At 64.9% G+C, this 109640-nt stretch carries 120 protein-coding genes and 2 tRNA genes (1 of these 122 running past the window's edge); 67 read left to right on the top strand and 55 right to left on the bottom strand.

Annotated features, from left to right (window positions below; all coding sequences use genetic code 11):
* Positions 1 to 504, top strand: partial view of a 3'(2'),5'-bisphosphate nucleotidase CysQ gene (locus EDF56_RS12090; protein WP_132387710.1) — the 3' portion only. Its footprint begins 303 nt before the window's first position; only the last 504 of its 807 coding nucleotides appear in the window; the start codon falls outside the window, past its left edge; the stop codon is at positions 502 to 504.
* A 70-nt stretch (positions 505 to 574) separates the two neighbouring features.
* Here EDF56_RS12090 and EDF56_RS12085 read toward each other — a convergent pair whose 3' ends face one another.
* From EDF56_RS12085 to glnE, 9 genes are all read right to left on the bottom strand, one after another.
* On the bottom strand, positions 575 to 1372 hold the full coding sequence (locus EDF56_RS12085) for a LytTR family transcriptional regulator DNA-binding domain-containing protein (protein WP_132387708.1): 798 nt from the start codon (positions 1370 to 1372) through the stop codon (positions 575 to 577).
* 46 nt (positions 1373 to 1418) lie between these two features.
* Positions 1419 to 2582 (bottom strand): histidine kinase, encoded by a 1164-nt coding sequence (locus EDF56_RS12080; RefSeq protein ID WP_132387706.1) that lies wholly within the window; start codon positions 2580 to 2582, stop codon positions 1419 to 1421.
* 168 nt (positions 2583 to 2750) lie between these two features.
* A complete protein-coding gene (locus tag EDF56_RS12075) occupies positions 2751 to 3449 on the bottom strand; it encodes a DsbA family protein (protein ID WP_132387704.1) in 699 nt (232 codons plus the stop codon).
* Positions 3450 to 3487: 38 nt separating this feature from the next.
* Positions 3488 to 4849, bottom strand: a complete 1362-nt coding sequence (locus tag EDF56_RS12070; RefSeq protein ID WP_132387702.1) for a M48 family metalloprotease — start codon at positions 4847 to 4849, stop codon at positions 3488 to 3490.
* Between the two features lie 94 nt (positions 4850 to 4943).
* Positions 4944 to 5177: a ribbon-helix-helix domain-containing protein gene (locus EDF56_RS12065; protein ID WP_132387700.1), complete on the bottom strand. Its 234-nt coding sequence runs from the start codon at positions 5175 to 5177 to the stop codon at positions 4944 to 4946.
* A 159-nt stretch (positions 5178 to 5336) separates the two neighbouring features.
* A complete protein-coding gene (locus EDF56_RS12060; RefSeq protein ID WP_243652558.1) occupies positions 5337 to 6041 on the bottom strand; it encodes a M23 family metallopeptidase in 705 nt (234 codons plus the stop codon).
* 147 nt (positions 6042 to 6188) lie between these two features.
* Positions 6189 to 6980, bottom strand: coding sequence for a ferritin-like domain-containing protein (locus tag EDF56_RS12055; protein ID WP_207904691.1), 792 nt, complete (start codon positions 6978 to 6980; stop codon positions 6189 to 6191).
* 2 nt (positions 6981 to 6982) lie between these two features.
* Complete coding sequence (locus EDF56_RS12050) at positions 6983 to 7468, bottom strand: peroxiredoxin (protein ID WP_207904690.1); 486 nt, start codon at positions 7466 to 7468, stop codon at positions 6983 to 6985.
* On the bottom strand, positions 7465 to 10188 hold the full coding sequence (gene glnE / locus EDF56_RS12045) for a bifunctional [glutamate--ammonia ligase]-adenylyl-L-tyrosine phosphorylase/[glutamate--ammonia-ligase] adenylyltransferase (protein WP_132387698.1): 2724 nt from the start codon (positions 10186 to 10188) through the stop codon (positions 7465 to 7467). Before glnE ends, EDF56_RS12050 begins: the two co-directional genes overlap by 4 nt.
* A 318-nt stretch (positions 10189 to 10506) precedes the next feature.
* On the opposite strand from glnE, the gene EDF56_RS12040 reads away from it, so the two are divergent.
* The 7 genes from EDF56_RS12040 (at position 10507) to EDF56_RS12015 (ending at position 15212) form a co-directional block, all read left to right on the top strand.
* Positions 10507 to 12216, top strand: coding sequence for a M28 family metallopeptidase (locus EDF56_RS12040; RefSeq protein WP_132387696.1), 1710 nt, complete (start codon positions 10507 to 10509; stop codon positions 12214 to 12216).
* Positions 12213 to 13199 (top strand): agmatine deiminase family protein, encoded by a 987-nt coding sequence (locus tag EDF56_RS12035; protein WP_132387694.1) that lies wholly within the window; start codon positions 12213 to 12215, stop codon positions 13197 to 13199. Before EDF56_RS12040 ends, EDF56_RS12035 begins: the two co-directional genes overlap by 4 nt.
* 36 nt (positions 13200 to 13235) lie before the next feature.
* A complete protein-coding gene (locus EDF56_RS26600; RefSeq protein WP_279389712.1) occupies positions 13236 to 13361 on the top strand; it encodes a hypothetical protein in 126 nt (41 codons plus the stop codon).
* Positions 13362 to 13485: 124 nt separating this feature from the next.
* Positions 13486 to 13716 (top strand): hypothetical protein, encoded by a 231-nt coding sequence (locus EDF56_RS12030; protein WP_132387692.1) that lies wholly within the window; start codon positions 13486 to 13488, stop codon positions 13714 to 13716.
* Positions 13713 to 14600 carry a bestrophin family ion channel gene (locus EDF56_RS12025; protein WP_132387690.1) on the top strand — a complete coding sequence of 296 codons (888 nt, stop codon included), beginning with the start codon at positions 13713 to 13715 and terminating at the stop codon, positions 14598 to 14600. The genes EDF56_RS12030 and EDF56_RS12025 overlap by 4 nt, the downstream gene beginning before the upstream one ends.
* Positions 14601 to 14637: 37 nt before the next feature.
* The gene (locus EDF56_RS12020; protein WP_132387688.1) at positions 14638 to 14973 is read left to right on the top strand and encodes a hypothetical protein; all 336 of its coding nucleotides are present in this window, start codon (positions 14638 to 14640) and stop codon (positions 14971 to 14973) included.
* 17 nt (positions 14974 to 14990) lie between these two features.
* Positions 14991 to 15212 (top strand): hypothetical protein, encoded by a 222-nt coding sequence (locus EDF56_RS12015; RefSeq protein WP_132387686.1) that lies wholly within the window; start codon positions 14991 to 14993, stop codon positions 15210 to 15212.
* 52 nt (positions 15213 to 15264) lie between these two features.
* Here EDF56_RS12015 and EDF56_RS12010 read toward each other — a convergent pair whose 3' ends face one another.
* Both EDF56_RS12010 and EDF56_RS12005 read right to left on the bottom strand, forming a co-directional pair.
* Complete coding sequence (locus tag EDF56_RS12010; protein WP_132387684.1) at positions 15265 to 17082, bottom strand: AMP-dependent synthetase/ligase; 1818 nt, start codon at positions 17080 to 17082, stop codon at positions 15265 to 15267.
* A 109-nt stretch (positions 17083 to 17191) separates the two neighbouring features.
* Positions 17192 to 18250, bottom strand: a complete 1059-nt coding sequence (locus EDF56_RS12005; RefSeq protein WP_132387682.1) for a quinone-dependent dihydroorotate dehydrogenase — start codon at positions 18248 to 18250, stop codon at positions 17192 to 17194.
* 411 nt (positions 18251 to 18661) lie between these two features.
* On the opposite strand from EDF56_RS12005, the gene EDF56_RS12000 reads away from it, so the two are divergent.
* Genes EDF56_RS12000 through EDF56_RS11955 form a run of 10 tightly spaced genes read left to right on the top strand, consistent with a single transcriptional unit; the run spans position 18662 to position 25362 of the window.
* Positions 18662 to 19099 carry an SUF system Fe-S cluster assembly regulator gene (locus EDF56_RS12000; RefSeq protein WP_132387680.1) on the top strand — a complete coding sequence of 146 codons (438 nt, stop codon included), beginning with the start codon at positions 18662 to 18664 and terminating at the stop codon, positions 19097 to 19099.
* On the top strand, positions 19100 to 20608 hold the full coding sequence (gene sufB / locus EDF56_RS11995; RefSeq protein WP_132387678.1) for a Fe-S cluster assembly protein SufB: 1509 nt from the start codon (positions 19100 to 19102) through the stop codon (positions 20606 to 20608).
* A 46-nt stretch (positions 20609 to 20654) separates the two neighbouring features.
* On the top strand, positions 20655 to 21149 hold the full coding sequence (locus EDF56_RS11990) for a DUF559 domain-containing protein (RefSeq protein ID WP_132387676.1): 495 nt from the start codon (positions 20655 to 20657) through the stop codon (positions 21147 to 21149).
* 2 nt (positions 21150 to 21151) lie between these two features.
* Entirely contained in the window at positions 21152 to 21895 is a 744-nt protein-coding gene (sufC, locus tag EDF56_RS11985) for a Fe-S cluster assembly ATPase SufC (protein ID WP_132388537.1), read from the top strand.
* 2 nt (positions 21896 to 21897) lie between these two features.
* On the top strand, positions 21898 to 22107 hold the full coding sequence (locus EDF56_RS11980) for a hypothetical protein (protein ID WP_165912175.1): 210 nt from the start codon (positions 21898 to 21900) through the stop codon (positions 22105 to 22107).
* Positions 22100 to 22837 (top strand): SufD family Fe-S cluster assembly protein, encoded by a 738-nt coding sequence (locus EDF56_RS11975; protein ID WP_132387672.1) that lies wholly within the window; start codon positions 22100 to 22102, stop codon positions 22835 to 22837. Before EDF56_RS11980 ends, EDF56_RS11975 begins: the two co-directional genes overlap by 8 nt.
* A complete protein-coding gene (locus EDF56_RS11970; protein ID WP_132387670.1) occupies positions 22834 to 24033 on the top strand; it encodes a cysteine desulfurase in 1200 nt (399 codons plus the stop codon). The genes EDF56_RS11975 and EDF56_RS11970 overlap by 4 nt, the downstream gene beginning before the upstream one ends.
* Positions 24030 to 24500, top strand: coding sequence for an SUF system Fe-S cluster assembly protein (locus EDF56_RS11965; RefSeq protein WP_132387668.1), 471 nt, complete (start codon positions 24030 to 24032; stop codon positions 24498 to 24500). The genes EDF56_RS11970 and EDF56_RS11965 overlap by 4 nt, the downstream gene beginning before the upstream one ends.
* Complete coding sequence (locus tag EDF56_RS11960) at positions 24500 to 24997, top strand: GNAT family N-acetyltransferase (RefSeq protein ID WP_132387667.1); 498 nt, start codon at positions 24500 to 24502, stop codon at positions 24995 to 24997. Before EDF56_RS11965 ends, EDF56_RS11960 begins: the two co-directional genes overlap by 1 nt.
* A complete protein-coding gene (locus tag EDF56_RS11955) occupies positions 24994 to 25362 on the top strand; it encodes an iron-sulfur cluster assembly accessory protein (RefSeq protein WP_132387665.1) in 369 nt (122 codons plus the stop codon). Before EDF56_RS11960 ends, EDF56_RS11955 begins: the two co-directional genes overlap by 4 nt.
* Positions 25363 to 25565: 203 nt before the next feature.
* Here the strand turns inward: EDF56_RS11955 and EDF56_RS11950 are convergent, their stop codons facing one another.
* Complete coding sequence (locus EDF56_RS11950; protein ID WP_132387663.1) at positions 25566 to 27089, bottom strand: fumarate hydratase; 1524 nt, start codon at positions 27087 to 27089, stop codon at positions 25566 to 25568.
* A gap of 298 nt (positions 27090 to 27387) precedes the next feature.
* On the opposite strand from EDF56_RS11950, the gene EDF56_RS11945 reads away from it, so the two are divergent.
* The 5 genes from EDF56_RS11945 to EDF56_RS11925 all read left to right on the top strand — a co-directional run bounded on the left by EDF56_RS11945 (position 27388) and on the right by EDF56_RS11925 (position 30827).
* Positions 27388 to 27981 (top strand): protein-L-isoaspartate O-methyltransferase, encoded by a 594-nt coding sequence (locus EDF56_RS11945; RefSeq protein ID WP_132387661.1) that lies wholly within the window; start codon positions 27388 to 27390, stop codon positions 27979 to 27981.
* A gap of 2 nt (positions 27982 to 27983) precedes the next feature.
* Positions 27984 to 29432, top strand: coding sequence for a TolC family outer membrane protein (locus EDF56_RS11940; protein WP_132387659.1), 1449 nt, complete (start codon positions 27984 to 27986; stop codon positions 29430 to 29432).
* Positions 29433 to 29514: 82 nt separating this feature from the next.
* A complete protein-coding gene (locus EDF56_RS11935) occupies positions 29515 to 29949 on the top strand; it encodes a DUF2497 domain-containing protein (RefSeq protein WP_132387657.1) in 435 nt (144 codons plus the stop codon).
* A 60-nt stretch (positions 29950 to 30009) separates the two neighbouring features.
* The gene (locus tag EDF56_RS11930) at positions 30010 to 30441 is read left to right on the top strand and encodes an acyl-CoA thioesterase (protein ID WP_132387655.1); all 432 of its coding nucleotides are present in this window, start codon (positions 30010 to 30012) and stop codon (positions 30439 to 30441) included.
* A 47-nt stretch (positions 30442 to 30488) separates the two neighbouring features.
* On the top strand, positions 30489 to 30827 hold the full coding sequence (locus tag EDF56_RS11925) for a (2Fe-2S) ferredoxin domain-containing protein (protein ID WP_243652597.1): 339 nt from the start codon (positions 30489 to 30491) through the stop codon (positions 30825 to 30827).
* 10 nt (positions 30828 to 30837) lie between these two features.
* Here EDF56_RS11925 and EDF56_RS11920 read toward each other — a convergent pair whose 3' ends face one another.
* Complete coding sequence (locus EDF56_RS11920; protein ID WP_132388535.1) at positions 30838 to 31134, bottom strand: hypothetical protein; 297 nt, start codon at positions 31132 to 31134, stop codon at positions 30838 to 30840.
* Positions 31135 to 31297: 163 nt separating this feature from the next.
* Here EDF56_RS11920 and EDF56_RS11915 point away from each other — a divergent pair, with 163 nt between their 5' ends.
* From EDF56_RS11915 to xth, 3 genes are read left to right on the top strand one after another with little or no spacing between them, the layout of a single operon-like run.
* On the top strand, positions 31298 to 31723 hold the full coding sequence (locus EDF56_RS11915) for a CBS domain-containing protein (RefSeq protein ID WP_132387651.1): 426 nt from the start codon (positions 31298 to 31300) through the stop codon (positions 31721 to 31723).
* Between the two features lie 55 nt (positions 31724 to 31778).
* Positions 31779 to 32111, top strand: coding sequence for an iron-sulfur cluster insertion protein ErpA (gene erpA, locus EDF56_RS11910; protein ID WP_132387649.1), 333 nt, complete (start codon positions 31779 to 31781; stop codon positions 32109 to 32111).
* On the top strand, positions 32108 to 32884 hold the full coding sequence (gene xth / locus EDF56_RS11905) for an exodeoxyribonuclease III (protein WP_207904689.1): 777 nt from the start codon (positions 32108 to 32110) through the stop codon (positions 32882 to 32884). Before erpA ends, xth begins: the two co-directional genes overlap by 4 nt.
* Positions 32885 to 32982: 98 nt before the next feature.
* On the opposite strand, the gene EDF56_RS11900 is transcribed toward xth, so the two are convergent.
* From EDF56_RS11900 to EDF56_RS11855, 10 genes are all read right to left on the bottom strand, one after another.
* Positions 32983 to 33633 carry a cell wall hydrolase gene (locus EDF56_RS11900; RefSeq protein WP_132387646.1) on the bottom strand — a complete coding sequence of 217 codons (651 nt, stop codon included), beginning with the start codon at positions 33631 to 33633 and terminating at the stop codon, positions 32983 to 32985.
* 191 nt (positions 33634 to 33824) lie between these two features.
* Positions 33825 to 34157 carry a DUF1491 family protein gene (locus EDF56_RS11895; RefSeq protein ID WP_132387644.1) on the bottom strand — a complete coding sequence of 111 codons (333 nt, stop codon included), beginning with the start codon at positions 34155 to 34157 and terminating at the stop codon, positions 33825 to 33827.
* 1 nt (position 34158) lies between these two features.
* Positions 34159 to 34668: a PaaI family thioesterase gene (locus tag EDF56_RS11890; RefSeq protein WP_132387642.1), complete on the bottom strand. Its 510-nt coding sequence runs from the start codon at positions 34666 to 34668 to the stop codon at positions 34159 to 34161.
* Entirely contained in the window at positions 34658 to 35119 is a 462-nt protein-coding gene (locus EDF56_RS11885) for a PTS sugar transporter subunit IIA (RefSeq protein WP_132388533.1), read from the bottom strand. The genes EDF56_RS11890 and EDF56_RS11885 overlap by 11 nt, the downstream gene beginning before the upstream one ends.
* A 144-nt stretch (positions 35120 to 35263) precedes the next feature.
* Entirely contained in the window at positions 35264 to 35833 is a 570-nt protein-coding gene (raiA, locus tag EDF56_RS11880) for a ribosome-associated translation inhibitor RaiA (RefSeq protein ID WP_132387640.1), read from the bottom strand.
* A gap of 25 nt (positions 35834 to 35858) precedes the next feature.
* Positions 35859 to 36542 (bottom strand): DNA polymerase III subunit epsilon, encoded by a 684-nt coding sequence (dnaQ, locus tag EDF56_RS11875; protein ID WP_132387638.1) that lies wholly within the window; start codon positions 36540 to 36542, stop codon positions 35859 to 35861.
* Between the two features lie 53 nt (positions 36543 to 36595).
* A complete protein-coding gene (gene coaE / locus EDF56_RS11870; protein ID WP_132387636.1) occupies positions 36596 to 37189 on the bottom strand; it encodes a dephospho-CoA kinase in 594 nt (197 codons plus the stop codon).
* Positions 37186 to 38052 carry a shikimate dehydrogenase gene (gene aroE, locus EDF56_RS11865; protein WP_132387634.1) on the bottom strand — a complete coding sequence of 289 codons (867 nt, stop codon included), beginning with the start codon at positions 38050 to 38052 and terminating at the stop codon, positions 37186 to 37188. The genes coaE and aroE overlap by 4 nt, the downstream gene beginning before the upstream one ends.
* On the bottom strand, positions 38049 to 38633 hold the full coding sequence (locus tag EDF56_RS11860) for a Maf family protein (protein WP_132387632.1): 585 nt from the start codon (positions 38631 to 38633) through the stop codon (positions 38049 to 38051). The genes aroE and EDF56_RS11860 overlap by 4 nt, the downstream gene beginning before the upstream one ends.
* Positions 38634 to 38650: 17 nt before the next feature.
* Positions 38651 to 39496: a pyruvate, water dikinase regulatory protein gene (locus tag EDF56_RS11855; RefSeq protein WP_132387630.1), complete on the bottom strand. Its 846-nt coding sequence runs from the start codon at positions 39494 to 39496 to the stop codon at positions 38651 to 38653.
* A gap of 348 nt (positions 39497 to 39844) precedes the next feature.
* Here EDF56_RS11855 and hemE point away from each other — a divergent pair, with 348 nt between their 5' ends.
* From hemE to EDF56_RS11835, 4 genes are all read left to right on the top strand, one after another.
* Positions 39845 to 40870 carry a uroporphyrinogen decarboxylase gene (gene hemE / locus EDF56_RS11850; protein WP_132387628.1) on the top strand — a complete coding sequence of 342 codons (1026 nt, stop codon included), beginning with the start codon at positions 39845 to 39847 and terminating at the stop codon, positions 40868 to 40870.
* Between the two features lie 289 nt (positions 40871 to 41159).
* Positions 41160 to 41603: a CopD family protein gene (locus tag EDF56_RS11845; RefSeq protein ID WP_132387626.1), complete on the top strand. Its 444-nt coding sequence runs from the start codon at positions 41160 to 41162 to the stop codon at positions 41601 to 41603.
* Between the two features lie 216 nt (positions 41604 to 41819).
* Positions 41820 to 43076 (top strand): transcription termination factor Rho, encoded by a 1257-nt coding sequence (gene rho, locus EDF56_RS11840; protein ID WP_132387624.1) that lies wholly within the window; start codon positions 41820 to 41822, stop codon positions 43074 to 43076.
* A gap of 15 nt (positions 43077 to 43091) precedes the next feature.
* Positions 43092 to 43808 (top strand): TerC family protein, encoded by a 717-nt coding sequence (locus EDF56_RS11835; RefSeq protein WP_243652557.1) that lies wholly within the window; start codon positions 43092 to 43094, stop codon positions 43806 to 43808.
* Positions 43809 to 43885: 77 nt separating this feature from the next.
* Here the strand turns inward: EDF56_RS11835 and EDF56_RS11830 are convergent, their stop codons facing one another.
* From EDF56_RS11830 to EDF56_RS11820, 3 genes are read right to left on the bottom strand one after another with little or no spacing between them, the layout of a single operon-like run.
* Positions 43886 to 44854: a quinone oxidoreductase gene (locus tag EDF56_RS11830; RefSeq protein ID WP_132387622.1), complete on the bottom strand. Its 969-nt coding sequence runs from the start codon at positions 44852 to 44854 to the stop codon at positions 43886 to 43888.
* A 14-nt stretch (positions 44855 to 44868) separates the two neighbouring features.
* A complete protein-coding gene (locus EDF56_RS11825; protein ID WP_132387620.1) occupies positions 44869 to 46455 on the bottom strand; it encodes an FMN-binding glutamate synthase family protein in 1587 nt (528 codons plus the stop codon).
* A gap of 6 nt (positions 46456 to 46461) precedes the next feature.
* Positions 46462 to 47157, bottom strand: coding sequence for a dienelactone hydrolase family protein (locus tag EDF56_RS11820; protein ID WP_132387618.1), 696 nt, complete (start codon positions 47155 to 47157; stop codon positions 46462 to 46464).
* A 135-nt stretch (positions 47158 to 47292) separates the two neighbouring features.
* Between EDF56_RS11820 and EDF56_RS11815 the strand changes: the two genes are divergently transcribed.
* The 6 genes from EDF56_RS11815 to EDF56_RS11790 all read left to right on the top strand — a co-directional run bounded on the left by EDF56_RS11815 (position 47293) and on the right by EDF56_RS11790 (position 53232).
* Positions 47293 to 47568, top strand: coding sequence for a DUF6489 family protein (locus EDF56_RS11815; protein WP_132387616.1), 276 nt, complete (start codon positions 47293 to 47295; stop codon positions 47566 to 47568).
* Positions 47569 to 47607: 39 nt separating this feature from the next.
* Complete coding sequence (gene mnmE / locus EDF56_RS11810; protein WP_132387614.1) at positions 47608 to 48897, top strand: tRNA uridine-5-carboxymethylaminomethyl(34) synthesis GTPase MnmE; 1290 nt, start codon at positions 47608 to 47610, stop codon at positions 48895 to 48897.
* Positions 48898 to 49005: 108 nt separating this feature from the next.
* A complete protein-coding gene (mnmG, locus tag EDF56_RS11805) occupies positions 49006 to 50853 on the top strand; it encodes a tRNA uridine-5-carboxymethylaminomethyl(34) synthesis enzyme MnmG (protein WP_132387612.1) in 1848 nt (615 codons plus the stop codon).
* Positions 50850 to 51491, top strand: coding sequence for a 16S rRNA (guanine(527)-N(7))-methyltransferase RsmG (rsmG, locus tag EDF56_RS11800; RefSeq protein ID WP_132387610.1), 642 nt, complete (start codon positions 50850 to 50852; stop codon positions 51489 to 51491). The genes mnmG and rsmG overlap by 4 nt, the downstream gene beginning before the upstream one ends.
* Positions 51488 to 52264: an AAA family ATPase gene (locus EDF56_RS11795; RefSeq protein ID WP_132387608.1), complete on the top strand. Its 777-nt coding sequence runs from the start codon at positions 51488 to 51490 to the stop codon at positions 52262 to 52264. Before rsmG ends, EDF56_RS11795 begins: the two co-directional genes overlap by 4 nt.
* Positions 52261 to 53232 (top strand): ParB/RepB/Spo0J family partition protein, encoded by a 972-nt coding sequence (locus tag EDF56_RS11790; protein ID WP_132387606.1) that lies wholly within the window; start codon positions 52261 to 52263, stop codon positions 53230 to 53232. Before EDF56_RS11795 ends, EDF56_RS11790 begins: the two co-directional genes overlap by 4 nt.
* Before the next feature lie 109 nt (positions 53233 to 53341).
* Here the strand turns inward: EDF56_RS11790 and EDF56_RS11785 are convergent, their stop codons facing one another.
* The gene (locus tag EDF56_RS11785) at positions 53342 to 53824 is read right to left on the bottom strand and encodes a GAF domain-containing protein (protein ID WP_132387604.1); all 483 of its coding nucleotides are present in this window, start codon (positions 53822 to 53824) and stop codon (positions 53342 to 53344) included.
* Positions 53825 to 53886: 62 nt separating this feature from the next.
* On the opposite strand from EDF56_RS11785, the gene EDF56_RS11780 reads away from it, so the two are divergent.
* Positions 53887 to 55374, top strand: coding sequence for a PQQ-dependent sugar dehydrogenase (locus EDF56_RS11780; RefSeq protein WP_132387602.1), 1488 nt, complete (start codon positions 53887 to 53889; stop codon positions 55372 to 55374).
* A gap of 61 nt (positions 55375 to 55435) precedes the next feature.
* Here EDF56_RS11780 and EDF56_RS11775 read toward each other — a convergent pair whose 3' ends face one another.
* Positions 55436 to 56263 carry a DUF815 domain-containing protein gene (locus tag EDF56_RS11775; protein WP_132387600.1) on the bottom strand — a complete coding sequence of 276 codons (828 nt, stop codon included), beginning with the start codon at positions 56261 to 56263 and terminating at the stop codon, positions 55436 to 55438.
* Entirely contained in the window at positions 56260 to 57993 is a 1734-nt protein-coding gene (locus EDF56_RS11770; RefSeq protein ID WP_132387598.1) for an acyl-CoA dehydrogenase, read from the bottom strand. The genes EDF56_RS11775 and EDF56_RS11770 overlap by 4 nt, the downstream gene beginning before the upstream one ends.
* Positions 57994 to 58042: 49 nt before the next feature.
* Between EDF56_RS11770 and EDF56_RS11765 the strand changes: the two genes are divergently transcribed.
* Positions 58043 to 58990 (top strand): L-threonylcarbamoyladenylate synthase, encoded by a 948-nt coding sequence (locus EDF56_RS11765; RefSeq protein WP_132387596.1) that lies wholly within the window; start codon positions 58043 to 58045, stop codon positions 58988 to 58990.
* Between the two features lie 12 nt (positions 58991 to 59002).
* Here EDF56_RS11765 and EDF56_RS11760 read toward each other — a convergent pair whose 3' ends face one another.
* The 5 genes from EDF56_RS11760 to EDF56_RS11740 all read right to left on the bottom strand — a co-directional run bounded on the left by EDF56_RS11760 (position 59003) and on the right by EDF56_RS11740 (position 63600).
* Positions 59003 to 59329: a DUF6726 family protein gene (locus EDF56_RS11760; RefSeq protein WP_243652556.1), complete on the bottom strand. Its 327-nt coding sequence runs from the start codon at positions 59327 to 59329 to the stop codon at positions 59003 to 59005.
* Between the two features lie 151 nt (positions 59330 to 59480).
* Positions 59481 to 60014, bottom strand: a complete 534-nt coding sequence (locus tag EDF56_RS11755; RefSeq protein ID WP_132387594.1) for a CarD family transcriptional regulator — start codon at positions 60012 to 60014, stop codon at positions 59481 to 59483.
* A 333-nt stretch (positions 60015 to 60347) separates the two neighbouring features.
* The gene (gene fdxA / locus EDF56_RS11750) at positions 60348 to 60686 is read right to left on the bottom strand and encodes a ferredoxin FdxA (protein ID WP_132387592.1); all 339 of its coding nucleotides are present in this window, start codon (positions 60684 to 60686) and stop codon (positions 60348 to 60350) included.
* Between the two features lie 18 nt (positions 60687 to 60704).
* Positions 60705 to 60998 (bottom strand): RNA-binding S4 domain-containing protein, encoded by a 294-nt coding sequence (locus EDF56_RS11745; RefSeq protein ID WP_132387590.1) that lies wholly within the window; start codon positions 60996 to 60998, stop codon positions 60705 to 60707.
* A 34-nt stretch (positions 60999 to 61032) separates the two neighbouring features.
* The gene (locus EDF56_RS11740; RefSeq protein WP_132387588.1) at positions 61033 to 63600 is read right to left on the bottom strand and encodes a helicase-related protein; all 2568 of its coding nucleotides are present in this window, start codon (positions 63598 to 63600) and stop codon (positions 61033 to 61035) included.
* A gap of 239 nt (positions 63601 to 63839) precedes the next feature.
* Between EDF56_RS11740 and EDF56_RS11735 the strand changes: the two genes are divergently transcribed.
* The 5 genes from EDF56_RS11735 (at position 63840) to EDF56_RS11715 (ending at position 67966) form a co-directional block, all read left to right on the top strand.
* Complete coding sequence (locus tag EDF56_RS11735) at positions 63840 to 65441, top strand: M23 family metallopeptidase (RefSeq protein ID WP_132387586.1); 1602 nt, start codon at positions 63840 to 63842, stop codon at positions 65439 to 65441.
* Between the two features lie 100 nt (positions 65442 to 65541).
* A complete protein-coding gene (hemB, locus tag EDF56_RS11730; RefSeq protein ID WP_132387584.1) occupies positions 65542 to 66537 on the top strand; it encodes a porphobilinogen synthase in 996 nt (331 codons plus the stop codon).
* A 4-nt stretch (positions 66538 to 66541) separates the two neighbouring features.
* On the top strand, positions 66542 to 67105 hold the full coding sequence (locus EDF56_RS11725; RefSeq protein WP_243652555.1) for a GNAT family N-acetyltransferase: 564 nt from the start codon (positions 66542 to 66544) through the stop codon (positions 67103 to 67105).
* A 16-nt stretch (positions 67106 to 67121) separates the two neighbouring features.
* Positions 67122 to 67685 carry a gamma carbonic anhydrase family protein gene (locus EDF56_RS11720; RefSeq protein ID WP_132387582.1) on the top strand — a complete coding sequence of 188 codons (564 nt, stop codon included), beginning with the start codon at positions 67122 to 67124 and terminating at the stop codon, positions 67683 to 67685.
* Positions 67685 to 67966, top strand: a complete 282-nt coding sequence (locus EDF56_RS11715) for a DUF167 domain-containing protein (protein ID WP_132387580.1) — start codon at positions 67685 to 67687, stop codon at positions 67964 to 67966. Before EDF56_RS11720 ends, EDF56_RS11715 begins: the two co-directional genes overlap by 1 nt.
* 224 nt (positions 67967 to 68190) lie before the next feature.
* On the opposite strand, the gene EDF56_RS11710 is transcribed toward EDF56_RS11715, so the two are convergent.
* From EDF56_RS11710 to EDF56_RS11690, 5 genes are all read right to left on the bottom strand, one after another.
* Positions 68191 to 68592: a group II truncated hemoglobin gene (locus EDF56_RS11710; protein ID WP_132387578.1), complete on the bottom strand. Its 402-nt coding sequence runs from the start codon at positions 68590 to 68592 to the stop codon at positions 68191 to 68193.
* Between the two features lie 76 nt (positions 68593 to 68668).
* Complete coding sequence (locus EDF56_RS11705; RefSeq protein ID WP_132387576.1) at positions 68669 to 70261, bottom strand: cisplatin damage response ATP-dependent DNA ligase; 1593 nt, start codon at positions 70259 to 70261, stop codon at positions 68669 to 68671.
* 198 nt (positions 70262 to 70459) lie between these two features.
* Positions 70460 to 71464, bottom strand: coding sequence for a ligase-associated DNA damage response exonuclease (locus EDF56_RS11700; RefSeq protein WP_132387574.1), 1005 nt, complete (start codon positions 71462 to 71464; stop codon positions 70460 to 70462).
* Positions 71465 to 71532: 68 nt separating this feature from the next.
* Positions 71533 to 73902 (bottom strand): ATP-dependent Clp protease ATP-binding subunit ClpA, encoded by a 2370-nt coding sequence (gene clpA, locus EDF56_RS11695; RefSeq protein ID WP_132387572.1) that lies wholly within the window; start codon positions 73900 to 73902, stop codon positions 71533 to 71535.
* 166 nt (positions 73903 to 74068) lie between these two features.
* Positions 74069 to 74287 carry a DUF1192 domain-containing protein gene (locus EDF56_RS11690; RefSeq protein WP_132387570.1) on the bottom strand — a complete coding sequence of 73 codons (219 nt, stop codon included), beginning with the start codon at positions 74285 to 74287 and terminating at the stop codon, positions 74069 to 74071.
* 113 nt (positions 74288 to 74400) lie between these two features.
* On the opposite strand from EDF56_RS11690, the gene EDF56_RS11685 reads away from it, so the two are divergent.
* Positions 74401 to 75378 (top strand): NAD(P)H-quinone oxidoreductase, encoded by a 978-nt coding sequence (locus EDF56_RS11685; RefSeq protein WP_207904703.1) that lies wholly within the window; start codon positions 74401 to 74403, stop codon positions 75376 to 75378.
* Between the two features lie 240 nt (positions 75379 to 75618).
* On the top strand, positions 75619 to 76326 hold the full coding sequence (locus EDF56_RS11680) for a DUF1013 domain-containing protein (RefSeq protein ID WP_132387566.1): 708 nt from the start codon (positions 75619 to 75621) through the stop codon (positions 76324 to 76326).
* Positions 76327 to 76663: 337 nt separating this feature from the next.
* On the opposite strand, the gene EDF56_RS11675 is transcribed toward EDF56_RS11680, so the two are convergent.
* Together EDF56_RS11675 and EDF56_RS11670 are read right to left on the bottom strand one after the other, a co-directional pair.
* Positions 76664 to 77074, bottom strand: coding sequence for a polymer-forming cytoskeletal protein (locus tag EDF56_RS11675; protein ID WP_132388525.1), 411 nt, complete (start codon positions 77072 to 77074; stop codon positions 76664 to 76666).
* Between the two features lie 4 nt (positions 77075 to 77078).
* Positions 77079 to 78206 (bottom strand): M23 family metallopeptidase, encoded by a 1128-nt coding sequence (locus tag EDF56_RS11670; protein WP_279389715.1) that lies wholly within the window; start codon positions 78204 to 78206, stop codon positions 77079 to 77081.
* A 336-nt stretch (positions 78207 to 78542) separates the two neighbouring features.
* Here EDF56_RS11670 and EDF56_RS11665 point away from each other — a divergent pair, with 336 nt between their 5' ends.
* From EDF56_RS11665 to EDF56_RS11635, 7 genes are all read left to right on the top strand, one after another.
* Positions 78543 to 79832, top strand: coding sequence for a glutamate-5-semialdehyde dehydrogenase (locus EDF56_RS11665; protein ID WP_132387564.1), 1290 nt, complete (start codon positions 78543 to 78545; stop codon positions 79830 to 79832).
* Positions 79833 to 79852: 20 nt separating this feature from the next.
* Positions 79853 to 80527: a nicotinate-nucleotide adenylyltransferase gene (locus EDF56_RS11660; protein WP_243652554.1), complete on the top strand. Its 675-nt coding sequence runs from the start codon at positions 79853 to 79855 to the stop codon at positions 80525 to 80527.
* 113 nt (positions 80528 to 80640) lie between these two features.
* The gene (gene rsfS, locus EDF56_RS11655) at positions 80641 to 81039 is read left to right on the top strand and encodes a ribosome silencing factor (protein WP_207904688.1); all 399 of its coding nucleotides are present in this window, start codon (positions 80641 to 80643) and stop codon (positions 81037 to 81039) included.
* Positions 81040 to 81167: 128 nt separating this feature from the next.
* A complete protein-coding gene (locus EDF56_RS11650) occupies positions 81168 to 81593 on the top strand; it encodes a 23S rRNA (pseudouridine(1915)-N(3))-methyltransferase RlmH (protein WP_132387560.1) in 426 nt (141 codons plus the stop codon).
* 97 nt (positions 81594 to 81690) lie between these two features.
* A complete protein-coding gene (locus EDF56_RS11645) occupies positions 81691 to 82386 on the top strand; it encodes a sterol desaturase family protein (RefSeq protein WP_243652553.1) in 696 nt (231 codons plus the stop codon).
* Between the two features lie 50 nt (positions 82387 to 82436).
* The gene (locus tag EDF56_RS11640; RefSeq protein ID WP_132387558.1) at positions 82437 to 83738 is read left to right on the top strand and encodes an MFS transporter; all 1302 of its coding nucleotides are present in this window, start codon (positions 82437 to 82439) and stop codon (positions 83736 to 83738) included.
* A gap of 109 nt (positions 83739 to 83847) precedes the next feature.
* Complete coding sequence (locus EDF56_RS11635) at positions 83848 to 85260, top strand: hypothetical protein (protein WP_132387556.1); 1413 nt, start codon at positions 83848 to 83850, stop codon at positions 85258 to 85260.
* Positions 85261 to 85315: 55 nt separating this feature from the next.
* On the opposite strand, the gene EDF56_RS11630 is transcribed toward EDF56_RS11635, so the two are convergent.
* Positions 85316 to 85546, bottom strand: a complete 231-nt coding sequence (locus EDF56_RS11630) for a hypothetical protein (RefSeq protein ID WP_132387554.1) — start codon at positions 85544 to 85546, stop codon at positions 85316 to 85318.
* Positions 85547 to 85660: 114 nt separating this feature from the next.
* Positions 85661 to 86944, bottom strand: a complete 1284-nt coding sequence (gene murA / locus EDF56_RS11625; RefSeq protein WP_132387552.1) for a UDP-N-acetylglucosamine 1-carboxyvinyltransferase — start codon at positions 86942 to 86944, stop codon at positions 85661 to 85663.
* Positions 86945 to 87082: 138 nt separating this feature from the next.
* On the opposite strand from murA, the gene EDF56_RS11620 reads away from it, so the two are divergent.
* Positions 87083 to 87964 carry a UTP--glucose-1-phosphate uridylyltransferase gene (locus tag EDF56_RS11620; protein WP_132387550.1) on the top strand — a complete coding sequence of 294 codons (882 nt, stop codon included), beginning with the start codon at positions 87083 to 87085 and terminating at the stop codon, positions 87962 to 87964.
* Positions 87965 to 88021: 57 nt separating this feature from the next.
* Here the strand turns inward: EDF56_RS11620 and EDF56_RS11615 are convergent, their stop codons facing one another.
* Together EDF56_RS11615 and EDF56_RS11610 are read right to left on the bottom strand one after the other, a co-directional pair.
* Positions 88022 to 88690 carry a lytic transglycosylase domain-containing protein gene (locus tag EDF56_RS11615; RefSeq protein ID WP_132387548.1) on the bottom strand — a complete coding sequence of 223 codons (669 nt, stop codon included), beginning with the start codon at positions 88688 to 88690 and terminating at the stop codon, positions 88022 to 88024.
* Positions 88691 to 88836: 146 nt separating this feature from the next.
* Positions 88837 to 88911 (bottom strand) — tRNA-Thr (locus tag EDF56_RS11610).
* Between the two features lie 70 nt (positions 88912 to 88981).
* Here EDF56_RS11610 and EDF56_RS11605 point away from each other — a divergent pair.
* From EDF56_RS11605 to fabI, 8 genes are all read left to right on the top strand, one after another.
* Positions 88982 to 89260: a hypothetical protein gene (locus EDF56_RS11605; RefSeq protein ID WP_347812980.1), complete on the top strand. Its 279-nt coding sequence runs from the start codon at positions 88982 to 88984 to the stop codon at positions 89258 to 89260.
* Positions 89261 to 89335: 75 nt separating this feature from the next.
* Positions 89336 to 90022 (top strand): 2,3-diphosphoglycerate-dependent phosphoglycerate mutase, encoded by a 687-nt coding sequence (gpmA, locus tag EDF56_RS11600; protein ID WP_132387546.1) that lies wholly within the window; start codon positions 89336 to 89338, stop codon positions 90020 to 90022.
* Position 90023: 1 nt separating this feature from the next.
* Positions 90024 to 90521, top strand: coding sequence for a 5-(carboxyamino)imidazole ribonucleotide mutase (purE, locus tag EDF56_RS11595; RefSeq protein WP_132387544.1), 498 nt, complete (start codon positions 90024 to 90026; stop codon positions 90519 to 90521).
* Between the two features lie 34 nt (positions 90522 to 90555).
* A complete protein-coding gene (locus EDF56_RS11590; protein WP_132387542.1) occupies positions 90556 to 91620 on the top strand; it encodes a 5-(carboxyamino)imidazole ribonucleotide synthase in 1065 nt (354 codons plus the stop codon).
* A gap of 11 nt (positions 91621 to 91631) precedes the next feature.
* Positions 91632 to 92114 carry a dihydrofolate reductase gene (locus tag EDF56_RS11585; RefSeq protein WP_132387540.1) on the top strand — a complete coding sequence of 161 codons (483 nt, stop codon included), beginning with the start codon at positions 91632 to 91634 and terminating at the stop codon, positions 92112 to 92114.
* 12 nt (positions 92115 to 92126) lie between these two features.
* Entirely contained in the window at positions 92127 to 93059 is a 933-nt protein-coding gene (locus tag EDF56_RS11580; RefSeq protein ID WP_207904687.1) for a bifunctional riboflavin kinase/FAD synthetase, read from the top strand.
* Positions 93060 to 93289: 230 nt separating this feature from the next.
* Positions 93290 to 94300: a YihY/virulence factor BrkB family protein gene (locus tag EDF56_RS11575; RefSeq protein WP_243652552.1), complete on the top strand. Its 1011-nt coding sequence runs from the start codon at positions 93290 to 93292 to the stop codon at positions 94298 to 94300.
* Entirely contained in the window at positions 94297 to 95100 is an 804-nt protein-coding gene (gene fabI / locus EDF56_RS11570) for an enoyl-ACP reductase FabI (protein ID WP_132387536.1), read from the top strand. Before EDF56_RS11575 ends, fabI begins: the two co-directional genes overlap by 4 nt.
* A gap of 82 nt (positions 95101 to 95182) precedes the next feature.
* Here the strand turns inward: fabI and EDF56_RS11565 are convergent, their stop codons facing one another.
* The 8 genes from EDF56_RS11565 to EDF56_RS11530 form a co-directional block, all read right to left on the bottom strand.
* Complete coding sequence (locus tag EDF56_RS11565) at positions 95183 to 95806, bottom strand: hypothetical protein (protein ID WP_132387535.1); 624 nt, start codon at positions 95804 to 95806, stop codon at positions 95183 to 95185.
* Positions 95807 to 95921: 115 nt separating this feature from the next.
* Entirely contained in the window at positions 95922 to 96437 is a 516-nt protein-coding gene (locus EDF56_RS11560; RefSeq protein WP_132387533.1) for a demethoxyubiquinone hydroxylase family protein, read from the bottom strand.
* A gap of 5 nt (positions 96438 to 96442) precedes the next feature.
* A complete protein-coding gene (locus tag EDF56_RS11555; protein ID WP_132387531.1) occupies positions 96443 to 96922 on the bottom strand; it encodes a disulfide bond formation protein B in 480 nt (159 codons plus the stop codon).
* A gap of 11 nt (positions 96923 to 96933) precedes the next feature.
* Complete coding sequence (locus tag EDF56_RS11550; RefSeq protein ID WP_132387529.1) at positions 96934 to 98343, bottom strand: S41 family peptidase; 1410 nt, start codon at positions 98341 to 98343, stop codon at positions 96934 to 96936.
* Between the two features lie 194 nt (positions 98344 to 98537).
* A complete protein-coding gene (locus EDF56_RS11545) occupies positions 98538 to 99782 on the bottom strand; it encodes a peptidoglycan DD-metalloendopeptidase family protein (RefSeq protein ID WP_132387527.1) in 1245 nt (414 codons plus the stop codon).
* Positions 99783 to 99872: 90 nt separating this feature from the next.
* Positions 99873 to 101393: a DEAD/DEAH box helicase gene (locus EDF56_RS11540; RefSeq protein ID WP_132387525.1), complete on the bottom strand. Its 1521-nt coding sequence runs from the start codon at positions 101391 to 101393 to the stop codon at positions 99873 to 99875.
* Positions 101394 to 101695: 302 nt separating this feature from the next.
* Complete coding sequence (locus EDF56_RS11535) at positions 101696 to 102181, bottom strand: MmcB family DNA repair protein (protein ID WP_132387523.1); 486 nt, start codon at positions 102179 to 102181, stop codon at positions 101696 to 101698.
* 57 nt (positions 102182 to 102238) lie between these two features.
* Positions 102239 to 102679, bottom strand: coding sequence for a hypothetical protein (locus EDF56_RS11530; RefSeq protein ID WP_243652551.1), 441 nt, complete (start codon positions 102677 to 102679; stop codon positions 102239 to 102241).
* A gap of 136 nt (positions 102680 to 102815) precedes the next feature.
* Between EDF56_RS11530 and EDF56_RS11525 the strand changes: the two genes are divergently transcribed.
* Positions 102816 to 102892: transfer RNA gene (locus tag EDF56_RS11525), tRNA-Arg, on the top strand.
* Positions 102893 to 102916: 24 nt separating this feature from the next.
* On the opposite strand, the gene EDF56_RS11520 is transcribed toward EDF56_RS11525, so the two are convergent.
* Both EDF56_RS11520 and EDF56_RS25925 read right to left on the bottom strand, forming a co-directional pair.
* Positions 102917 to 103927, bottom strand: a complete 1011-nt coding sequence (locus tag EDF56_RS11520; protein WP_243652550.1) for a GlxA family transcriptional regulator — start codon at positions 103925 to 103927, stop codon at positions 102917 to 102919.
* 71 nt (positions 103928 to 103998) lie between these two features.
* The gene (locus tag EDF56_RS25925; protein WP_165912174.1) at positions 103999 to 104160 is read right to left on the bottom strand and encodes a hypothetical protein; all 162 of its coding nucleotides are present in this window, start codon (positions 104158 to 104160) and stop codon (positions 103999 to 104001) included.
* Between the two features lie 84 nt (positions 104161 to 104244).
* Here EDF56_RS25925 and EDF56_RS11515 point away from each other — a divergent pair, with 84 nt between their 5' ends.
* From EDF56_RS11515 to EDF56_RS11495, 5 genes are all read left to right on the top strand, one after another.
* A complete protein-coding gene (locus EDF56_RS11515) occupies positions 104245 to 105036 on the top strand; it encodes an SDR family oxidoreductase (protein ID WP_132387519.1) in 792 nt (263 codons plus the stop codon).
* Positions 105037 to 105049: 13 nt separating this feature from the next.
* Entirely contained in the window at positions 105050 to 105538 is a 489-nt protein-coding gene (locus tag EDF56_RS11510) for a hypothetical protein (RefSeq protein ID WP_132387517.1), read from the top strand.
* Between the two features lie 157 nt (positions 105539 to 105695).
* Positions 105696 to 106139 carry an Rrf2 family transcriptional regulator gene (locus EDF56_RS11505; protein ID WP_132387515.1) on the top strand — a complete coding sequence of 148 codons (444 nt, stop codon included), beginning with the start codon at positions 105696 to 105698 and terminating at the stop codon, positions 106137 to 106139.
* 218 nt (positions 106140 to 106357) lie between these two features.
* On the top strand, positions 106358 to 106558 hold the full coding sequence (locus EDF56_RS11500) for a YezD family protein (RefSeq protein ID WP_132387513.1): 201 nt from the start codon (positions 106358 to 106360) through the stop codon (positions 106556 to 106558).
* Between the two features lie 95 nt (positions 106559 to 106653).
* Positions 106654 to 109215: a TonB-dependent receptor gene (locus tag EDF56_RS11495; RefSeq protein ID WP_132387511.1), complete on the top strand. Its 2562-nt coding sequence runs from the start codon at positions 106654 to 106656 to the stop codon at positions 109213 to 109215.
* Positions 109216 to 109640: the final 425 nt, after the last annotated feature.

The raw sequence follows: 109640 nt of genomic DNA, 5'->3' as shown, positions 1-109640 counted from the left end.
ATTTCCGTCGCGCTCGTCAATACCCGCCGTCCGCTGCTGGGCTATCTCTTCGCGCCCGCCCGCAAGCGGGAAGAGGGCGGCGAATTCTGGCATGCCGAGGCAGGCAAGGGATCATGGCGCAATGGCCGGCGCCTTCAGGCCAGCCACCGCGAGGCGCTGCCGGGCGCGCGCGTTCCGGCCAAGAAGCTCGCTGCCGAGGATGCCGATCTGGTGCTGGTCGACCAGCCCAACTCGATCGCGCTGCGCATGGCCATGGTTGCCGCCAATGACGCCGACATTCTCGCCACCCTGCGCTGGGGCTACGAATGGGACATCGCCGCTGCGGGTTTGATCGCGCGCGAGGCGGGCGCGGAAGTGACCGACGCTTTCGGCAAGCCGCTCAATTACAACAAGCACGATCCGCGCGCTTTCGGCGTGCTCTGCACATCGAGCGCGATTCATGCGGCGGCGGTCGACCGGCTGGCGGAACGCGCCGCGCGGTTTTCGGTAGTGCCGAGGGACTGAGCGCGCTCTGATTATCCGGGAATAGTGTGATCCGCTCAGGCCCAGGCTGTTGGCCTGAGCGGAACCCGCATCAGTGCACGAAACGCGCGATCACGTCGCGGTAAGAGCGACTAACCTTCACTTGCGCGCCCGAATCGAGCACGAGGAAGCATTCGCCGTTGGTATGCGGCTTCACCTGGCGAACCTGATTCAGATTGACGATGGTCGAGCGATGCACGCGCTGGAACACGCGCGGATCGAGCCGGCGCTCCAGATCCTTCATCGTCTCGCGCAGGATCAGCGAGTTGTCGGCGGTGCGGATGCACATATAGTCGCCGGCGGCCTCGATATGTTCGATCGAATCGACGTCGATCCGGAAGATCTGACCGCGATCCTTGATGTTGATGAGCTTTTCGTAACGATCCGCGTTGGGATCGCTCTCTTCCGGCATCGCGTCCACCGCGTCGGGCGCGACTTCGGCCAGCACCGTCTTGAGCTTTTCCGCCTCGTCCGCCGAACGCTTTTCGGAAATGCGCTGGCGCACCCGGGCCAGCGTATCGTCCAGCTTGGCCTCGTCCACCGGCTTCATCAGGTAATTGACGGCATTGGCCTCGAACGCACGCACGGCGTGCTCCTGATAGGCGGTGACGAACACGAACAGCGGCGGTTCGATTTCCATCACGCCCTTGACCACCGAGAACCCGTCGAACCCGGGCATCTGGATGTCGAGGAAGACCAGATCGGGCTTCTCTGTCTTGATCTTCCGGATCGCCTCGCGCCCGTTGGAACAAGTATCGATGATTTCGACGTCAGGATATTTTTCCAGTCGAAGCTGGAGGCCCTGGATCGCCAGTTTCTCGTCATCGACGAGGATAGTGCGAATGGTCATGTGTCACGTACTCCGGCCCGGCAAACGCGCGGGGGCCAAATTTGTTTCATCGTCCGACGGGAACGGGTTGCCGCTGAAGTTCTTCCATGTCCTCGGGAGTGGGCTGATGGTCCGCGGGCAGCTCGATCAGCACGGCAAAGCCGCCTTCAACGGGCTCCACCGTTTCGAAACGGTGCTGCTCGCCGTAAGCCTGGCTGAGGCGGTCGCGGATGTTCGAAAGGCCGACACCGGTGGATACCGGCTCCCCTCCATCGTAGGTCATGCCCGACAACCTGTTGTCGGTAGTCGGACTTTGCAAGCCCGGCCCGGTGTCCGAGACGGTGATGCGAAGCATCGGCCCGACGAGTTGCGTGGCGATGGCAATATCGGCCCCGGCCTCCTGCTGGCTGACCGCATATTTGATGGCATTCTCCACCAGCGGCTGAAGCAGGAGCGAGGGCAGCAGGCAGGTCTCCGTCGCCGGATCGATGGTGAACGTGGTGCGCAGCCGTTCCTCGAAACGCATCCGCTCGATGTCGAGATAGAGCTTGAGCGTCTCCACCTCGGTCGCCACCGTAACCCGTGCCGAGGGCTTGTTGATCAGCGTGTAGCGCAGGAACGAGGAGAGGCGGCTGAGCATGGCATTGGCCGGCTCGGTCTGCTTGAGCAGCACCAGGGTCGAGATCGAATTCAGCGTGTTGAACAGGAAGTGCGGATTGAGCTGATAGCGCAGCATGGCCAGCTGCGCCTGCGTCGCCTGGTTCTCCAGCCGGATCAGCTGGTCGTTCTGCTCCTCCACCTGAAGGTAGAAATTGATCGCGTAATAGAGCGCCGACCACGCGCCCAGCAGCGTCGCGTCATAGTAGAACACGCCAATGAACAGCTGGGTGAAGCTGGTATCGCTGTCGGCCCGGTAGAGCGAGATCACCCAGGCATCGATGAAGGCGTGCAGCGCCACCGCGATCGGCAGGATCAGCGCGGTCATGCCCCAGGTCACCAGCGGCCGCTTGGTGATCAGCACGCGGTAGACCACCGAAAGCACCAGCGAGATCGAGAACCCGGTGATCGTCGCGATCAGCACCAGCACAAGGTTCGACAAAGGCTGGTCGTTGGCGATCGCCGACATCGTGCGCAGCAGCATCGCGCCGCCCCAGCCCGCGAACTGGAGGCGCCAGAAGGCCTTGTCCTTGTCGGCGAAGAAGGGGATCGGCTGGATCGGCAGAACGCGCATGATGGCTATCTAGACGAAAACCGCGCGAAGCGGAAACCCGGGGCCTCGATCTGGGGGCCAGCGGGTAACGGCAGTGGAGGCGCAGCCGATTTTTCACTCGGGAACAAAGAGATCGGCCCGGCAAAAGCGCTCATGAGGGGAAGGGGAAGGGAGCCGTGCTCCCTCGCGCTATCCCCCACGCGCGTCCGCAACCGCCTGCGATAGCTGATCGAAGCCGACCGCGCCCGAGATCAGGCGGTCGCCCGCGACCCAGCTCGGCGTACCACTGAAGCCAAGCCTTCCGGCGACGTCCATATTGCGCTGGAGTTCCTGTTCGACGACCGGGCTGGCGGCAACCTTGTGGGCACGTTCCATGTCGAGCCCGGCCGCCTTCGCCGCCGCGTCGATGGCTTGCGGATCGACTTGTCCGGACGCGAACATGGCTTCGCGGAACGGGGCGAATTTGCCCTGCTCGGCGGCGGCCAGCGCCATGCGCGCGGCTTCGGGACTATGCGGGCTGATGATCGGCAGTTCGCGCACGACAATGCGCAAGTCCGGGTGCTTGGCAATAAGCTGCGCAACATCGGGCAAGCTGCGGCGGCAATAGCCGCAGGCATAGTCGGTGAATTCGACAAGCGTGATGGCGCCATTAGGATTGCCGAGCACGGCGCCGGGGAAGGGCGTCTCTACACTCTGCCGCACGCCTGCGAGTTGCGCCTTGGCCTGCTTGGCCTGAAGCGCATCCATCGCCTCGTTGAGCACTTCGGGGTTGGTAACGAGATAGTTGTGAATCACGCGGCCAGCGATCACCGGCCCGCCAAACCAGACGCCCGTGCCAACAAGAGCGAGGCCCACGGCCGTCGCTGCGATCTTCGTGCCAAGTCCCATGGTTTTCGTCGTTCCCGTATTCGTCTCGAAGCTTCGCTCTAGCGGCGCTTCTTGTTGCGTTCCAGCGCCGCGCGCGCTTCCATTTCGATGTCCTGCGCCCGCAGCCAGTCGGGCGAGCCGCTCGGCAGGCCCACTTCGGCAGCCTGCGCATTCATCAGCGCGGCATCCATCTGGTTGGACAGCGATTGCTGCTCGGCGCTGGCGAGCCTTGCGCGCGGTATGTCGCCGTTGGCCGCGTAGATCGTTCCGAGCTGGTACCAGGTGAAGGGATTCTCCCGGTCCCGCGCGGCGGCGTTCTTGAGCACCGTCTCGGCTTCCTTGAAATGCTGCGGGTCCTCGGTCGCGATCAACGCGTGGCCGAACAGCGTGGCAATCAGCGGCTGGTAGGCGGTCAGTTCGGTCGCCTTGCGCAAGGGTACGAGCGCATCGTTCGGCTGGCCCGATTCGAGCAGGATCTGGCCCTTGAGTTCCAGGAAATAGGGATCATTGGGATCCACCATCAGCAGTGCGTCGGTCTCGGCGGTGGCGCGGTCCATCTCCGACTGGCGGTGCCACGCATAGGCGCGGGCATAGTGCGCGGGCACCGAATTGTCGGTTTGCGGGTAGACGCGGAACACATCGCGCGGCTCGGCCAGATAGCCGAACAGCTTGGCCTTCATGCGCACGAAGCGAGCCTGGATCTTCGGATCGTCCGGCTTGGACCAGGCCGGGTCCTTTTCGTAAGTGTCCTGAAGCGTCTGGATACGGTCGCCGGTCAGCGGGTGGGTGGAGTAGAACTCGTCCCCGTCCTGCGGGCGATAGCCGTAGCGGAATTCAAGGTTCTGAAGCTTCTGGAAGAATTCCAGCGAACCGCGCCCGCTGATCCCGGCCTCCGAGAGAAACTTCGCGCCCGCCGCGTCGGCCGTAGCTTCCTGCGCACGGGTATAGGCGAGGAAATTGCCCATGGCCGCCTGCTGGCCCGCCATGATCACACCCATCGCCGCCTCGCCGCCGCCGGCCGCCGCCGCCGCCGCGCCGAGCAGCAACGAGAGCAGCGAAATGCTGGTGGCAGACTTCTCGCCCTGATTCAGAACGGCGTGGCCGCCCGTGACGTGACCAAGCTCGTGCGCGATCACGCCCTGCACTTGCGCGGCGGTATCAGCCTCATTGATGAGGCCGGAGTTCACGTAGACCGCCTGCCCGCCGACGACGAAGGCATTGACCGAGGAATCGTTCACCAGAACGATGTCGACATGCGTGGGGTCGAGTCCGGCAGCCACGATCAGCGGCCGCGCCATGTCCTTGAGCAGCGCCTCGGTCTCGGCGTCGCGCAGGATCGACTGCGCCACAGCCGGCGAGGCGGACCAGCCGAACAGCGCCAGGAATGTCAGGACCAATGCGGCGATACGCGCGAACGACATAGGCGCTGTTGGAACCTTTCGCGCTGAACCGGGGCTTAAGCTCCCACAGCCTAGCGTCCGGCACAAGGCTAGCAAGTCGATAAAAAGATGGCGATCAAGCCTTTCGAGTGGTCGCCAGCCAGACCCGGATGGCCCCGGCGAGACCGGGCGGCACGTCCGCCTCCAGCCGTTCCGCATCGATCCGCGCGACAAGCGCGTTGACCGGCACGCCCGCGTCCACGGCGGCGGCCTTGAGCATGTCCCAGAACACCGGTTCGAGGCTGATCGAGGTCTTGTGCCCGGCGATCTCGACCGAGCGTTTGACCGGGGGATGATACGGCGAGGTCATAGGCGCAGACTAACGCCCGTCCGCTTCAAGTCGAACCCCAATCCTCATGGAGCGAGCCGGCAAAAGAAAAGGCGGCTCTGAAGCCGCCTCTTCCCTCCTCTCCAAACCATAGTGGCCGGACCGTCTTTGCCGCGGTTCCTGACCGGTTTGAAACTTGTGTCAGTTCTTGTCGGCCACCGCGACCTGATCGCCCTGCAGGTAGGGGAGCGGGTTCACGGCCTCACCGTCGATGCGCACTTCATAGTGAAGGTGCGGGCCGGTCGAGTTGCCGGTGGTGCCAACGTAGCCGATCACGTCGCCCTTGTGGACCATCTGGCCCTCGGCAACGTTGAGGCGGGACATGTGGCCATAGCGGGTTTCGAGATCGCCGCCGTGTTCCAGTTCGACGAACAGGCCGTAGCCACCGAACCAGGATGCCTTGCCGACGACACCGTCAGCGGTTGCGTAGATCGGGGTGCCGACGGGCGCGGCAAGGTCGATGCCCTTGTGTGCGCGGCGACCGCCGAGAATCGGGTGTTCACGCATACCGAAGCTGCTGGTCAGGCGAAGGCCTTCAAGCGGAGTGCGCGAGGGGATATTGACGCCGGAAAGGCGGGCGGTACCGGGGATCGCCGGCTTGGCCTTGGCCGCGGCGAGGCCGGTTTCCTCGTAGTTCTGCCAGGAGCTGAAGAGGGTGCGGAACTGTTCGTCCTCACCACCGCTGGCGGATTGATTGGCGGCCTGAGCGGCGCGCAGCGGGGCCGAGATGTCGGCGGCGGCTGCGGCGCTGTTGGCCAGGGCGGGGTGAGCTGCCATCGAAAGACCCGCGATGGCGACAGTAGCCGTCACCGTGCGGAACTTGGCAATGAGTTTGGTTACGACCACTCGCAATACCTTGTTATCCGCCGCAATCCGCAAGGACACGACGTTGTCGTTATCGACGGGCACGCCTTTGGCATGCCGCGAACCCTAAGTTTTGAGATGGTCGGAACCCCCCGCCGTCTCGCGAAGTGGAGTTATGCCGATCAGTTCCTAACAGACAACCCCAAGGTAGAAATCCCGCGATAAACCGGCAGCGAGGCGCGCTGAGTCGTTGAACGGTGGCTTAACAGCCCCACGAAAATGGCGGGAAACCAGGGTTTTCCAAAGTTCCGCCGGTTCACCGTTCATCGCTTCGGCGCATGCGGCGAAATGTGTTGAACCGAAACGGACGTGGCGGATTTCATCGTCAAGGATTCTTTCGAGAATGCGCGCGCCCCGCTCGTCGCCAAGGCTACGCACTCGCTCTAAAGTAGCCGGCGTCACGTCCAGACCGCGCGCTTCCAGCACCATAGGCACCACCGCGAGGCGGGCAGCGACATCATGTCGAGTCTCATGCGCGGCGTCCCACAGCCCGCTGTGCGCAGGGAGGGCGCCGTAGTGGCTCCCCTGCGTGCGCAAGTGCCGGTCCAGCAACGCGAAGTGCAGCGCTTCGTCGGCAGCGACCGAGAGGAAATCGCTGACGAAGCCCGGGTTCATCTGCCCACCGAATCGCCCCGCCATGTCGAGCGCGAGGTCGATGGCAACGAATTCGATGTGCGCCAGCGCATGCCAGAGCGCCAATCGGCCGCGCTCCGAACCGCCCTTGCCGCGCTTGGGCATGCGATTAGGCGGCAGCAGTTCGGGCTCTGCCGGGCGGCCCGGTTCCTCGGGCATTTCGACATCGAAGGCATAAGCGAGCCGTTCGTGTCGCCAGTCGCGCGCCACCTTGCGGGTGGCCATGACTTTGGCGCCGGGATCGGATTCCAGCAGCACCTCGCGAATGGCTGCGGCAACGGACTGCATGATCAGAGCGCCTTTGCGGCCTCCAGCACCTGCGCGGCATGGTCCTTTACTTTCACCTTGTCCCACACGCGGGCGATCTTGCCGTCCGGGCCGATCAGATAGGTGGTGCGGACCATGCCCATGTAGGTGCGGCCATAGTTCTGCTTTTCGGTCCAGATGCCGAGCGCGTCGGACAGCCCGCCTTCCTCGGCATCGCTGGCGAGCGGGGCCTTGAGGTCATGCTTGGCGATGAAGTTCTGGTGCTTCTTCGCCGAATCCTTGCTGACGCCCAGCAGGGCGACGCCGGCCGCATCGAACTCACCCTTCAGCGCCGAGAAATCGAGATTTTCGGTGGTGCAGCCGGGGGTATTGTCCTTGGGATAGAAGAACACGACCAGCTTCCGGCCCGCGAAGTCCGAAGCCTTCACACTGCCGCCTTCGGGCGTTTCCAGCGCGATATCGGGGAACGGGTGGCCGGCGGCGGGGCGCCCGGAAATGGTGCTGCTCATGGGTTCATCTCCAGTGTTTCGCCGAAAGTCTCGCTCCAACTCGCGGCGACATGCGCGCGGGCCCGGGCGAGGGCGGATTCAAGATCTTGCCACGCGCCATAGCCGCAGGCGCGTTGCAGCGCCATGCAGGAGGGCTTGCCAGGCACCTGGGTATCGGGCGCGAAGAGGCGGCCGGCCACCAGCAGACGCGTCATGACGTCATGCGATTCTACCAGCGTGGCTGGCAGCAGTCCGTCCGCCACCAGCAATTGCAGCGCCGCGCCCAGGTCGGGATCGAGGCCAAGCCCGCTGCGCAACTGGGTGAAGTGGACAAGGAATTCGAGGTCCACCAGCCCGCCACGCATCAGCTTCACGTCGAGCGGGCCCTTGGCGGGTTTGTGCCCGGCCATCTTGGCGCGCATTTCCAGCACGTCCGCGCGCAATTTGTCCCCATCGCGGGGGGCGGCGAGCACGCTGTGAATCACCTCGCCGAGATCGGCGCGCGCCTCGGCCGAGCCGTAGAGCGGACGGGCGCGGCAGAGCGCCATGTGTTCCCAGGTCCACGCCTGTTCCTGCTGATAGCGCGCGAAGCTGTCGAGGCTGGCGGCGGGCGGGCCCTGCTCACCCGAGGGACGCAGGCGGGTGTCGACTTCGTAGAGCGCGCCTTCGGCCGTCGGCACCGACAGCGCGGCGGTCACGCGCTGCGAGACGCGGTTGTAATAGAGCGTTGCCCCCAGCGGCCGCCGGCCATCCGATTCGCCCGCGAAATCGCCGGTGAACAGATAGATCAGATCGAGGTCGGAGGCGTGGGTGAGCACGCCGCCGCCCATGCGGCCAAGGCCGAGCACGACCAGTTCGCTGCCCGGCACCACGCCGTGGACGGCGCGGAATTCCTCCAGTGCGGCATCGGTCAGCACCACCAGCGCGGCCTCGGCAATCCGGGCGAGGGCGTGGCCGATGTCCAGCGGATCGTTCGCGCCCTCGATCAGTTGCACGCCAAGGGCGAAGCGGCGGTCGCCCACTTTGCGGCGCACGGTGCCCAGCTTCTGTTCGTAGTCGGCACCCGGCTCGAACTGGGTGAATTCGGCAACCAGTTCCTCCACCGATCCGGGCAGGTCGAAGGCACTGGCATCGATCAGCGGGTCCAGCAGATCGGCACGCCGGGCCAAGGCGTCGGCCAGAGTGGGCGCAAGGCTGAGGATGCGCGCCAGCCGTTCCAGCAGCGCGGGACGGGCTTCCAGCAGGCGGAACAGGTTGATGGCGGAGGGCAGGTTGTTCAGCAGCTTTTCGAATCGGGCGAAGGCGCGCTCCGGCTCCGGCGCGGCAGCCAGCGCGGCGAACAGATCGGCGCGCACGCTGGCGAAGGCGGCGCGCGCCGCGTCCGAACGCAGCGCCCGCATCCCGCCGGAGAGCCAGCCTTCCACGCGGTGGGCCATCGTTTCGGCATCGGCAAGGCCAAGACCGGCCAGTTCGTCACGCAAGTCGTCCTGCGCGGGCATGGCGACTTGCGTGGTCGGGCCGAGCGGGGTGTTGGCCATGACCAGCGCGTCATAGCGTTCGCCCACGGCATCGGTGATCTCGCGCAGTTCGTTCAGCAAGGTTTCGCCATCGGGAAGGCCGTCGAGCCGGGCCACGGCTTCCAGCGCTTCGGGACGCATCGGCAGGGCGTGGGTCTGCTGGTCCTGCAGCATCTGCAGGCGGTGTTCGATGGTGCGCAGGCGGTCGTAGCTTTCACCCAGCAGGCGCGCATCCTCGGCCGGCACCAGCCCGGCTTCGGCCAGCGCGTCCAGCGTGGCGCGGGTGCCGCGCAGGCGCAGCGCGGGGTTGCGGCCGCCGTGAATCAGCTGATGGGTCTGGGCGTAAAACTCCACCTCACGAATGCCGCCGCGCCCTTTCTTCAGGTCGAAGCCGGGGCCGACCGTGGCGCTGCCGCGTGTATTGGCGCGGATCTGCGCAGTGAGGCGGCCGATCTCGGCAATCGCGCCGAAGTCCAGGCTCTTGCGCCAGACGAAGGGGCGGATCGCGGCCAGGAAAGCCTCGCCCGCCGCAATGTCGCCCGAACAGGCGCGGGCGCGGATGAAGGCGGCGCGCTCCCACGCCAGCGCGGACGATTCGTAATGAGTCAGCGCCCCGTTGATCGAAATCGCCAGCGGGCTGACTTCGGAAGCGGGGCGCAGGCGCAAATCGATGCGGAAGACGTAGCCGTGATCGGTGACTTTGCCGAGTGTTTCCACCACTGCGCGCGCCACGCGCTGGGCAGCCTCGCCCGGCTCGTCCCGCTCTCGCCGGGGGAGCAGTTCGGGATCGAACAGCAGGATCGGATCGATGTCCGAACTGTAGTTGAGTTCACCGGCGCCATGCTTGCCGAGCGCGAGGGCGAGGAAACCGGCGGGTTCCGCATCGGGCACGCGGCGACGGATACCCTCGGCAATGGCGCCATCGAGCGCACGGTCGGCCAGTGCGGAAAGCTCGCCGGTGACGCGGAGCAACGGGAAGGCCCCGGCAAGGTCGCCGATGCCGAGGGCGAGAGCCAATGCCTGCTTCTCGCAGCGCAGCGCGATGCCGACATCGTCGATGCCGCTGCCGACATTGCGAGCGAACGCCAGCGCTTCCTCGCCCTTGCCTTGTGCCAGCAGCGCGGTGAGGTCCGGATGCCGGTCCAGCAGCGAGGCGAGGTAGGGGGCGTGGGCACGCGCGCGTTCAATCGCGCCGGTCCAGTCGGCTTGCAGTTCGGCATCCATGCCGGGGTTCCTGCCCAAGCGGGAGCGTGAGGGCAAGCGTGTCGGTTGGTTTGAAGGACGTGGGTCGTGCCGATCCGCGCATGCCGATCACTCGTTTCTCGTCATTGCGAGCGCAGCGAAGCAATCCAGTGCCGCACAAACCGCTCCTGGATTGCTTCGCCGCGCTCGCAATGACGAAGGAGGGTACTTTGGAGGAGTGTCGAAGATGCCGTGGGTCGGCTCCGCCTTGTGCCTGCCGCCTGCCTCTGGCACGACGCCGGTCATCCAAAAGTACCGGAGGCCCGGAGAACCGGAGCCCCAAACAGGATCGCCCAGACAATGAAACGCACCGCTGCCCTGCTTGCCTCTGTTGCCCTGTGCCTCGGCACGGCCGCCATCGCCGCCCCCAAGCTGCCCAAGGGCAAGGCCCTGCCGCCTCCGGCGATGACCACCGAACCGGCACCGCAGCTGTCGGTCGACAACATGAAGACACTGGTGAAGACGCTGTCCTCCGACGATTTCGAAGGCCGAGCGCCCAGCACGAGTGCGGAGCCCAAGGTGCTCGACACCATCATCGCGTCCTTCAAGAAGGCCGGGCTCCAGCCGGGCAACAAGGGCCAGTGGCTGCAGGACGTGCCGACGGTGGAGATCACCGGCAGCAACCATTCCGCGCTGACGGTGACGGGTAGCAAGACGCCGCTCTCGTTCAAGTTCGGCGACGACTATGTGGCCGCCAGCTACCGCGTGACGCCCAAGACGCAGGTGAAGGACAGCGAACTGGTCTTCGTCGGCTATGGCATCAACGCGCCGGAACTGGGCTGGAACGACTATGCCGGGATCGACATGCACGGGAAGACCGCGGTCATCCTGGTCAACGATGCCGACTATGACGCCGCCACCGAGGAAGGCCCCTTCAAGGGCCGCCGCATGACCTATTACGGCCGCTGGACCTACAAGTTCGAGGAAGCCGCACGTCAGGGCGCGACCGCCGCGCTGATCGTGCACGACACTTTCCCCGCCGCCTATGGCTGGAACGTCGTCAATTCCAGCTGGACCGGCGCGCAGTACCGCGTGGCGACGCCGAACGACGATATGGACCAAACCGCAGCCAACGGCTGGATCCAGAAGTCGGTCGCCGAATCGATCCTGAAGGCCTCGGGCAAGGACCTTGCCACGCTGTCGGCCGCCGCCAAGCAGAAGGGCTTCAAGCCGGTGCCGCTGGGCCTGAAGGTCAGCCTGGGCTTCGACAATGCGATCCGCCGCTCCACCTCGCACAACGTCGTCGGCGTGTTGCCGGGCAAGGTGCGTCCGGATGAATACGTGCTCTATTCGGCGCACTGGGACCACCTTGGCCACTGCACGCCGGACAAGACCGGCGACGGCATCTGCAATGGCGCGGTGGACAATGCCACCGGCGTCGCCGCGCTGGCCGCGATTGCAGAGGCCAATGCCAAGGCCGGCCCCGCCGCGCGCAGCCAGGTCTTCGTGGCGGTGACCTTGGAGGAATCGGGTCTGCTCGGTTCGGAATACTACGCCGCCAACCCGATCTACCCGCTCGACCACACCGTGGGCGGCGTCAACATGGATGCGCTGCTGCCGGGCAGCCGCACGCGATCTTATGCGATGACGGGTGGCGACAAGTCCGATCTCACCTCGATCTTCCGCGATGAACTGGCGGACGAGGGCCTGACCGAAGTGCCCGAGGAACATACCGAGCGCGGCTACTACTACCGTTCCGACCACTTCTCGATGGCGAAGCGCGGCGTGCCGATGTTCGATCTGGCCGCCAGCACCGACTGGGTGGACGGCGGCAAGGCCGCAGGTGATGCAGCCAGCGAGGACTACAACTCGAACCGCTATCACGGGCCGAAGGATGAGTACTCCGAGGCGTGGAACTGGGACGGCATTGCCCAGACGGCGGGGCTCTACTATCGGCTCGGCCGCACGCTCGCCGATTCGGACTTCTGGCCGAACTGGCATGAAACCGACGAATTCCGCGCGATCCGCGACAAGGCTTGCGCGGCGGCTCAAGGAGGCTGCCACAAGTGACTTTCGCCCTTCCCCCCGAATGGCATCCACAAGACTGGATCTGGATCGGCTTCCCGCATGACCCGGTCGAATGGCCGGGCTTCCTGGAAGCCGCCCAAATGCAGATGGCCGAGTTCGCCTCGGCCGTGGCCGAATCGGGGCAAGAAGTGCGCCTGATCGTGCGGGACGAGGCCAACCGCGCGCGCGCGGCCTCGCTCGTCTCGTCCAAGGTCTCGCTGGAAGTGCGCCGCTATGGCGACGTCTGGCTGCGCGATACCGGGCCGTTGGTCTGTGCCGACGGTGCTGGCGCGCTCAAGGCCATGCGCTTCGGCTTCAACGGCTGGGGCGGCAAGTACCTGATGGATGGAGACCAGGAAATCGGCGCCGAACTGGCGCGCGATGCCGGGCTGGAGGTGGAAACCTCGGACTGGATTCTGGAAGGCGGCGCGCTGGATGGCGACGGCACCGGGCTGGTCGCCACCACTGAACAGTGCCTGCTCAACCCCAACCGCAACCCGCACCTGACGCGCAGTGATCTGGAAATGCGTCTGAAGCGCGATCTGGGCTACGACCGCGTGCTGTGGCTGGGTGACGGTCTGATCAACGACCATACCGACGGCCATGTCGACAACCTTGCACGCTTCGTGGCGCCGAATGTTCTGGCCCTGCCGCGCGCGACCGGCCCGAACGATCCCAACGCCGCGATCTACGCCGATGCCAAGGCCCGGGCCGAGGCGATGGGCGTGACCGTGCGCGAAGTGCCCTCACCGGGCCGGGTTGAGTCTGACGGCCGGATCGAGCCGGCCAGCTACATGAACTTCGCGATCACTTCCAAGCTGGTGGTCGTGCCGATCTACGGCACCGAGCACGACGCGGACGGCATTGCCGCCATCGCCGAATTGTTCCCCGATCGCGATACCGTGGGCGTCATGGCCGATGCCGTGCTGGCCGGTGGTGGTTCCTTCCACTGCTCCAGCCAGCAGATGCCGTCGCGGATCGTTTAACGGATTCGCAACGCCTCGAAGCGCAGTCTGCGGGGCATGGCTCGTGTACTGACCCTTACGCAAAACGCTGCCGCCATCCCGCAGGCCGAATGGCTGCGCATGACGGTGGTGAGCGGCTGCGCGCTCGCGCTGATTCTGGCCAAGACCGCCCTGCCTTTTTGAGGCGGCCTCGCGATACAGAGCCGTCATGCTGCATTGCAGCAAAACTTTATCACGAACAGACCGTACGCCGTTAACGGGCAGCCCCCAGTTTGAAGTCTCCCCCTGATCGCAAGGAGACTTCCCGATGCGCCCCCACGCCACTCACACCTCCGCCAAAGACCGCGAGCGCCTTCGTCAGGCGATGCGCTCGAACATGCTGTTGTTGTTCTTCGGTTTGGGAGTGCTGGGATTCCTGATTGCCATCGACCGGGCGGAGTGGTTTTCCTTGAAGCCCGCCACGGGCACCTCGGTCTCGCTCTCGCACGCGGTGGCCGATCACTCGGGCCAGACCCCGGAGGCGCCCGCAGCACCATGATCGTCACTCCCTCGCTGCATCCCGTCCAGCTTGTCCGCGAAATCTGGAAGCCGCTTACGGTCCTGTTCGTCTGGGACGTGATCGTGACTGTCGCGTGGTTCATGTTCCCGTTTCACGCCCCCGAATTGCCGATCACCCTGTTCGGCTCCGCGCTCGCACTGTTTCTCGGTTTCCGGAGCAATTCGGCCTATCAGCGCTGGTGGGAGGGGCGAGGCCTGTGGGGGCTGATGATCAATGCCAGCCGCAATCTCTCACGCGCGGCCCGCAACTTCATGCCCGATCCCGAGGCGGCCGAGATGAAGCGCCGGATCGTCATGCGCCAGATCGCCTACGTCAACGCGCTGCGCTGCCAGTTGCGCCGCCAGACGCCCGACGGCGAAGTGATCCGCCTGCTTCCGCAGGGCGAGGCCGACCTTGCATTGGCGCGCGTAAACGTGGCCAACGGCATTCTCGACGGCACCGGTCGCCGCATTGACGAGGCCCGCCGCACCGGCTGGATCGACACTATCCAGCAAGCGCAGATGGAGCGCGTGCTCGTCGATATCGCCAATGCGCAAGGCGGCATGGAGCGGCTCAAGAACACGCCGCTGCCCAACCAGTACCGGTTCTTCCCGACGCTGTTCACGCATATCTTCTGCGTGCTTCTGCCCATCACGCTGGTCGAACCGCTGGGGTTCGCCACGCCGCTCGGCTCCACGCTTGCCGGTCTCATGTTCCTGTCGGTGCTGGCCATCGGTGACGATCTGGTCGATCCCTTCGCCAATACCGTGCACGACCTGCCGCTCAACGCGATGTGCCGCACGATCGAGATCGACCTCCTCCAGTCGATCGGCGAGGCGCCGCCGCCTGCGATAACCCCCGATCCACACGGCGTGCTGTGGTGACCGGTTGACGGCGAGGCGTAGGAGCCTAGGACAGCCTATGGCCAGAGCAGACCGTCTCGAACGTATGGACACCCGCCGCAGCGACCTCGAAATCGAGTACCGCGCGGCTTTGATCGAAGCCCTTCGCGTGACGGCGGCGGGAACGTGGGGTCTGTTCGATCACAACAAGGACCGGGCGGCGCGCGTAAAGGTCGCGCCGACGGTGGACCACCTTATCGAACTCGCCGAAGTCATCGACGACTTGCGCGATCAGCTCGATATGGAGGCTTTCGCACTCCATCAGGAATTTCTCGCCGCGCGCGGGCCGGTCAAGGCCGATGCCGTGGGAGAGCCGAAGCAGGCTCAGGCCTGGCTGGACCGTTTGACGGCCTAACCGATAGGGAGTTGTCCATGCGCCTTTCCAAAGATCGCCAGACCGCCCGCGCCGCCGTGCGCATCGGCAATTGGTTCAAGCTGGAAGCGCGCACGGATTTCAGCCCGCCGGGACTCGTGGCCGTGGGCATACTGGTTTCCGGGATTCTGCTGAGCACCAGTGTTCTTGTCGCAGCAGGCGGCCGCGCGCGAGCCCGTCGGATTCAGGCGCGCACCGATCGGTCTCTGCCTGAATCCTGATCGGCAACCGCAACCGGGTTAGCCCAAGCTCACCCGGTCACGGTTGAATCCTTCAGTTCCGGTAGAGCACGTCCAGCCGGTCGGCGTAGCGTTCCTTCAGCTTGTGCCGACGGATCTTCAGGCTGGGGGTCATTTCCTCGTTCTCTATCGAGAAGGGTTCGTCGGCGAACGTGAACTGGCGGACCTTCTCGATCACCGAGAGGTCGGTGTTGACCTGGTCGATGGCGCTGCGGATCGCTGTGCGGAAGGCCGGAAGGCGCTGGAGCGCCTTGAAATCGAACTTCTCGTCATTGGCCTTGGCCCAATCGAGCGCCCAGTCGGCATCGGGAACGATGAGGCCGACGATGTAGGGCCTGCGATCGCCCCAGACCATGGCCTGCGCGATCTCGGGCTGGAGCGTCAGCATCGATTCCACCTTTTGCGGAGAGACGTTGTCGCCCTTGTCGTTGACGATCATGTCCTTCTTGCGGTCAGTGATGCGGATGCGGCCGCGATCGTCGATATGGCCGATATCGCCGGTATGGAGCCACAGCCCCGATCCGGAATCGATCAGCACCGCGCGGGTCGCGGCATCGTTCTGCCAGTAACCCTGCATAACGAGTTCGCCGCGCACGAGGATCTCACCATCGGCGGCGATCTTCACCTCAACGTCGCGCATCGGCGGGCCCACGGTGTCATGGCGAATGCCGGCAGCGGGGCGGTTGCAGCTGATGATCGGCCCGGCCTCGGTCTGGCCGTAGCCCTGGAGCAGCGTCAGGCCCATCGAATCGAAGAACACGCCGATCTCGGGATTGAGCGGCGCCCCACCCGAAACGAGCGCCTTGATGCGGCCGCCGAACTTGGCGCGCACCTTGGGCCGCAGCGTGTGTTCGAGCACGAGGTTGAGCGCCTTGTCTCCCAGCCGCCAGCGTCCGGCCTGCTGCCGCTCGCCAAGGCCGATGGCCTGTTCCATCAGCCGCGAAGCGATGGCGCCCTGCTTCTCGATCTGCTTCATGATGCGCGTGCGCAGCACTTCGAAGAGGCGTGGCACCACGACCATCACGGTCGGACGCACTTCCTCGATATTGGCGGCCAGCTTGTCGAGGCCTTCGGAGTAATAGATCTGCCCGCCGAGACCGATCGGCAGGAACTGACCGCCGGTATGCTCATAGGCGTGGCTCAGCGGCAGGAACGAAAGGAACGTCTCGCCCGGCTGCCAGCCGAAATCATCGACGATGATCTGCGCCGCACCGGCAACATTGGTCAGCAGCATGCCGTGGTGCTGACGCACCCCGCGCGGGGCGCCGCCGGTGCCGCTGGTGTAGATGATGCAGGCAAGATCATTGCGGCCGAAGTGGGTGAGGCGCGCCTCGACTTCGGCACGCGCGGCCACCGGATCGCCCTGGATCAGGCTGTTCCAGTCGTGAGTCTCGAAAGAGCCGCCCTGCAACGCGGGCATCTGCTCCATGCCGATCACATGGCGGCACAAGTCCGTCTGCACGATCGCGGGCAAGAGCGCCTTGCCGAGCTTGGCGGAGGAGACGATGGCAGCGTGTGCGCCCGAGTTCTCCAGAATATGGATATGATCGCGCGTGGTGTTGGTGGTGTACGTGGGCACCGTCACGCAGCCCGCCGCCATGATCGCGAGATCGGAGAGGCACCATTCGGGGCGGTTTTCCGAGACGATCAGCACACGGTCCCCGTCGCGCAGGCCCATCCGCCGCAGCGACGAGGCCATCATGCAGACGCGGCGCGCCGCTTCGGCCCAGCTGACGGATTGCCACGCGCCGTCGCGCTTGGCCCAGAGCATCGGGGTTTCACCGAGGTCATCGGCGCGCTTCAGAAACAGCGAAACGAAGTTCGTGCTGTTGTCGAAGTCAACAAGATCCATGTTGACCTTGGTCCTCTCGTAAATATCAGATTTGTCGTTGGGTAATGTCTAGGCGCGCGCGGGGGTTGCGACAAGCGCGGCCAGTGACGTCACCCGGCGGTTTCAGGCGCTATTCGCTGCCCACGGCTTCGGACGGGGTTGCAAAGCCGTCGCGCTTCATGAGCGATTCCAGACCCTTGCAGATCGCCCGCGCAATAACGGGGCCCTCGTAGACCATGGCGCTATAGACTTGCACGAGGCTGGCCCCGGCACGAATACGGGCCCAGGCATCTTCTGCGTTGGCGATACCGCCGACACCGACCAGGGGAATCGCCCCGCCGGTGGCCTTGCGGAAATCGCGCAGGCGCTGAAGCGCAAGGTCCCTGAGCGGCGCACCCGAGAGCCCGCCGGTCTCGCCGGCATGCTTCGAAGCAAGGGCGGGACGCGAAATCGTGGTGTTGGAAACGATCAGCGCGCCAAGACCGCGATCGAGAGCGATGCGGGCGATCGCATCGATGTCGGCCGGTTCGAGATCGGGCGCGACCTTGAGGAAGACCGGCGGACGCGGCGCGGCGCCGCAAGCGGCGTCACGCGCGTCGATCACCGCGTCGAGCAGCCCGGTCAGCGCCGATTCGTCCTGCAAGGCACGCAGGCCGGGGGTGTTCGGGCTGGAGATATTCACCGCAAGATAGGTCGCGTGCGGCGCCATCATGCGCGCCATTGTCGCATAATCGGCCACGCGATCGACCGAATCCTTGTTGGCGCCGATATTGATGCCCACCACGCCCGGACGGTCCCGACGGGCCGACAGGCGGGCCAACGCCGCCTCGCCGCCGTGGTTGTTGAAGCCCATGCGGTTGATGACGGCACGATCCTCGACCAGCCGGAACAAGCGGGGCTTGGGATTGCCGGACTGGGGAAGGGGAGTAATCGAACCCACTTCGGCGAAACCGAAGCCGAGCCCCAGCAGAGCGTCCGGCACTTCGCCGTCCTTGTCGAAGCCGGCCGCCATGCCCACCGGATTGGGGAAAGCGATTCCCGCAACTTGCGTGGCCAGGCACGCGGGCGAAACGGGCGCGCGCGAGGAGCCCGCCAGCTTGAGGGCCTTGAGGGCGAGACCGTGTGCCGATTCGGCATCGAGTCGGAACAGGGCGGGTCTGAGCAGCGCGTACATCACGTGGGCGCGCATAAACGGGTCGGCCGCGCGGCTCAAACGCTTCTTCGCATAGGCTCAAAAGTCGCGGAATGGCCGCAGCAAGGGCGGAATCGTGTGCGACAGTGCGATCCGCGACACGCCGTGTCGCAATTATACAATAAATCGCCCAGCCCGTTGCCTACATGAGGGTTGCGACCCGAAGGGCTCGTAGCGGGATGCGCACGAGTTCTTTATTACCTTAAGGGCGGTTCCCGGCTTGCCGGGGGCCGCCTTTTTTTATCCGAATTTGCATATTCTCTCCGATTCGGAGGGACTTGCAACAGGTGCGCTGGTTAATGCGCGTAAATCCTGTGCGAAACTCCATTGAAACGGCCGTGGTCCTGCACTAGGTGCAAATCGGAAGAAAACGATCCACTTTAGCTGCGGGTCCCGAAAGCCTCACCAATGCGCCTATCGAGCATGGCGGATTATGCCGTCGTCATCATGTCTGCTGCCGCCCGGCATTGCGGCGGATGCCCGCTCGTCGCGGGTGATTCGAAGCATGGGCGAGTCTCGGCCGCGCAACTGGCCGAGGAAACCCGGCTGCCCGCGCCCACCGTGCAGAAGCTGGTGAGCAAGTTGACCGCCGCCGGCCTGCTGCGCTCGTCACGCGGCGTGGGGGGCGGATTGAAGCTCGCCCGTTCGCCCGAAACGATTTCGGTTGCGGATATTGTCGAGGCAGTGGAAGGGCCCATCGCGCTCACCGCCTGCCTCGATGTCGGAAAGTCCGAATGCCAGATCGAGGGTGGCTGCCATGTGCGCCCGCACTGGCCGCAGGTGAATGCGGCGCTGCGCGGCGCTCTGGCGCAAGTGGCCCTGACCCAGCTCGTCGAGGAAGTTTGAATGACCGAAGAAACCGCTCCCGCAATCGGCGCTGAGGCGCCGGAACTGCGCGATCAGGCCGCGCGTGATGCTGCGGCCCGCGTGGCGGAGTACGAGCACGGCTGGGTTTCCGATATCGAGCAGGAATATGGCCCCAAGGGCCTGTCCGAGGATACCGTCCGCTTCATCTCGGCCAAGAAGGAAGAGCCGGAGTGGATGCTCGAATGGCGCCTGAAGGCCTATCGCCGCTGGCTGGACATGCCGATGCCGGATTGGGCGAAGCTGAACGTACCGCCGATCGATTATCAGGAAGCCTACTATTGGGCCGCGCCCAAGAAGAAGCCCTCGTTGTCGAGCCTGGACGAGGTCGATCCCGAGATTCTGCGCGTCTACGAGAAGCTGGGCATTCCGCTGGAGGAGCAGAAAGTGCTCGCCGGCGTCGAAGGCTCGCGCAAGATCGCGGTGGACGCCGTATTTGACTCGGTTTCGGTCGCCACCACCTTCCGCAAGGAGCTGGAGCAGGCGGGCGTGATCTTCCGCTCGATCTCCGAAGCGATCCGCGAATACCCCGAACTGGTGAAGAAGTGGCTCGGCAAGGTCGTGCCCGTGCAGGACAACTACTTCGCCGCCCTGAACTGCGCGGTCTTCTCCGACGGCACCTTCGTCTACATCCCCGAGGGCGTGCGCTGCCCGATGGAGCTGTCCACCTATTTCCGCATCAATGCGGAGAATACCGGCCAGTTCGAACGCACCCTGATCATCGCCGAGAAGGGCAGCTACGTCTCGTACCTCGAAGGCTGCACCGCGCCGATGCGCGATGAGAATCAGCTTCACGCCGCCGTGGTCGAACTGGTCGCGCTGGAAGATGCCGAGATCAAGTACTCCACCGTGCAGAACTGGTATCCCGGCGATGCCAACGGCAAGGGCGGCATCTACAACTTCGTGACCAAGCGCGGCCTCTGCCAGGGCGCCCGCTCGAAGATCTCGTGGACCCAGGTGGAAACCGGATCGGCAATCACCTGGAAGTACCCCAGCTGCGTCCTCAATGGCGAGGATTCGGTGGGCGAGTTCTACTCGGTGGCCGTCACCAACAATTACCAGCAGGCCGATACCGGCACCAAGATGATCCACAACGGCAAGGGCAGCCGTTCGACGATCATTTCCAAGGGTATCTCGGCCGGCAAGTCGAACAATACCTATCGCGGCCTCGTCCGCGTGGCCGCCAATGCCGAAGGCGTGCGCAACTTCACCCAGTGCGATTCGCTGCTGCTCAGCAAGGAATGCGGCGCCCACACCGTGCCCTATATCGAAGTGCGCAACCCCAGCGCCCAGATTGAGCACGAGGCGACCACCAGCAAGATCAGCGACGACCAGATGTTCTACGCCATGCAGCGCGGGCTCGATACCGAGCAGGCGGTGGCGCTGATCGTCAACGGCTTCGCCAAGGAAGTGCTTCAGCAGCTGCCGATGGAGTTCGCCGTCGAAGCGCAGAAGCTGCTGGGCATCAGCCTTGAAGGAAGCGTGGGATAACGATGCCCGGCTTCCAAACTCGCAAGACATTCAAAGGAACCCCCGCATGACCGCCGCCCGCAAGACTCTCGGGATCAGCAAGACCGCCACACCGAAGGTCGATGCCAAGACCGGCTTCAACGTGACCGGCGCGCGCCTCGAAACGCTGAAGGAGCGCGCCAAGGACCAGCGCCGCAATCCCAGCGAGGCGCAGAAAGCGCTGTGGGCCGAACTGTCCGGCTCGAAGCTGGGCGGTGTGAAGTTCATGCGCCAGGCCATCGTCGGTTCGGCGATCGTCGATTTCTCGTGCCCGTCGCGCTGGATCGTGATCCAGCTCAGCACCGAGGACTCCAACCCGGACGTCAACGAGTTGCAGGACCGCAAGCTCATCGAAGTGGGCATCCGCGTGCTGCGCTTCTCCGAGGACGAAGTGCTCGACCGCATCGACAGCGTCGTGCGCGAGATCAACACCGAGATTAACGTGCCGTTCGACAAGCGCTCCGCGCGCCGGAAGGCCGGGACCACTGCCACTCCCCGTTTCGACGAGGGAGCCGAAGGATGACCATGCTCAAGATCGATAACCTTCAGGCCAATGTTGCCGACAAGCCCATTCTCAAGGGTCTCTCGCTGACGATCAATCCCGGCGAGATTCACGCGATCATGGGGCCGAACGGCGCGGGCAAGTCGACTCTGGGCTACACGCTCGGCGGCCGTCCGGGTTATGACGTGACCGGCGGTTCGGTGGACTTCCTGGGCCAGGACCTGCTCGAACTGGAACCGCACGAGCGCGCCGCCGCCGGCCTGTTCCTGGGCTTCCAGTACCCGGTCGAGATTCCTGGTGTCTCCTTCGTCCAGTTCCTGCGTGAAGCGGCCAATGCCCAGCGCAAGGGCCGGGGCGAGGAACCGCTTTCGGGCGGCGAATTCCTGAAGCTCGCACGCGAAAAGGCGGGCCTGCTGCGCATGGACATGGACATGCTGAAGCGCCCGGTGAACGTCGGCTTCTCCGGCGGCGAGAAGAAGCGCGCCGAGATGGTGCAGATGGGCATCCTCGATCCCAAGCTGGCGATTCTGGACGAGACCGACTCCGGCCTCGACATCGACGCTCTGCGCATCTGCGGCGAGGGCATCAATTCGATCATGCGCGCGCCCGACAAGGCCGTGCTGCTGATCACCCACTACCAGCGCCTGCTGGACTATGTGAAGCCGGACTTCGTCCACGTTCTGGCCGCCGGCCGGATCGTCAAGTCGGGCGGCCCCGAACTCGCACTCCAGCTTGAGGAAGAGGGCTACGAGGCCGTCGTCGCATGAGCATGGTCTACCTTCTCTGGCACGAGGACGATCCCGAGGTGGATGAAAGCACGCTGGTCGGAGTCTATGGTTCGGAGGCGGAAGCCGCCTCTGCCATTGCCCGCTTTGCCGAACATCCGCAGGGATTCTCGGTCGACGCCCATTCGCTGAACGGCAATCGCTGGCTCGCCGCTATTCCGGGTGCCTTCCTGGGGAACGCGGCCAATGACTGACACCCTCACGCTTCCCACCCGCAAGGATGAGGACTTCCGCTATTCCGATTTCGACGCGCTGGCGGGCCTCTGGCCGATCGCGCGCGAAGAGATCGTGGTGGCTGCCGGTGCCGAGGAATCGCTGCAGATCGTCGAGGACGGTGCCTCCGCCGTGGCACGCCATCTGGTGATCACGCTGGGTGCCCGCGCGAAGTTCGACCTGCGCGTGCTCTCCTCCGGCCCCACTTATGGCCGCGTGGCGGTGGACGTGCGGCTGGCCGAAGGCGCTGACTTCACGCTGGGCGCCGCACAGCTCGCCACCGGCAGCGAGACGCTGGAAGTGGTGACCAAGGTGGTCCACGCGGAAAAGGATGCGACCTCCAGCCAGATCGTGCGAACCGTACTGGCCGGCCATGCGGTCGGTTCCTACCTCGGCTGCATCGGCGTCGAGCGCGGCGCGGACGGCACCGATGCCGAACAGTCGGTCCGCGCCATGCTGCTGGACCGCACGGCAACCGCCAATGCCCGGCCGGAACTGGAAATCTACGCCGATGACGTCAAGGCGGCACATGGCTGCGCCGTGGGCGAACTCGACGCCAACGGCCTGTTCTACCTGATGAGCCGCGGCCTTACGCCGCCCGAAGCCAAGCGGCTGATGCTGCAGGCTTTCGTGGCAGAAGCCTTCACCGGTGCGCCGGGCGAAAACATGCTGAACGAAGCCGCGATTGCCCGTCTGGAGGCGATTCTGTGAGTACCGATACGCTCGTCCTGAAGGACCAGTTCCCCGGGCTTGCTGGCAACTGGCACTACCTCGACACCGGCGCGACCGCGCAGAAGCCGCAGGCCGTGATCGACGCCACCGTCAATGCGCTGGGCCGCGACTATGCGACCGTGCATCGCGGCGTCTACGCCCGCTCTGCCGAGATGACGCTGGCCTTCGAGGCGGCGCGCCGCAAGGTGGCCGCGTTTCTCGGCGGGCATGAGGATGAGATCGTCTTCACCCGCGGCGCAACCGAGGCCATCAACCTCGTCGCGCAGACCTGGGGCGTGCAGAACCTCAAGGCGGGTGATCGCATCCTGCTTTCGGTGCTGGAGCATCACTCCAACATCGTGCCGTGGCAGCTGCTGCGCGACCGTACCGGCGTGGAAATCGACGTCTGCCCGCTGACCGAAGACGGCCGGATCGACCTTGAAGCGGCCGAGCGTATCCTCACCCCCGCGCACAAGCTGGTGGCCTTTGCCCACGTTTCCAACGTGCTCGGCTCAGTGCTCCACGTGGAACATGCGGCGAAGCTGGCCCATGCCGTCGGCGCGAAACTGCTGATCGACGGCTGCCAGGCGGCGCCGCGCATCGCCCTCGACGTGGCGGCGATGAACTGCGATTTCTACGTCTTCTCCGCGCACAAGCTCTATGGCCCCACCGGGATCGGCGCGCTCTGGGCGAAGAAGGCGCTGCTCGATGCCATGCCCCCGTGGCAGGGCGGCGGGTCGATGATCGATCGCGTCACCTTCGAGAAAACCACTTACGCCCCGGCGCCGCAGCGTTTCGAGGCGGGCACCCCGATGATCGTCGAGGCCCTTGGCCTTGCCGCCGCCATCGACTGGCTGACCGCGCAGGGCCTCGACCGTGCCGAGCGCCACGAACGCGATCTGGCTGCCCGGCTGCGCGCCGAACTGGGCAAGCGCAACGACATCACCCTGTTCGGCCCGGCGGACTCTGTCGGCATCGTTTCTTTCGCGATGGACGGGGTGCATCCGCACGACCTCGGCACCATATTGGATGAAGAGGGCGTCGCGATCCGTGCCGGCCACCACTGTGCACAGCCGCTGATGGACCACCTTGGCGTTCCCGCCACGGCCCGCGCCAGCTTCGGCATCTATAGCGACGACAGCGATATCGAGGCGCTCATGAAGGGTATCGAGCGCACCCGGAGAATTTTTGGATGAGTGACCAGAAGCCCAGTTTCACTGTCGAGGAAGTCGACTCGGTAACGCCCGCTCCCCGCGCGCGTGTCGAGGACGTGCCCGTTCCCCCTGTTGAACGGAAGCGCGACTATCTCGACGGATTCCTTGCCGAAAAGCCGCAGGGCATCGACCCCGGGCAGCCCGGCGGATCGATCTACGACGGCGTGATCGACGCGCTGAAGGAAATCTTCGATCCCGAGATTCCGGTGAACATCTACGACCTCGGCCTGATCTATGGCGTCGAAGTCTCGCCCGAGGCTTCGGTCGCGGTGACGATGACGCTGACCACGCCGCATTGCCCGGTGGCCGAATCGATGCCCGGCGAAGTCGAGATGCGCGTGTCTGCCGTGCCGGGCGTGCGCGATGCCGAGGTCAATCTCGTCTGGGATCCGCCATGGGACATGGCCAAGATGTCCGACGAGGCGAAGCTCGAACTGGGCATGCTCTGATGGCGACGCTTGCCCCTACCGTTACCGTGCGTCTTGCCGACTATGCCGACGCGGCCGATGCCGCGCGCGTGGTCGCGCTGCTGGACAGCTATGCGCGCGATCCGATGGGTGGGGGCAAGCCGCTGTCGGACGACGTGCGCGAGCGGCTAGTACCCGGCCTTGCCGCGCACCCCGGCACCTTCTCGCTGCTGGCCTTCGCCGGTGACGAGGCTCTCGGGCTGGCGAACTGCATCACCGGATTCTCGACTTTCGCGGCGCGCCCGCTGGTGAACATCCACGACATGGCCGTGCTTTCCGAGGCACGCGGCAAAGGCGTGGGCCGGGCGCTGATGCTGGCGGTAGAGGCAGAGGCCCGCACGCGCGGCGCCTGCAAGATCACTCTCGAAGTGCTGAGCGGCAATGACACGGCCAAGGGCCTCTACGCCTCGCTCGGCTACGGCGATTACGCGCTGGACCCGCAGGCGGGCACCGCGCTGTTCTGGGAAAAGAAGCTATGACCACCGCTACCGAAACGAAGCCCGCACGCCAGCGTCCGGCGGCGGTCATCCTCACCGCCAATGCCGAAGCGCGCATCGCCAAGCTGATGGGCGAAGCGCCCGAAGGCACCATCGGCGTGCGCCTCTCCACCCCGCGTCGGGGCTGCTCGGGTTTGGCCTATTCGGTGGACTACGTCAGCGAGGAAAAGCCCTTCGACGAGAAGATCGAGACTCCCGGCGGCCTGTTCTACATCGACGGCGCCTCGGTGCTCTATCTGATCGGCAGCACCATGGACTGGGTGGAAGACGACTTCACCGCCGGTTTCGTGTTCGCCAACCCGAATGCCAAGGGTTCGTGCGGCTGCGGCGAAAGCTTTACGGTTTGATTTACTAGCTCCTCCCCCACCGGGGGAGGGGGACCGCCCGCAGGGCGGGGGAGGGGGCAGGCGCAACGCTGCCGAAAGCCCCCTCCGTCAGCGCTTCGCGCTGCCACCTCCCCCGAGGGGGAGGATCTTTCCAAATCGCAAAACAAAGGGGCCGATCCCGCCTTGGGATCGGCCCCTTCGTCGTTTTCAAATCCCGAGAAGGATCACGCCGGAAGCAGATGCTCCTTGGCGATCTTTTCCTTCCACACCAGCGGGGCAAGCTGGTGGACGTTCTTGCCTTCGGAATCGACCGCCACGGTCACCGGCATGTCCTTGACGGTGAATTCGTAGATCGCCTCCATGCCGAGGTCCGCAAAGCCGACGACCTTGGCTTCCTTGATCGCGCGGGCGACGAGGTAGGCGGCGCCGCCGACGGCCATCAGATAGGCCGACTTGTGCTTGGCGATGGACTCGGTGGCAGCAGGGCCGCGCTCCGATTTGCCGATGCTGGCCAGCAGGCCAAGGTCGAGCATGGTGTCGGAGAACTTGTCCATGCGGGTCGCGGTGGTCGGGCCGGCGGGGCCGACGACCTCTTCACGCACTGGATCGACCGGGCCGACGTAGTAGATCACGCGGCCCTTGAAATCGACCGGCAGCTCCTCGCCCTTGGCCAGCATGTCGGAGATGCGCTTGTGGGCGGCATCGCGGCCAGTGAGCATCTTGCCGTTCAGCAGCAGGCGATCGCCCTGCTTCCAGCTCTGGACGATTTCGGGGGTGAGGGTGTCGAGGTCGACGCGGATGGCGCCGGCATCGGGGGCCCATTCCACCTTCGGCCAATCGTCAAGGTTCGGCGTTTCGAGGAAGCTCGGGCCCGAACCGTCCAGCGTGAAGTGCGCGTGGCGAGTGGCGGCGCAGTTCGGAATCATGGCGACCGGCTTGCCGGCGGCGTGGCACGGCCAGTCCATGATCTTGACGTCCAAGATCGTGGCCAGGCCGCCAAGGCCCTGCGCGCCGATGCCGAGCGCGTTCACCTTGTCGAAGATCTCGATGCGCAGCGCTTCGATATCGTTCTGGGGTCCGCGCTGCTTCAGTTGAGCCATGTCGATCGGCTCCATCAGGCTCTGCTTGGCGAGCTTGACGCAGTGCTCGGCGGTGCCGCCGATGCCGATGCCCAGCATGCCCGGCGGGCACCAGCCGGCGCCCATCTGCGGCAGCATCTCGATCACCCAGTCGACGATGGAATCGCTGGGATTCATCATCTTGAACTTCGACTTGTTTTCCGAGCCGCCGCCCTTGGCCGCAACGTCCACCGAAACCTTCGATCCGGGGACCATGCTGACCGAAAGCACCGAAGGCGTGTTGTCCTTGGTGTTGCGGCGCGTAAAGGCGGGGTCCGCCAGCACCGAGGCGCGCAGCTTGTTCTCGGCATTGTTGTAGGCGCGGCGCACGCCTTCATCGACCACTTCCTGCAGCGACTTCTCGGATTCGAGGCGGCAGTTCTGGCCCCATTCGATGAAGACGTTGACGATGCCGGTGTCCTGGCAGATCGGGCGATGCCCTTCCGCGCACATGCGGCTGTTGGTCAGAATCTGGGCGATGGCGTCCTTGGCGGCAGGGCCTTGCTCCGCCTCATAGGCGTCGCCCAGCGCGCGGATGTAGTCCATCGGGTGGAAGTAGCTGATGTACTGGAGGGCGTCGGCAACACTCTCGATGAGGTCGTCTTCGCGGATCGTCACCATTTCGGCCATGGAAAGAGCGCTCCCGGTTTTCCTGTCGGTTCACGTGATTTTGTAGGCCCCTTAAACCGGGTTTGGATTTTGCGCAAAAGCGCATTTTCAGCGATTGGACGGCCGAAAATCGCAAGTGCTCTTCCCAAGTGCCTGTGCCATCGTCCAAACGTCGCGATAGATCGACCAAGGTATTGCAAATGGCTTGGCCTCATTCGCGGCTTGGCCTAGTAAGGCCGCCATCTAGTCCGTCTTTGCGGGGGGTAGGGGCGCAGTCGCTCCCTCATGTGCCCGCAACAGCATGAGGAATGGGACCAAAATGACCTTGACCGAGGATCGGTCCGCTGCCGCGGTAGCCCGCCAAGCCATGATCGTCAGCCAACTGCGCACCAGCGGCGTGAACGAACCGTGGGTGCTCGAAGCCATGGCCGGCGTTGCCCGCGAGGATTTCGTGCCCGCCGGTATGCGCGATGCCGCTTATATCGACCGCGCGATTACGCTGGATAACGGCCGCCAACTCGCCGCTCCCGTTGTGCACGGCAAGATGCTTGCCGAAGCCGAACCGACCAAGACCGACAAGGCGCTCCTTGTCGGCGATGCGAACGGCTATCTTGCGGCGCTGCTGCGTCCGCTGGTGGGCTCGCTCGAGGTCGTCGATCCGGCTGCAGCCAAGGACGTTGCCAAGGGTGACTACACCCTGCTGGTGATCGACGGTGCGGTTGAGGAACTGCCCGAAACGCTCACTGCCGCGCTCGCCGAAGGCGGCCGCGCAGTGACCGGCCTTGTGGTGCGCGGCGTTCCACGCCTTGCAACCGGCATCAAGGCTGCAGGCACACTTGCGCTGCTGCCGCTCGCTGAGATCGGGATTCCGGTTCTGCCCGAATTCGCTGCTCCCAAACGCTGGAGCTTCTGAGCATGGCCCGGTTCGCGCTGCGTACCGGGCTACTCGCGGGGGGATGTCTGACACTGGCAACGGCAAGCGCTCCGGCGCTGGCCGACACCCTGCGCGAGGCGCTGGTCCTGGCTTACCAGACCAATCCCACGCTTGAGGCGGCACGCGCGCAGCAGCGCGCGACCGACGAGGGCGTGCCGATCGCGCGCTCCTCGGGGTTGCCCAGTCTGAGCGCCGACAGCTCCTTCACCAAATATGTAGACGCTGGCGCCGCCAAGGACATCCAGCCGACCAAGATCCTGTCCGCCGGGGTCGATCTGGGCGTGCCTATCTATTCGGGCGGCTCGGTCCGCAACAGCGTGGCCGCCGCCAAGATCCGCGTCGAGGCCGGACAGGCCTCGCTGCGCGGGTCGGAAAGCTCGCTGTTCTCGCAAGTGGTCGGCGCCTACATGGACGTGATCCGGGCCGAGGCGATCGTCGGGCTGAACCAGAAGAACGTGGCAGTGCTGAAGGTCAATCTTCAGGCCACCAGCGATCGTTTCCAGATCGGCGAACTGACCCGGACCGACGTGGCGCAGTCGCAGTCACGCCTTGCCGTCGCCAATGGCGACTTGCGCAGTGCCGAGGCCAACCTCGCCGCCGCGCGTGAGACTTATATCCGTCTGATCGGCAAGGCGCCCGAGGCGCTCGAAACGCCGCCGCCATTGCCGAATCTGCCCGCCACGCCCGAAGAGGCCACGTCGGTAGCGCTCGATGCCAATCCCGACGTGATTGCCGCGCGCCAGCGCAGCAAGGCGGCGGAAAAGGATATCGACGTGGCCGGTGCAGGCCGCCTGCCCCGCGTCAGCCTGTTTTCACAGGGCGGCTACACCGATTACCTCGGCTCGGCAGACCCACGGATCACTGGCTACGAGCACAACCATACGGTCACGGCCGGTGCGCAAGTCTCGATCCCGCTGTTCCAGGGCGGTCTTCCCGCCGCCCAGCGCCGACAGGCGCAGGCCACGGCCTCGGCCACGCTGGAACAGGAAATCGCCACGGAACGCGGCGTGATCGCGCAAGTCCGATCGGCCTACACCGCGTGGCTCGCGTCGAACGACCTGATCGTCTCTTCGAAAACCGCCGTCGATGCCGCCTCGCTCAGCCTTGAGGGCGTGCGGGCGGAGAACTCGGTGGGCAACCGCACGATTCTCGACATCCTGAACGCCGAACAGGAACTGCTGAACGCACAGGTCGATCTGGTGACGGCGCAGCGCAACGCCTATGTCGCCGGCTTCACCCTGCTGGCCGCGATGGGCCGCGCCGAAGCGCGCGATCTCAATCTCGACGGCGGCGTGCTCTACGATCCCCAGGTCAATTACGACCGCGTGAAGGGCAAGATCTTCGACTGGGACAACGATCCGGCCCCTGTGGCGAAGTCCACCCGGACCGTTGACACGCCGGTTCAGGACGGCGAGATTCACGAACAGTAACCATCCTTTAACCCTGATTCGGGGATGGGTGATGGGCGCGCTCGGAAAACGGGAACATCCGGCGCCAACGGGGACAGTTGCAATGCGTCAGAACGGTGAGCCTTCGGTCGAGGAGATTCTCCAGTCGATCAAGCAGGTCATCGCGCGTGACAACCGCGCGGCGGCCCGCTCCGAGCGCCAGCGCCGCGCGGGTGAAGCCATGCGCGCAGCGGCGTTCGATGACGACGTGCTGGAACTGCCCGAAGCCGCCGAACTGGCCGATGTGCTGGGCGACGAACCCGCGCTTCTTGATGACGATGCCCGCGATTCGATGCGCGAATCGCTGGCCGCCCTTGCGATGCTGTCGGAACCGGGCATGCCGCCGCAGATCGTCCGCTCGGGCGAAACCTCGCTCGAAGGTCTTGTTCGCGAGCTGCTGCGTCCGGCGCTGGCCGACTGGCTCGACAAGAACCTGCCGGCGATGGTCGAACGCCTTGTCGCAACCGAGATCGCGCGAATCGTCGGCAAGAAGGGCTGACCCGCTCCCGCGATGCGCTTGGGGCTGGACCTGAGCGTGCGGTCTACCTAACTCTGGCTCATGCCCAGACCAGACCCCGCGCTGCTCGATCCCGCGCGTTATCCATTTCGCTGCGAGATCGAACCCCGCTTCAGCGACCTCGACCTCAACCACCACATCAACAATGTCGCCATAGCCGGCATGCTTGAGGACGGGCGCGTGCGATTCTACCGCGCCGCGGGCGGTCATGATGCGTTCCGTGGTCTTTCAACCATGGTCGCCAGCATCTCCATCGAATACCTTGGCGAAACGCACTATCCCGAGACGCTGGTCATCCACGGCGCCACCGAACACCTCGGCCGCACCAGCCAGCAACTGGTGCAAGTCGTGACTCAGAAGGGTGAGCCGGTGGTCTTCGCGCGCACGGTGATCGTCATGGTCGGCGCCGAAGGCCCGGCGCCGTTGCCCGACGATTACCGCGCCCGCGCTGCCGAATGGGCGCTGCGCCCGTGACCGCATCGCACCGGGAGATCGATCAGGCCGCCGAAGCGCTCGCCAAGATGGGCGGCGACACCATCCAGCGCCACATCTTCATCTGTGCCGAACCGCAGAAAGGCGAATGCTGCTCGCCCGAAAAGGGGGCGGCGGCATGGAAATACCTGAAGAAGCGACTCAAGCAGCTGGGCCTCGACGGGCCCAAGCGCGAGAACGGCGGCGGTATCGCCCGCTCCAAGGCCGACTGCCTGCGCATCTGCTTCGCGGGGCCGGTCGCGGTCGTCTGGCCCGATGGGGTCTGGTACCATTCCTGCACTGAGGACGTGCTGGAAAAGATCATCCAGCAGCATCTGATCGGTGGGCAACCGGTCGAGGAATTCCGGCTGCGGCCCCGTCAAGGGTGAGGGAGGGGCGCTACTTACCCTTCCAGTCATCCTCGAACGGATCGACGATCGACTCGTCATGTCCGGTTCCGCTCGACAGGAAGGCGAGTCCCATCAGCGCCGAGGCCAGCAGCATCGTGAAACCGATCCCCAGTGCGGCCGCAATGTAGAAGTGGACCGAAACCATCCCGTTCGAACGATAGAGCAGGATGATCGAGGCCAGCACAAGGCCGACCGTCACTGTCAACATATAGGCCATGATCCGGCGATAGCGTGCCCAGGCGTGGGCGGCCTTTTCCGGGTCTTCAAGGGGCGAGCGCGGTATCATGCGCCCCATTTGGGCTTTCGCGCGCGGCCTCGCAAGCAAATGCTCCCGGCACGGCACTCAAAAGACGCCCCTGGCAATCGGACGAAGTGGCAGGCGCCGCTCCGCTATGGTATTCTTCGATCCAAACCGCGTTGATGAGGGCCAACCAGGGGAGAGAGCGACGATGACGATTGCGCGCATTATCGAAGGCCGTGGACCCGTCCAGACCTGCCAGGTGGGCACTACCGTAGGCGAGGCGGCCAAATTGCTGGCCGAACGCCGCATCGGCGCCCTGCCGATACTGGACGGCGAAACGCTGGTTGGAATCTTCTCCGAACGCGATGTTATTTACCGGCTGCACGAATTCGGCCCGGACATGCTCCACAAACCGGTGAACGACGTGATGACCTCTCCCGCCGTCACCGTCGAACCGTCCACGCCGGTCCTCAGCGCGCTGGCACTGATGACCCGGCGCCGTATCCGCCACTTGCCCGTGATCGACGGCGGCCGGATGGTCGGCTTCGTCTCCATCGGCGATCTCGTGAAATACCGGATCGACAAAGTCGAATCCGAAGCCGCCGCGATGCGCGATTACATCCAGATGGCCTGATCCTTATCCGGCCCCGCACCTTGCCGCGCGGGGCCGCGAGGCTTACATCGCAGGCATGGACCAACAAACCGTGACACTCAGCCCATCGGCCGCGGCGCGCGTCGCCGCGATCGCTGAAAAGCAGGGCAAACCCGCGATCCTTCGCCTCTCGGTAGAGGGTGGGGGCTGTTCGGGCTTTCAGTACAAGTTCGGCCTCGCCGACAGCGCCGAGAACGACGACACCATTGCCGAGACCGATGGAGTTCGCCTCGTGGTCGATTCGGTAAGCCTCGACCTCGTCGACGGCTGCGTGGTCGATTACGTGGAATCGCTGGGCGGCGCCGCCTTCCGGGTGGAAAATCCCCAAGCCGCCGCCGGCTGCGGATGCGGATCCAGCTTCTCCGTATGAAGAAAATCGCCACGTTCAACATCAACGGGGTCAAGGCACGCCTTCCCCGCCTGCTCGAATGGCTGGAAGAAACCCGCCCCTCGGTCGCCTGCCTCCAGGAGATCAAGAGCCAGGACGAAGGCTTCCCGATCGCGGAATTCGAGAAGATCGGATACCAGGGAATCTGGCACGGCCAGAAGGGCTTCAATGGCGTCGCCATCCTGGCCGATGGCGAAAAGCCGGTGGAGATCCAGCGCGGGCTCGACGGCGAGCCTGAGGACGAGCACTCCCGCTATCTCGAAGCCGATGTGTTCGGCCTGCGCGTCGTCTGCATCTACCTGCCCAACGGCAATCCGGTGCCCGGCCCCAAGTTCGACTACAAGCTGCGCTGGATGGAACGCCTGCGCCGCCGCATGGCCGCGATCCGGGCCGAGGAAGTCCCGGCCATCGTCACCGGTGACTACAACGTGATTCCAACCGATCAGGACGTCTGGTCGCCGCCGGCCATGGCCGCCGATGCGCTGATGCAGCCGGAATCGCGCGATGCCTACTTCCGCCTGCTGGGCGATGGCTGGACCGACGCGATTGCCACGCACAACCCGCGCGGCGGTGTCTGGACGTTCTGGGACTATCAGGCCGGCGCCTGGCAGCGTGACCACGGCTTCCGCATCGACCATGCGCTGCTCTCACCCGAGCTGGCCGACCGACTGGTCTCCTGCGGCGTGGACAAGGCCTATCGCGGACGCGAGAAGGCCAGCGATCATACGCCGGTCTGGGTGCAACTGCGCGACTGATACGCAAGAAGGGGGCGTTTCCGCCCCCTTCCATGCACAGGCACCGGCATCGAACGATGCGGGCCGCCGGAGCGGGACAAGCCCGCTCCACCTGATCCTCAACGATAGAAGATGTGATCGTCCACTTGGGCGATCTTGGTCAGGCGCCACTTGGGCGACACACGCGCTGCGTGGAAATAGAGCGCGCCCTGAGCCTCGCTCTTCCAGCTTTCCTGGACGGCGATGCGGGCAATGGCCAGTGCTTCGCGCCAGTCGTCCGACTTTTCGCGGATGCTGGGCATCCGGCTGCCTTGTACGAACGAGAACTGGCCGGGCTGGTAGACCACGCCGCAATAGCTGGCGGGGAAACGGCCGGATTCGCTGCGATTGATGATGACGCGGCCAACGGCAAGCTGGCCTTCCAGCGTCTCACCGCGCGCTTCGAAATAGATCGCGCCGGCAAGGCAGCGCATCTGACTGTCAACCGACCCCTCGCTGGGCTGCATGGCAACCAGCTGGGCAAGCGAGTCTGCATCCGCGGAATGATCCGAGGTGACGGCATCGTCAGCCTGATTGTCCGTCGCAGCGTTCCCATCGGTGGGAAGGGACTGGACGACCGGCGTGGAGACGTAAGCCATCGGGGTGTTCGATTTTGCCGCGACCGGAATCGGCGTAGTAGCGGCGGCGCCCGAACCCTGTGCGCCGAATAGGGCGGTTAGAACCGTAGCAGCGAGCGCAATCGCGCTGGCCAACTGAACTTTGCTTCGCATCAACTCTTGATCAAAGGCGGTGAACCAATCCGACGCAGACGGGAACGCTATGCCCCATTGGAGCATTTACATTCACACGATCTGCCGACGATCCCCCGTCTGCGTGCTAGCCGGGCAAGCCTTATTGCTGCCCGAGCCGCCTGTGCGTGTGAGGTGGCCATTAACTTGCAGGGCATGCAAGTCAACTCATTTCAGGTGCCGATGCCGATGAGCCGTTCGGGTCTTGCGACGTCCAGTTCAATCACCCAAAGGTCCGGGTCCTGTCGCCTACGCCTTTCGAGGTAGTCCGAGAACTCGCCCGAATCGGGGCTTTCTTCGCGCTTCGCGCATGTCCAGAGCCGCGTTCCGTCCATTTGAGGCATGCGTTCGTAGACACGCCCATCCCGCCCGTTTTCGAGCAGAACGACAAGGATCGTCCCCGCGTCGCGTTCACCTTTTTGTATAACCATGCCAAACCCGCCCTCACTTTCAGCCGCGCGGATGAGCGCGCTGGCTTCGAGATGAGCGGGGAGGCGGGCCTCCATGTCAGGCCGTGCCGGCGTAGCCGGGCAGGCCGGAAAGCGCGATGCGGGAGCGCATGAAGGTGCCGGTTCCACGGCCGACTTCGTCGCCGTCCTCATCCACAAGCCGCGATTCGGCGACCAGCACGCGGCGGCGCCCGCTTACCCAGCGCCCTTCGGCAACGATGGCGCCGCCCTTGATCGGCTTGCTGAGAAGCAGATTGAAAGAGGTCGTCAGCAGGAACCGGTCCGTGACGAGCGTGTTGGCCGCGTAGAAGGCGGCATCGTCCAGCATCTTGAAATAGATCGTGCCGTGCGCCGCACCCGCCGCGTGGAAGCAGGCAGGATCGACGTCGAATGTGATCCGCGCCAACCCCTCTCCGGGAACTTCCAGCCGCGAGGCAAACATGCCGTTGATCGGCGCCGAAGCGTAGAGCCCTTCGAGCGCCCGCCAATGCAGCGCGGCACCGCTGCTGTCGGCCTTTTCGATTTCAGGCCCATTTTCAGAGCCGGCCCCAGGGGCCTCAGGCAGCATCGCGGTCGATAACGCTGCTAAGCAGGCTGTAGAGCGCTTCCGCGCCGGGAGCGTCGAGCAAGGCCTCATGCATGCGTTCATCGCGCATCATGCGCGAGATCGCCGCAAGGGCGTGAAGATGGGTGGCGCCGGCACCCTCGGGCGAGAGCAGGCCGAAGACGATATCGATCGGCACACCATCGGCGGAATCGAACTCCACCGGCGAATCGAGGCGAATGAACGCCGCGACCGGGCGGCTCAGGCCCGGAAGCCGGGCGTGGGGAATCGCGATACGCCGGCCGAATCCGGTGCTGCCCAACGCTTCCCGTTCAAGGACGCGCGCAAGCACCATCTCCCGGTCCAGCCCGTAGACGTCCGTGAAGATTCCGGCGAGGCGCCCAAGGATGGACGCTTTGGTATCCGCGCTCGCCGTCGTGACAGCATCGGGCAGAAGATTGAAAAGACTGCTCATTTCGTTTTCTGGTTCTGGTCTCAGATAGGTTGCCAATGCCTAAACGCTCGCAACCCCCGGAAGGTCCGGGGGCTGCTTACTCGTCCTCCGATCAGAAGTATATGCGATCAGAAGTGCTAGCGCCGGAAGACGCTGCGGCCGGCGTCAGTGCGGTTCAACCCAGCCAATCGAACCGTCGCCGCGGCGGTAAACCATATTATGTCGGCCAGTGCCAGCGTTTTTGAACAGCAGTGCGGTGGTGTTGCGCAAGTCGAGCATCATCACCGCATCCGATACCGTTGCCTCGGGAACGTCCACGCGCGTCTCGGCGATCACCACCGGGGCATCGGCGTCGAGTTCGTGATCGGCTTCGGCCGCCGGCTCCTCAAAGATGGTGTAAGCCGCCTCCTCGGTCGCCACGGCATAGGCGGTCTGCTCATGCCGGTCCTTGATGCGGCGCTTGTAGCGGCGCAGCTGCTTGTCGATCTTCTCGGACGCCTGATCGAGCGCGATATGCGCATCCTGCGCCATGCCCGTGCCCTTGAGCACAAGGTTCTGCATTACATGCATGATGATATCGCAGCGGAAGGCACCGGCCGGGGCCCGGCCGAAGGTAACTTGCGAGGACAACGCTCGATTGAAGTACTTGTCGATGATCGTCATCAACCGCTCGTTGGCGTGAACCTGCAGGGCCTCTCCAGTTTCGACCTGGTGACCTGAGACGCGGATGTCCATGAGCGAATACTCCTCTGCTATGGTATCATTCACCCCAGAGTGGGGCGTCGACCGAAGTGAGGAACTCTGCATGGCGCATCAGTTCCGCTTCGGTGGCCGCATGGGGACGCGGCTGGCGGAAAGGTCGGTCCCTGCGGGCAAGGACTTTGGTTTCCACCACGATTTCATTCACTTCCGCCATCAGTTCGAGACCGATCTGGCGGCCGCCGCGCAGTTCCACATAGACTTGCGCCAGCAACTCGGCGTCTAGAAGCGCGCCGTGCTTGGTTCGATGACTTCGATCAATTCCATACCGCGAACACAGCGCATCGAGCGAAAGCTTGGCGCCCGGATGGCGCACTTTCGCCAGCGCTACCGTATCGACCATGCGCGACCGATCGACGATCGGATGGCTGCACAGGGTTAGCTCGTGGTTGATGAAGTTGAAGTCGAATGAAGCATTGTGCGCGATCATCGGACTGTCCTCGATAAAATCGAGGAATTCCTGCGCGCAGCTGGCGAACAGCGGCTTGTCGGACAGGAAGGCATCGGACAGGCCATGAACGGCCTCTGCCTCCGCCGGCATGGACCGTTCGGGGTTGAAATAGGCGTGATAGCTGCGGCCGGTCAGCACCCGGTTGACCATCTCGATACAGCCGATCTCGACCATACGGTCCCCGTTCTTGGGGTCGAATCCCGTAGTTTCGGTATCGAAGATGATCTCTCGCATTTAACCTCATATCTGCCTGCCGACGCTGCTTCGCAAGGCCTGTGGCAGGATTATTACAACGGGCCCAACGCGCGCACGATACGCTCCACCTCGGCCCCGGTCTCCTCGAGCGATACGCCGGTATCGATCACGAAATCCGCCCGCACGCGCTTTTCGGCGTCGGGGACCTGAAGCGACAGAATCTGTTCGAATTTTTCCGTGGTCATGCCGGGACGGGCGAGCACGCGCTCACGCTGGACATCAGCCGGAGCTGAAACAACGGCGACCGCGTCGAGCCCTTCGTGCCCGCCTTTCTCGTAGAGCAAGGGAATATCGAACACGACCAGCGGCGCCTTTGCATTGTCCTTCAGGAACGCCCGGCGCATCGCGCCGACGGCCGGATGAACAATCGATTCGAGGCGGACGAGCGCTTCCCGATTCCCGAAGACCGCAGCCCCAAGCTTCGCGCGATCGACGCCTTGCGGACCTGTGGTGCCGGGAAACGCGGCCTCGATCTCATCCAGCAGCGCACCGCCCGGCCCCTGCAATTCATGAACCGCAGCGTCGGCATCGAAAACCGGCACGCCGAGATCGCGCAGCATCGCCGCCACGGCCGACTTACCCATGCCGATCGAGCCGGTGAGGCCCAGGATCTTCGGCCGCGTCATGCCTCCAGACGCGCGCGCAACTGGGCGTCGCTATCCCCATCGCGCGGCGGTGTCGCGCCGAAGAAATGGCGAAACGCGTGATCGGCCTGACCGATCAGCATTGCCAGTCCATCCACCGTGGGGAATCCCGCCTCGCGGGCCTCTTGCAGGAACGCGGTGTCGCGCGGGCTGGTGACGATATCGTAGACCATGCTGTTCGGCGGGGCATGGCTGAAATCGAACGCGAGCGGCGGCTGCCCGGTCATGCCCAGCGGGCTTGCATTGACGATCACGTCGAAAAGCCGCTCGCGATCATCGAAAGCGAAATCGGTGGGATGGGCGAAGTGGGCAAGATCGATCGCGTGGTGATCCTGCTGCGTGGTCAGCTCGTCAAGCATGGCCTTCGCCTTGGCCGGATCGCGCCCCGCCAGCACGATCACGAAACCCTTGTCCGCCAGCGCGGCAACGATCGCCCGCGCCGCGCCGCCCGTGCCGAGAATGCGCGCCATGCGGAACAAGTGCGTTTCCGCCAGTCGCTCGCGCAGCGGTTCGAGAAAGCCCGGGGCATCGGTGTTATAGCCGACAAGCGTGCCGTCTGCCTCGCGCACCACGGTGTTGACCGCGCCGATCCGCGCGGCGAGCGGGTCCAGTCGGTCCATCAGCGGCATGATCGCCAGCTTGTGCGGCATCGTCACATTGCAGCCGCGCCAATCCGGATCGGCGCGACGCGCGGCAAGGTAGTCGGCCAAGCCGTCGACCGTGACCAGGCAGCGGTCGTAGCGCGCCTCGATTCCCAGCTTTTCCAGCCAGAACCCATGAATCAGCGGCGATTTCGACTGGGCGATAGGATCGCCGATCACTTCGGCGTAAGGCTGTCCTGTCATTGCTCGATCTCTCCGAGACGGCGCAGCGCCGCCTGAACCTTGAGCAGGGGCATGCCGAGGATGGTGAAATAGTCGCCCTCGATCGACTCGAAAAGCTGGACGCCGCGTGCCTCGATGCGGAAAACACCGACGCAACCGGCAACTTCCGGCCATTCGGCATCGAGATAGTGATCGATGAAAGCGTCGGACATCGCGATCACATGCAGTGACGCCACGGCGTCATCCGCCCAGACGATCTCGCCATCACGCGCCAGTGCCGCCGCGCTGTGGAGGGCCATCGTCTTGCCCGAAAAGAAGCGCAAGTGCTCGGCGGCGGCCTCACGGCTGGCCGGCTTGTCGAAACGCCGCCCCCCGCATTCGACAAGGGAATCGCTGCCCAGCACCAATTCGCCCGGCGCTTGCGCCGAAACGGCGAGGGCTTTGGCCTTGGCCAGAGCCAGCGCGATTTCCCCCGGCGCGGCGCCGACAAGCCCGGCCTCGATCGCCCGTTCATCGACATGCGCGGGATTGGCGCGGAACGGGATGGCGGCGGCTTCGAGCATCGCGCGCCGCGAGGCGCTCTGGGACGCAAGTACGATCATCTGTGGATTCCTGAAATTCAGATCGGGCGAGGGCCCGGCTGCCCTTGGGTGCCTTCGGCCTTGCGCTCGTTATAGAGATTGATGATGGCCGCCGCGGTTTCTTCGATCGAGCGGCGCGTCACGTCGATGACCGGCCAGGAATTGTCCGCGAACATCCGCCGCGCGTATTTCAATTCGCCTTCGACCCGGTCGGACTTCACATAGTCGGTATCGGGCGACTGGCTGAGCGAAAGCAGGCGATTGCGGCGGATCTGGATCAGCCGGTCCGGCGCAGTCGTCAGGCCAACAACCATCGGCCGCTTCAATCCAAACAGGATCGAAGGCGGCGGGCTTTCCACCACGATGGGGATATTCGCGACTTTGTAGCCGCGATTGGCAAGGTAGATCGAAGTTGGCGTCTTGCTGGTGCGCGACACGCCCGCCAGCACGATATCGGCCTCTTCCCAATCCTCCCAGGCGATGCCGTCGTCATGCGCGATCGTGAACTGAATCGCATCGACGCGAGCAAAATAAGCATCGTCCAGCCGATGCTGACGGCCCGGACGGCCCTTGGCTTCCTGCCCCAGCAACGCTTCGAGCGCGTCGGTAACGCCGTCGAGCACCGCAATCGCCGGCAGGCCCAGCTGTTGGCAACGCTCTTCCAATCGCCCGCGCGTTTCCTCGTTTACCAGCGTGAAGAACACGAGGCCGGGATTGGCAGCGATCTCGCCCATGATCCGATCGAGATGCTGCTGCGAGCGAACCATTGGCCAGAAATGGCGCAAAACGTCGGAATCGTCGAACTGCGCGAGGGCAGCCTTGGCGATCATTTCCAGCGTTTCGCCGGTCGAGTCCGAGAGAAGGTGCAGGTGAAATCGCGCCATGTTCGGCCTTTTTCCGGGTCTTTCAGAGTGTTCACAGAGGGGGTGTGGATATGTCCCGGCATAAACCACGGGACGGACTCGGTGACAACTCGGATCGGAGTTTTCCTCCCCGTTCCCCCGATTCAATCCGGGGCATTTGTGGACAGGCTCTGACTCTGATCCACAGCCTGTGGGTAACAGGGACAAAGAGTCTTTGACTCGGACTCTCCGGAGAGTCGCAAGTGACTCTCGAACCTGTTCATCTTGGGACAAATCGGGCAAGGAATCGCCGTCCCCGATATCCACAGGACCAACAGACTCCATCATCCTTTTAAGACTCTTATTTTTTTGGACTGGACCTGACTCTCGATGCCTGGCCTTCTTCTCGACACCCTGCACGGAACCAACACGAACAAACGCGCCGTCTGGCTCATGCGCCAGGCCGGACGCTACCTTCCGGAATACCGGGCGTTACGCGCGGAAAAGGGCGGTTTTCTCGCGCTCGTCTACGATACCGACGCAGCCGCCGAGATCACGCTCCAGCCGATCCGCCGCTTCGGATTCGATGGCGCGATCCTTTTTTCGGACATCCTCATCGTGCCTTACGCAATGGGGCAGGACCTTCAGTTCCTTGCCGGCGAAGGTCCGAAACTGACTCCCCGGCTTGTGGATCACACGCTCGAAAGCCTCGTCGCGGTGCCCGAGCGACTGACTCCGATCTATGAAACCGTGCGCAAGGTTCGCGCCGGACTCGCTGCGGACAAGACCATGCTCGGCTTCGCCGGCAGTCCGTGGACAGTCGCGACCTACATGTGTGCAGGCGAAGGCAGCCGCGATCAGCATGAGACACGGGCAATGGCCTATCGCGACCCAGCCGCGTTCGAGGCGATCATTCAGGCTATCGTGGGGGTGACTGTCGAATACCTCAGCGGCCAAATCGAAGCCGGAGCGGAAGCCGTCCAGCTTTTCGATTCATGGGCCGGATCGCTTTCACCCGCACAGTTCGAACGCTGGGTCATCGCGCCCAATGCGGCCATCGTTGCCGCAGTGAAGGCTCGCCATCCGCAGACTCCGATCATCGGCTTCCCCAAGGGATCCGGCGAAAAATTAGCAGCTTACGCCCGAGAGACCCGGGTGGACGCCGTCGGGATCGATGAAACCGTCGACCCGATCTGGGCCGCGCGCGAATTGCCCGAAGGGCTGCCGGTACAGGGGAATCTCGACCCGCTGTTGCTGCTTTCAGGCGGCGCGGAGCTTGAGAGTCAAACCCGCCGCGTGCTCGATGCCTTCGCGGACCGTCCGCATGTGTTCAACCTCGGGCATGGCATCGGGCAGTTCACGCCGATCGAGCATGTCGAAGCGCTGCTGGCGATCGTGCGGAACTGGAGCAGGTAAGCAGGGGGATCCATTTTTTCCGCCCGGTCTTCAGCACCGTGCCTGAATCTGCTCTCAGGCGCTCGCTGAGCCATGAGAGCGGTTCCGGCCACTCACCCCAGGACTCATCCGGTTGCCGCGTTCAGGCACACGCGCGGCCGCCGGGAAGGGCGACCCGAAGCGGGCAGGGCAGGGGATATTGAATCCCCTCGCTTTCTTCCTCCCACCGCAAGGCTGCCGGAATCACCTTGAACCCCGCCGGGCAAGCGTGCAGGAGATCGGCACGGACCCAACGAGACTTCGTGCGCCGATGCAGGATACGCTGGCAATGCTCTATCTCTGGCTCAAAGCCGGACACGTTATTTTCGTGATCTTCTGGATGGCGGGGCTATTCATGCTCCCGCGCTATTTCGTCTATCATCAGGAAGCAGAGCCGGGCTCGGCCGAAGCGGCGCGCTGGGTCGATCGCGAGGCGAAGCTGCGCAAGATCATCCTGACGCCTTCGCTCGTCATGGTCTGGCTATTCGGCATTGCCACGGCCTTTTCGATCGACGCATGGAGCCAGCCCTGGCTTCATGTGAAGCTGCTCTTCGTGCTCGGTCTTTCGGGCTATCATGGCTGGCTGGTTGGCTATGCGAAGAACCTGGCCAAGGGGGAGCGGACGCTCACCGGCAAGCAGCTGCGCCTGCTCAACGAGATTCCGGGCCTTGCCGCGGCGGTGATTGTCGTCCTCGTGGTCGTCAAACCGTTCTGAAGCGAGTCTGAACTGTACCATCGGCTGGGCGCAGGCCGCGTCCGGCTTGTGGATCACGCGTTGACCGCAGGCTGCCCAATCCCTATCTGAACCGTGTCCCGGCTCAGGGCGGCGAGTTCTTTCGCGTGCCCGGATCCGCTTTCCCCAAGCCCATCGATCCGCCGGCCGACTCTCCAAAATTTCTCCCAAAAATTTTCCATCCGGAATTCAAGCAAGATGCACCTTAAAGAACTTAAGAAGAAGTCGTCGGCCGAACTGGTCGAAATGGCAGAGGAACTGGGCGTCGAAGGCGCTTCGACGATGCGCCGTCAGGACCTGATGTTCGCCATCCTCAAGGAAGTGGCCGAAGACGGCGAAGAAATCGTCGGTCAGGGCACGATCGAAGTGCTGCCGGACGGCTTTGGCTTCCTGCGCAGCCCCGAGGCAAACTACCTTGCCGGTCCCGACGACATCTACGTTTCGCCCAACCAGGTCCGTAAGTGGGGCCTGCGCACCGGCGATACCGTGGAAGGCGAGATCCGCGCGCCCCGCGACGGTGAGCGCTACTTCGCCATCACCAAGCTTATCAGCGTCAACTTCGACGATCCGGACGTGGTGCGCCACCGCGTCAACTTCGACAACCTGACGCCGCTCTATCCCGATCAGCGCCTGAAGCTCGACAGCCTGGACCCCACGGTCAAGGACAAGTCGGCCCGCGTGATCGATCTCATTTCGCCGCAGGGCAAGGGCCAGCGCGCCCTGATCGTGGCGCCGCCGCGCACCGGTAAGACCGTGCTGCTGCAGAACATGGCCAAGGCCATCACCGACAACCATCCGGAAGTCTTCCTCCTCGTGCTGCTCGTCGACGAGCGTCCCGAGGAAGTCACCGACATGCAGCGTTCGGTGAAGGGCGAGGTCATCTCCTCCACCTTCGACGAACCCGCCCAGCGCCACGTGCAGGTCGCCGAAATGGTGATCGAAAAGGCCAAGCGCCTGGTCGAGCACAAGCGCGACGTCGTGATCCTGCTGGACTCGATCACCCGCCTTGGTCGCGCCTACAACACCGTCGTTCCCTCTTCGGGCAAGGTGCTGACCGGCGGTGTCGACGCCAACGCCCTGCAGCGCCCCAAGCGGTTCTTCGGCGCCGCGCGCAACATCGAGGAGGGCGGTTCGCTTTCGATCATCGCCACGGCCCTGATCGACACCGGCAGCCGCATGGACGAAGTCATCTTCGAAGAGTTCAAGGGCACCGGTAACTCGGAAATCGTCCTTGACCGCAAGGTGGCCGACAAGCGCATCTTCCCGGCGCTGGACGTCGGCAAGTCCGGCACCCGCAAGGAAGAGCTGCTGGTTCCGAAGGACCAGCTCACCAAAATGTGGGTCCTGCGCCGTATCCTCATGCAGATGGGCACGGTCGACGCGATGGAATTCCTGCTCGACAAGATGAAGGACTCCAAGACCAACGAGGACTTCTTCGCCACGATGAACCAGTAAGCAGGGGCTATCGGGTTGAGTATCCTCGATACGCTCGTGGCCACTTCCGCCGTGGGAGGGCCGGCCGAAATCTGGCAGCATATCGTCAACGACTTCTCGAACCTGGGATCGCCGGCAGCAATGTCGGCGTTCCTTCAGGTGCTGATGATCGACGTGGTGCTGGCGGGGGACAATGCCATCGTCGTCGGCGCACTCGCGGCCGGGCTTCCGGCCGACCAGCGCAAGAAGGTCATTGCCATCGGCGTGCTTGCCGCTCTGGTGATGCGCATCGCCTTTGCACTGATGGTGACATGGCTGCTGGGCATCGTCGGACTCGTCTTTGCGGGCGGATTGCTGCTGCTGTGGGTCGCATGGAAGATGTACCGCGAGATTCACGCTGGCGGTCATCACTCTCCGGGCTCGCCCGAGATCGAGGGTGACGAACGCTCGGGCGTGGCCCCGGCCAAGAGCTTCGCTGGCGCGGCGCTCTCGGTGGCGGTGGCGGACATCTCGATGTCGATCGACAATGTGCTCGGCGTGGCCGGCGCGGCGCGCGATCATCCCGGGATTCTGATCGTCGGCCTGATCTTCGCGGTTGCGCTCATGGGTGTCGCGGCCAACTTCATTGCCAAGTACATCGAACGGTACCGCTGGATCGCCTGGATCGGTCTTGCCGTCATCCTCTACGTGGCGGTGAAGATGATCTACGAGGGCTGGACCGACCCTCAGCTGGGTATCATCACTTTGATGTGATCCGGAGGGAACACGAATTGAAAAGGGCTCGGAAGCTTATGCCTCCGAGCCCTTTTTCTTTGCTGTATCCTGTCAGGTCAGAGCACCAGCACTGTGGAACCTGTTGTGGCTCGGCTTTCCAGCGCGCGATGAGCCTCAGCCGCATCTTCAAGCCGGAAGGTCTGCCCCACACGCGGAGTCAGCACGCCGCTGGCGATCCGGTCGAACAGCTTCTTGGCGCTCGCCGCGAGCTCTTCCGGCGTCGCCACGTAATCGGCCAGAGTCGGCCGCGTGAGATAGAGCGAACCGCCACGCATGAGGTCCAGCGGGGGCAGGGGCGGAACCGGCCCCGAGGCATTGCCGTACGTGACCATAAGCCCGCGGCGGCGAAGCGAGGCGATGGAAGCCGCCCACGAATCCGCACCAACCCCGTCATAGACAACATGGCACATCGCGCCCGAGGTGATCTCCCGGATCTTTCCGGGCAGATCAGCGAGATCGCACGAAAGCGAATGCTCGCCCGGAACTTGCGCGGCCTTCTCGGGCGATCCGGAATGGGCGATCACTGTCACGCCCTTGTCGAGCAGCCAGGGCACCAGCAGCGAGCCCACACCGCCTGCGGCGGAATGTACCAGCGCTACATGGCCGGCCGCAGCTGGGAACGTATCCTCGGCAAGATAGCAGGCGGTCAGACCCTTGAGCATGACGGCGGCCGCAATTTCCGGTGCAATGCCTTCGGGGATGCGCATGGCCTTGTCCGCCTTGAGCAGCCGGTGCGTGGCATAGGCGCCCCCGCTGCTGGTCGTGCCGACGCGCTCGCCGATGCTGAATTCGGAAACGCCGTCTCCGATGGCGACGATCTTGCCGACGCTTTCGGACCCCAGAGTAATCGGCAGCGGATCGGAATAGAGTCCCTTGCGATAATAGGTATCGATGAAGTTGAGGCCGACAGCCTCGGTCTCGATCACTATCTCGCCGGCACCGGGGGAGGGGACCGTGAAGTCCTCCCGCTCGATCACTTCGGGGCCGCCGTGGCGGCGGGCGATCATCCGGTATCCGGTGGTCATAACATTCGGGTCCTTCAGAACACGCGGCGGAAGGTTTCCGCGCGGGCCACGCGCCAGGCGCGGGCATATTGAGTGGATTCGGGATCGGCGATCAGTTCGCCGGGCTTCAGGAATTCATAGATCTCGTCGAGCGGGCCAGCCTTGGCGCTGTCGATCCGCTGATACATGTCGTGCTGGTTGAGGTCCCAGGGGCTGTCGTAGCCCATGGCGACAACGATCTCGCGCAAGGCCTTCAGCGTTTCCTTCTGGAAGCGGGCGACGCGCTCGGCCTTATCCTCGACCACGAGCCCGCGCTGGCGCCATTCGGATTGCGTGGCGACACCGGTGGGGCAGGCGCCGGTATGGCACTTCATCGACTGCACGCAGCCCAGCGCGAACATGAATCCGCGCGCGGCATTGCACCAGTCTGCACCCAGCGCGAAGGCACGCGCCATGCCAGCGCCGGAATGGATCTTGCCCGATGCGCCGAGACGGATCCGGTCCTTCAGATTGGCACCGACGAGGGCATTGCGCATGAGTGCTAGCCCTTCGCGCAGCGGCATGCCGACATTGTCGGTCAATTCCTGCGGCGCGGCGCCGGTACCGCCTTCGGCACCGTCGACGACGATGAAGTCGGGCGTGATCCCGGTTTCCAGCATGGCTTTGACCAATGCCATCACCTCGTGCGGCTGGCCGACGCAAAGCTTCATGCCCGCAGGCTTGCCGCCCGAAAGTTCACGCAGCTGGGCGACCCATTCCAGCAATTCGATCGGCGTGGAGAACGCCGAGTGGGCAGCGGGAGAGAGGCAGTCCTGCCCCACTTCCACCTTGCGGGTCTCGGCAATCTCGGGAGTCACTTTGGGGCCCGGCAGCACGCCGCCGTGTCCCGGCTTGGCGCCCTGACTCAGCTTGATCTCGACCATCTTGACCTGATCGGTCTGCGCCTGTTCCGCGAAAAGAACGGGATCGAAGCTGCCATCCTTGTGGCGGCAGCCGAAATAGCCGCTGCCCAGTTCCCAGATCAGGTCGCCGCCATGCATGCGGTGGTAGGGGCTGATCGACCCCTCGCCGGTGTCATGCGCGAAGCCGCCAATGGCCGCACCCTTGTTGAGCGCTTGAATGGCATTGGCGGAAAGCGAACCGAAGCTCATGGCCGAGATGTTGAGCAGGGCGCTTTCGTAAGGCTGGGTGCATTCCTCGCCGCCGATCTTCACCCGCCAGTTCTTGGGGGCCTTTTCGTTCGGGGCGATCGAGTGGCCGAGCCATTCGTATTCGTCCGAATAGACATCGAGTTCGGTGCCCATCGGGTGCGAATCGATCTCGCCCTTGGCGCGGGCGTAGACGAGGCTGCGCTCCTCCACCGTGAAGGGCCGGCCTTCGCGGTCGCCCTCGACGACATAGGCGCGCAAGTAAGGGCGCATGTCCTCGAACAGCCAGCGGACGCGGGCAATGAAGGGATAGTTGCGTCTGAGAGCGTGGCGGTTCTGGAAGAAGTCCCAAAACGTCAGCAGCAGGACCGGCACCATCAGTACCAGCGCCCAGCGCCACAAGGGAATGAGCCAGCAAGCGGCCGTGAGAATCACGACCACAAGCGGCACGGCGTAGCGCGGGGCGATAGTCATCGTGGTTTAGCCGACATGCTCCGCAAAGAACGCCTCGGTTCGGCTGTCCGCCAGCTTTGCCCCGGCTTCGTCCCGGCGGGCGCCGATTTCGGCCGCAAAGCCGTGGTCGAGGCCTTCGTAGTCCCAGAGCGTTACGCGCGGATGATCGTCCAGTCCTTCGTGGATCGCCTTCTGCGCGGCGGCGTCCACGAAGTGGTCGGCAGTGGGAATGTGCAGCATCAGCGGACGGGCGATCGCATGCTTTTCATTGAGCATCTGGTCGATCATCACGCCGTAGTAGCCGACCGAAGCGTCGATGTCGGTGCGGGTAGCGACCATGTAGGCGATGCGGCCACCCATGCAGAAGCCGACGAGGCCGACCTTGGGCACGCCTTCCTGACGGCGAACCCAGTGGATCACGGCTTCAAGATCGCGAATGCCAAGATCGAAGTCGTGGGCCATCATGTGACCGATGGCTTCCTTGAATTCCTCGTCGTTATAGGGGCTCAGTTCGATGCCCGGCTTCTGGCGCCAGAACGTGTCGGGCGCCACCGCGAGGTAGCCGCGCGCGGCCCAGCTATCGGCCTTCTGGCGAATACCGGCGTCCACGCCGAAGATCTCCTGCTGGACGATGATCGCCCCGCGCGGCGTGCCTGCGGGACGGGCGACGTAGGCGGGGATCATGCCGTCGCCATCGAGCGTAGGGATTTCGGTGTTTGTCATGGGGAGTCTCCTGAGAACCTCTGGCCTTGAGAACTTCTGGGTCTTCTAACCGTTTTTCGGAGTTAGGCACGGGTGATGGACTTTGCCAACGCCCTGTGTCAGCTATGATGCAGAAATTCCAAGCAGGAGGCCGTCATGAAGGTCCAAGTCGAGGTCGAATGCTCGCCCGAAGAGGCCCGGCGCTTCCTGGGTCTGCCGGACGTGACCAAGGCCAACGAAGTCTATGTGGACGCCCTTAGCAAGGCGATGCAGGGGGTTGGCAGCTTCGATCAGCTTCAGGAAATGAGCAAGCAGGTCGCCCCGATGGGCGAATTCGGGCTCAAGCTGTTTCAGCAGCTCATGGAAAGTGGCGCCGCCATGGCGCTGAGCGGCGTGCTCAATCCGCAGGGCAAGCCCAAGAAGGACAACTGAGTCTTCACGGGCCGATCCGGTCGGGCTAGGCGAGAGGCCATGTCCGACCGCTTTTCCGATACGATCTTCGCCCTTTCGAGCGGCGCGCCGCCTGCTGCCATCGCGATCGTTCGCGTGAGCGGGCCCGAGGCCGGGTCTGCACTTTCCGCCCTTACCGGTTCGCTGCCCGATCCGCGCCGTGCGCGTTATCGGGTTTTGCGCGATGACGCGGGTGCGGTGCTCGATCAGGCTCTGGTGCTTTGGTTCCCCGGTCCGGCGACCGCGACCGGCGAGGATCTTGCCGAGTTTCATCTTCACGGGGGGAGGGCAGTCGTCTCCGCTGTCGAGGCCGAACTGGCCCGATTGCCAAAGTTGCGCCGCGCAACTCCCGGAGAATTCACCCGCCGCGCCTTCGCCAATGGGCGCATTGATCTGGCCGAGGCCGAGGGGCTGGCGGACCTACTCTCTGCGGAGACCGAATTGCAGCGTCGTTCGGCCATCGCGATGGCGGGAGGGGCATTCTCACGGCAGGTCGAGCAGTGGCGTGACCGGGTCCTGACAGCATCGGCATCGGTCGAGGCCGTGCTGGACTTCGGAGACGAGGACGATGTCTCGGATCTTCCGGCCGACTTCCGCACCCGGCTTGCCGATCTCCGCGAAGAGCTTTCCGAATGGCTCTCGCGTCCGCGTGCCGAGGCGTTGCGCGAGGGCTATCGGGTCGTGTTGGCCGGTCCGCCCAATGCCGGCAAGAGCACGCTGTTCAATGCCTTGGTCGAGGATGAGGCGGCGATCACCTCACCACTCGCGGGGACCACGCGCGACGTGCTGACCCGGGCGGTTTCGATCGAGGGCGTGCCCTTCCTGTTCGGAGACACCGCCGGCTTGCGCGACGAGACCGGCGATGTGATCGAGGCAATCGGAATCTCACGTGCGCGCGATGCTCTGGACCGGGCCGATCTCGTGCTGTGGCTGGGCCAGGAAGGGGAGGGCCTGGAGGGTGCATGGGAGATCGCGGCACAGGCCGATGTGTTCCACGTGGAACAGAAGGCGCAGGCTCGTCACTCCGTTTCCGCCGTGACGGGCGAGGGGATGGATCGGCTCCGGGCCGACCTGGTGGAGACCGCCCGCAAGGCGATGCCGCGCCCGGGCGATGCCGCGCTCAACGCTCGCCAGCATGCGCTGGTCGCGGAGGCGGAACGGGCACTGGCGGCAGCGGATCGGGAAAGCGATCCGCTGCTGGTGGCAGAGGCCTTGCGGTTGGCCCGGGTGGCATTCGATGCGCTGATCGGCCGGGCCACTACCGAGGATATGCTCGACGCCTTGTTCGGGCGGTTTTGCATCGGGAAGTGAGGCGCCGTCGGGAGCCCTGTCCCTCATCCTCTTTGACCCACATGTTCCACGTGGAACATGCCCTTTACAAACTTTGACGCGATTCACGCTTTCGCGTATGCGCGGCGAATGCATTCCTTCGATGTGATCGTGATCGGCGGCGGCCACGCCGGCTGTGAAGCGGCTTCCGTTGCCGCCCGCATGGGTGCGCGTGTCGCGCTCGTCAGTTTCGATCTCGACGCCGTGGGCGCGATGAGCTGCAATCCCGCCATCGGCGGATTGGGCAAGGGGCACCTCGTGCGCGAGGTCGATGCCTTCGACGGTCTCATCGGCCGCGCCGCTGACGCAGCGGCGATTCACTATCGAATGCTCAACCGCTCGAAGGGCAGTGCTGTGCAGGGGCCTCGCGTCCAGGCCGACCGCAAGCTGTTCAAGGCGGCGATCCATCGCATGTTGAAAGAGCAGGGCGATCTCACGCTGGTGGCGGGCGAGGCTTCCGCGCTGGTGATGGAGCAGGGCAGGGTGGCCGGTATCGATCTGGCCGACGGCACCCGGCTCGACGGTCGCGCGGTCGTGCTGTGCACCGGCACCTTTCTGGGCGGCACGCTGTTCCGGGGCGAGGAACGGATGGTCGGCGGGCGCATCGGTGAAGACTCGGCGCAGCGGCTGGCGGCCCAGATGCGCGAGGCGAATCTGCCGATGGCGCGTCTCAAGACGGGGACCCCTCCGCGTCTCGATGGCCGCACGATCGATTGGGCCCGGCTTGGCGAGCAGCCTTCGGATCGTGAACCCTGGACCATGTCGGCAATGGGTGAACGCCGCGAGGTGCCGCAGGTCTTTTGCGCGATCACGCGCAGTAACCCGCGCACGCACGATGTGATCCGCGCGAACCTCCATCGCTCGCCCCTGTTCACGGGCGCCATCGGGGCGCAGGGGCCACGCTATTGCCCCTCGATCGAGGACAAGATCCACCGCTTTGCCGACCGCGACGGGCACCAGATATTCCTCGAACCCGAAGGGCTCGACAATCCGCTCGTCTACCCCAATGGCGTGAGCACATCGCTGCCGGCCGATGTTCAGCTCGACATGCTGCGCACGATGGAAGGGCTGGAGCGCGTCGAGATGGTCGTGCCGGGCTATGCCGTCGAATATGACCACATCGATCCGCGCGCCTTACGCACGAGTCTGGAGCTTCGCGAGATTGGCGGTCTCTATTGTGCCGGGCAGATCAACGGGACCACCGGCTACGAGGAAGCGGCCGCGCAGGGGCTGGTGGCGGGCATGCATGCTGCCGCGACCGTGCTCGGGCGAGAGCCCGCTGCACTCGATCGCGCCAACAGCTACATGGCGGTGATGATCGACGATCTTACTCTGCACGGTGTGAGTGAGCCTTACCGCATGCTCACCGCCCGCGCGGAGTATCGGCTGCGGCTGCGGGCGAACAATGCCAGCAGCCGTCTGACTCCGCTCGCGATGGAAGCGGGTGCGGTCGGTCCGGCGCGCCTTGAGTGGTTCGCCCGCAGGCAGGATGCGCGCGCCCGATTGGAAGCGGCGTTCGATGTCCCGGTCGCCTCAGCCGAACTGGCGCAGGCGGGTCTTCCGGTCCGTTCCGATATTGGCCGGCTTCCGATCCGCGAGTGGCTGCGTTTTGGCGGCGTCGATCTTGGTGGCCTTTCACCCTGGATCGCGGATGAGCTGCTTGCTGACGACGCGCTATCCGAAGAGCTGGCGGAAGACGCAGCCTACGCGCCTTATCTGGATCGGCAGGAGCGCGAGCTGCGTGAACTGCGTGCCAGCGAGGCGATGCCGCTGCCCGAAGATTTTGCCTATGCCGAGATCCCCGGCCTCTCACGCGAGATGGTTGAGCGACTGACCAAGGCTCGGCCTGAAACACTTGCGGCCGCTGGCCGTATTCCCGGCATTACTCCTGCGGCGCTGGCGGCGCTGCTTGTCCATGCCCGCAAGGAGGCGGCGTGATTTCCACTGAAGATGAAGCCCGTGCATCGCTGCGCGCGCTGCCTGAATACGATGACGCCGCCGAGGCCCGGCTGGAGATTCTCGTCCGCATGCTGGCGGAAGAGAACACGCAGCAGAACCTCGTTTCGGCGGCCAGTCTCGATCAGGTCTGGTTGCGGCACATCGTCGACAGCGCCCAGCTCCTTCCATATGTTCCACGTGGAACATCTTCACCGTGGATTGACCTTGGGACGGGTGCCGGTTTCCCCGGCCTCGTGATCGCGGCGCTTCGCCCCGAATGCGAAGTGCTGATGGTCGAATCACGCGCGCGGCGAATCGAGTGGCTCGATCGAGCCCGCCTGGCGATGGGCCTTGATAAGGCGCGGGTGATCGGGCAGCGCCTCGAACTCGTAGAAACCCGTGAAGCGCGTGTCATATCGGCACGCGCATTTGCGCCGCTCGACAAGCTCCTGACTTTATCCTCTCGTTTTTCCACAAGCGACACGGTCTGGCTGTTGCCGAAGGGGCGCTCCGCACAGCAAGAATTGGAAGACCTTCGCAAGTGGCGGCATGTGTTCCACGTGGAACAGTCCCTGACGGACCCGCAAGCGGGCATCATTGTCGGCACGCTGACCGACAGGAAGGGTAAGACCAAGTGATCCGTATCGCGATTGCCAACCAGAAGGGCGGTGTCGGAAAGACCACGACCGCGATTAACGTCGCAACTGCGCTCGCCGCCACCGGCTGGAAGACGCTGCTGATCGACCTCGATCCGCAGGGCAATGCCTCCACCGGCATCGGCATTTCCGCGACCGATCGCGACCGTTCCTCCTATGAGGTTCTGGTCGACCGGGTTCCCGTGATCGACTGCGTCATGCCTACCCGTATTCCCGGCCTCGATCTGCTGCCGGCCACGGTCGACCTTTCGGGAGCCGAAGTCGAACTGGTCAGTGTCGATGACCGTGCCCACCGCCTGCGCAGCGCGCTGCGGGGAGACCTGGGCTATGACGTCTGCCTTATCGATTGCCCACCGTCGCTTGGGCTGCTGACGCTCAATGCGCTGACCGCTGCGGATACGCTGCTGGTGCCGCTTCAGTGCGAGTTCTTTGCGCTGGAAGGGCTGAGCCAGCTTCTTCAGACGGTCGAGCGGGTGCAGCAGCGCTTCAATCCCGATCTTGGCATCATCGGCATTGCACTCACCATGTTCGATCGCCGGAACCGCCTGACGGACCAGGTGTCCGAAGACGTGCGTTCGTGCCTTGGTCAGCTCGTGTTCGAAACCACCATTCCGCGCAACGTGCGCCTGTCCGAAGCGCCGAGCCACGGCGTGCCGGCGTTGATCTACGACCATGCATGCGCCGGCAGCCGCGCTTACATGGCGCTCGCACGCGAACTGATCACCCGACTGCCCGAGAAGAGGAAAGCGGCATGAGCGACGATTCGATTGTCCGCATCAGCGTACCCCAAGCCGAAAAGCCTGCCCCGGCGAAACAGAAGCCCAAGGGGCTGGGCCGCGGTCTCGGCGCGCTGCTGGGCGAGACGCGCCGCGAGGAACCGCTGCCGTCGGGCGGCGAGGGCGTAGTAACGCCGCTGCGCGGTGGGGGAGGGCTGGCGGTGCTCGCCATCTCCGACATCACCCCGCATCCCGATCAGCCGCGCCGCATCTTCGATGAGGAAGCGCTTGAGGAACTGGCCGCGTCGATCGCCCACCGGGGTGTGATTCAGCCGATCATCGTTCGCCCGATGAGCAGCGGCGGTTACCAGCTGGTCGCCGGTGAACGCCGCTGGCGTGCGGCGCAGAAGGCGCAGCTCCATGAGATCCCGGCGCTGGTCCGCGACCTTACCGAGCGTGAGGTCATGGCGCTGGCCCTGATCGAGAACCTCCAGCGTGAGGATCTCAATCCCATCGAAGAGGCGCGCGCGTACAACCGCCTTGCCGAATTCGAGGGCATGACTCAGGCCGAGATCGCCCGCATGGTCGACAAGAGCCGCAGCCATATTGCCAACTTCCAGCGCCTGCTGGCACTGCCCGATGGCGTTATCGCGATGGTCGAGAATGGCAGCCTGTCGATGGGCCATGCCCGCGCGCTGATCGGTTGCGATGATGCCGAGGAAATCGCCGATGCCGCCATCGGCAAGCAGATGTCGGTGCGTGAGGTCGAAAAGCTTGTCCGCAAGAAGCTGCGCGGAGATGTCATCCCGCGTCGGGCGCGTGCCGCGCGCAATGCTTCGGACGACGCCGATATCGCCGCCGTGCAGAACCATCTTGAGGAATTCCTCGGAATGCCGGTCAAGATCAGCGCAGATTCCGATCCGAAGTCGGGGACGGTGACGATCCGTTACGCGACTCTCGATCAGCTCGATCTGGTTTGCCAGCGGCTTACCGGCGGAGCGATCTGACCTTAGCGGATATTACCATGGTCCCCGTGAAGACGGGGACCATGCTTTTCTTGCGTTATGCCATACCGGCTGCATCAACGCTTTGTTCTGAATAGATTTACAGCCGGAATCAGATTGCCCCGGCAACCGCTGCCGCGAACTTTTCGATTCCTGCAGCGTCCTGTTCGTCGAAACGACCGGGCAGGGGGCTATCGAGATCGATCACCGCGATCACCTGACCATCCCGCAGCACAGGTACCACCAGTTCCGATCGGCTCGCCGCGTCGCAGGCGATGTGGCCGGGGAAGGCGTGAACGTCCGGCACGACCTGCGTCACACCGGTTTCGGCCGCCGTGCCGCACACACCGCGGCCGAGCGGGATGCGGATGCAGGCAGGCTTGCCGATGAAGGGCCCGAGCACCAGCTCACCCTCGATCGTGCGGTAGAATCCGGACCAGTTGAGATCGGGCAGGTACTGCCACAGCAGGGCCGCAAGGTTGGACATGTTGGCGACCGGATCGGGCTCGCCGGCGATCAGCGCCTGCGCGGCCTCCACAAGCTCACCATAGAGTTCGGGCTTGGGCGTATCGCCCTTGGGTGCGAAGTCGTACATGGGAAAGGCGTTACTCCAAGTCGCTGTTGCCGCCTAGCCGGCTCAGGCCTATTCCATGGCCCATGCGCTCGATACTCATCAAAGCCGCCGTCGTCCTGCTGATCGTCATCCTCGCCATTGTCGGGGTGATCGCCTGGGCACAGTATTCCAACACGTCCGACCTGCCGCTCGATGCGACCACGGGTAAGGACCCCAAACTCGTCGAAGCCAGCCCGCAATGGATTCCCAGCGTCAAGCTGGTGAAGACCGTGGGCTGGGCGCAGGGCGAGGCGCCCACGCCCGCGCAGGGTCTTGCCGTCAATCGCTTCGCCGAAGGGCTCGACCACCCGCGCACCATGCTGACGCTGCCCAATGGCGACGTGCTGGTGGCCCTGACCAACGCCCCGGCCGATAACCGGCCGCGCGGGTTCACCGGCATGGTGATGGGCTGGATGTTCAGCCAGGTCGGCGCCGATGTGCCTTCGCCCGACAAGATCGTGCTGCTGCGCGACGCCGATGGCGACGGCAAGGCCGAACAGCGCTTCGACTTCCGCACCGATGGCATGCACTCGCCCTCGGGCATGGCCTATCGTGATGGCAAGCTCTACATCGCCAACCACGACGCCGTGTTCGAATTTGCGTTCCAGCCCGGTGAGACCCAGCTTGTCGGCAAGCCGCTGCGCAAGATGATGGACCTGCCCGCCGGCGGGAATCACTGGATGCGCAATCTGTTGCTGAGCGACGATGGCGAGCATCTCTATGTCGCGGTGGGATCGTCCTCCAATATTGCCGACAACGGCATGGAAGCCGAAGCGGGCCGCGCCCAGATCTGGGAAATCGACGTTGCAACCGCCCGCCGTCGTCCGTTCGCGGCCGGAATGCGCAATCCCAACGGCCTCGGCTGGAATCCCTCGACCGGTGAGCTTTGGGCCACGGTGCAGGAGCGCGACATGCTCGGCCCGGACCTGGTGCCGGACTATCTGACCAATGTGCCCGTCGGCGCGCAGTATGGCTGGCCGTGGATCTACTGGAAGACGACCTTCGATGACCGCGTCCAGTGGCCGATGGAAACGTACATGCTCGAATATACCCGCAAGCCCGAATACGCGATGGGCGCGCATGCGGCGGTGCTCGGCATGGTCTTCGCGCGTGGCGGCAACATCATGGGCGACAAGTTCGCCAACGGTGCCTTCGTGGCGCGTCACGGTTCGTGGAATCGCCGTCCGGCCGTTGGCTACGATGTGGTCTTCGTGCCCTTCGACGATCACGGCAATCCGAAGAATGTGAAGCCGGTGCCGGTGCTGACCGGCTTCCTCAAGGATGCCTCGCATACCCACGGCCGCCCGACCTGGCTGGCCTTCGACAAGACCGGCAGCCTGCTCGTCAGCGATGATACCGCAGGCACCATCTGGCGTGTGAATGCGCCGGGCGCGAAGCCTTCGGCAGACATAAAGCCGGTGGTGGCGGCGCATATGGAGCCGCTGAAGGAACTGAAGGACCCGACCGTTCCGGGTGCCGAAACGGGCACTGTCGCGGGCTTCCACAAGGAGCCGGACAAGATCCTGCCCTGAGGGCGCCGAAAACGAAAAAGGGCTGGGAAGCGTTGGCTTCCCGGCCCTTTTTTCTATCCGCTTAGAGGACCTTCCCGGCCCGACCCGCCAGTTCGGTCACATATTGCCACGCGACACGGCCGGAGCGCGCGCCCCGGCGGCGCGACCATTCGAGAGCGTCGCTTTCCTCGAACGCGAGTCCGTACTGCTCGGCATAGCCGTGGATGATCGCGAGGTAGGCCGGCTGATCGCAGTTGTGATAGCCGATCGAGAGTCCGAAGCGGTCGGCCAGCGCGAGGCGATCGTCGATCACGTCGCGCGGGTTGATCGGGTCGTCCTGCTCGCTCATCGTCCGGCCGACGATGGCGCGGCGGTTGGAAGTCACGGCAAGGCGGACATTGGCCGGACGTGCCTCCACCCCGCCTTCGAGCCAGGAGCGCAGCAAGCGCGGGCCGGTGCCGTCATTCTCCTCGAAGCCGAGATCGTCGATGTAGACGAGGAACTGGCGGTCTACCTTGCCCAGCAGCGTAAAGAGCGCGGTGACGCCGTGGAGGGCCTCCTGCGCGACTTGCACGAGGGCGATGCGTCCGGGATGGTTGTCCTGTGCCGCACGGATCGAGGCGCGGATCACCGCCGACTTGCCCATGCCGCGCGAACCCCAAAGCAGCATGTCATGCGCGGCATGCCCGGCAGCGAGGCGCTCGACATTGGTGACCACGCGCTCCTTCTGGGTATCGATACCGCGCAGCATGTCGAGCTTCGGCGCTTCCAGCGTGGCGACGGCGCGGGCTTCGGTTCCGGTCCAGACGTAGGCCGGGTGGGCCAGCCAATCGACGGTGGCAACAGGGGGAGGGGTCAGTCTTTCAAGCGCGTCGGCAATGCGGGTAAGAACGTCGGTCTGGTCGGTCACGCGGTCAGTTCCTCGGTGGTGAGATCGTAGAGCAGGGCGGCGCCCTTTCCGGCCTGTACGAGCGCGCCCATGGCCTCGGGCACGATGTGCTCGGCGAAGTAGCGGGCGACGATGCGCTTGCGCTTGGCGAAGGCCTCAGGAACGTCGAGCGAGGGGAGGGCAGCGACCTGACGTTCTAGCTGCCAGGCGGCGACAGCCACGGCACAGGCATCGAGGAAGGGCACGCTGGCCGCGAGTCGGTCGTCGAGCGGTCTGGCAAGGAAGCGTTCGCCCGTGGCCTTGCAGCCCAGCGCGAGATCACGCAGCGATGCGGAGCCATCGGCGGCGATCTCGTCCATCAGCGCAAAAAGCACGCCGCCGCGCTCCATGCCGAGCTTGCGAGTCACGAGGTCGGCGGCCTGGATGCCGTTGGTGCCTTCGTAGATCGGAGCGATGCGGGAATCGCGGTAATGCTGCGCGGCGCCGGTCTCCTCGATGAAGCCCATGCCACCGTGGACCTGAATGCCGAGGCTGGTGACTGCGACGCCCATGTCGGTGCACCAGGCCTTGACCAGTGGCACCAGCAGCTCGGCGCGTTGCTGAGCGGTTTCGTCCCCCATGCCGCCGCGATCGAGCTGCCCGGTGGCGTAGTAGAGCAGGGCGCGTCCGCCTTCGGTAAGCGCGCGCATGCGCAGCAGCATGCGGCGGACATCGGGATGCTCGATGATGGCGACGGGGTTTTTGTCGGGCGATCCGGCGCGGGCGGACTGCACGCGCTCGGCGGCATAAGCCGTGGCCTGTTGCAGGGCGCGCTCGGCAATCTGTACGCCTTGGGCACCGACGTTGATTCGCGCGTTGTTCATCATCGTGAACATGCAGCGCAGGCCTTCATTCTCCGCGCCGACCAGCTCGCCGATGCATTCGCCATGGTCGCCATAGCTCATCACGCATGTGGGAGAGGCGTGGATGCCAAGCTTGTGTTCGAGGCTGACGACCTTGAGATCGTTGCGGGCGCCGAGCGTGCCATCGCGTTCCACGTGGAACTTCGGAACGAGGAACAGCGAGATCCCGCGCGATCCGGCAGGGGCGCCGGGGGTGCGTGCCAGCACCAAGTGGACGATGTTCTCGGCCAGCTCGTGCTCGCCCCAGGTGATGAAGATCTTTTGCCCGGCGATGCGATACTTGCCGGCATGCGGGCCTTCGGCGATCGGCGCCGCCGTGGTGCGCAGCGCGCCGACATCGGACCCGGCCTGGGGTTCGGTGAGGTTCATCGTGCCGGACCATTCGCCGCTGACGATCTTCGCGAGATAGGTCTCCTGCTGCGCCGGACTGCCGTGATGGATCAGCGCCTCGATCGCACCCACCGTGAGCATGGGCAGCAACGAGAACGCCATGTTGGCCGTGCCCATGCATTCGAGCACGGCGACGGCCAGCGACTGGGGCAGGCCTTGGCCGCCGAAATCCTCGGGCGCGGATATCGCGTTCCAACCGGCTTCGACGAAATCGGCATAGGCCTGTGCGAAGCCCTCTGGCAGCACTACGGTGCCGCCGGCCATACGGGCGCCTTCGGCATCTCCCTTGCGGTTGAGCGGCGCCCATTCGCCGGCCGCGAACTGTCCTGCGCCTTCGACGATGGCCTGCACCACATCGGCGCTGGCGGCGGCGAAGCGATCGGTTTCCGCAAGGTCGTCGAGTCCGGCGTTGATGCGCAGGGCAAGCACCTGATCGATGCTGGGGGGATTGAAGGTCATTTTCGCGGTTTTCCTTGGCATTCCTCGCAACGCGCTATAGCGGCAGGGCATGGAGCGCACCAGTCGACCCGAGCAACTCGCCGCCAATTCCGCAGGGCTAGCCCGCGCGGCCACGCTGCTGCGCGAGGGCGGTCTGGTCGCCGTGCCGACCGAGACGGTCTATGGTCTGACCGCAAGGGCGGACCGTGACGAGTCGGTTGCCGCGATCTATCGCGCCAAGGGCAGGCCCAGTTTCAATCCGCTGATCGTGCATATCGCCGATCTTGAAGCTGCGCAGCGTATCGCGCGGTTCGACGCGCGCGCATTGGCGCTTGCTGCCGCATTCTGGCCGGGCGCGCTGACCATGGTGCTGCCTTTGAAGGAGGGTGCGGCGATTGCTTCAGCTGTTACCGCGGGCCTGCCTACGGTGGCGCTGCGCTGTCCGGCTCATCCGATCATGCGCGACGTGATCGTCGAATCCGGCCTGCCACTGGCGGGGCCTTCCGCGAACCGGAGCGGCGGCGTGAGTCCGACCACGGCCGCGCATGTCGTCGCCTCGCTGGGGGACCGGATCGATGCGGTGGTGGATGGCGGTGCCTGCGAGGCGGGCCTGGAATCGACGATCGTCGCGCTGCGCGAGGACGGTCGCTGGCAAGTCCTGCGCCCGGGTCCAATCCCGGTCGCGCGGATCCGCGATGTCCTCGGCACCGAACCTGACGCCGTGACGTCACATGAGATCGAAGCGCCCGGCCAACTCGCGAGCCACTATGCACCCGGAAAACCGGTCAGGCTGGATGCGCGCGAAGCTGGGGCGGACGAGTTCCACATCGGTTTCGGCCCGGTCGAGGGACACGTATCGCTCTCGCCTTCGGGAGACCTCGCGGAAGCGGCCTCTCGGCTCTACGCGCTGCTGCACGAGTCGGCGACTTCGGAGCTTCCCCGCGTGGCCGTGGCGCCCGTTCCGTCAGAAGGAATAGGGGCGGCGATCAACGACCGCCTGCGCCGCGCGGCGGCTTGATCCGGGGCCGTTTCAGGCGGAGCCGCTGAGGTTCTGGATGTCGGCGTAATCGTCGCGGGCCTTCGAGCAGGAATCGCGTTCGCCCTTGTCGCATTCCTTGAGGTGCCGCTGATACTGGCGCTGCAATTTGCCCAGCTTTTCGTCACGTTCGCGCATTTGGCGGCCGCGCTTCTCGTCCGCTTCGGACTGGCTGGTAGTGGCCATGTCGACAGCCGAGCTGGCGATGCGCACGGGCGCGGTCACGACTTTGCCGACAGTGCTGATGCAGCCGCTCAGTGCGAAGGCAGCGGTCAGACACGTGAGCGGAAAAGCGAGGCGAAGGGAGGGGGTGCGCGTCATGTCGGGCGCGAACCTGTCATGCCTCTGCTGACAAGGCAATGAACGGCCCCGGGAACCATGTGGGGAATCGCAAGGGCGGAGAGCGCCAAAAGGAAAGGGCCGCCCCCTTGCGGGAGCGGCCCTTGTGTCCTGTTACGAAAGCCCCGGCGGATCAGACCGTTTCGGCGCTGTCGTAATACTTGGGTGCATACTCGTTGAGGATCGCGAGGATCTTCTTGAGCGCTGCCGGTTCGTCGGTCTTTTCCATCGCCGCGAGTTCGCGCGCGAGGCGCGAGGATGCGGCTTCGAAAATCTGGCGTTCCGAGTAGCTCTGTTCGGGCTGGTCGTCGGCACGGAACAGGTCGCGGGTCACCTCGGCGATCGACACGAGGTCGCCCGAGTTGATCTTGGCTTCGTATTCCTGGGCGCGGCGCGACCACATGGTGCGCTTGACCTTGGGTTTACCCTTGAGCGTGTCGAGTGCTTCGCGCAGTGTCTTGTCGGAAGACAGCTTGCGCATCCCGATTGCTTCGACTTTGTTCATGGGAACGCGCAGAGTCATGCGTTCCTTTTCGAACCGAAGCACGTAAAGCTCGAGCTGCATCCCGGCAATTTCCTGCTTCTGGAGCTCGATAACACGGCCCACGCCGTGCTTGGGATAAACGACGTAATCTCCAACATCGAAGGCATCGGCCTTGGTTGCCATTTATCGTCCTTTCACCTGCAGGTTCGTTGCCTTACTTACGGTGGGAGAAACCCGGGTGGTGCGACATGGAGACGATAAGTCTCCACCGCCCGGTCAGATAACTCTCCCAACCGTCTGCTTTCGAACCCTGCCTCGCAATGAAAATGCCTGCCAAACGGGCGGGGAGCCCGGGCAGTCGCGGGATTATATAGCACCGATGTGATAAAATTACCAGAGGCGTGCAAGGAATTAACCTTGCACCACGCCGGGCGCGCCCCGCGTGGTACCGGTATCGCTCGCAAGTCCCTCAGGCAAGGGGGAAACCGGTTCCCCCTGCAACCCGTCCGGAAAGGCTCAGTCGCCTTCGCCGGGCTCGGGCGAGAAGTACTTTTCCAACTTGTTTTCGACGTTCTTGAACTCGTCGGCGTCGGCCGGCGAATCCTTCTTCGTGGTCAGGTTGGGCCACTCGGCCGAATATTTGGCGTTGAGTTCGAGCCACTGCTCGAGTCCGCTCTCGGTATCGGGCAGGATCGCTTCGGCCGGGCACTCAGGCTCGCAGACGCCGCAGTCGATGCACTCGCTGGGATTGATCACCAGCATGTTCTCGCCCTCGTAGAAGCAGTCCACCGGGCACACTTCCACGCAGTCCATGTACTTGCACTTGATGCAGGCGTCGACGACGACATACGTCATGGCTGCGAATTCCTCTTTTCAGACCTCGTTTCGATTGGCCGCTGCTATGGGATCACCGGGTACCCCGTCAAGCACTCTATAGCACGTGTGCGCCTCCGGGGCGGGTCCTCGACGTGTTGGCAGGGCAAGGATTTCTATCACCCGGACACCCTCCGCTGTAGGTACGGTGAGTACATCGCCGACAGAAACTTTCTGGTGGGCGCGTTCGACGCGCCTGCCGTTGATCCGCAAATGCCCGGCTTCGGCCATGGCCTGGGCCAGCGGGCGCGTCTTCGAAAGGCGCAGAAACCAGAGCAGCTTGTCGATCCTCAACGCACCCCCCGTATCTTGCGCGCCGGGCCCGTCATCAGCGCCCCCTGTCGGCCCCGATCAGTTCGCCAAGCGCTGCGAAGGCGCTGTCCGCGCGGACCGGCTGCACCCGCACTTCCTCGACCTGGCGCCGCGGCGGCCGCCAGCGCCAGCGCACCGGCGCGGGCGGCCCATGCGCGTCCTCGGCAAGCGGACGCGGCATCACGGGCTGGAATCCGGCCATACGCAGTAGCCGCGCATAGCTTGAGGTGGTCAGGCCCATGGAGACTGCACGCGCCGGATCGAGCGCGAAATCGCGCGAGGCGGAACCGGTGCCGCGCGCCTCATGGGCTTCGCGCAGCAGTTTCTCGGCCATGTCGAGCCGGATGAGTTGTTTGCCGAGATTGCGATAGCCGGGCGCGCGCTGGCGCTTGGCCGCGTCCATTGCGGGGGGCATCGCCGCATCGGGCTCACCACCGGGTGCCTGTTTGCCGGCGACCCGGGCGAGCTGGCGCCAGAGCGCGATCGGGCCTGGGCGCAGCATTGCGGGAAGGAAAAGATCGAGCGCGCCGACGCGCACGCCGATCCGCGCGAGCATGGTGCGGCGTCCCTTGTCGAGCCGGTCCACGCCGGTTTCTTCGCGCGCGGCCATGCCGCCGCGTTCGACCAGCGAGATCAGCAGTGCACGCAAGTCCGGGCCGGCTTCCTCCGAGCGACTCGCCTCGTCCAGCTTGCGCAGCGGGGCGAGCGGTTCCAGCGCGGTTTCGAGCCAGGCTTCCAGCGCGGCGACAAGCGCCTTGCGCGATGGCGCGGGAATCGCATCGAGCACGCGCTCAGGCACCAGCACCGGGGCGAGCAGCGAGCGTCCGGCAGTCAGGGTGGCGATCCGCTCGCCCTCCCAGCTGATCGCGCCGCCATCGAGCGTCAGCGGCGCGCCGCCTTCGTGGATCGCGGCAGCCAGCGCATCGGCGCGGGCCTGGAGCAAGGCGGGCAAGTGCCTTTCAGCGGCGGCCAGCAGCAGCTTGCGGTCGGTCAGGCGCGCGCCGGGATCGACCTGGAAGCCGAAACCGCGCAGCGAGCCGATGTGCTCGCCCTCCACCAGCACTTCCTCGTCTTCGAGACGGACCGAGAGCAGTCCGGCGTCGGGACCGAGTTTCTTCATGAGCACGGCAGTCCTGCGATTGATGAAACGTTCGGTAAGCTTGCCATGAAGCGCGTCGGAAAGCCGCGCTTCGACCGCCCGCGCGCGCGCCGCCATTTCATCGCGGGCGAGCACCCAGTCGGGGCGCTGGGCGATATAGGCCCATGAACGGATTGCGGCAATCCGGCCTTGCAGGGTGTCGATATCACCGCCGGTGCGGTCCAGCTGGGCGATCTGCTGCGCCATGTAGTCGGCACCCAGTTCGCCCTGCTTCAGGTCCTGCCAGAGCCGGGCAATGAAGCGTGCATGGGTTTCCGAGCCTTGCTGGCGGAAGTCCGGCAGACGGCAGACTTCCCAGAACCGGGCGATCTGCGCGCGTCCGTTCACGGTGCTGGCGATGTCCGGGTCTTCGGCAAGGCGCTTCAGCACCGCAAGGTCGATAGCCTCGGGCGCGGGGGCCAGTTCGGGGCGTTCCGGCGGGGCCTCGAGATCGGCAATCAGCGTGGCGATGCTGTCGAAGCGGGGTTCCGGATCGCGCCAGAACAGCTTGGTCAGCGGCGGGAAGCGATGCTCCTCGATCGCATAGACTTCTTCCGGCTCGAATTCGGAATCGTGCCCGCCCGATCCGGTCAGGGTGCCGAACGTGCCGTCCCGCTGGTGGCGTCCGGCCCGCCCGGCGATCTGCGCCATCTCTGCGGTGGTCAGGCGGCGGTGGCGGCGGCCGTCGAACTTGGAGAGTCCGGCGAAGGCGACGTGCTCGATATCGAGATTGAGGCCCATGCCGATGGCATCGGTGGCGACAAGATAATCGACTTCGCCCGACTGGTAGAGCGCGACCTGGGCATTGCGCGTCTGCGGGCTCAGCGCCCCCATGACCACGGCGGCGCCGCCCCGAAAGCGGCGCAGCATTTCGGCAATCGCGTAGACCTGCTCGGCCGAAAAAGCGACGATGGCGCTGCGCGGGGGAATGCGGCTGAGCTTCTTCGCGCCCGAATGGCTGAGCGTGGAAAAGCGGGGGCGGGAGACCACCTCGACGCCCGGCACCAGCGCTTTCACCAGCGGTTCGATCGTGGCCGAGCCCAGGATCATCGTCTCCTCGCGGCCGCGCGCGTGGAGCAGGCGGTCGGTGAAGACATGGCCGCGTTCGCGGTCGGCGGCGAGCTGGGCCTCGTCGATGGCGACGAAAGCGAGGCTGCGGTCGGTGACCGGCATCGCCTCCGCCGTGCACAGCAGGTAGCGGGCGTTCTTCGGCTCGATCCGCTCTTCGCCGGTGATCAGGGCGACGTTGTTCTCACCCTTTATCTTGCAGACGCGGTCATAGACCTCGCGCGCAAGCAGGCGCAGCGGGAAACCGATGGCGCCGCTGGAATGGGCACAAAGCCGCTCGATGGCGAGGTGGGTTTTGCCGGTGTTCGTCGGGCCGAGCACCGCCTTTACCCCGCTGGGAGCGTCGTATCGCGACGAGGCATGCGGCGCGTAAGGCATTACTCTTCCGATTTGGCATCCCGGCCACGCACCCGCAAGGCCCGGTTCGCCGAAAATCGGGGCAGTAATCCACAACGTTAGGCAGCAATTAACCTTGAACGGGCAGGACTCGTGCGCAGGGCCCCCGTTGGGGCCACGACTGGGGACTCGGGTCTGCCGCCGTTCGGAGCACTTCCGATGGTCGGCGGGGGTGGAAGAGGGACGGGCATCTGTTCAAGGATCTTGGACAAGGCGGGGGCATGGAGGCCGGCAACGGCGCGCAAGCCGCGGCGCTGTCGCATGCGCAAATGCTTGCCCCCGAGTCCGCGCCCGCACCGGTCAAGCCGTCCCTTCCCAACAGGCCGCGCCTGTCCGACCGGCTCTCCCGCTGGAAATGCGGAATCGAGCACTGGTGCGAGCGTGTGGAGATCGCTCCTGACCTTGCCTGCGATATCGGCAGCCGGCGCTGGCTGCGCGGGATGGCGACCATGCTTGGCCTGTCGGTGGCCGCTTTCGCTTTCTGGCCCGATTTCTCCGCGGTGGAGGCTGCGACTTCGCTGCCGCTTGCCGCGCGTGAGCGAGACGAGTTTCGCAGCCAGTCGATTGCCCCTCTGGCATTGGGCGCCGACTCCGGTCGCCATATGGGCGCGAGTCCGCTGGTTCGCCCGCTGGCCAGCGTGCCCGAGCGCCCGAGCGTGGATCTGGTGGCGACACTGGGGCAGGGCGACAGCTTCGCGCGGATGCTCGAACGCATCGGCGTGGGCGACGATGACGCCGCGCGGATCGGCGCGCTGGTCGGGCAGGCGGTGCCGCTTGGCGAGATCGCGCCCGGAACCCAGTTCGACGTGACGCTGGGTAACCGGCCTGCGCCGGGAGCGCCGCGCGCGCTGACCGCCATGGATTTTCGCGCGCGATTCGACCTCGATCTTGCGATTCAGCGTGGCGGCGGCGGGCTTTCGCTGGTGCGCCGCCCGATTCATGTCGACGAGACGCCGCTGCGCATTCGCGGCACTGTGGGGTCCAGCCTTTATCGCTCGGCGCGCAATGCCGGGGCGCCGGTCGCCGCGATTCAGGCCTATCTTCAGGCGGTCGACAAGTATCTCAGCCTCGAGAGCGACATCCGCCCGAACGACGAATTCGACATCGTCGTGGCCTATAAACGCTCGGCCAAGGGCGAGCGGGAGATCGGCAATCTGCTCTACGCGGGGCTCGAACACGAGGGCAGGGCGCGCCTCCAGCTTCTGCGCTGGGGCCAGGACGGCGACATGGTTGCCGCCTCCGGCCTTGCCGATTCCAGCGGCAGCAGCACGCCTGCAGGCATGCCGGTGGCCGGGCACATGACCTCACCTTACGGCATGCGCCGCCATCCGATCCTCGGCTATGTGCGGATGCACGCCGGTATCGACTTCGGCGCCGCCTATGGCTCGCCGATTTATGCCGTGGCTGACGGCACGGTGACATTCTCGGGCCGCCACGGCGGCCACGGCAATTACGTGCGCATCGAGCATGCGGGCGGCCTTGGCACCGGTTACGGCCACATGAGCCGGATCGCCGTCTCCGCCGGCAGCCACGTCCGCGCCGGGCAGGTGATCGGCTATGTCGGGTCCTCGGGGCTCTCGACTGGTCCGCATCTTCACTTCGAAGCCTATCGCGGCGGGCAGACGATCAACCCCGCCGGGCTGCGCTTCACATCGCGGCCGCAGATCGACGGCCGGGAAAAGAACGCCTTCGATGCGCGGATGAAGTCGCTGCTCAATGTTCAGCCCGGCGATGCGCTGGGCGCGATCGCTCCGGCAACCAATGCGCCGATCGGCGCGCAGCGCGAAATCGATCGGCTGGAGCCGAAAAACACCGTGAACTGAAGGGTTCGCTGTCGGCGATGCATGCCGCGCAAGCAGGCTTGCTCGCTTGGACAGTCCGTCCGATTGAACAGGCACGGCTTTTCCGGCAATCACCCGTGCCATGACTGGATCCTATCCCCACACCCGCCTGCGCCGCACGCGCGCCACGGTCTGGAGCCGTGCCATGCACCGCGAGACGGTGCTGACTCCCGCCGATCTCATCTGGCCGGTCTTCGTGACCGAAGGCACGGCGGTAGAACAGCCGATTTCCTCGCTGCCGGGCGTCTCGCGCTGGTCGGTCGACCTGCTTGTCCAGCGGGCCCGGGAAGCGGCCGATCTGGGCATTCCCTGCATCGCGCTGTTCCCCGATACCCAGCCCGAACGCCGCAGCGCCGACGGCGCCGAGGCGCTCAATCCCGACAATCTGATGTGCCGTGCTCTGCGCGCGATCCGCGACGAACTTGGCGATTCCATCGGCCTGCTCACCGATGTCGCGCTCGATCCCTATACCAGCCACGGGCAGGACGGCCTGCTGGACGACAAGGGCTACGTGCTCAACGACGAGACGCTGGAAGTGCTGGTCGGCCAGTCGCTGAATCAGGCGGCGGCGGGCGCCGATATCATCGCGCCTTCGGACATGATGGACGGCCGTATCGGCGCGATCCGCGACGCGCTGGAGGACGAAGGTCACATCAACGTCCAGATCATGAGCTATGCCGCCAAGTATGCTTCGGCCTTCTACGGCCCGTTCCGCGATGCGGTGAACACGCGCGGCCTGCTCAAGGGCGACAAGAAGACCTACCAGATGGACCCGGCCAACGCCGAGGAAGCGCTGCGTGAGGTGGAGATGGACCTGGCCGAAGGTGCGGACAGCGTCATGGTCAAGCCGGGCCTGCCGTACCTCGACATCGTGCGCCGGGTGAAGGAGACCTTCGAGGTTCCGGTCTTCGCCTATCAGGTCTCGGGCGAATACGCGATGATCGAGGCGGCGGTGGCGGCCGGTGCTGCGGAGCGGGATGCGATGGTGCTGGAAACGCTGCTCGCCTTCAAGCGCGCGGGCTGTTCGGGCGTGTTGACCTACCATGCCGTCCACGCAGCGCGTCTCTTGCAGAAATGATGTGATGACGGACTTTCTGCTGGAGACCGATCGGCTGGTATTGCGCGGTTGGACAGACGAAGACGCCACGCCGTTCCTGGCCATGTGCAGCGATCCGGCCGTGATGGAATTCCTCGGCCCGCTCGCCAGCGCCGCTCAGGTCGCGGAGATCATCGCGCGGCAGCAGGGTTTCCAGCGCGACTATGGGCATTGCTTTTGGGCCATCGAACGCAAGTCTGACGGGCAATTCCTCGGCTTCTGCGGCCTGAAGCCAGGGCCGGTCGGTACGCCGCTGGAAGGCCGTGTGGAGATCGGTTGGCGACTGGCGCGCGAGGCCTGGGGGCAGGGCTATGCGCGTGAATCGGCAGCGGCGAGCCTCGACTGGGGCTTCACCGTGTTCGGGGCGGATGCGATCCTGGCGATGACGGTGCTGGGCAACAGCCGGTCATGGGGATTGATGGAGCGATTGGGCATGACTCGCCGCCACGATCAGGATTTCGATCATCCCGCGCTTGCGCCTGAAGATCCCTTGCGGCCGCACATCGTCTATTCGATCACGCAGGCCGAATGGGCGGCGCAGGCGCGCTGACATCCGGGGGAGAGGAATGACCATGAATCGCACCGACATCACCGTGGCGGCCTTCAACGGCAAGGCGCCGCGAATTCACTCCAGCGCCTTTATCGCCCCCGGCTGCCGGATCATCGGCGATGTCGAGATCGGGCCGGATGTCAGCATCTGGTACAACTGCGTGATCCGCGCCGACGTGAACCGCGTCGTCATCGGCGCGCGGACCAATGTGCAGGACGGCACGGTGATTCACTGCGACAGCCCCAAGCCTTCGCGGCCCGAGGGCTATGCGACGCTGATCGGCGAGGACGTGTTGATCGGGCATATGGCGATGGTCCATGGCTCGACGCTGGAAGATCGCGCCTTCGTCGGTCTGGGGGCCATTGTCATGGATGGCAGCTATATCGAGTCCGACGGCATGCTGGCGGCCGGGGCCCAGCTTACCGGCAAGCGCATCGGTGCGCGGCAGCTGTGGATGGGCCGCCCGGCGAAATATCTGCGCGATCTCGATGACGAGACCATCGCGGCCAATCAGGCGGGCGTGAAAGGCTACGTCATCAATGGCCGTCTGCATGCCGAGGCGCTGGGCCTGAAAGGCTGATGGCAAAACCTAGGGCTGCGCTTCCGCCTGTCGAAGCGATCCGCGCGCTGGTGGATAGCGAACAGCGACTGGCCGTGCGCGTCACGCCCGGGGCGAAGGGGGAAGCGCTGGAGATTGCCGAAGGGCGTCTCCACGCGAAAGTGCGCGCCAAGCCGGAAGATGGCAAGGCTAACGAGGCCGTGCGCCAGCTTCTCGCTACTGCGCTGGATCTGGCGCCCTCACGAATCGAATTGTTGCGCGGCGCAACTTCGCGCGAGAAGCAGTTTCACGTGGATCTTTGATGTCCGTCCTGGAACGGTGAGGTGGCACTGCGAAGCGCTGACGGAGGGGGCTTGCATCCTTAGGTGTGGCTTTGATCCTTCGACAAGCTCAGGATGAGCGGGGTTGCTCGAGATGAGCGGGATTTCTCAAGAAGAGCGGGATCACTCGGGAGAGTGGGGCGCTGGGGATGAGCAAGGTCACACAGGATAAGTGAGGCGGTTGTCGCCAGCTCGGGAGAGGGTATTCAGCCCGGCTTTGCCATGCTCCGCGCCATGCGAGTCAGCGCGTCGGTCATGGCCTGGGCCACGTTGGCAGGTTCCGGTGCCACATCGGCCACCGCGCGGGCCATCGCCTCGGCCCATTGCATGGCGGTCGCGCGATCGATCGGGAAATTCTTGTGCAGGCTCATCATGCATTTGCCCGGATTGGCTTCGAACCAGTCGCGCGGACCGCCGGCCCAACCGGCCAGAAAGCGCGGCAGACTCTCGCGCATCGGACCGAGATCCTCGGCATGCATCGCCCGCAGTTCGGCGTAAGCCGGATCCCGCTCCATCAGGTCGTAGAAGCGATTGGCGATCGCCGCGAACACGGGCGCGCCGCCGAGCAGGTCGTGCGGTGTTGCGGCGGGGGAGTTGTCGGTGGTCACGAATAGAATCTCTCAGACACGCAGATGGGGACGTCGATGGAATAGTCCATCGGTTCCACGTGGAACTTGATTCCGATCAATCGCGGATCATCGCCTGCAGTGTTGCTATGCGGTCAGCCTCGTGCGCGGGCTTGTCGGCGCGGATGCGGTGGATGCGGGGGAAGCGCATGGCAAGGCCGGACTTGTGGCGCTTGCTTGCGTGGACGGAATCGAAAGCCACTTCGAGCACCAGCGATTTGTCGGTTTCGCGCACCGGGCCGAAGCGGTTGACCGTGTGATTGCGGACATAGCGGTCCAGCCACTTCAGTTCCTCGTCGGTGAAGCCGAAATAGGCCTTTCCCACCGGAAGGAGTTCCGCGCCTGAATCCGGATCGCCGTCCCAGCAGCCGAACGTATAGTCCGAATAGAACGAACTGCGCTTGCCGCTGCCGCGCTGGGCATACATCAGCACGCAGTCGATCAGCAGCGGATCGCGCTTCCACTTGTACCAGAGCCCGGTCTTGCGCCCGGCGACATAGGGACTGTCACGCCGCTTCAGCATGACGCCTTCGATGGCATCCTCTCGCGCGCGTTCGCGGATCGCGGCGAGTTCCGCGAAATCGGCTGCAGGAATCACCGCGCTGAGATCGAAACGCTCCGGATCGAGTCGGGCAATCAGTTCCTCCAGCCGTGCGCGGCGGTCGCTCCAGGGCAGGGGGCGCAGATCCTCGCCCTCCAGAATCAGGACGTCGTAGAGTCGGACGAAGGCGGGATAGTCCGCCAGCATCTTCTTCGACACCGTCTTGCGCCCGAGCCGCTGCTGCAAGGCATTGAAACTTGCCGCCCCGCCTTCCTCACGGCCCTGATGGGCGCCGCGCACCAGCAATTCGCCATCGAGCACGGCATCAATGTGAAGCGCTTCGGCGATTTCGGGGAAGCTTCCGGAGATATCGTCGCCCGACCGCGAATAGACTCGCGTTTCGCCGTTTACGTGAACGACCTGGACGCGGATGCCGTCCCATTTCCATTCGGCGGCATAGCCCGCAAGGTCGATTTCCGCAGCCTCCAGTGGATGCGCGAGCATGAAGGGACGAAACAGCGGCAGGTGCTCGGCCGAGGGTGGCGCGGCACCGTGCGCGGCCCAACCGAACAGCGCGGCATAGGGGGCGGACTGGCCGTGCCAGTGCTCTTCCACGTCCTCCACGGACACGTCGAACGCCAATGCGAAGGCGGTCTTGGCCAGTCTGGCCGAAATGCCGATCCGCATCGCGCCGGTCGCGAGCTTGAGCAGGGCGTAGCGCTCTTCGGCGTCGAGCCGGTCGAGCAGCCGGGGCAGTTCCATCATGACGTTGGCGCGAGTCATGCGCGATAGCGTGTCGACCGCCTCGCTCACGGTGGGTGGATCTTCGGCGATATCCGGACCGGGCCAGAGCAGGCTCGCGGTCTCCGCCGTGTCGCCGACATAATCGCGGCTGAGTGCCCAGAGCACCGGATCGACGCGCTCGGTCATCAGATTGCGGATGGTGGCGCTTTTCACCGCCGGAAAGTCGAGTCCGTCGGTCAGCGCCGCCAGCGCCCAGCCGCGATCGGGATCGGGGGTTTCGCGCAAGTAGTCCGCCAGCAGCTTGAGCTTGGCATTGCGGCTGCGGGTATAGACCAGCGCGTCGAGCAGGGCGGCGAAGCGTCTCATGGGCGGATCGGCTTGGGGCGATAACTTCGGTTATCGGCCCCGAAACAGCCCAAGCCCTGAAAACCTCGTCGTCCCCGCGAAGGCGGGGATCCCGCTTTTCTTGCGGCGTAGCGAAAAGGCAGCGGGGCCCCCGCCTTCGCGGGGGCGACGGGATATTGCGGGAGAGGAAGTGCGGGATGGGAGTGCATCTGCGCCATCTCAATCATCCTCGTCCTCATAACCCACCAGCGCCAATGCGCGCGCCCTGCGCTGATTTAGCTCGCACCAGCGCATCATGGCATCCTCACGCCCGTGGGTGATCCATGTCTCGGCCGGATTCACCTCGGTTATGGTCCGGGTGAGTTCGTCCCAATCCGCATGATCGGAGATGACGAGCGGTAGCTCGACCATCCGCTGGCGGGCGCGCTGGCGGACGCGCATCCAGCCGGAGGCCATGGCGGTGATCGGGTCCGGCAGGCGACGACTCCAGCGGTCATTGAGCGCCGAAGGCGGCGCGATCACGATCTGCCCGGCGAGTTCCGGCGTCTTGACGTCACTCACCAGCCGCAAGTCGCCAAGGTCGATCCCGAAGCGGGCGTAGAGGCGGCACATCGCCTCCATCGCCCCATGGAGGTAGATCGGTGCGGCATGCCCCGCGCGGCGCAGTTCCGCGATCAGGCGCTGCGCCTTGCCCAGCGCATAGGCGCCGACAAGCACGCAGCGTTCCGGATTGGCGGCAAGAGTAGAGAGCAGCTTGGCAATCTCGTGCTCGACGGGCGGATGGCGGAACACCGGAAGCGCAAAGGTCGCCTCGGTGACGAGCACGTCGCAAGGCACCACCTCGAAAGGCGCGCAGGTGGGATCGGGGCGGCGCTTGAAATCGCCGGTGACGACGACGCGCTCGCCCGCGTGTTCGAGCAGGATCTGCGCCGATCCCAGCACGTGTCCGGCGGGAAAGAACGTGGCCGAGACATCGCCCGGCAGGCGCAGCGTCTCGCCATAAAGTACCGGCCGGGCGCCTTCGCTGGTGGCATAGCGCAGTTCCATGATCGCCAGCGTCTCCGGCGTCGCTACGGTCACGCCGTGACCACCGCGCGCGTGATCGGAATGGCCATGCGTCACCAGCGCATGGGCAACGGGGATCGAGGGATCGATCCAGCAATCGGCCGGGGCGATGTGGATGCCCTCGGGCTCCGGTCTGATCCAGGCGAAATCACGGGCCATGAATGGAAAAATGGGGCGGGAACCGCGTGGTTCCCACCCCATTTTCTCTTGAGTGCAGCAGCGCCGTCTCAGTCGTCGGTGTTGGGTTCCGGCTGGGTGCCGGGCTTCTTGACCGTCTTCTTCACGGCGGGCTTCTTCTTGGCCTTGACCACCTTGGGAGCGGCGGGGGCCAGTTCGAAGTTCAGCCCGTCTTCCTTGACCGAAACATGGACTTCGCCGCCGTAGGCCAGCTTGCCGAACAGCAGCTCTTCCGCCAGCGGCTGCTTGACCTTCTCCTGGATGACACGGGCCATCGGCCGCGCCCCGTAGAGCTTGTCGTAGCCGCGATGGCCCAGCCATTCGCGCGCGTCGGAGTCGAACTGGATGTGGACGTTCTGGTCCGCCAGCTGGAGTTCCAGCTGAAGAATGAACTTGTCCACCACCCGGCTGATCGTTTCCTTGGCGAGATAGGCGAAGGGCACGATGGCATCGAGACGGTTGCGGAACTCGGGGCTGAACATCTGCTTCACCGCCTCGTCCCCGGCATCCGCCTTGGACGTGTCACCGAAACCGATGCCCTGCTTGGCCATGTCCGACGCGCCCGCATTGGTGGTCATGATCAGGACCACGTTGCGGAAGTCCACGGTCTTGCCGTGGTGGTCGGTCAGCTTGCCGTTGTCCATCACCTGCAGGAGGATGTTGAACAGATCGGGGTGCGCCTTTTCGATTTCGTCGAGAAGGAGCACGCAGTGTGGCTGCTGGTCCACCGCATCGGTGAGCAGACCGCCCTGATCGAAGCCGACGTAGCCCGGAGGGGCGCCGATCAGACGGCTGACCGAGTGACGCTCCATATATTCGGACATGTCGAAGCGCTGGATCGGGATGCCCATGATCGAGGCGAGCTGCTTGGCAACCTCGGTCTTGCCGACGCCGGTGGGGCCGGAGAACAGGAACGAGCCGATCGGCTTGTCCGGATCACGCAGGCCCGCGCGGCTGAGCTTCATCGCGGTGGAAAGCACCTCGATGGCCTTGTCCTGACCGAAGACCACGCGCTTCAGATCGCGCTCGAGGTTTTCGAGCGCCTTCTTGTCATCCGAGCTGACCGACTTGGGCGGGATGCGCGCCATCGTCGCGATCACCTGCTCGATTTCGCGCGCGGTGATCGTCTTCTTGCGGCGGCTGGGGGGCACCAGCATCTGCATCGCGCCCACTTCGTCGATCACGTCGATCGCCTTGTCAGGCAGCTTGCGGTCATTGATGTAGCGCGCCGAAAGCTCGACCGCGGTCTTGATCGCATCCGGCGTGTACTTGACCTTGTGGTGTTCCTCGAAGGCCGTGCGCAGGCCGCGCAGGATCTTGATCGTGTCTTCCACGGTGGGTTCGTTCACGTCGATCTTCTGGAACCGGCGCAGCAGCGCGCGGTCCTTCTCGAAGTGGTTGCGGAACTCCTTGTAGGTGGTCGAACCGATGCAACGGATCGTGCCGCCCGACAGTGCGGGCTTCAGCAGGTTCGAAGCGTCCATCGCGCCGCCGCTGGTGGCGCCGGCGCCGATCACTGTGTGGATCTCGTCGATGAACAGGATCGCGTGCGGCATCTTCTCCAGTTCGGAGACGACCTGCTTCAGGCGTTCCTCGAAGTCACCGCGATAACGCGTGCCCGCTAGCAGGCTGCCCATGTCGAGCGAGTAGATCACCGCTTCGGAAAGCACCTCGGGCACTTCGCCTTCGACGATCTTGCGCGCCAGACCTTCGGCGATGGCGGTCTTGCCGACGCCGGGATCGCCCACGTAAAGCGGGTTGTTCTTCGAACGGCGGCAGAGGATCTGGATCGTGCGGTCCACTTCGGGGCCGCGACCGATCAGCGGATCAACCTTGCCCAGCAGCGCCTTCTCATTGAGATTGACGGTGAACTGGTCGAGCGCGGAATCCTTCTTGTTGGCGCTCTTGGTCTCGGCCTTCTCTTCGGGAGTCGGCGCCTGGTCTTCGCTGCCCTTGGGGGCGCGATCCTCGACGCGCTTGCCGCCCTTGCCGATGCCGTGGCTGATGTAGCTGACGGCGTCGAGGCGGCTCATGTCCTGCTGTTGCAGGAAGTAGACCGCGTAGGAATCGCGCTCGGAGAACAGGGCAACCAGCACGTTGGCACCGGTTACGGTGTCCTTGCCGGAGGACTGGACATGCAGGATTGCTCGCTGGATCACGCGCTGGAAGCCGGCGGTGGGGGCGGGATCGCCCTTTTCCTCGGTCTTCAGCGACTGGTATTCCTGGTCGAGGTATTGGCGCACGACGTCACCGAGGTCGCCAAGGTCCACTCCGCATGCCTGCATGACCTGTGCCGCGTCCGGATCATCGATCAGGGCGAGCAGCAGGTGCTCGAGCGTTGCGTACTCATGGCTGCGCTCTGAAGCGTGCGAGAGCGCGGCGTGAAGGGTCTTTTCTAGGCTTTGCGCGAAGCTGGGCATCTAGGAAACTTTCATGTGGGAGTGGGACTCTCCTTGGGGGAAAGCTTGGGGCGGAGGAGCTTGAGGCAAGATAAGGAATGTTCGGTTTCGGGTTTCCTGCTCCATATAGGCATGCTCGCGACGGTTGCGAGATGTTCGCCGGGGCGAGGGGTGAAGCTCGCGCCCGTCATGGCGTCTTGGGCCTGAACAGGGCATCGGCCGCGAGCATGTGTGCCTGGGCCGCGCGGCGATGCGCGCGGATCCGTTCGATTTCTGCTTCGAGGAGGGCGATGCGTGCGCCGAGTTCGTCCAGCGAATAGCGCTCCAGGCTTTCGCTGGCGAGAAGGCTGGCGGCTCCGAGTTCTACCTCGGGCGACCGCCGCCGCGGTCGATCATCATCGTCCATTGCATTGCAGCATCGGACCGGAGATGCTTGCTGTCAATGGTCTCAAAACATGTTCCCTTGTATAGTGGGTCTGTGGCAACAGGATGCCTATGTTAGTTAACGCAGTGAAACAGATGACCGCGATCGGCTTCGATGCGCCGGGTGGTCCTGATGTGCTCAAGCCCGTCACTTTGCCGGTTCCCGTGCCGGGGCCGGGCGAAGTTCTGGTCAAGGTTGCCTATGCGGGCGTTAACCGCCCCGATGTGGTACAGCGTCAGGGCAAATACCCGCCGCCGCCGGGCGCCTCGCCGATTCCCGGCCTCGAAATCTCGGGGCAGGTCGCCGCGCTGGGGCAGGGGGTGACCGAGTTTTTGCCCGGCCAGTCGGTCTGCGCGCTCGTCAGTGGCGGCGGCTATGCCGAATATTGCCTGGCCAAGGCGGTGCATTGCCTGCCGGTGCCCGAAGGCCTTGGGCTGGATGAAGCAGCGGCGCTTCCCGAGACGCTTTTCACCGTCTGGCACAACGTGTTCGAGCGGGGCTATGCCCGCGATGGCGAGACGATGCTGGTCCACGGCGGCACCAGCGGGATCGGCACGATGGCGGCCATGCTCGGCCGGCATTTCGGGCTGACGGTAATCGTGACCTGTGGATCGCCCGAAAAGTGCGCTCGCGCGCTGGAGATCGGCGCGGCCCATGCGATCGACTACAAGACCAGCGATTTCGTCGAGGAAGTGGCGCGAATCACCGATGGCAAGGGTGTCGACCTCGTTCTGGACATGGTGGGCGGCGACTATGTCGCGCGCAATCTGAAGTGCCTCGCTGTAGACGGCCGGCATGTGACGATCGCGGTGCAGGGCGGCACCCGGGCCGAAATCAACATGGCCGTGGTCATGACCCGTCGCTACACCCTCACCGGATCGACCCTGCGCCCGCGCTCGGATGCGTTCAAGGGACTGTTGGCGCAGGAAATTCTCGCCAATGCCTGGCCGCTGGTCGAGGACGGCGAACTGCGCCCGGTGATGGATGCCTGCTTCCCGCTGGCAGAGGCCGCTGCGGCCCATGCGCGGATGGAGGCGGGCGATCATGTCGGCAAGATCGTGCTGGAGATCTGACCCGGGCTGCCGTCCGCAAGTCGCGTTCGGAAGATGCGCTGCCACGTAGTTTCGTGACGCGGTTGAGCAAATCCAGACTCGTCCCCCTGATGGTTTTGCCAAGTCGTTTCAAAATCACGCAGGATGGAATTGCCAAAATCAAGGCTTGTGCTTGCCGAAGCCGCAAAGTTTCCCTAAATCGGAGCCGTACGGCCGCTCCGCGAAGGGGCGGCCCTTATTGTTTCCGCCGGAGATAGAGACATGAGCCAGCCCACTCCGCTGATGCCGCACGCGACCGCCTCGTGGCTGGTCGACACGACAGCGTTGACCTTTGAGCAGATTGCCGAGTTCTGCGGCCTGCACATGCTCGAAGTGCAGGCGATGGCCGACGATCTGGCATCCGCCAAGTATACCGGCCGCGATCCGGTCCGCTCGGGAGAGCTGACCATGGAAGAGATCGAGAAGGGTCAGGCAAATCCCGAGTACAAGCTCAGGATGCACCGCGCCCCGGTAACCGTGAGCCGTACCAAGGGCCCGCGTTACACCCCGGTCTCGAAGCGTCAGGACAAGCCCGACGGTATTGCGTGGATTCTGCGCAATCACCCCGAGGTTTCGGACGCGCAGATCGGCAAGCTGATCGGCACCACGCGCAACACCATCGCCGCGATCCGCGATCGTTCGCACTGGAACATCGCCAACATCACGCCGAAGGATCCGGTCACGCTGGGCCTGTGCTCGCAGCGTGAACTCGATTTCATCGTCTTCAAGGCCGCCAAGAAGGCTGGCATCGAGGACGACGGCCTGAGCGATGAGCGTCTGGTCGACGATCGCGAAGCGCTGATCGAGGAACTGCGCGCCGAACGCGAAGCCGCCTCGCGCGCCGCTTCGGAAGCCGCGCAGGAAGCCGAAGTGGCCGCCTGGCTCCAGGCCAAGCGCGCTGCCGAGGCTGCGGGGGATCAGGGCGAATAATCGTCCCTTCGCCTTCCACGCGAAGAAATACAAAAAGCCCCGTGACGATGCGTTCGTCACGGGGCTTTTTGTTTGTGCGGGTGGTGGAGGGATATGCCGGGCGTAGGCCTACGCCAGATTGCAAAATCAAACCTCGTCGTCCCCGCGAAGGCGGGGACCCCGCTTTTCTTACGAGGTAGCGAAAAGGCAGCGGGGCCCCCGCCTTCGCGGGGGCGACGTCTGAGTTGCTCCACCACGCGCGCGGTGATGAACGAACGCTCGGGGGAATGACGGGGCTTTTCGCAGAGGAAGGGCAATGAACCGGTCTGAACCCATGCCCCCACTCAAACGCCGAATATCACTCCGCCGGAACCAGCTCGCTCTCGTCAGTGAGCTGGGCGATGGCAGGCGGAATCTGCCCGCCGTTCGGGTTGAGCCGGCCTTCGAGGCGGGCGCCCTGTTCGATGGTGAGCGCGTCGTAGGAAACGTCGCCCTCAATGCGCGCGGTGCGCAGGATCACGACTTCGCGTGCGGAGATGCTGCCCCGCACGAAACCGGCAATGCGCACGGTCTCGGCGCTGATCGCGCCCGCGATCTCGCTGGCATCGCCCTGGACGAGCGATTTGCAGGAAATGTCACCGGTAACGCGGCCGTCGATATGGAGATCGACAGAAGCCACGATGTTGCCGGTAATGGCAGTATCGGTGCCGAGCACCGAAAAGCTCGTGGAGCCGGTGCGGGCAGTTGTGCTGGAAAAGGTCTTGGCCATAGCGTTATCGGGCTTCTTGCTGAACATTTCGGGCGGCCTCTAGGAAGGTGCGCGGATTGACGGGCCGGTTGTTGATTCGCACCTCGAAGTGGAGGTGGGGGCCCGTGGAGCGGCCGGTCGAGCCCATTGCGGCGATGCGGGTACCGCCGTCGACGAGTTGGCCGGGATGGACGCTAAAGCCCGAAAGATGGCCGTAACGAGTCATCAAACCATTGCCGTGGCTGATCTCTACACAGTTGCCGTAACCCTGGCGCTGGCCGACGAAAGTCACGCGGCCTTTGGCGGCGGCGTAGATCGGCGAACCCATCGGGCCGGGGAAGTCGAGTCCGGCGTGGAACGCAGCGCCGCCGGTGAAGGGGTCTGCGCGGTAACCGAAGCTGGAGGAAACGTAAGCGACGTGCGCGGGGCTGACCTGCGGGATCGAGGCGAGGCCGTTTTCCAGCGCGTCCATGCGGGCAAGGCTCTGGCCAAGACGCTGGAAGCGCGGGTCGATCGAACCATCGGCCGCCGTGGAGAGCTTTTCGAGCGGGCCACCCTCGCCGCCGCGATTGCCGGCAGCGATAGAGTTGGGATTGAGTCCGAGCTTGCGGATCGTGTCGGCGGTAGAGGCGGCGCGGCGGTCGGCATAACGGGTCAGGCGTTCAACGAAGGCGAGCTGTTCGGCTTCCACCCCGGCGAGCTTGCCGGCCTCGGGCACCGCGACGCTGACTTTCTTGACGGTTCCGGCGGTTTCGGCGCTGCTGTCGGCCCCGGTTTCGCCGGGCTTGGCGTCTTCCGGCAGATCGCCGATGTGCGCTTCGACCATGGTCTCGATGAACTTCTGGCGGCGCGCAAGATCGGCCACGGTGCCGTCGAGATTATTGCGATACTGCTGTACGCGGCTCTCGGCAGTGGCGACATTGGCTTCGCGCATGCGCAGCATGGCATGCTCGCTGGTCGAGCTGAACTGCGAGACGGCGACCGCGCCCATCGACACGCACCAAGCGCCCAGCAGCGTGGCGCAGGCGCCAGCGGCCACTTTCTGCATTCTCGACGAAATGCGGATGAAGCGGACCTGTCCCTGCGAGCGCATGATGAATTCGCGTTCGGGAAAAGCCGCCTGGAGACGCGATTTGAGGGTCTCGGCAGAGATGAACTTCAAAACGACCCCGCTTGGAAAGCTTGTTCTTGACCCCGGGCGGCGGGCTAGCAGGGGAGGGGGGCAAAGGCGAATCGACTCGCCCCGAATGGTTGCAAAAACGGGATGAGACGGACCGCGGTTGCGATGAATTGAGGGAACGGTTGCGCATTTGCGGCAAACCGTTTTCCAGAATTAACCTCGATTCGCGGCTCTATCCTGTTGAATTCGCGCAAAAGTACCAGAGATTCGCAAAATTTCCCTGTGGATGACTGACAGGCGACGATTGCATGACATGCATCGGTCGGCCGCATCGGTGACAGGTTCGCGCAACGGTGCTACGCCGCCTCCATGACCGAGCAGACCACGCTTGCCGCCCAAGAGGTTGTCGAGGCTCCCGAGGCGCTTGTCGCCCGGTTGGCCCACGCAGGCCGCGCCGCCCAGCGCGACCTTGCGAAGATGAGCGATGCGCAGAAGGCAGACGCCCTGCGCGCCGCCGCTTCCGCACTGCGCGGCGCCGCGCCAGCGATTCTTTCCGCCAATGCGATCGATGTTGCCGCCGGGGAGGCCAAGGGCCTGACCGGCGCGATGCTCGACCGTCTGCGGCTCGATTCCGCAAGGCTTGCCGGTATCGCCGATGCCGTGGAGCAAGTGGCGGGGCTCGCCGATCCGGTCGGCGAAGTGATTTCGACGAGCGAGCGTCCCAACGGCCTCAAGCTTTCGCGCGTGCGCATTCCGATCGGGCTGATCGGCATCATTTACGAAAGCCGTCCCAACGTCACCGCCGATGCCGCCGCGCTCTGCTTGCGTTCGGGCAATGCGGCGCTGCTGCGCGGGGGCACCGAAGCACTTCATTCGAACCGGGCGATCCTTGACGCCATGACGTCAGGCCTTGTCGCGGCGGGCATGCCCGAAGCGGCGATTCAGCTCATGCCCACGCAGGACCGCGCGGCGGTCGGCGCCATGCTGACGGCAGCCGGGCTGATCGACATGATCGTGCCGCGCGGGGGCAAGAGCCTTGTCGCGCGCGTTCAGGCCGATGCGCGGGTACCGGTGCTCGCGCACCTCGACGGCATCTGCCACACTTATATCCACGCCGCCGCCGATCCGGAGATGGCGGTGGGCCTTGCGCTCAATGCCAAGATGCGCCGCACCGGCATTTGCGGCGCGATGGAGACGCTGCTGCTCGATACGCAGTTCTCCGCTTCGGGCGCGGTAGTGCGCAAGCTGCTTGACGCAGGCTGCGAATTGCGCGGCGATGCCCGTGCGCAGGCACTCGATCCGCGCATTCTCCCGGCGAGCGACGAGGATTGGGATACCGAGTACCTCGATGCGGTCCTTTCGGTCGCAGTGGTGGACGGCCTCGATGCCGCGCTCGAGCATATTGCCGCGCATTCGTCGCATCACACCGACGTGATCGTCACCGAGGATGCTGCGGCGGCGGAGCGCTTCCTGGCGGAAGTGGACAGCGCCATCGTCATGGTCAACGCATCGAGCCAGTTTGCCGATGGCGGCGAATTCGGGCTCGGCGCCGAGATCGGCATTGCCACCGGCCGTCTTCACGCACGCGGGCCGGTCGCGCTTGAAGGGCTGACGACATACAAGTGGGTCGTGCGCGGCACCGGGCAGGCCCGGCCCTGAGCAGCATTTTCTCGACCGAGGTGTCCCATCGGCGCGTCGGCCCCGTTACCGGGCTGCTGGGCGGCAGCTTCAATCCGGCGCATGGCGGGCACCGGCGGATCAGCCTTTTTGCAGCCGAGGCGCTGGGGCTCGACGAGGTCTGGTGGCTGGTCTCTCCCGGCAATCCGCTCAAGCCCAAGGCCGGCATGGCACCGCTTGCCGCCCGCGTCGCCTCGGCAGCGAAGCAGGCGCGCCGGACGCGAATCCGGGCGACCGCGATCGAGCGCGAACTGGGCACCCGCTACACGGTCGACAGCCTGCGCGCACTGCTGCGGCGCTACCCCCGGCGGCGCTTCGTGTGGTTGATGGGGGCCGATAATCTGGCCCAGTTCCACCAGTGGAAAGACTGGCGCGCCATCGCGAGACTCATGCCGATTGCGGTAATTGCCCGTCCGGGGTATGATGGCTCTGCCTTCGCGAGCCCCGCGATGGCCTGGTTGGGGAGATTCCGGAGGCCCCAGCACAGTCTTCGCAGTCCGGAAAGGTGGAGCGCACCCGCGCTGGTGACATTGCGATTCGACCCCGATGAGCGGTCGGCCACGGCGATCCGCCAGGCCGATCCGGAGTGGGACCGAAAGTCCATGGAAAGACTTTCGCGCGCCGGCTTTCTTCGGGATGGTGTCACGCACCACCGTATCCCCGGACATGCAGCGTGAGTGGGGCATTTTGCCTTTCTTTCGCACGTCCGCATATCGAAAGTGAGATCGAAGGTGGCAGGATCCCCGGATCCTGCCCTGACGGTCGTGAGAAAGGAGCAGTACCCCACTAGATGCCACAGGCACAGATACAGCCGGCCGAAACCGGCGCCAAGCCCCCGGCCATTGTCGAGTCCGACGACCCGCAATTGGCCCTCGTCCTGCAAAGCCTTGACGACGATCAGGCGCAGGACCTTGTCACCATCGACCTCGAAGGCAAGTCGAGCATCGCCGATTTCATGGTGATCGCTTCGGGCCGTTCGACCCGCCAGGTGGCGGCGATGGCACAAAAACTCGGCGAACGACTCAAACAGGGTGGCTTCGGTCATGCCCGCATCGAAGGTCTGCCCGCAGCGGACTGGGTGCTGGTGGACGCCGGCAGCGTTGTCATTCACCTGTTCCGCCCGGAAGTGCGCAGCTTCTATAACCTTGAACGCATGTGGGGCTTTGACGGTCCTTCCGGCGCCGCCTGAGGTTTAGACAGGGCCTGATGGGATAAGCCCGGCCGCGACGCGTGGCCGGGCCCTGAAACGGCAAGATGGCGCATCTCCATGCGCCACCGGGGCTTGCGCGCTCCGCACCGGGGGACGATGCTGGAGGAATGCTTCTCCACATCATCGCCCGCGGCAAGATCGCCCGCTCGCCCGAGGCCGAGCTGCTTGACCGCTATGCCAAGCGCCTCACCTGGCCTTTCAGGCACACCGAACTGCCCGATACCGGCGGCAAAGTGCCGCCGCCCTCGCTTACGCCTTTCCGCGAAGTCCTGCTGGACGAACGCGGCAAGGTGATGAGTTCCGAGGAATTCGCCGAACTTCTCGGCCGCTGGCGCGATGAGGGCGTGCGCGAGTGCCGCTTCCTGATCGGCGCGGCGGACGGCCACGGCGACGAGGCCCGCGCCCGGGCCGACCATCTTCTCTGCTTCGGCCGGATGACCTGGCCGCATCTGCTGGCCCGCGCGATGCTGGCCGAGCAGTTGTGGCGGGCGACCGCCATTCTGGCGGGGCATCCATACCATCGGTCCGGGTGAGGGGAGGAGCTTCGGTTGCGTGCTGGCCACGATCGATCTGACGGCGCATAAGCCCTCAATGCCTGCGATTTCCGGTCCCGGCCTTTGGGCGCTTTGCATGTCTGCCGTCAGCATGACGGCGATCGTTGGCCTGCGCTATCTCGGTACTTCGGGACTCTTCGCGTGGATCACCGCGCGGGTGCGGCCCGGACTCTATTCGGGCATGCAGGGGCAGGTTCGCGCCGAGATCCGCTGGTCGCTGCTGTCGAGCGCGATCTACGGAATCCCGGCGGGCGTGGCCGCCTGGGGCTGGCAGGCACATGGATGGACGCGGGTCTACACCGATCCGCGCGCCTTTCCGCTCTGGTGGATGCCGCTTTCACTGCTCGTCTACCTCTTCCTCCACGACACCTGGTTTTACTGGACTCACCGCTGGATGCACCGCCCGCGCGTGTTTCGGCTGATGCATGCCGTCCACCATGCAAGCCGCCCGCCGACGGCATGGGCGGCGATGAGCTTCCATCCGCTGGAAGCGGTGACCGGCGCGGTAGTCATCCCGGCACTGGTCTTCGTCGTGCCGATTCACGTCGGCATGCTGGGGCTGGTGCTGACGATCATGACGGTGATGGGAATCGCCAATCACATGGGTTGGGAAATGTTCCCGCGCCGGCTCGTCACTTCGCGGCTGGGGCACTGGCTGATCACGGCGAGTCACCACCATCGCCATCACGAGCACTATCGCTGCAACTACGGGCTCTATTTCCGCTTCTGGGATCACCTTTGCGGCACCGATCGCGGCATCGCCACGCCGTGAAAGCAGGCCGGGCGGTTGCCGATCAGGCGCTTGCGGCTTAACGCGGTAGCGTGACCAAGCAGCAGGATATCGTTGAGGAACTGATCGAAGACGTCGTTGACGCGGCGACCTCGGGGCTGGTCCCGCGCCCCGCGCACGGCACATTCTCGCCGTTCCGCTATCCGGTGTTCCGCGCGATCTGGATCGCCAACTTGTTCTCGAACCTCGGCTCGACCCTTCAGAGCGTGGGGGCGGCCTGGCTGATGACCGAGCTGACCACGTCGCACAAACTGGTTGCGCTGGTGCAGGCCTCGGCAACTGTGCCCATCATGTTTCTGGGCGTCTTCGCCGGGGCTATCGCCGACAATTACGACCGCCGCATGGTCATGCTCATCTCGCAAGTGGGCATGCTGGTGGTCTCGGCGCTGCTGGCGGTGCTGACTTATGCCGGGTGGATGACGCCATACCTGCTGCTGAGCTTCACGTTCGGCGTGGGGACGGGCACAGCGCTCAATTCGCCCGCGTGGCAGGCCTCGGTGCGGCAACAGGTCGATCCCGAGCAATTGCCGCAGGCGATCGCGCTCAATTCGATCTCGTTCAACATCGCGCGCTCGGTTGGCCCGGCACTGGGCGGGCTCCTGATCTCGATCTGGAATCCGGCTTTCGCATTCGCGATCAATGCGGTGAGCTATATCGGTCTGATCGTCGTGCTGCTCTGGTGGCGGCCCGAGGCGCGGACCATCAATGCCCGCCCGATCCTGCCCGCCGTCGGCGCCGGGATTGCCTTTTGCGCGCGGTCCGTGCCGCTACGGCGAATCCTGATCCGGGGCTTTGGGCTGGGCTTCTGCCTTGCGACTTTCCAGTCGCTGCTTCCGGGGGTGGTGAACACCTCGATCCACGGTAGCGAGGTCGATTATGGAATCATGCTCGGCCTGTTCGGCATCGGCTCGATTCTGGCGGCGCCGTCGATCGGCCCGATTCGCCGTCGGCTGGGGCTGGAGGGCATTCTCGCACTGGGGGCGTCGCTCTACATCGTGGCGCTGCTGATTGCTGCGGCGGGGCATACGCTGGTGGCGGTCATGCCCAGCGCTTTCCTGGCCGGGGTGAGCTGGGTGCTGATTCTCACCACCATCAACACCGCCGTACAGATGCGCTCGCCCGATGAGGTGCTGGGCCGCTGCCTGTCGATCTATCAGGCGGTGACGTTCGGCGGCATGGCGATGGGCGCCGGGACATGGGGCACGCTGGCGGACTGGAAGGGGCTGCCGTTCGCGCTGCACGGTGGGGCGGTGCTGCTTTTCGTCTCCTTCGTCGTGCTGCGATTCATCGCGCCGATGCCGCGCCCGGGAGAGGGCGTGCTGCGCCCGCGCTGACTACTCGCGCGGCCAGGGATATCGCTACGCGGCATTTCCTGCCGCGCTTTAAAGAATGATTCACCACGATGGATCACAATCGGAACCACTGAAATGGGGTTTTCCGACGATGGATACGTTGCGCGGCGAGTTCACCACCCGGGATGGGCCGGATAGTGGCTATGATTCGGACGACAGCATCGGCGGGCATGAGACCCGCTCGTCTTTCGCCATGGGCGACGAACGGCGCATGCAGGTGCGCGCCTATAACTTCTGGGCCAGCCTGCTGGGGGACCGCCAGTTCCCCGACATTGCCGACCTGAGGCCGGACGAACACCCCGATTTCGGCCCTCACGGCGTCCTGCTCGACTTTTCCGGCGGGATCGACGATCCCCGGATCGCATGGCTCGGCGCCGCACTGGCCGAGGAATGCGGCGCGCAGGGTGAAATCGGCAGTCTGGGGCAAGTGCCCAGCCGCTCGCTGCTCTCGCGCATTACCGACCATTACATGCAGATTCTCGCCAACGAGGCGCCGATCGGATTCGAGGCGGAATTCGTCAATCTGCGCGGGGCGACAGTGCTCTATCGTGGCATCCTGCTGCCTTTCGCGCGGGATCCTTCGCGGATCGAGTGGATCTACGGCGTCATCAACTGGAAGGAGATCGCCGATCAGGCGAGCACCGACGCGCTGATGCGGCAGGTGGACGATATGCTCGTCGCACGTTCGCCGCTGCCGCGCGATCCGCTGCCGCTCGGCGGCTGGGCCGATGGCCCGGCCGAAATCGCGGGTGCGGGCGGGGCCCTGCCCGATGTGGCCTTTGGCGAGGGTGAGGTTTTCGGCGGCTCGCGCGATGGCGAGTTCGTGCTCGATGACACCTTTATGCTCGGCGAACCGGGCATGCTTGATGAATCCGGCGAACTGGATATCCTCGAACTCACCGCCGACATGGAACTGGCCGATTGGCTGGCCTCCGCGCGCGAACTGGCGCAGGCGGCGGTGGGGGCCGAGGATCGCTCCCGTCAGGCGCTCTATGCGGCGATTGGCCGCGCCTACGACTTCGTGCTGGCGGCCTCCGACGCGCCCGATGAACTTGCCGAATTGCTGGAAGATGCGGGCCTCAAGGTGCAGGACCGTGCGCCGCTGGTGCCGCTCATGAAGCTCGTGTTCGGCGCCGACTATGACAAGACCCGCCTGACCGAATTCGCCGGAGTCATTGCCCATGCCCAGCGGCTGGGGCTCGGACGGGGCGATCTGACGCCGTTCCTGGCCGCGCAACCGGGCGGCATCAAGGCCGTCGTCCGCGACGAACGCCGCCTGCGACGCGAGGAGAGCGACCGTGCCGCACAGGGCGAGACGCGCCATGATCGCATGGTGCGTGGCCTGCGCGCGCTATCGCCCAAGGCACTGAGCGAAGTGGGCAAGGACAGCGAATTCACCATCCTCGTTGCCCGCCGCGACGAACGTGGCGAGGTGGTGCTGCTGGGCGAAGTCAGCGATGACGACACGCTGCTCGACCGCGCCGCGCGCCGTCTGCTGGAATGAACATGCAAAAAGAGCGGCAACTGCGAGGTTGCCGCCCTTTTGTATGTGGAGAGTTTTAATAGGTGGACGGCGGATCGCTGGCGGGGAAGCTCTCGTCGATCGCCTCGTCGGTCTTCGACCACTTCTTCGGCTTGGTTGTCATGTTTTCGGGGCCCGCATCGCGTACCGGCGGGCAAGCGGTTCCGTTGCCGGCGGTGGCCGCCAGCGGTTCTTCCTGGTCCCGGGTTGCGTACTTATAGAGCGCGTAGCCGGCGGCACCGGCGACGGCCAACTTGATCAGTCCCATCGGTCCTGCTCCTCTTTGGGGGACGTGTCCCCACCAGGCCCCCGGTGTCAGCATGGAATTGCCATTCCGGGGGTGTTCCACGTGAAGCAACGCAGGACGCTGGGCGCGGTTGCCTCAGTCGCCGCCGATCCGTTCGATCTGCGCGCCGACCAGAGCGAGCTTTTCCTCAAGCCGCTCATAACCGCGATCGAGGTGATAGAGCCGGTGGACTTGCGTCTCGCCTTCGGCCGCGAGGCCGGCGATCACCAGACTCATCGAAGCGCGCAAGTCGGTCGCCATGACTTCGGCACCCGTCAGCTTCGGCACGCCGTGGACGATCGCGGTGCGGCCCTTGGTCTCGATATGCGCGCTCATGCGATTGAGTTCGGGAACGTGCATATAGCGGTTCTCGAAGATCGTTTCGGTCAGCACGCTGGAGCCCTCGGCGCGGCAGAGCAGGGCCATGAGCTGGGCCTGCATGTCGGTGGCGAAACCGGGGTAGGGCGCGGTCGAGAGGGTGACGGGCTTCAGCGGACCATCGGCGGCGACGTGGAGGCCTCCGGCGGTCTGCTCGACATGGACGCCGGCGTCGCGCAGAGCCTGCACGGTCGCTTCCATGTCCTCGATCTTGGCGCCCTTGAGCGTGACTTCACCGCCGGTGATCGCGGCCGCGCAGGCATAGGAGCCCGCTTCGATACGATCGGGCATGACCATGTAGGTCGCGCCGTGGAGGCGCTTCACGCCGTGGATGGTGAGGTCGGAAGTGCCGATGCCCTCGATCTGCGCGCCCATCGCGACGAGTAGGTTGCACAAGTCGACGATTTCCGGCTCGCGCGCGGCATTGTGGAGCGTCGAGGTGCCGGTGCAGAGCACGGCGGCCATCAGCGCGTTCTCGGTCGCGCCGACCGAGACCACCGGGAAGGAATAGCGCCCGCCGGGCATGCCGCCATCTGGCGCAATGGCGCGGACATAGCCCGCCGCCATCTCGATCTGGGCGCCGAGCGCTTCGAGCGCCTTCAGGTGCAGGTCGATCGGACGATTGCCGATGGCGCAGCCGCCGGGCAGCGAGACGGTGGCCTCACCCATGCGCGCCAGCATCGGGCCGAGCACGAGGATCGAGGCGCGCATCTTGCGCACGAGGTCGTAAGGCGCGACCGAGCTGGTGATGCGCGTCGCCTGAAGCGTCATCACGCGGCCGAAATCTTCCGGGCGGTTGCCGGCGATCATCGTCGAGATGCCGAATTGGTTCATCAGGTGCTGGAACCCGTCGATGTCCGCCAGACGCGGCAGATTGCGCAGCGTCAGCGGTTCTTCGGTCAGCAGGGCGCAGGGCAGCAGGGTCAGCGCCGCGTTCTTCGCGCCCGAAACAGGAATCGTGCCGGAAAGGCGCTTGCCGCCTTCGATGATGATCTTGTCCATTTCCCGTCCTTTAGCGGGATTTGGGCCCGCAGCAAGCACACCTCGGCAGTTCCGGAGCAGATCGGCGATGGACAGTTGCGCTGCGTCTGCGAAGTGTCTTTAATCGCATCGAAACATCAAGGAGCCAGACTTTCGGCTATGTCGGCAGAACAGTTCAAAAAGCCCGTTCGCAAGGCCGTCTTTCCCGTTGCCGGCCTGGGCACTCGATTTCTCCCCGCAACCAAAGCCATCCCCAAGGAACTTCTGCCGGTCGTCGACCGGCCGCTGATCCAGTACGCGGTGGATGAAGCGCGCGAGGCGGGGATCGAGGAATTTATCTTCGTCACCGGCCGCGGCAAGACCGCGATCGTCGAGCATTTCGACACGGCCTACGAACTGGAAGCGACGATGAGCGCGCGGGGCAAGTCGCTCGATGCGCTTGATCCCACCCGTATCCAGCCGGGCAATCTCGTGACCGTGCGCCAGCAGGTGCCGCTCGGGCTGGGCCATGCGGTGTGGTGCGCGCGTGCCGTGACAGGGGACGAACCTTTCGCGATCTTCCTGCCGGACGAGCTGATGTATGGTTCGCCGGGCTGCATGGCGCAGATGGTGGAGGCCTACAATGAAGTGGGCGGCAACCTCGTCTCGGTGCTGGAAGTGCCGCGCGAGGAAGTCTCCAGCTACGGCGTGATCGCGCCGGGCGAATCGCGGGGCAATCTTACCGAAGTGAAGGGCCTGGTCGAAAAGCCGAAGGTCGAGGACGCGCCGTCGAACAAGATCGTTTCGGGGCGCTACATCCTACAGCCGGAAGTGATGGATCTGCTCGCCAACCAGGGCAAGGGTGCGGGGGGCGAGATTCAGCTCACCGATTCGATGGCCAAGCTCATTGGCCAGCAGCCGTTCCACGCGGTGACTTTTGCAGGCCAGCGCTTCGATTGCGGTTCGAAAGTGGGCTTCGTTGAAGCGACGCTCGCCATCGCGCTCGACCGTGCCGACATGGGCGAGGAAGTGCGCCGGATCGCGAAGCGCCTGCTGGATTGACGTCAAAGCGCTTCAGGAATCGTGCCGGGGAACAACTGGTCCCCGGACACGGCTCGTCTACTGGCGCACCGGATCCGTGAGGCGCGCCATGATCGCTGCGACATAAGCGCGGGTTTCGCGAATATTGGGGACCCCGCCGGCCTTGGCGACGCGGCCGGGGCCGGCATTGTAGGCGGCCAGCGCCTTTTCGATATCGCCGCCAAAGGCGTCTAGCTGCATGCGCAAATAGCGGGCGCCGCCTTCGAGATTGGCCATGGGATCGCCCGCATTCACCCCCATTTGCGCGGCGGTGCCGGGCATCAGCTGGGCAAGGCCGCGCGCGCCTACGGGCGAGACGGCGAGTTCATTCCACCGGCTTTCCTGCCAGACCACCGCTTCGAGCAGAGTAGGGCTGATGTCGTACTTGGCGGCGAGCTGGGCGATGCGGGCACGCCAGCGCGTCGGACCGGCGGCATCGAGCGCATCGGTGATCGATTGCGGCGCAAGCGCGGCGGCTTCGACTTCGGGAGGAGGCGCGGCACTGTCGGTGAATTCGGCCGTGCCCGTGGCATCGGAATTCGGAGTCAGGGGATCAATGGCGGCCTGCGCGGGCCCTCCGGCAACCCATTGATAAGTGCCGCCCTTGCCGATTTCGAGCACATCCGCCTTGGCCATCCCCGGCACGGCGGCGAGAATCAGCGCCGCCAGCACACCGGCGGCCGAAGCAGGGGCCGGAGCCCGGTCCATCCGATTCGATTCCCTCACCATCGCGGCGTCTTTACCCCGGACTATGGGCAAGGCTCAAGCATCGCCGCGCCCGGTGAAGTGCCGACGCAGCGCGAATCGCCCACCGCACGGCGGACACCGATTCCAACAATGTAAAAGGGAAGGAATGGTGCTGCTGGGGAGGATTGAACTCCCGACCTCGTCATTACCAATGACGCGCTCTACCACTGAGCTACAGCAGCGCCTGATCCGAAGGCCTTTCGGCCAGCGCTTCAGCGCCTGCCGCCGGCGACCCGGGGCAGGGGCGCGCTAATGTCTGGGGGCGGGACAATTGTCAAGCGGTGCTTGCGCATTCTTTTTTGCAAGGCCATTGAAAACGGCATGAACGGCCGGCCCAAAGACGCACAATCGGCGAAAACCCGCGAGGAAAGGCTCGCCGCAAAGCTGCGTGAAAATCTGCACCGCCGCAAGGCGCAGGCGCGGGCCCTGACTGTCGATAGCGAAGATGCCGAGCCTGACCAGCGCGCCGACCCCGCGATCGGCGACGATTGCGAATCGGACAGGCTTTCCAAATCGTCCCCGGAAAGCTAGGGGCTGCGCGCGGAGATAACGTCCGCCTGCCTTCCGGCGTTCCCCCGGGCGCCGACCAGACCTCGGAGTGATGCCTTGCCTCGCCTGATTCTCGTCCGCCACGGCCAGAGCCAATGGAACCTCGAAAACCGTTTCACCGGCTGGTGGGACGTGGACCTTACCGAAAAGGGTGAGGAAGAGGCCCGCGCCGCCGGTGCGCTTCTCAAGGAAAAGGGCATCGTGCCCACCGTCGCCTTCACCTCGCTGCAGACGCGCGCGATCCGCACGCTGCACTTCGCGCTGAAAGCGGCCGGTCTGCTGTGGATCCCGGAAACCAAGGACTGGCGACTCAACGAGCGTCATTATGGCGGGCTCACCGGCCTCAACAAGGCGGAGACCGCTGCCAAGCATGGCGAGGATCAGGTGAAGATCTGGCGCCGCAGCTTCGACACGCCGCCACCGGTGCTGGAGAAGGGCAGCGAGTTCGATCTCTCTACCGATCCGCGCTACGCCGGGATCGACGTGCCGCAGACCGAAAGCCTCAAGGACACCATCGCGCGCGTTCTGCCTTACTATCAGGGCTCGATCGTGCCGCACCTGAAGGCGGGCGCCGACGTGCTCGTCTCGGCCCACGGCAATTCGCTGCGCGCGCTGGTGAAGCACCTCTCGAACATCTCGGACGACGAGATCACCGGTCTGGAGATCCCGACCGGCCAGCCGATCGTTTACGAACTGGCTGACGATCTGACGGTGCTCGACCGCTACTATCTCTCGGAGCGCTGAGATGGCCGCTTCGGAAACGGGCACCCCGCCGGTCGCGATCATCATGGGCAGCCAGTCCGACTGGCCGACCATGGGCAAGGCCGCCGAGATGCTCGACAAGCTCGGCATTGCCTATGACGCGCGCATCGTTTCGGCGCACCGTACGCCTGAGCGCATGGTGGACTTCGCCAAGGGCGCGGCCGACGAAGGCTTCAAGGTCGTGATCGCCGGGGCCGGCGGTGCTGCGCATCTGCCGGGCATGGTTGCCGCGCTCACGCACCTGCCGGTGCTGGGCGTGCCGGTCCAGTCGAAGGCGCTTTCGGGGCAGGACAGCCTGCTCTCGATCGTCCAGATGCCGGCGGGTATCCCGGTCGGCACGCTAGCCATCGGCGAGGCGGGCGCGGCCAATGCGGGCCTGCTCGCCGCCGCGATCCTGGCTATCACCGATGCGGCGCTGGCCGAACGGCTCAAGGCTTTCCGTGCCGCGCAGACCGAAAGCGTGGCTGTCCGCCCGTCCTGACCCTTTCCCTCCTGACATATCGAGTAACGGCGTAATGATACCCCCCGGCGAAACCATCGGCATTCTCGGCGGCGGCCAGCTCGGCCGAATGATCGCGATGGCCGCCGCGCAGCTCGGCTACCGCTGCCACATCTACGCGCCGGAGGCCGATTCTATCGCCGCCGAAGTGAGCGCCGCCTTCACTTGCGCCGCCTGGGACGATGCCGAGGCGATGGCGAAGTTCGGGGCGGACTGCGCCGTCGTGACCTACGAGTTCGAGAACGTGCCTGTCGCCCCGCTGGCGGCGCTGGGCGACGTGCCGCTGCTGGCGCATGCCCGCGCGCTCGAAACCGCGCAGGATCGGTTGAACGAGAAGCGTTTCGTCACCGAACTGGGCGGCACTCCTGCCCCGTCCTTCCCGGTCGATTCGGCCGAGGATCTGGCGGCTGCGATTGCCGAGATCGGCACGCCCGGCATCCTCAAGACCCGGCGCGACGGCTATGACGGCAAGGGCCAGTGGCGGATCATGACGCCGGCGGACGCCGAAGGGCTCGACCTTCCGGCCCAGCCGCTGATCTACGAAGGCTTCGTCACTTTCTTCGCCGAATTCTCGGTGATCCTGTGCCGGGGCGCCGATGGCGATATCCGCTACTTCGATTCGGCCGAGAACGTCCACGAAAGCGGGATTCTCGCGCTCAGCACGGTTCCGGCATCTTCCGGGATTCTCGAACAGCTTCCCGCTGCCCGCGCGCTTGCCGCCAAGGTGGCCGAAGCGCTCGATTACGTCGGTGTGCTCACGCTCGAATTCTTCGCGACCGAAAATGGCCCCGTGTTCAACGAGATGGCGCCGCGCGTGCACAATTCCGGGCACTGGACAATCGAAGGCGCGGTGACCTCGCAGTTCGAGAACCATGTACGCGCGATCTGCGGACTGCCGCTGGGCGGTACCGGGCTTGCCGCGAACAAGGTGGAAATGCGCAACCTGATCGGTGACGAGGCGCATGACTGGCCGACGATCCTTGCCGATCCGGCCAACCATCTGCACCTTTACGGCAAGGAGGCCGCCCGCCCAGGCCGCAAGATGGGGCACGTGACGCGCCTCGTCTTCGGGCAGGACTGACCGGCAGCCGGGTGCAGGATCATTTCCTCATCTATGCCCGCGCCGCCAACGGCGTGATTGGCCGCGACGGGGCACTGCCCTGGCTGCTTCCGGCCGATCTCAAGCGGTTCAAGGCGCTCACCATGGGAAAGCCCATGATCATGGGGCGCAAGACGTTCGAGAGCTTCCCCGCGCCGCTTCCCGGCCGCCGGCACATCGTGCTCACCCGCGACGAATCGTGGCAGGCGGACGGCGCCGAAGTGGCGCATAGTGTCGAGCAGGCCCGCAAGCTGGCGGGCGATGGCGAGGTGGCCGTGATCGGCGGGGCCGAGATCTACGGGCTCTTCACCGGGCTCGCCGCGCGTATCGAACTGACCGAGATTCACGGGACTTATGAAGGCGATACCTTCATGCCCGAGACCGGCCCCGAATGGCATGAGATCGCCCGCGAGGACCATGCGGCGGAAGGCGAGCGCCCCGCATATGCTTTCGTGACGCTCGTGCGCGACTTATAGGCCCGAAACGACATGATTCGCCTCGACAACCGTGAACCCGTTCCCGATGCCCTGCGCGGTGCCATATTGGCGCTGGGCAACTTCGATGGATTTCACCTCGGCCACCAGGCCGTCGTCGGCGAGGCGATTCGCTGGGCGCGGACGACCGGGCGCAAGGCGATCGTCGCCACGTTCGATCCGCATCCCGTCCGCCATTTCCAGCCCGACGCCGAACCGTTCCGCCTGACCACGCTGGACCAGCGGCAGGAACTCTTCGCCAAGGCCGGGGCGGATGCCATGCTGGTGTTCCACTTTGACGGCGCGATGGCCGGCATGCCCGCCACCGAGTGGATCGAGAAGATCCTGTCGGCGCAGCTTGGCGTAGCGGGCGTCGTCACCGGCGATGATTTCACTTTCGGCAAGGCGCGCAGCGGCAATCCCGGCGTGCTTCGCGACGTGGGCGGCGAATTCGGTATCGAATCGCGCGCGGTAGGCGCCGTGCTCGATCAGGGTGAGCCGGTCAGTTCCAGCCGCATCCGCGACGCGCTGACCTCGGGCGATTGCGAGACTGCTGCACGTCTGCTCACGCGGCCTTTCGCGATCCGTGGGCACGTCCAGCACGGCGACAAGCGCGGCCGCGTGATCGGCTTCCCCACCGCCAATCTCGACATGGCGAACTATCTGCGCCCGCGTTACGGCATCTATGCGGTGACCGGCCATCTTCCCGGCGGCCGCGTGGTCATGGGCGCGGCCAACATGGGCATTCGCCCGACGTTCGACCCGCCCAAGGAATTGCTGGAGCCGCATTTCTTCGATTTTTCCGGCGATCTCTACGATCAGGAAATAGAGGTGGCCTTCCACCACTATCTGCGGGGCGAGGCGAAGTTCGATTCGATCGACGCCCTGAAGGCCCAGATGGCGCTCGACTGCGACCGCGCGCGCGAATTGCTCGCCAATCTGGTGTGAGAATCTGTTTGGAAATTCGCTGAGGGCGAATTTCGCGGCACCGGCCCACTCCCCCACCCGTCCTCCCAACAGGGTATTCTCGTGGGAGGTCGGGTGGGGGAGTGGGCCGGTGCCGCGCCGAAAATGCCCGGATGGGTATTTTCCAAACAGGCTCTGAATCTCGCCGGTTAAATGATGTTCAAATCCTTACCGGATTTGAACAACTCGCTCACAATGCCTATGTCGGGCCGGTGCAGGTCGATCCGCCGAACGAGCCCCCGATCACGCCCGAGGCGCGGCGGCGGGCAGCCTTGCTCTGGCATGAGGGGCGTGGGCCGCGCATTCCGCGTCCCAACCTGACCGCGCGCCCGTTCGTCATTATCCGCCGCGTCATCGAGGGAACCTGGGAAGACGGGTTCATTCACGCGGGCAATCTGGCCTACATGACGATCGTTGCGCTCTTCCCGTTCTGCATCGCGGTGGCGGCGATCTATTCGGCCTTTGGCGAACAGGGGCAGCTCGACCAGTCGATCTCGGCCCTGCTGGCAGCCTTGCCGCCGCGCGTGGAGGAAGCGCTGGCCCCGGTCGCGCGCGATGCGGTGCGGGCACGGCACGGCTGGCTGCTCTGGGTCGGCGGCGCGCTGGGCGTGTGGACGGCAACCAGCCTGGTCGAAACGATCCGCGATATTCTCCACCGCGCCTATGGAATCACCAAGCGCCGGGCGTTCTGGCGCAACCGGCTGATATCGGGTGGGCTGATTTTCGGCGCGGTGCTGTTGATGCTGCTGTCGCTGTCTTCGCAGGTCTTCATCTCGCTGATCGAGGAAGTGCTGCTCGATCTGTTCCCGCGTCTCGCCCGTTTCGACTACCAGTTGGCGATGTCGCGCCTGATCACCACGGGCACGCTGTTCGGCTCGCTTTACGTGCTTTTTTACATGCTTGCGCCGACGCGCTATCAGGGCCGAGGGTTCCCCCGATGGCCCGGTGCGGTACTGGTGACGACGTGGTGGCTGACCACCGCATGGGCACTCCCCAGAGTGTTGCGCAATTTCATCGCTTACGATCTGACTTACGGAAGCCTTGCCGGAGTGATGATCGCGCTTTTCTTTTTCTGGTTTGTCGGACTAGGGATGGTTGCGGGTGCCGAACTCAACGCGGCCCTCACCGTCAGCCCCGAGGAGCAGGAAATGCTTGCCGGGGGCGGGAACGGTAATGGCGGTTCTGCCGTCAAGAACAACGAAGCACAGGAAGAACACGAATGACCGGTCTGATGCAGGGTAAACGCGGCCTGATCATGGGCCTTGCCAATGATAAGTCCCTGGCCTGGGGCATCGCGAAGAAGCTGCACGAACAGGGCGCCGAACTGGCCTTCTCCTATCAGGGCGAAGCCCTGGCCAAGCGCGTCAAGCCGCTGGCGGAAAGCCTTGGCAGCGATTTCCTCATCGATTGCGACGTTTCCGACATGGACGCGCTCGACGCGGCATTCGACCAGCTCAAGGCGCGCTGGGAGACGATCGACTTCATCGTCCACGCCATCGGCTATTCGGACAAGACCCAGCTGCGCGGCCATTATTACGACACCACGCTCGATAACTTCCTGATGACGATGAACATCTCGGCCTACAGCCTGGTCGCCGTCACCAAGCGCGCGATCGAGATGATGTCGGATGGCGGCTCGATCCTGACGCTGACCTATTACGGTGCCGAAAAGGTCGTGCCGCACTACAATGTCATGGGTGTGGCCAAGGCGGCGCTGGAGACCTCGGTGCAGTACCTCGCCAACGATCTCGGCCCGCGCAACATCCGCGTCAACGCGATCTCGGCCGGCCCGATCAAGACTCTGGCCGCCAGCGGGATCGGCGATTTCCGCTACATCCTGAAGTGGAACGAGCTGAACTCGCCGCTGCGCCGCAATGTCACGATCGAGGACGTGGGCGGCTCGGGCCTCTATTTCCTGTCGGACCTTTCGGCGGGCGTCACCGGCGAAGTCCACCATGTCGACGCGGGCTATCACGTCGTCGGCATGAAGCAGGAAGACGCACCGGATATCGCGCTGAGCTGAGCGCGCGTCCCGAAGATACGAAAAAGGGCCGGGGGAGCGATCCTCCGGCCCTTTTTCATGGGCGCTCCCGAGAGAAGCAGCCTTACTTCGGCTTGGGCAGCGGCGTGTCGGTCTTGTTCGCGGCGGCGTCTGCTGCATCGGTCTGGGCCTGCTGGCGTGCCTGCTGGTCGAAGTAGGCCTTTTCCGCTTCCTCGACGCGCTTCTGGTCGGCGGCGGCCTGGGCGTCGATGGTCGAGAGGCGCTTCTGGCGCTCGGCGGAAATCAGTTCGCTGAAGCGGACATCGGAGGCATTCGCTTTTTGCGCGTAAGCCTGGTCGATCAGCTTCTGGGTGCAGCCCGAAGCGCCGCCGGGGCCGACCGGGGAGCAGCTCATGTTACCGAACGCGCCCACCGTTTCATAGGCCTGCACCCGGTTCGACCAGGCCTCCGAGGCGCGGGAATCGATCCCGCGCAGCGGCTCGGGGATGCGGTAGCGCTCCGATTCGGCCTTGCGCGCGCAGACTGTGATCTCGTTATCGCCGGACTTCGGGCAGGTATCGTTGCCGTAGATGATCAGCTGGTTGACCCGCTCGCCGCCCGGAGCGGAGGGCTGGTCTTGCGCGTCGGCAGACTGGTCCTGCGCTGCCGCGGGCTGGGCGCCCATGGCCAGCCCCAACCCGAGGCCGAAAGTGGCGATAGCCGAGGCGGTGGTCAGGAGGCGCGTCATCGGAATTGCTCCAATCGAGAGTATGTCGCAGTCCCCGGTATAGGGGATGTGACCCTTGAACGGTAGCTTAAGCGTGCCGCGATGCGACAGGCTGCGTCAACATCTCTCCGAAAAATCAGATTCTTTCGGATAGTTTGATGGCCACGCGGCATCCCAGTCGGATGGCGTTGAACAGCAGCGGATAGGCAGGTGCCCGCTCGGCCCCGGCGGCCAGAGCCGCGTCGCGGTGCTCGCGCTCGTCATCGCGGAACTTGCGGATCACCTCGCCCAGTTCGGGATCCTCGTCGCCCAGATCCTCAAGCTGCTCGGTATAGTGGCGGTCGATCTCGGTCTCGATCGCGGCGGTGCAGGCCATCGCCGCCTCGGGCCCGATCAGCGCGGTTGCCGCGCCCAGTGCATAACCCGCGACCGACCATACCGGCTGGAGCAGGGTGGGGCGCACGCCGCGTTCGGCAATCATCTTGTCGAAGCGGGCCTGATGCTCGGCTTCCTGCTCGGCCATGCCGGCAATCTCGGTCGAAAGCGGGGCGCGGGCGCCCATGACCGCCATCTGCCCGGAATAGATGCACACTGCGCCATATTCGCCGGCCTGATCGACGCGCAGCATGCGCGCGGCTTTGGGGGACGTCATGACGGTCAATCCTTGCTGCGGGCGACAAGGGCGAAGACCGCCAGCGCGCCGAAAGTGGAAAGCAGGAAGTTGAAGCCGGCCAGCGAAACGCCGCCCAGAGTCCAGGGCGCGACGTCGCAGCGGATCAGCGGGGCGGCCATGATCGCGGCCATCGGATCGCCGCCGGCCGCGAAGGGGCTGGCCGTGCAGGCAGTGAAGCCTTCCCACCAGCCATATTCCACGCCGGCGTGGAATCCGCCGATCAGGCCGGAGGTCAGGATGCCCAGCGCCGCCACCGCCACCAGTGGGCGCACCGGCCGCCAGAAGAAGGCGAGCGCGGCGAACGGCAGCGCGAACATCTGGCCGTAGCGCTGCCACCAGCACATCTCGCACGGGTGGAGGCCAAAGCCGTATTGGCTGAGGTAGGCCCCGCCCAGCGCGATGACGGGGATCGCCAGCGCAAGCAGGCGGGCGGCGCGCAGGGGAGCGGCAACGGCAACGGTCATTGCGGGCGCTTTCAGTCCTTACCCGGCTTGGCGCTCGGGATGGCGCCCGGCGTGGCAGGCGTTGCGGCGGTGGCCAGCGCGGGCTTACCGGCAGTGCGGCGCAGCGTGTCGATCGCGTAGGTAAGCTGGAAGTCGGTGATGCCGCGCTTCTTCAGTTCATCCGCGCTGATCTTGAAGCGCGGATCGTCGGCCTTGTCGGTTTCCAGTTCCTTGTCGTTGATCGCCGCCTCGTTGATCAGGTGGCTGCGCAAGTCGGATTCGCGCACGGCCCGCTCGGCGCGCGAGCGCGCGTCCGGATCGGAAAGCTGCGGCACCTTGATGTCGGGCACGATGCCGCCTTCCTGCACCGAATGGCCCGACGGCGTGTAGTACCGGGCGGTCGTGAGCTTGACCGCGCTGTCCTTGTCCAGCGGGATGTAGGACTGGACCGAGCCCTTGCCGAACGTGCGGTCGCCCATGATCACCGCGCGGTGCAGGTCCTGCAAGGCGCCGGCCACGATCTCGGAGGCCGAGGCCGAGCCCGCGTCCACCAGCACGACCAGCGGCATGCCCTTGACGACATCGCCCTTGAACACCGTTTCGGCGCGGTAATACTGGTTTTCACTGGCGATGCGGCCGCGCTGCGAGACGATCGTGCCGTGATCGAGGAACAAGTCGGACAGCGCCACGGCCTCATCCAGCGAACCGCCGGGGTTGGAGCGCAGGTCGAGCACCAGACCGTCCAGCTTGGTGCCCTTCTTGGCAGCCTGAAGCTTCAGGTCGGCAATGCCCTTGTTCACAAAGTTGCCGACATCGCGCGAGAACTCGTTGACCGAGATGACGCCGACATCGTCCTTCAGTTCCCAGGTGACCGGCTCAAGCTCGATCACGCCGCGTGTGACGGTCACGTCGAAAGGCTGGTCGCGGCCGGGGCGGAAGATCGTCAGCCGGATCGAGGTGCCGGCGGTGCCGCGCATCTTCTCCACCGCCTCGTCAAGGTCGCGCTCGTAATAGAGCACGCCGTCGAGGTGGGTGATGTAATCGCCCGCCTTGATGCCTGCCTTTTCGGCCGGGCTGCCCTTGAACGGCGAAACCACCTTCACGGCGCCGTCATCTTCGACAACCGAGAGGCCGAGGCCGGTGTAATTGCCGTCGATCATCGTTTCCAGTCGCTGCTTGGCAGGACCGTCGAGATAGTTCGAATGGGGATCGAGACTGGCCAGCATGCCGTCGATCGCGCCCTTGAGCAGCTTGTCGTCGTCAACCGGGTCTACATAGTTCGCCTTGATCAGCTCGTAGATGGTGAAGAGCTTCTGGAATTCGCGGTCGGCATTGCCGTCCACCGCCGCCAGTCCGGACGTTGCCGCGGGAAGCACGGCAACCGCGGAAACCAGCAGGGTCGCACGGAGGAAGGAAACGAACTTGGTAGAGCCAAATTTCATCGGGCTTGATCGCCTCTCGTGAATCGCGTCCGGCAACGACCGGGATGGGGGCCATGATGAGGGCCGGGGACATTCTCGACTGTCATGCTGCACGTGTCAGTCAACGCAGCATTCTACCGATGCGCCGCAGCAATTGCCAGCGGCGTGATGAATGGGAGGATGAGACGGGGCGCGGGTGGATCGGCACCGCAATCTCAGAGCGAACGGACATATTGCAGCGGATTGACCGGCACGCCGCCGCGCCGCAGTTCGACCTGCACGCGCGGATCGCCCGGGCCGGTCGCGCCCAGCGGCGATCCGGCGACGATGCTGTCGCCCACCGCCACGTCCAGCTGGGCAAGGCCGGTGACCAGGGAGGTCCAGCCGCCCTCGTGTTCGATGATGACGATGCGTCCAAAGCCGCTGTAAGACCCGGCATAGGCTACGCGGCCCGGCGCCGGGGCGACGACTTGCGCATTGGCCCGCGTCGCCAGCGAGAGCCCGCGCGACGGCGCCTGCCCGGGCAGGACTTCGCCGAAGCCCGTCACCACGCGGCCGGTCACCGGCAGGATATAGCTGGCCAGTCCTTCGGGCGGCGCATCGAACCGGGAGGCTTCGATGACGCGCGCATCTTCGGGCCGGTCAGGCCGCATGACCGGGCCGGGCAGGGCGGCAAGCTGTTCGCGCAGCGTGCCCTGACGGCCCACCTCATCGACCAGATCGCCCAGATCGCGCGCGGTTTCGGCCAGGGCGAGCGCGTGTTCGGCCTCGCGCGCGGCAATGCCGCTGGCCTCGCGGCTGGCGAGCCGCTGGCGCGTTTCGAGCACGGCAAGCTTGCCGCGCCGCTCGCGCATCTGTGCTTCGGAGGCGGTGAGTTCCTCGCGGGCGGCCAGCGCCTGACTCTCCAGCGCGTGGCCGCGCTCGATCTCGGCGCGTAGGCCGGCGGTGCGGCGGCGGACTTGCGGCAGCATGGTATCGAGCAGGGCACGCAGATAGACCGCATCCTGCACCGAGCCGGGCCGGAACATGGCGAGGATCGGCGGGCGGCGGCTTAGCAATTGCAGCGAGCCGGTCAGCCGGGCTAGCGGGGCCTGCCGGACTGCAAGCCTTTCCCGCAAGGCGACGCGCTGCGAGGCGATCAGCCGCATCTTGGCTTGCTGCGCGGCGATTCCCGCTTCGGTTTCCTGAATGCGCGCGGCAAGGGCAGCGGCCTCGCGTCCGGTCTTTTCGGCCTGCGCGCTGACGCCGCGTGCCTTGGCCTCAAGCGCTTCGGCGCGGCGCCGTGCAGCCTCGCCATCGCGGCGGGCGGCGATCATGTCCTGCTGGGCGCGGGTGGCGTCGACCGCCGGGTCCAGCACCGCAAGAGCGCCGACCCGGCTGAGACCCTGTCCGGCAAGCACGACCGCGCCGATGGCGACGGCGGTCGAAGCTGCCAGAATTGTGCGGTTGCGCGGGCTCACGAGTGCTCGATTAGAGCACTCGGAGTCCGACGGAAAGAGGGGCGAACGGCGGGAAGGGCAACAACCGGAGGAAACCCTCCGGCCTGCTGCTTACCCGGCGCGGCGAACGGCGTTCTTGTGCGCGCCGACGCCGTTGCCGCCGCGCGGACGGAAACGACGCTTACGCTCGCCCTGCTCCTCGGTGCCGGCTTCGCGGCGTTCGCCACGCGGGGCGTCGCCGCGCGGGCGGTCGTCACGGCGACGGTCGTCACCACGCGGTTCGCTGCGCGGACGATCGTCACGGCGGCCTTCGCCACCGGGACGGCGATCGCCGCGCGGCTGCTGGCTGCGGTTGCCGCCGCCACCATTGCCACCGTTGCGCTTGCCCTGGCCGTTGCCGCGTGCACCCTGCGGCGCGGCAGGTGCCTGACGCGAGGGAGCGGGAAGGCGCGAGGCTTCCTTCATGAAGTCCTCGGGCAGGCCGAGCGCGGTCAGCTTGACGCGGGTCAGCTTCTCGATGTCGCGGATGTAGGGCTTCTCGTCCGGCGCGACGAAGCTCACGGCCACGCCGTCGGCACCCGCACGCGCGGTGCGGCCGATGCGGTGGACGTACTGTTCGGCCACGTTCGGGATCTCGAAGTTGTAGACGTGGCTGACGCCCGACACGTCGATGCCGCGCGCGGCAATGTCGGTGGCGACGAGCACGCGCACGGTGCCCTGGCGGAAGCCGCCCAGCGCGGCGGTGCGCTGGGCCTGGCTCTTGTTGCCGTGAATCGCGGCGGCGGGGATGCCGGCTGCGACCAGATGGCGCACGACGCGGTCAGCGCCGTGCTTGGTGCGGGTGAAGACCAGCGCGCGATCGATGGCGCCGTGCTCGGCCTTCTCGGCGGCGTCGGGCGCAAGGCCTTCACGCAGGCGGATGGTCAGCAGGGCCTGCTTTTCGGCCTGGTTGATGAACGTGGCGTACTGTTCGACGCGCTCGGCGGTGGTCGACTGCGGCGCAACTTCGACCTTGACCGGATTGTTGATGAACTGCTTGCCCAGCTCGGCGATCGCCTGCGGCATGGTGGCCGAGAAGAACAGGCTCTGGCGCTGCTTCGGCAGCAGTGCGGCAACGCGCTTGAGCGGGACGATGAAGCCAAGGTCCATCATCTGGTCGGCTTCGTCGAGGACGAAGATCTCGACATTGCGCAGCGTCAGCGCGCGGCTGTCGATCAGGTCGAGCAGGCGGCCGGGGGTGGCGACGAGGATATCGGTGCCACGCTCAAGCGCGCGGGCCTGCTTGCCGGCGGGAACGCCGCCGAAGATGCACTGGACCGAAAGGTTCAGGAACTTGGCATAGCCGCGCATGTTGTCGGCGATCTGCGCCGCGAGTTCACGCGTCGGCGAAAGCACCAGCATGCGGCAGCCCGCATTGGTGCGCGGCTTAGGATCGTTTGCAAGGCGGTGCAGCGAAGGCAGCGAGAACGCGGCGGTCTTGCCGGTGCCGGTCTGCGCGATGCCGAGGATGTCGCGGCCCTCAAGCAGCGCGGGAATGGCCTGGCGCTGAATCGGCGAGGGATCGGTATAGCCCTTGGCCTCAAGCGCACGGAGAATCGGCTCGGCCAGACCAAGTTCGGAGAAATAGGACATAAGTCACTTTCACAAGCAGCCCGGGCGCGCGGATAGGAAATGGCGCGCGGAGCTAGGTGTCGTTTTGGCGACCCTGCGTGAAGAAGGAAGCTGGTTCAGGTGCAACCGCTCGTCCGGGCCGGATCTGGCGTCGAACGCCGGAAACCTCACGCTGCTCTCGGATTGCGGCGGGAAAACGGATCCCGCGCGCCGGTTGCTTGACGCGCATTTAGTGTGCGGCGCGGCAAAACGCAAGAAAATTGCGCGTTAGGGGAATGAGCGCCGCGCTGACGGGAATCATCGCGCCGGCGGGCCCGCTCGCTTCAGGCTTCGCTGCCCCATTGCAGCGTCTGCGGATCGCCCGATGTCACCAGCCGGCGCAGCGCCGCGCGGGCAAGGCGCTCGGTCTCAACCTTGCGGCGGGCGGCGGCAAGCTGGTGGAGCGGGGCAGGGCGCAGGATCTCGGCATCATAGCCATCGGCGACGATCACGCCGCAGCGTTCCGGCAGAAACAGCTCGGTTTCCAGCGGCGCGCGATCGAGCGAAGGGGGAAGCGCCCAATAGAAGCGGTCGCAGTAATCGAGATAGTCGGTCCACTTCCCGTCACCCAGCAGATCGGCGCGGCTGACCTTGATCTCGACGATGATGACATGGCCCTTGGCATCGATGCCCATGAGGTCTGCCCGGCGGCCGCAGCGCAGCGGCATTTCCGGCAGGCACCAGATGTCGTTGCGGGCAAACAGCCGTCCGACGCCGCGCGCGACGTCGACCGAGGTGTACGAGGAAAGGGGAGAATCGACGTCGGCCATGACTCTATCATAAGAACATAGCAGGAACTTACAAGTCGGCCGATGGGGCCGGTGGCTTTACAGCTTGAGTGCGTCCGGTGGGGCGAGTGCAACCATGGCATCGCGCGCGGCGACGAATTCGGTCCACAGCGACCGCGCCGCCGCGCGGGGATCGGCACCGCGATCGAGCGCGGCGATCAGGGCGGAAAGGCCCGGTTCCATGATCGCGGTCAGGTCTTCGATACCCTGTTCGGCAAGGCGGCAGCGCCAGCCGCCGGTTTCGCGCATGATGGCGGGGAAGGCGCGGGCTTCCAGGCTGGGGCTCTCGCCCTCGATACCGGCAATGGCGGCCACCACTTGCCCGGCCTGATGCAGCGCCGCCCACTTGATGGCGATGGATCCCAAGGCGGCGGGGGCGGACTCAGCTTCTGCCGGTTGGGGCCAGGAGTCGACGAAATCGTGCCCGGACGCCTGCGCGTCCGACCAGTGTCCGTCCGAGATGATACCCGTTGCGTCCATGGCCGGATTCATAGCGCGAAGCCCCTTGCCAATTCCCTAACCCGGTGCCGCCTGAGAATTTTACGGCATTCTCGCGGTGGATGAAATCATTTGTGGCTGGAAACGCTGCGCATGCTCTGCTAGTCGCCCCCGCACTGCACCCGTAGCTCAGCTGGATAGAGCGCTGCCCTCCGAAGGCAGAGGCCACAGGTTCGAATCCTGTCGGGTGCACCATATCCCTTCAAAACACGGCTTGTTTCACGCGGCGACCGCAAGGTCGGCGCCGCTGTGGAAGCGTGCGCGGTAATCGCCCGGTGTCAGGCCGAGGATGCGGTGGAAGGTGCGGCGGAACGCGGTCGCGTCCTCGTATCCCACGGTCCAGGCGACCTGATCGATGGGGCGTCGGGTGAATTCCAGCAACTCGCGCGCCTTGCCGATTCTCAGGTGCTGGACGTACTCGATCGGCTTCATGCCGGTGGCGGCCTTGAAGCGGCGTTGCAGCGTGCGTTCCTCCAGACCCGCCTGTTGCGCCATCTCGGCAAGATTCGTTGCGCGGCCGGCGCGCGATTGCAGCCAGTGCTGGACTTTGAGAATCGCCTCGTCGCCATGGGTGAGGCGGGGGGCGAAGCTGGAATAGTGGCGCTGCTCGCGCCCGGCGGGATCGATCAGCAGGAACTTGGCGGTCTCGATCGTCACGGTGGGGGCCAGCAGGCGGTCGACCAGCCTCAGGCCAAGATCGGTCCAGGCCATCAGGCCGCCGGCGGTAATCAGGTCGCCATCCTCGATAACGATTCCGTCGGCATCGACCCGCACTTCGGGGAAGCGGTCCTGTAACTCACGTGCGAAGAGCCAGTGCGTAGTGGCCGGACGGCCATCGAGCAGGCCGGTGGCGGCAAGGATGAAGGCGCCGCCGCAGTTTGAGGCAAGCGTGGTACCGCGGGCATGGCGGTCCCGCAGCCAATCGGCATAGGGCGCGGCTTCGTCGCGGTCGGCCGGACCGGTCAGGCGGCCCGGCACGATCAGCACGGCCGGTTCGCCGGTTTTCTCGGGCGCGGTGTCATGACAGCGCGCGAAAGTGCCGTCCTCACCGCGTTGCCAGTGGCTGACCCGCAGGGCCGGTCCGCCGTTGCGCGTGGAGAACAGCGAGGCGATCGTGAAAAGGTCGGTGATCCCGTGGACCATGGCCGCCTGACAGTCCCGGTAAAGCACCAGTCCTATTTCGCGGGTATGCGGGCCCAAATTCGCGGAGGCCGATGTCATCGTCGCCATGCTCCTGTGTCGTAATCGGCCTGTTCAATGTCGCATGCGACAATTCCGGGCGGAACCGGCCGAGCGTACCTTCAATCCCATGGAGCGCAAAGGTGGTCCCGGATGACAAGGACCACCGGATCGTTGCCTCCGCGCTCGAAACGGCAGGAATCGTCAAGCAGGCCATAGTCAAGGTATACAAGCGGAGCTGTCATGGCCTGACGCAGGTCGCGGCCGACCGCTTCAATGCCCATCTTCTCGATTCCATCCGTACCCCGAACCCTGGAGACCCGGTGGCAGCGATGATCGCCGGGCTCCTCCCGAAAAGGAGTAATGGCATGACCAGCAAGACTTATCTCGTCACCGGGGCATCCGACGGTATCGGTGCGCTCTATGCCGACCGGCTGGCCCGCCGGGGCCACGACCTGATTCTCGTGGCGCGCCGCAAGGACAAGCTGGCCGATCTTGCCGGCCGGCTGGAAGCGGAGACGGGAGTCTCGGTGGAGGTGATCGGCGCGGACCTCGCCAATGCCGGGGACTTGTTGCACGTGGAACAGCGGCTGCGGGACGATGCGGCCATCGTCGGCCTCATCAACAATGCCGGGATCGCCAACGAGGGCACGATTCTGGAGGCTGACCCCGATTACCTCTCGGCCATGATCGACCTCAATATCCGTGCCGTCACGCGCCTTTCGGCGGCCATCGCGCCCCGGCTGGCGGCGGCGGGCGAGGGGACCATCGTCAACGTCACGTCGGTCACCGCGTTGATGCCGGAGGCGTTCACGGCGGTCTATCCCGCGACCAAGGCCTATGTCCTGGCCTTGTCCGAGGCGCTGGCCGCCGAACTGGGGCCCAAGGGCGTGCGCGTGCAGGCCGTGCTGCCCGGTATCACCCGCACTCCCATCTGGACCGAGGAGAAGATGGCCGCGCTGCCCGCGCACATGGTCATGGAGGCCGAAGATATGGTCGATGCTGCGCTCGCGGGGCTCGACATGGGCGAGGCGGTGACGATCCCGGCGCTGCCCGACATGGCGCAGTACGAGGCCTATATCGCCGCCCGCACGGCGCTGCGCCCCGGTCTTTCGCTGGCAAAACCCGCCGCGCGCTACGGCGCGGTCATGGCAAGCTGAGGGAGGGCGCGCCATGATCCTCGGTCTCACGCTTGGCCAGTTCACTGCGCTTCATGTCGCGATCAGCCTTGTGGCGATCGCCAGCGGTATCGTCGTCCTACTCGCCTTCGCTGCCGGACGGCGGCGCATCGCCGGGCTCTCCGCCCTCTTCCTGATTACCACGGCGGCGACAACGCTGACGGGGTTCCTGTTCCCCTTCAACGGACCGACCCCGGCCTTCGTCACCGGCGTCATCTCCATCCCGGTGCTCGCCGTGGCATTCGCCGCTTACTTCGGATGCAAGCTGCAGGGCAGGGCGGCGGCTGCTTACGCGGTGAGCGCCAGCATCGCGCTCTACTTCAATCTGCTGGCCTTCGTGACTCAGGCATTCCTCAAGGTACCGCCGCTCCACGCGCTGGCACCTTCGGGAACCGAGCCGCCTTTCCTGGTGGCGCAAGTGGTGATGCTGGCGGCGATGATCGGGCTGGGAACGCTCTCGTTCCGCGCCGCGCGCCGGGCCTGACGGCGGCTGAAAGAACCGGCCTTGCAGCGCGCGCGGGAACCTTCGGATCCTGCGCGCGCAAGCTATCCACCGAATTCCCAACCGCAATGGCTGACAAAGTGCGAATCGGGCTTGCGCGCGCTTGCATGGGCCTTGCGGCTTGGGGCATGAGGGCTTCGTGCTTTCGCAGAAGACCCGCTACGCCATCCGCGCCATGCAGCACCTCGCCGACCACTACGGTCAGGGGCCGATACAACTGGCGCCGATCGCAGAGGCGCAGAACATCCCCGCCAAGTTCCTGACGACGATCCTGTCCGAACTGACCCGCTTCGGCATTGTCGATTCGCAGCGCGGCAAGGATGGCGGATACTGGCTGGCGGTGGCCCCGGTCGACATCACCTATGGCGATCTTATCCGGATCATGCGCGGATCGCTGGCGCTCGTGCCCTGCGCCAGCCGCTTTGCGCATGAAAAGTGCAAGAACTGCCTTGAAGAAGGCGAGTGCCGCACGCGCGCGCTGATGCTAGAAGTGCGAGATCGCACCGCCGATCTCCTTGATGGAATCCGCCTGTCCGACCGTATCGATCTGGTCCCCGCGCAGGAAGAAGACGAAGCCGCCTGATTCCGGATCTCTCCGGCTTTTCGGCAGTTTCCTGCCCTTTCTGGCAGCCTCTACCCCTTTCGGAATCAAGCCCGCGCCGGAGCATCGCTTCGGCGCAAATAGTTTTTGCTCTGGCGCGAAAACCAGAAACTTTCGGGTAGGGGTATTGTCAACTTTTTAGGTTGAGAATACCAATGCGAATGCGACGCTCAAACGCCGCGCTCAGAGGAAGATTCGCAATGGCTCAACCGTCAACGGACACCCAGCGATCGGGACTGCACCTTTCCAGGGATTCCGAGAGCGCCATTCCCAAGCCGGCACCGCTCCAGGTGGTTGCCGATGCTCTCGGCACGATGCGCTACGGCGTCATCCAGCTGACAGTCCACGATGGCAAGCTGGTCCAGCTCGACATCACCGAACGCAAGCGCTTCGCCTCCTAAAGGCGCGCGCCACACAGAATACCGATAATCTGCCGAGCAGACCGGACCGCCGGATGTGAGGCCCCTAACCATACAACAAATCCAAGGGGGACTTCATGAGAAGACACGTCCGCGGGCCGCTGCCGGCCCCGCTTCCGCTCGCCTGCCTTTCGTTCACGCTGCTGCTGGCCGCTACGCCGGCGCTGGCATCCGAAGCGCCGGCTGCTGCGACTTCCGCCGCCGCCGCAACGACTTCGGCGGACGCCGAACAGGAATCGCCCACTTCGGTTGGCACCGGTGCCCATGATCGTGGCGGCGAGATTCTCGTCACCGCGCGGCGCCGTCAGGAATCGAGTCAGGAAGTGCCGCTGGCGATCTCGGTCGTGGGCGGCGAACACCTTGATTCAACGGGCGCCTTCAACGTCGGCCGCCTACAACAGCTGACGCCGACCTTGCAGTTCTATTCGTCGAACCCGCGCAACACGGCGGTGAACATCCGCGGCCTCGGCGCGCCGTTCGGTCTCACCAACGACGGCATCGAGCAGGGCGTCGGCATCTATATCGACGACGTCTACAACTCGCGCGTCGCCTCGGCCACGTTCGACTTCCTCGACGTTGCCCAGATCGAAGTGCTGCGCGGCCCGCAGGGTACGCTCTACGGCAAGAACACCACGGCCGGCGCGATCAACATCACCACCAACCAGCCGACCTTCGATTTCCAGGGCAAGGCAGAGGTGTCGGTCGGCAACTACAACTTCAAGCAGGCCAAGGTCGCGGTTTCCGGTCCGCTGACCGACAATGTGGCGATCCGTATCGCGGCCTCGACCACTGACCGTCGCGGCACGATCTACAATGTGACGAGCAACCAGTGGATCCAGAGCCAGGACAATATCGGTCTGCGCGGGCAGGTGCTCTGGAAGCCGACCGAAGATCTGGCGATCACGTTCGCCGGTGACTACTCGACGCAGGATGCGAATTGCTGCGGTTCGGTCTTCGTCGGCTATGGCCCGACGCAGCGCGCCAGCAACCGCCAGTACCCGGCGCTGGCCGCCGCACTCGGCTATACGCCGCCCAGCACCAATCCGTACGATCGCCTGACCGACCTCGACACGCCGCTCAGGGCGAAAAACAAGATCGGCGGCGCTTCGGTGCGCGTGAAGTGGGATGTCGGTCCCGGTACGCTGACCTCCGTCTCTGCCTGGCGCTTCTGGGACTGGGATCCGTCGAACGACCGTGACTTCACCGCTCTGCCGATCGTCACGCTCTCGCAGAACCCCTCGCAGCAGAATCAGTACACGCAGGAACTGCGCTACAACTACAGCGGCAAGCACTTCGACTTCGTGGTCGGCGCCTTCGGCTTCTACCAGCGGATCGATACGCAGGGCACCGAATCGCAAGGCTCGGCCGCCAGTCGCTGGAACATCAATCCCGGCACTAATGCCCAGGTCCCGCCGGGATCGTCGGGCTGCGGCCCCAGCGCATCGAACAAGCTGGCCTGCGATCCCACGGTGCTCAATGGGCTGACCGCTTACAACACGCAGTACCTGAAGAACACCAGCGCGGCGCTGTACGGCCAGCTCAGCTGGCACGTCACGCCCGAACTGACCGTGCAGCCCGGTGTGCGCCTGAACTACGACAAAAAGGAGGGCTACTACCAGCGCCGCGTGTTCGACGGGCAGGGCAATGAGCTGCTGCTGGGACTGCCGTCCTACACCGCGCGCCAGACCGCCCAGTTGGCGATCTACACCCCGCAGGAAATCTCGCCCGAATTCAGCGACTGGAATTTCAGCTACGATTTCAACGTCAGCTACAAGGTTACGCCGGACGTTCTTGTCTATGCGACCTATGCGAAAAGCTTCAAGTCGGGCGGCATCAACCTGAACGGCGTGCCGGTCGATTCGCAGAACAACCCGATCCTGGCGGCGCAGACGGTGAAGCCGGAATCGGTCCACAACTACGAAGTCGGCATCAAGACCCAGTTCTGGGATCGCCGCGCGACCTTCAACCTGGCAATCTTCCGCTCCGACATCGGCAATTATCAGGCCAACGTCACCAACGGCCAGTATGGCGTGCTGCGCGGTTACCTCGCCAATGCGCAGGAAGTCCGCTCGCAAGGCGTCGAGTGGGACTTCTCGGTCCGCCCGAGCGAACGCTTCAACGCTTACCTCAACGGCTCCTACACCGACGCAACCTATCGCAAGTTCACCGACGCGCCTTGCCCGCCGGAACTTTCCGGCGGCACCACCGTCACCGGCACGCAAACGCCTGGTGCGGCCGGCGTACCGGATTCGCTCAGCCCCGCGAACTGCAACATCTCCGGCCAGCGCCTGCCGGGCGTCTCGAAGTGGACATTGTCGTTCGGGTTCGAAGCCAACACTCCGATCACGCTGCTGAAGCAGGAGGGTGAGGTCTACTTCGGCTATGACGGCAGCTACCGTTCGAACTTCTCGTCGAACCCGTCGCCCTCGGCCTATACCTGGGTGGACGGTTATAGCCTGTCGAACTTCCGTCTCGGTTTCCGCACCGAGAAGGGCTTCGACATCTACGCCTGGGTGCGCAATGCCTTCGATCAGAACTACATCGACCAGCTCTTCGTCGGACCGGGCAACACCGGCCTGATTGCGGGCCTGCCGGGCGATCCCCGCACGTGGGGCGGAACCATCCGGTACAATTTCTGATTTTTACGCCGGAACGCGGCTTAGCGGCCATTTTCCGGACGATATGAGTGAAAATGCTCGGATGGTGCCGGCGGCGCCATCCGAGCCATGGGGAGTGCCCCTCCCGCGAACCTGGCGCAAATCGGCCAATTTTGGAAAAAAGTCACTTTTTTGAAATTGGAGAGTTGACCGAATCATTGGGCGGACTTAGAGGGCCTCTCACCGCAGCGGACCACCCGGTCTTCTAGTGGTCGCCAGACAGAAACGGGCAACATGCTCTCCGAGATAAAAATCGGGGAAGACTGGTTGTCCGGGTTTTTCGTCGGCGGATCTTTGACATTGTAGGTTTTAGATGAAGGGACATGTGGGCGACGGCGCCTGCACCCGGGGCTTCAGGGCTCGGTGTTGCAGTAGATAGTCGTTACCTAAACATGTCCTTACGTAAC

It is taken from the genome of Novosphingobium sp. PhB165 (genome assembly GCF_004341845.1).
In the GTDB taxonomy this organism is placed as follows: Bacteria; Pseudomonadota; Alphaproteobacteria; order Sphingomonadales; family Sphingomonadaceae; genus Novosphingobium.
This window is presented reverse-complemented; position numbering and strand designations above follow the sequence as displayed.

What these genes read in the sequence shown, in the direction of transcription:
- EDF56_RS12085 (WP_132387708.1), bottom strand. Translation starts at nt 1,372, where the DNA reads ATGACCATTCGCACTATCCTCGTCGATGACGAGAAACTGGCGATCCAG.
- EDF56_RS12080 (WP_132387706.1), bottom strand. Translation starts at nt 2,582, where the DNA reads ATGCGCGTTCTGCCGATCCAGCCGATCCCCTTCTTCGCCGACAAGGAC.
- EDF56_RS12075 (WP_132387704.1), bottom strand. Translation starts at nt 3,449, where the DNA reads ATGGGACTTGGCACGAAGATCGCAGCGACGGCCGTGGGCCTCGCTCTT.
- EDF56_RS12070 (WP_132387702.1), bottom strand. Translation starts at nt 4,849, where the DNA reads ATGTCGTTCGCGCGTATCGCCGCATTGGTCCTGACATTCCTGGCGCTG.
- EDF56_RS12065 (WP_132387700.1), bottom strand. Translation starts at nt 5,177, where the DNA reads ATGACCTCGCCGTATCATCCCCCGGTCAAACGCTCGGTCGAGATCGCC.
- EDF56_RS12055 (WP_207904691.1), bottom strand. Translation starts at nt 6,980, where the DNA reads ATGCAGTCCGTTGCCGCAGCCATTCGCGAGGTGCTGCTGGAATCCGAT.
- EDF56_RS12050 (WP_207904690.1), bottom strand. Translation starts at nt 7,468, where the DNA reads ATGAGCAGCACCATTTCCGGGCGCCCCGCCGCCGGCCACCCGTTCCCC.
- glnE (WP_132387698.1), bottom strand. Translation starts at nt 10,188, where the DNA reads ATGGATGCCGAACTGCAAGCCGACTGGACCGGCGCGATTGAACGCGCG.
- EDF56_RS12040 (WP_132387696.1), top strand. Translation starts at nt 10,507, where the DNA reads ATGAAACGCACCGCTGCCCTGCTTGCCTCTGTTGCCCTGTGCCTCGGC.
- EDF56_RS26600 (WP_279389712.1), top strand. Translation starts at nt 13,236, where the DNA reads ATGGCTCGTGTACTGACCCTTACGCAAAACGCTGCCGCCATCCCGCAG.
- EDF56_RS12030 (WP_132387692.1), top strand. Translation starts at nt 13,486, where the DNA reads ATGCGCCCCCACGCCACTCACACCTCCGCCAAAGACCGCGAGCGCCTT.
- EDF56_RS12025 (WP_132387690.1), top strand. Translation starts at nt 13,713, where the DNA reads ATGATCGTCACTCCCTCGCTGCATCCCGTCCAGCTTGTCCGCGAAATC.
- EDF56_RS12020 (WP_132387688.1), top strand. Translation starts at nt 14,638, where the DNA reads ATGGCCAGAGCAGACCGTCTCGAACGTATGGACACCCGCCGCAGCGAC.
- EDF56_RS12015 (WP_132387686.1), top strand. Translation starts at nt 14,991, where the DNA reads ATGCGCCTTTCCAAAGATCGCCAGACCGCCCGCGCCGCCGTGCGCATC.
- EDF56_RS12010 (WP_132387684.1), bottom strand. Translation starts at nt 17,082, where the DNA reads ATGGATCTTGTTGACTTCGACAACAGCACGAACTTCGTTTCGCTGTTT.
- EDF56_RS12005 (WP_132387682.1), bottom strand. Translation starts at nt 18,250, where the DNA reads ATGCGCGCCCACGTGATGTACGCGCTGCTCAGACCCGCCCTGTTCCGA.
- EDF56_RS12000 (WP_132387680.1), top strand. Translation starts at nt 18,662, where the DNA reads ATGCGCCTATCGAGCATGGCGGATTATGCCGTCGTCATCATGTCTGCT.
- sufB (WP_132387678.1), top strand. Translation starts at nt 19,100, where the DNA reads ATGACCGAAGAAACCGCTCCCGCAATCGGCGCTGAGGCGCCGGAACTG.
- EDF56_RS11990 (WP_132387676.1), top strand. Translation starts at nt 20,655, where the DNA reads ATGACCGCCGCCCGCAAGACTCTCGGGATCAGCAAGACCGCCACACCG.
- sufC (WP_132388537.1), top strand. Translation starts at nt 21,152, where the DNA reads ATGCTCAAGATCGATAACCTTCAGGCCAATGTTGCCGACAAGCCCATT.
- EDF56_RS11980 (WP_165912175.1), top strand. Translation starts at nt 21,898, where the DNA reads ATGGTCTACCTTCTCTGGCACGAGGACGATCCCGAGGTGGATGAAAGC.
- EDF56_RS11975 (WP_132387672.1), top strand. Translation starts at nt 22,100, where the DNA reads ATGACTGACACCCTCACGCTTCCCACCCGCAAGGATGAGGACTTCCGC.
- EDF56_RS11965 (WP_132387668.1), top strand. Translation starts at nt 24,030, where the DNA reads ATGAGTGACCAGAAGCCCAGTTTCACTGTCGAGGAAGTCGACTCGGTA.
- EDF56_RS11960 (WP_132387667.1), top strand. Translation starts at nt 24,500, where the DNA reads ATGGCGACGCTTGCCCCTACCGTTACCGTGCGTCTTGCCGACTATGCC.
- EDF56_RS11955 (WP_132387665.1), top strand. Translation starts at nt 24,994, where the DNA reads ATGACCACCGCTACCGAAACGAAGCCCGCACGCCAGCGTCCGGCGGCG.
- EDF56_RS11950 (WP_132387663.1), bottom strand. Translation starts at nt 27,089, where the DNA reads ATGGCCGAAATGGTGACGATCCGCGAAGACGACCTCATCGAGAGTGTT.
- EDF56_RS11945 (WP_132387661.1), top strand. Translation starts at nt 27,388, where the DNA reads ATGACCTTGACCGAGGATCGGTCCGCTGCCGCGGTAGCCCGCCAAGCC.
- EDF56_RS11940 (WP_132387659.1), top strand. Translation starts at nt 27,984, where the DNA reads ATGGCCCGGTTCGCGCTGCGTACCGGGCTACTCGCGGGGGGATGTCTG.
- EDF56_RS11935 (WP_132387657.1), top strand. Translation starts at nt 29,515, where the DNA reads ATGCGTCAGAACGGTGAGCCTTCGGTCGAGGAGATTCTCCAGTCGATC.
- EDF56_RS11930 (WP_132387655.1), top strand. Translation starts at nt 30,010, where the DNA reads ATGCCCAGACCAGACCCCGCGCTGCTCGATCCCGCGCGTTATCCATTT.
- EDF56_RS11925 (WP_243652597.1), top strand. Translation starts at nt 30,489, where the DNA reads ATGGGCGGCGACACCATCCAGCGCCACATCTTCATCTGTGCCGAACCG.
- EDF56_RS11920 (WP_132388535.1), bottom strand. Translation starts at nt 31,134, where the DNA reads ATGATACCGCGCTCGCCCCTTGAAGACCCGGAAAAGGCCGCCCACGCC.
- EDF56_RS11915 (WP_132387651.1), top strand. Translation starts at nt 31,298, where the DNA reads ATGACGATTGCGCGCATTATCGAAGGCCGTGGACCCGTCCAGACCTGC.
- erpA (WP_132387649.1), top strand. Translation starts at nt 31,779, where the DNA reads ATGGACCAACAAACCGTGACACTCAGCCCATCGGCCGCGGCGCGCGTC.
- xth (WP_207904689.1), top strand. Translation starts at nt 32,108, where the DNA reads ATGAAGAAAATCGCCACGTTCAACATCAACGGGGTCAAGGCACGCCTT.
- EDF56_RS11900 (WP_132387646.1), bottom strand. Translation starts at nt 33,633, where the DNA reads ATGCGAAGCAAAGTTCAGTTGGCCAGCGCGATTGCGCTCGCTGCTACG.
- EDF56_RS11895 (WP_132387644.1), bottom strand. Translation starts at nt 34,157, where the DNA reads ATGGAGGCCCGCCTCCCCGCTCATCTCGAAGCCAGCGCGCTCATCCGC.
- EDF56_RS11890 (WP_132387642.1), bottom strand. Translation starts at nt 34,668, where the DNA reads ATGCTGCCTGAGGCCCCTGGGGCCGGCTCTGAAAATGGGCCTGAAATC.
- EDF56_RS11885 (WP_132388533.1), bottom strand. Translation starts at nt 35,119, where the DNA reads ATGAGCAGTCTTTTCAATCTTCTGCCCGATGCTGTCACGACGGCGAGC.
- raiA (WP_132387640.1), bottom strand. Translation starts at nt 35,833, where the DNA reads ATGGACATCCGCGTCTCAGGTCACCAGGTCGAAACTGGAGAGGCCCTG.
- dnaQ (WP_132387638.1), bottom strand. Translation starts at nt 36,542, where the DNA reads ATGCGAGAGATCATCTTCGATACCGAAACTACGGGATTCGACCCCAAG.
- coaE (WP_132387636.1), bottom strand. Translation starts at nt 37,189, where the DNA reads ATGACGCGGCCGAAGATCCTGGGCCTCACCGGCTCGATCGGCATGGGT.
- aroE (WP_132387634.1), bottom strand. Translation starts at nt 38,052, where the DNA reads ATGACAGGACAGCCTTACGCCGAAGTGATCGGCGATCCTATCGCCCAG.
- EDF56_RS11860 (WP_132387632.1), bottom strand. Translation starts at nt 38,633, where the DNA reads ATGATCGTACTTGCGTCCCAGAGCGCCTCGCGGCGCGCGATGCTCGAA.
- EDF56_RS11855 (WP_132387630.1), bottom strand. Translation starts at nt 39,496, where the DNA reads ATGGCGCGATTTCACCTGCACCTTCTCTCGGACTCGACCGGCGAAACG.
- hemE (WP_132387628.1), top strand. Translation starts at nt 39,845, where the DNA reads ATGCCTGGCCTTCTTCTCGACACCCTGCACGGAACCAACACGAACAAA.
- EDF56_RS11845 (WP_132387626.1), top strand. Translation starts at nt 41,160, where the DNA reads ATGCAGGATACGCTGGCAATGCTCTATCTCTGGCTCAAAGCCGGACAC.
- rho (WP_132387624.1), top strand. Translation starts at nt 41,820, where the DNA reads ATGCACCTTAAAGAACTTAAGAAGAAGTCGTCGGCCGAACTGGTCGAA.
- EDF56_RS11830 (WP_132387622.1), bottom strand. Translation starts at nt 44,854, where the DNA reads ATGACCACCGGATACCGGATGATCGCCCGCCGCCACGGCGGCCCCGAA.
- EDF56_RS11825 (WP_132387620.1), bottom strand. Translation starts at nt 46,455, where the DNA reads ATGACTATCGCCCCGCGCTACGCCGTGCCGCTTGTGGTCGTGATTCTC.
- EDF56_RS11820 (WP_132387618.1), bottom strand. Translation starts at nt 47,157, where the DNA reads ATGACAAACACCGAAATCCCTACGCTCGATGGCGACGGCATGATCCCC.
- EDF56_RS11815 (WP_132387616.1), top strand. Translation starts at nt 47,293, where the DNA reads ATGAAGGTCCAAGTCGAGGTCGAATGCTCGCCCGAAGAGGCCCGGCGC.
- mnmE (WP_132387614.1), top strand. Translation starts at nt 47,608, where the DNA reads ATGTCCGACCGCTTTTCCGATACGATCTTCGCCCTTTCGAGCGGCGCG.
- mnmG (WP_132387612.1), top strand. Translation starts at nt 49,006, where the DNA reads ATGCATTCCTTCGATGTGATCGTGATCGGCGGCGGCCACGCCGGCTGT.
- EDF56_RS11790 (WP_132387606.1), top strand. Translation starts at nt 52,261, where the DNA reads ATGAGCGACGATTCGATTGTCCGCATCAGCGTACCCCAAGCCGAAAAG.
- EDF56_RS11785 (WP_132387604.1), bottom strand. Translation starts at nt 53,824, where the DNA reads ATGTACGACTTCGCACCCAAGGGCGATACGCCCAAGCCCGAACTCTAT.
- EDF56_RS11780 (WP_132387602.1), top strand. Translation starts at nt 53,887, where the DNA reads ATGCGCTCGATACTCATCAAAGCCGCCGTCGTCCTGCTGATCGTCATC.
- EDF56_RS11770 (WP_132387598.1), bottom strand. Translation starts at nt 57,993, where the DNA reads ATGACCTTCAATCCCCCCAGCATCGATCAGGTGCTTGCCCTGCGCATC.
- EDF56_RS11765 (WP_132387596.1), top strand. Translation starts at nt 58,043, where the DNA reads ATGGAGCGCACCAGTCGACCCGAGCAACTCGCCGCCAATTCCGCAGGG.
- EDF56_RS11760 (WP_243652556.1), bottom strand. Translation starts at nt 59,329, where the DNA reads ATGACGCGCACCCCCTCCCTTCGCCTCGCTTTTCCGCTCACGTGTCTG.
- EDF56_RS11755 (WP_132387594.1), bottom strand. Translation starts at nt 60,014, where the DNA reads ATGGCAACCAAGGCCGATGCCTTCGATGTTGGAGATTACGTCGTTTAT.
- fdxA (WP_132387592.1), bottom strand. Translation starts at nt 60,686, where the DNA reads ATGACGTATGTCGTCGTCGACGCCTGCATCAAGTGCAAGTACATGGAC.
- EDF56_RS11740 (WP_132387588.1), bottom strand. Translation starts at nt 63,600, where the DNA reads ATGCCTTACGCGCCGCATGCCTCGTCGCGATACGACGCTCCCAGCGGG.
- EDF56_RS11735 (WP_132387586.1), top strand. Translation starts at nt 63,840, where the DNA reads ATGGAGGCCGGCAACGGCGCGCAAGCCGCGGCGCTGTCGCATGCGCAA.
- hemB (WP_132387584.1), top strand. Translation starts at nt 65,542, where the DNA reads ATGACTGGATCCTATCCCCACACCCGCCTGCGCCGCACGCGCGCCACG.
- EDF56_RS11725 (WP_243652555.1), top strand. Translation starts at nt 66,542, where the DNA reads ATGACGGACTTTCTGCTGGAGACCGATCGGCTGGTATTGCGCGGTTGG.
- EDF56_RS11720 (WP_132387582.1), top strand. Translation starts at nt 67,122, where the DNA reads ATGACCATGAATCGCACCGACATCACCGTGGCGGCCTTCAACGGCAAG.
- EDF56_RS11715 (WP_132387580.1), top strand. Translation starts at nt 67,685, where the DNA reads ATGGCAAAACCTAGGGCTGCGCTTCCGCCTGTCGAAGCGATCCGCGCG.
- EDF56_RS11705 (WP_132387576.1), bottom strand. Translation starts at nt 70,261, where the DNA reads ATGAGACGCTTCGCCGCCCTGCTCGACGCGCTGGTCTATACCCGCAGC.
- EDF56_RS11700 (WP_132387574.1), bottom strand. Translation starts at nt 71,464, where the DNA reads ATGGCCCGTGATTTCGCCTGGATCAGACCGGAGCCCGAGGGCATCCAC.
- clpA (WP_132387572.1), bottom strand. Translation starts at nt 73,902, where the DNA reads ATGCCCAGCTTCGCGCAAAGCCTAGAAAAGACCCTTCACGCCGCGCTC.
- EDF56_RS11690 (WP_132387570.1), bottom strand. Translation starts at nt 74,287, where the DNA reads ATGGACGATGATGATCGACCGCGGCGGCGGTCGCCCGAGGTAGAACTC.
- EDF56_RS11685 (WP_207904703.1), top strand. Translation starts at nt 74,401, where the DNA reads ATGACCGCGATCGGCTTCGATGCGCCGGGTGGTCCTGATGTGCTCAAG.
- EDF56_RS11680 (WP_132387566.1), top strand. Translation starts at nt 75,619, where the DNA reads ATGAGCCAGCCCACTCCGCTGATGCCGCACGCGACCGCCTCGTGGCTG.
- EDF56_RS11675 (WP_132388525.1), bottom strand. Translation starts at nt 77,074, where the DNA reads ATGGCCAAGACCTTTTCCAGCACAACTGCCCGCACCGGCTCCACGAGC.
- EDF56_RS11665 (WP_132387564.1), top strand. Translation starts at nt 78,543, where the DNA reads ATGACCGAGCAGACCACGCTTGCCGCCCAAGAGGTTGTCGAGGCTCCC.
- rsfS (WP_207904688.1), top strand. Translation starts at nt 80,641, where the DNA reads ATGCCACAGGCACAGATACAGCCGGCCGAAACCGGCGCCAAGCCCCCG.
- EDF56_RS11650 (WP_132387560.1), top strand. Translation starts at nt 81,168, where the DNA reads ATGCTTCTCCACATCATCGCCCGCGGCAAGATCGCCCGCTCGCCCGAG.
- EDF56_RS11645 (WP_243652553.1), top strand. Translation starts at nt 81,691, where the DNA reads ATGTCTGCCGTCAGCATGACGGCGATCGTTGGCCTGCGCTATCTCGGT.
- EDF56_RS11635 (WP_132387556.1), top strand. Translation starts at nt 83,848, where the DNA reads ATGGATACGTTGCGCGGCGAGTTCACCACCCGGGATGGGCCGGATAGT.
- EDF56_RS11630 (WP_132387554.1), bottom strand. Translation starts at nt 85,546, where the DNA reads ATGGGACTGATCAAGTTGGCCGTCGCCGGTGCCGCCGGCTACGCGCTC.
- murA (WP_132387552.1), bottom strand. Translation starts at nt 86,944, where the DNA reads ATGGACAAGATCATCATCGAAGGCGGCAAGCGCCTTTCCGGCACGATT.
- EDF56_RS11620 (WP_132387550.1), top strand. Translation starts at nt 87,083, where the DNA reads ATGTCGGCAGAACAGTTCAAAAAGCCCGTTCGCAAGGCCGTCTTTCCC.
- EDF56_RS11615 (WP_132387548.1), bottom strand. Translation starts at nt 88,690, where the DNA reads ATGGACCGGGCTCCGGCCCCTGCTTCGGCCGCCGGTGTGCTGGCGGCG.
- EDF56_RS11605 (WP_347812980.1), top strand. Translation starts at nt 88,982, where the DNA reads ATGTCTGGGGGCGGGACAATTGTCAAGCGGTGCTTGCGCATTCTTTTT.
- purE (WP_132387544.1), top strand. Translation starts at nt 90,024, where the DNA reads ATGGCCGCTTCGGAAACGGGCACCCCGCCGGTCGCGATCATCATGGGC.
- EDF56_RS11590 (WP_132387542.1), top strand. Translation starts at nt 90,556, where the DNA reads ATGATACCCCCCGGCGAAACCATCGGCATTCTCGGCGGCGGCCAGCTC.
- EDF56_RS11580 (WP_207904687.1), top strand. Translation starts at nt 92,127, where the DNA reads ATGATTCGCCTCGACAACCGTGAACCCGTTCCCGATGCCCTGCGCGGT.
- fabI (WP_132387536.1), top strand. Translation starts at nt 94,297, where the DNA reads ATGACCGGTCTGATGCAGGGTAAACGCGGCCTGATCATGGGCCTTGCC.
- EDF56_RS11565 (WP_132387535.1), bottom strand. Translation starts at nt 95,806, where the DNA reads ATGACGCGCCTCCTGACCACCGCCTCGGCTATCGCCACTTTCGGCCTC.
- EDF56_RS11560 (WP_132387533.1), bottom strand. Translation starts at nt 96,437, where the DNA reads ATGACGTCCCCCAAAGCCGCGCGCATGCTGCGCGTCGATCAGGCCGGC.
- EDF56_RS11555 (WP_132387531.1), bottom strand. Translation starts at nt 96,922, where the DNA reads ATGACCGTTGCCGTTGCCGCTCCCCTGCGCGCCGCCCGCCTGCTTGCG.
- EDF56_RS11550 (WP_132387529.1), bottom strand. Translation starts at nt 98,343, where the DNA reads ATGAAATTTGGCTCTACCAAGTTCGTTTCCTTCCTCCGTGCGACCCTG.
- EDF56_RS11540 (WP_132387525.1), bottom strand. Translation starts at nt 101,393, where the DNA reads ATGTCCTATTTCTCCGAACTTGGTCTGGCCGAGCCGATTCTCCGTGCG.
- EDF56_RS11535 (WP_132387523.1), bottom strand. Translation starts at nt 102,181, where the DNA reads ATGGCCGACGTCGATTCTCCCCTTTCCTCGTACACCTCGGTCGACGTC.
- EDF56_RS11530 (WP_243652551.1), bottom strand. Translation starts at nt 102,679, where the DNA reads ATGGACGCAACGGGTATCATCTCGGACGGACACTGGTCGGACGCGCAG.
- EDF56_RS11520 (WP_243652550.1), bottom strand. Translation starts at nt 103,927, where the DNA reads ATGGCGACGATGACATCGGCCTCCGCGAATTTGGGCCCGCATACCCGC.
- EDF56_RS25925 (WP_165912174.1), bottom strand. Translation starts at nt 104,160, where the DNA reads ATGGGCATTGAAGCGGTCGGCCGCGACCTGCGTCAGGCCATGACAGCT.
- EDF56_RS11515 (WP_132387519.1), top strand. Translation starts at nt 104,245, where the DNA reads ATGACCAGCAAGACTTATCTCGTCACCGGGGCATCCGACGGTATCGGT.
- EDF56_RS11510 (WP_132387517.1), top strand. Translation starts at nt 105,050, where the DNA reads ATGATCCTCGGTCTCACGCTTGGCCAGTTCACTGCGCTTCATGTCGCG.
- EDF56_RS11500 (WP_132387513.1), top strand. Translation starts at nt 106,358, where the DNA reads ATGGCTCAACCGTCAACGGACACCCAGCGATCGGGACTGCACCTTTCC.
- EDF56_RS11495 (WP_132387511.1), top strand. Translation starts at nt 106,654, where the DNA reads ATGAGAAGACACGTCCGCGGGCCGCTGCCGGCCCCGCTTCCGCTCGCC.